Raw genomic sequence first — 115,343 nt, forward strand, 5'->3', positions numbered from 1 at the left:
GTTCTGGTCGGGCAGCGATTGCGCCGGGTTGGTACAGGCGATCCACAGCGCCTTGATCTTGCCGCCGCGCAGCTGTTCGAACAGCTCGATCGCGCTCAGGCCGGGGTTGGCCGGCAATTGCTCGACACCCCAGTAGGCCGCGACTTCAGCCCGGTGCTCCGGGTTGGCGGCGTCCCGGTGCCCCGGTAGCAGGTTCGACAGGCTGCCGGTTTCCCGGCCGCCCATGGCATTCGGCTGTCCGGTGAGGGAGAAAGGGCCGGCCCCGGGGCGGCCGATCTGCCCGGTGGCCAGGTGCAGGTTGATCAGTGCGCTGTTTTTCGCGCTGCCGGCACTGGACTGGTTTAGCCCCATGCACCACAGCGACAGGAAGCTCGGCGAGGTACCGACCCATTCGGCACACTGGCGCAGTTGCTCGACGCTGATGCCGCACAGCTGCGCGACCATATGCGGGGTGTAGTCGTGGACCAGGTTCTTCAGCTCGGCCAGGCCTTCGGTATGCGCCTGGATGAAGTCGCGATCGATCCAGTCCTGCCACAGCAGCAGGTGCAGGATGCCGTGGAACAGCGCGACATCGGTGCCGGGCAGGATCGCCAGGTGCAAATCGGCCAGGTCGCAGGTGTCGGTGCGCCGCGGGTCGATGACGATCACTTTCATCTGCGGCCGCAGGCGCTTGGCCTGCTCCAGGCGGCGGAACAGCACCGGATGGGCGTAGGCCATGTTGCTGCCGACGATCATCACGCAATCGCTCAGTTCGAGGTCTTCGTAGCTGCAGGGCGGGGCGTCGGCGCCCAGGCTGCGTTTGTAGCCGACCACCGCCGAGGACATGCACAGCCGCGAATTGCTGTCGATGTTGTTGGTGCCCACCAGGGCCCGGGCCAGTTTGTTGAAGGCGTAGTAATCCTCGGTAAGCAATTGCCCGGAGATATAGAAGGCCACGCTGTCCGGGCCGTGTTCGGCGATGGTTTCGGCAAACAGGTTGGCCGCGTGTTCCAGTGCGGTGTCCCAGTCGGTGCGGCTGCGCGCCAGGGCCTTGCCCAGGCGCAATTCCGGATACAGGGCGCGGGCCGCGAGGTCGCCGGTCAGGTGCAGGGTGGAGCCTTTGCTGCACAGTTTGCCGTGGTTGGCCGGGTGGCTCGGGTCGCCACTGACGCCGAGGATGCGTTCGCCGTCGTGCTCGATCAGCACGCCACAGCCAACGCCGCAGTAACAGCAGGTCGAGGCGGTCGTCTGGCGGTTCATCAGCCGGCATCCCGCAGGGCCAGCAGCACGCGGCCGTTTTCCACCCGCGCCAGATGGTGATGGGCGCAGCCGATATCCGGCGCCTGTGCTGCGCCGGACTCCAGGTCGATCTGCCAGTTGTGCAACGGGCAGGCGACCGTCTTGCCGTAGATCAGCCCCTGGGACAGTGGCCCGCCTTTGTGCGGGCAACGGTCGTCGAGGGCGAAGACTTCGTCGTCGCTGGTGCGAAAGATCGCGATGTCGCCCTTGGGGCCGTTGACGATGCGCGAGCCCAGGGCGTTGATCTCGTCCAGGGCGCAGATATCCAGCCAGTTCATGGCAGCACCTCCAGTGGCTTGACGTGGATCGGCTCGAACTCTTTTTTCAGCTGCGGCTGTTCCAGGCGCTCCTTCCACGGGTCCTGTTCGAAGGACAGGGAGAATTGCAGGCGCTCGTTGAGGGCCTTGCGCCGTTGCGGGTCTTCGATGATGGCCTGCTTGATGTGCGCTATGCCGACCCGTTGCAGGTAGTGCACGGTGCGCTCCAGGTAGAAGGCTTCCTCGCGGTACAGCTGCAGGAAAGCGCCGTTGTATTCGCGCACTTCGTCGGCGGTTTTCAGCTTGACGAAGAACTCCGCGACCTCGGTCTTGATCCCGCCGTTACCACCGATATACATCTCCCAGCCCGAGTCGACGCCGATGATGCCGACGTCCTTGATCCCGGCCTCGGCGCAATTGCGCGGGCAGCCGGAGACCGCCAGCTTGACCTTGTGCGGCGACCACATGTTGAACAGGTCATGCTCCAGTTCGATGCCCAGCTGGGTGGAATTCTGCGTGCCGAAGCGGCAGAACTCGCTGCCGACGCAGGTTTTCACGGTGCGGATGGACTTGCCGTAGGCGTGGCCGGAGGGCATGTCCAGGTCTTTCCAGACCCCGGGCAAATCCTGCTTCTTGATACCCAAAAGGTCGATGCGCTGGCCGCCGGTGACCTTGACCATCGGCACCTGGTATTTGTCCGCCACGTCGGCGATACGCCGCAGTTCGGAGGGGGTGGTGACGCCGCCCCACATCCGCGGCACCACCGAATAGGTGCCGTCTTTCTGGATATTGGCGTGGGCCCGTTCGTTGATCAGGCGCGATTGCGGATCGTCCCTGGCCTCGCCCGGCCAGGTGGCAATCAGGTAGTAGTTCAGCGCCGGGCGGCAGGTAGCGCAGCCATTGGGCGTGCGCCAGTTCAGGTAGCTCATGGTGCCGGCGATGGTCAGCAGGTGCTGTTCGCGGATCGCCTGGCGGATCTGCCCGTGGTTGAGGTCGCTGCAGCCGCAGATGGCTTTCTCGCTTTTCGGCTTGACGTCGGCCGCGCCGCCCACGGTGTTGATCAGGATCTGTTCCACCAGGCCGGCACAGGAGCCGCAGGAACTGGCGGCCTTGGTGTGCTTCTTGACTTCGTCGACGCTGAACAGGCCGTGCTCCTGGATCGCCTTGACGATGGTGCCCTTGCACACGCCGTTGCAGCCGCAGACTTCGGCGCTGTCGGCCATGCTCATGGCCTTGTCCTGGCCCTGGTGGCCGACATCGCCCAAGGCGTTCTCGCCGAACATCAGGTGGTCGCGGATCTCACCGATGGCATGGTTCTCGCGGATCTGCCGGAAGTACCAGCCACCGTCGGCGGTGTCGCCATACAGGCAGGCGCCGACCAGGATGTCGTCCTTGATCACCAGCTTTTTGTACACGCCGCCGATGGGGTCGGAGAGGGTGATGGTCTCGGTGCCTTCGCCGCCCATGAAGTCGCCGGCGGAGAACAGGTCGATGCCGGTGACTTTCAGCTTGGTCGAGGTCACCGAGCCCTTGTAAGTGGCGAAGCCCAGTTGAGCGAGATGGTTGGCGCAGACCTTGGCCTGTTCGAACAGCGGCGCCACCAGGCCGTAGGCGATGCCGCGATGGCTGGCGCATTCGCCGATGGCGTAGATGCGTGGGTCGTAGGTCTGCAGGGTGTCGTTGACCAGGATCCCGCGGCTGCACGGCAGCCCGGCTTTTTCCGCCAGCTCGGTATTGGGCCGGATGCCGGCGGCCATCACCACCAGGTCGGCGGGGATGATGTCGCCGTTCTTGAACTGCACCGAGCCGACCCGGCCATTGCCCGCGTCGTGCAGGGCCTGGGTCTGTTCGCTCAGGCGGAATTTCAGGCCGCGGCTTTCCAGGGCGCTTTGCAGCAGCTGGCCGCTGGTCTTGTCCAGCTGGCGCTCCAGCAGCCATTCGCCGATGTGCACAACGGTCACGTCCATGCCGCGCAGCATCAGGCCGTTGGCGGCTTCCAGGCCGAGTAGGCCGCCGCCGATGACCACCGCGTGCTTGTGGGTCTTGGCGGTGTCGATCATCGCCTGGGTGTCGGCTATATCGCGGTAGCCGATCACGCCTTGCAGGTCGTTGCCGGGAATCGGCAGGATGAACGGGGTCGAGCCGGTGGCGATCAGCAGGCGGTCGTACTCGGCTTCGCTGCCGTCTTCGGCGATCACCCGGCGCTTGACCCGGTCGATCTGCACCACTTTGCGGTTGAGCAGCAGCTTGATGTGATTGTCCAGGTACCAGCTGAGGTCGTTGAGCACGATCTCTTCGAAGGTCTGTTCGCCGGCCAGTACCGGGGAGAGCAGGATGCGGTTGTAGTTGGTGTGGGGTTCCGCGCCGAAGACCGTGATGTCGTACAGCTCATTGCTCAGCTTGAGCAGCTCTTCCAGGGTGCGTACCCCGGCCATGCCGTTGCCGATCATCACCAGCTTGAGTTTGTTCATTTCGCTCTCCGCGTAGACAGGCCGTCGGGCATGCCGGGCCTGGCTCGATAAACGTTGCGCAAACAAAAAAGGCGTCCCGCCAGTTGCCTGGCAGGACGCCTTTGTCCGGTCCCGTTCTCTCGGGAAAACCCATCCTTCGTCGTTGAAGGCCGGGTCGTATGTGCTGTTGGGAGAATTAATGCAGCGGTTGTGCCAAGTCCCGTCAATGGCGGTTTCAGCGGGCCTGAAAGCCTGCCTCAGGCTAGCAGGGAGGATTTCCTGCACTGATTCAAAGCGTCTTGCCCACTTCTGGCGCACGCTGCGCGATCCCTGTAGCCGCAGGCTGCGATCGACGGCGTAGCCGGCGTAAGGCGCTATCCCCTACCTGTGGGTAAAACCGCGTCGTCAGGTTCTGCGGCCCCTGCGGTGCCGGTCGCAGCCTGCGGCAGCGGCTACAGGAAAACAGTGAGGTCAGTGATGCAGGAGCAGGTACAGCAACAGCAGGTTGAGCAACAGCGAGACCAGCGCCAGGGTGCGCCAGACTTTCAAGGGCTCGCGTTCCAGCAGCGGTCTGGGGCGCACGCTGAGGCTGCGGCGCTCGCCCTGTTCCAGCACCAGCAACCACTCTTCGGCGGTTTCATAGCGCTGGGCCGGATCGGCCTGTACCGCGCGTTCCAGGCTCTGTTCGAGCCAGTCCGGCAGGTCCGGCCGATAGCGGCTGGCGCTGACCGGGGTGGTGAAGCGCGGGCGCTGGAAGGCTTCGATTTCGCCGTAGGGAAAATGCCCGGTCAGCAAGTGATAGAGGGTCACGCCTACCGCATACAGGTCCTGCCGCGGTGTCGGCGCCACGCCGCTGAAAGCTTCGGGGGCGATATAGCTCGGAGTGCCGGGCAGCAGGTGCGCCTGGTCCTCGGACAGGCCGGGGCAATAGGCCAGGCCGAAATCCAGCAGGCGCAGCTCGCCGTCGTCCCCGAGCAGCAGGTTTTCCGGCTTGATGTCGCGGTGCAGGATCTGCCGGCGGTGCAGCAGGCCCACGGCCCGCAGCAGGCGCTCGGCCAGGTCCTGCCACTGTGCCAGCGGCAAGGGGCCATGTTGTTGCAGATGCTCGGCCAGGGTCTGCCCCGGGTATTCGCGCATCACGTAATACAAGTGTTGGCGGGCGGTCGCGGCATGCACTTCGGGAAAGTGCCGGCCAGCCACCCGGCGCAGGAACCATTCCTCTGACAGCAGCGATTGCCCGGCCTGATGATCGTCGTGCAGATGACCGGGCAGGGTTTTCAGCAGCCAGGGTTGTTGTTGCGCATCGAGCACGCGGTACAGCAGGGATTGCTGGCTGTGCCCGAGCACCTCGACGACCTGCCAGCCTTCGAAGTGCTGGCCCGGCTTGAGAGGCGGCGGCAGTGGCCATTGCTGCAAGTGAATCAGGGCATCGCCGATGGAGCTTTCGCCCAGGGCTTCGACCCGCACCAGCAGGGCGCTGGCGTTGTCCTGGCTGCCGGCCAGGTGCGCGGCGCTGACCAGGGTCTGCACCGCGCTGTCGAGGTCGGGCTGGTCGCGCAGGATAGCGGCGATGGCGGTGTCGCCCAGGGTCGCCCAGACGCCATCGCTGAGCATCAGGAAACTTTCGTTTTCCCGCAGCTCGCCATCGAGGAAATCCACCACCAGGTGCTGGTCCAGGCCCAGGGCACGCTTGAGCACATGCTGCATGCCGGGTTGGTCCCAGACATGATCGTCGCTGATGCGTTGCAACTGATCGGCATGCCAGCGATAGACCCGGCAATCGCCGACATGGGCCAGGGTAAAGCGCCGGCCGCGCAGCACCAGGGCGCTGACGGTGGTCAGCAGTGGCTGGCCGCCGCCGTTGGCCTGCAACCAGCGGTTCTGCGCCAGCAGCAGGCGTTCCAGGGCCTGGGCCACGGCCCAGGTTTCCGGGGTGGCGTAGTAGTCCAGCGCCAGCGCCTGCAAGGTCGAGCGCGCGGCCAGGCCGCCATCGGCGCATTGGCTGACACCGTCGGCGATGGCGAACAGCAGGCCCTTGCTGGCGGCCAGGGTCGGCGCCGGGGTGACCAGGCGCAAGGCGTCCTGGTTCTCCGCGCGCGGACCGATGGCGCTGGCCTGGGCGTGGCTCAGTCGCAGGCTCATGGACGGCTCAGACCCGCGCCGCCGTGACAGCGGCGGAGCCCCAGGTGGTCCGCCAGCGGCGTTTCACCCCGTGCAGGCCGAACCAGGCCAGCACGCCCAGGCTGGCGAACAGCCACAGGGCCAGCTGGTAGCTGCCGGTGCTTTGCTTGATCGCGCCCATGCCCGCGGCCAGGGCGAAACCGCCGATGCCGCCGGCCATGCCGATCAGCCCGGTCATCACCCCGATCTCGCGTCGGAAACGTTGTGGCACCAACTGGAAGACCGCGCCGTTACCCGCACCCAGGCCGAGCATGGTGCACACGAACAGGGCCAGGGCCGCGTAGGAGCTGGGCAGGTTGAAACCGACCGCGGCGATGCACACCGCCGCGACGCTGTACATCACCAGCAGGGTGCGAATGCCGCCGAAACGATCGGCCAGCGCGCCGCCCAGCGGGCGCATCAGGCTGCCGCCGAACACGCAGGCGGCGGTGTAGTAGCCGGCGGTAACCGGGCTCAGGCCGTACTGGTCGTTGAAGTAGCCGGGCAGGGCGCTGGCCAGGCCGATGAAGCCGCCGAAGGTCACGCTGTAGAAGAACATGAACCACCAGCTGTCGCGGTCGCCCAGGGCCTTGAAGTAGTCGGCCATGGATTTGGCCTTGGGCCGTTCCGGGGCGTTCCTGGCCAGCCAGGCGAACAGCACCAGGGTCAGGATCAGTGGGATCAAGGCGAAGCCGAACACGTTGCTCCAGCCGAAGGCGCCGGCCAGCAAGGGCGCGAACAGCGCCGCGAATACCGTGCCGGAGTTGCCGGCCCCGGCGATGCCCATCGCCTTGCCCTGGTGCTGTGGTGGATACCATTGTGAGGCCAGCGGCAGGGCCACGGCGAACGAGGCCCCGGCCATGCCCAGGAACAACCCCAGCAGCAGGGCCTGTTCATAGCTGTGGATGCCCAGCTTCCAGGCGCAGAACAGCGCGCCGATGACAATCACCTGGCCGATCAGCCCGGCGGTCTTGGGGGACAGGCGATCGGCCAGCAGGCCCATGGCGAACCGCAGCACGGCGCCGGCCAGGATCGGCGTGGCCACCATCAGCCCGCGCTGCTGGGTGGTCAGTTGCAGGTCGGCGGCGATCTGCACGGCCAGCGGGCCGAGCAGGTACCAGACCATGAAGCTCAGGTCGAAGTAGAGGAAGGCCGCGAACAATGTCGGGGTGTGGCCGGATTTCCAGAAGCTTGAATTCATCGCGCACCTCAGCTGTTAAGAGTCTCGAAAGGAGTCATGGGCTTTTGCGTGGGGCGCCATTACGGCCGCTCCACCGGCCCCGGGCTGTGGGGCCAAAACGAAAAAACGCCGCAACCCGCATCGCCTGGGGCGAGAGGGGTGTGCGACGTCTTTGTCGTAGGTGGGGCAACCGCCGTTGGTTACCTGTGTCGATTACATAGCCAGATTTGTGCCAAGAGTGAGAATCCTGGAGGCCCGGATCGTGGGCAAGCCTCGCGCCTACAGAAACTCACGGTCTTCTTCCGTAGGAGAGGCTGCCCGCGATAGGCCGCCGCACCACAGCTGCGGGATTCAGCCCAGCAACTCGCTCATGGCGATGATCTGCTCGGCCACCTGGATCAGCTTCTGCTGGCGGCTCATGGCCTGGCGGCGCATCAGGGTGTAGGCCTGTTCTTCGTTGCAGTCTTTCATCTTCATCAACAGGCCCTTGGCCAGCTCGATGCGCTTGCGCTCGGCCAATTGCTGGTCGCGGGCCTGCAGCTGCGCGCGCAAGGCCTGGTCGCTCTCGAAGCGGGCCATGGCCACGTCAAGAATGGGCTGCAGGCGCTGGGCCTGAATGCCTTCGACTATGTAGGCACTGACCCCGGACTTGATGGCGTGGCGCATCACGTCGGGGTCGTGCTCGTCGGTGAACATCACGATCGGCCGTGGCTGGTCGCGGCTGACCAGCACCACTTGCTCCATCACATCGCGGCTCGGTGATTCGGTATCGATCAGGATCACGTCCGGACGCACCGTTTCGACGCGCGTCGGCAGGTCGATGGTCAGGCCCGATTCGTCGATCACCTCGAAACCGGCTTCCATCAGGGCCGCCTTGAGCCGACCGACCTTCTTGGCGGTGTCGTTGATCAGCAGGATACGCAACATGGTCTCGGGCTCCTGTCAGCGGCTGGCGAGAAGAGGCGAGCTGTCGCTCATGGCGTGCAGCTGGAAGCTGCGGGCATAGGAGGCCGGGTCCGAACCGTCCCACAGCTTGCCGTCGATCAACTGGCTGCTGCGCATATCTTGGCCCCAGGAGGCGACGCCGACGGCGGTGGCGGCTTCACGATAGAGCTCGAGTTGCTGCACCTGGCGCGCGATGCCCAGGTAATCCGGGTCTTCGCGCAGCAGGCCCCAGCGACGGAACTGGGTCATGAACCACATGCCGTCGGACAGATACGGCAGGTTGACCGCGCCTTCATTATGAAAGCGTAGCGCGTGCGGGTCCTGCCAGCGGTGGCCGAGGCCATCGGCATATTCGCCGAGCAGGCGCGGCTCGATGCAGTCCAGCGGCGCATCGAGGTACTCGCGGGCGCTCAACAGTTGCGCGGTGCTCTGGCGGTTCTCGCGGCTCTGCTCGATGAAGCGGCTGGCCTCGAGGATCGCCATGACCAGGGCCCGCGCGGTGTTCGGGTACTGCTCGACGAAGGCACGGGTGCAGCCGAGGACTTTTTCCGGGTGGTCGGGCCAGATCGACTGGCTGGTGGCCAGAGTGAAGCCCAGGTTCTGGTTCACCGCGCTGGCGCTCCAGGGTTCGCCCACGCAGAAGCCGTCGATGCGCCCGGCCTGCAGGTGCGCGACCATTTGCGGCGGCGGTACTACCACGCTGTCGACGTCCTGCAACGGGTGGATGCCCTGGGCGGCCAGCCAGTAATACAGCCACATGGCGTGGGTGCCGGTGGGGAAGGTCTGGGCGAAGGTCAGCCTTGCCCGGCTTTGGTGCACGCGCAGGTGAAGCGCTTCAGGAGTGGTCACGTTCAGGGCTTGCAGCTCCCGCGAGAGGTTGATGCTCTGGCCGTTCTGGTTCAGCCCCATCAGTACCGCCATGTCGCTGGCGTTGACCCCGCCGATGCCCAGGTGCACGGCGTAGATCAGGCCGTACAGGCTGTGGGCGGCATCCAGCTCGCCGCTCACCAGCTTGTCCCGCAGGTTTGCCCAGGATGCCTGGCGCTTGAGGTTCAGGGTCAGGCCGTAAGGCTGGGCGAAGCCCTGGGTGGCGGCGACCACCACCGAGGCGCAGTCGCTCAAGGCCATGAAACCGAGGTTGATCGCGGTCTTTTCCGGGGCATCGCTGCCGTTGACCCAGGCCAGCGGGCTGACGGGGAGTTCATTCATGGGGTGGCGTCCTCCATAAAAAAGCGGCCATAAAAAAGCTTCCATAAAAAAACGTCGCACCCGCGCGCCAGGCAGAGCTGGCGGGGTAACGACGCCTTTGTCTTTCAACCCACGCCGCCATTGGCCTGGGTGCTGATGCAGGTTGTGGTGCAAGGCATATGCCATTCACCGCTGATTTCGCCGCGTGCCTCGCCTGCGGCCCCCATGCCCGGCTATAATCGCCGCCTCATTTCGCCGCCACCGAGTCAAGCCCGCCCATGTATACCCTGGCCCGCCAGCTGTTGTTCAAACTCTCCCCGGAAACCTCCCACGATCTGTCCCTGGACCTGATCGGCGCGGGCGGGCGTTTGGGCCTCAATGGCTTGCTGTGCAAGGCGCCGGCGCAGATGCCGGTGAAGGTCATGGGCCTGGACTTCCCGAACCCGGTCGGCCTCGCGGCCGGCCTGGACAAGAACGGCGCGGCCATCGACGGTTTTGCCCAATTGGGTTTCGGCTTCGTCGAAATCGGCACCATCACTCCGCGCCCGCAGCCGGGCAACCCCAAGCCACGGATCTTCCGCCTGCCGGAAGCCGAGGCGATCATCAACCGTATGGGCTTCAACAACCTGGGCGTCGATCACCTGCTGGCCCGGGTGGCGGCGGCCAAGTACAAGGGCGTGCTGGGGATCAACATCGGCAAGAACTTCGACACTCCGGTCGAGCGCGCCGTGGATGACTACCTGATCTGCCTGGACAAGGTGTATGCCCACGCCAGCTACGTGACGGTCAACGTCAGTTCGCCCAATACCCCGGGCCTGCGCAGCCTGCAGTTCGGCGAGTCGCTCAAGCAACTGCTCGGCGCCCTCAGCCAGCGTCAGCAGGAGCTGGCGGTGCAGCATGGCAAGCGGGTACCGCTGGCGATCAAGATCGCCCCGGACATGACCGACGAAGAAACCGCCGAAGTGGCTCAAGCGCTGATCGAGACCGGGATGGACGCGGTCATCGCCACCAACACCACCCTGAGCCGCGTCGGTGTCGAAGGCATGGAGCATGGCGACGAGGCGGGCGGCCTGTCCGGTGCGCCGGTGCGCGACAAGAGCACCCACACCGTGAAGGTGCTGGCGGGCGAGCTGGCCGGGCGTTTGCCGATCATCGCGGTGGGCGGTATCACCGAAGGCAAGCATGCGGCGGAAAAGATCGCTGCCGGCGCCAGCCTGGTGCAGTTGTATTCGGGCTTCATCTACAAGGGCCCGGCGCTGATTCGCGAATCGGTGGACGCGATCGCGGCGTTGCGCTGAGGACAGCGGCTTTTTGCGCGGCCAATAAAAAGGGCTCCTGAAAGGAGCCCCTGGGCCGCAGCCCGCCGTCCGGATGGGACGTGCGTGGTTAAGTCGTTACGTATTCAGATTTTGGTGTCGGAATGTGTGCCCTGTTTTAGCCGACGGCGTGAAGTTCGTTGAGTCTGTGGATTCCCGCAGTGCCGGTCATACCGTCCCAGTTGTCGCCGCGTCCTTCGCGCCAGCCATTGATCCAGGCTTGGCGTACCGACGGTAGAGTAAATGGGCAAAGCTCACGGGACTTGCCATGAACGCCATACTGATATCCGCGCAAAAATGCTCTTTCCAACGGATCACGCTTAAGTCTTCTCATAGGGTGTTTCCCTCACTTGTTGACTGTCTTATGTCCCGTCGGCCTCGTTTGAGGCCGGGCAGAATGCTTCTGCCGTTGGTGCTCGCTGCCGGCGTCGCGAGCGTGGCGTTGGCGTCATTGCGGCGCCAACCTGAGTTGATTTCTAACCAATGCGTCACAACGATGGAATGATCGTTTTGTCATAAGGACGTAACGATAATGATGTTGAGGCCATAAGAACGGCCTGCTTTACATCGGGTTGATCAGCAAACCTCGCTCTGATCAGCCTCTTACTGGATGATGGGCTTAATGCTTTAGTGAGAATTCCATTCCGTTGCACTCAGGTATTATTCGATGAAAGGTCGAGTTATGACCTTTTGTTTCGCTGACTTTATTATCTGCCCCGGCATCTAAGCTCTTTTGACCCCAGTGGTCACCGCTAGCGGCGAGCTGAACAGCAGGGGCGGGACGGCACAGATTCGTGCCACGCGAGCGCTCTTCAAGAAAAGCGCTTGATTGAAAACCGGGCGGACGATGCGTTGTCCGTTCACTTATTGCTAAAGGCCCTGAACTCCCATGTCGGATCGCTACGAACTCTTCCTCACCTGTCCCAAAGGCCTTGAAGGCCTGCTCATCGAGGAAGCCGCCGGGCTTGGCCTTGAAGACGCGCGCGAACATACCTCGGCCGTGCGCGGCATGGCCGACATGGAGACCGCCTACCGCCTGTGCCTCTGGTCGCGCCTGGCCAACCGGGTACTGCTGGTGCTCAAGCGCTTCCCGATGAAGGACGCCGAAGACCTCTATCACGGCGTGCATGACGTCGACTGGCAGGACCATATGTTGGCGGACGGCACCCTGGCGGTGGAGTTCAGCGGCCACGGCTCGGGCATCGACAACACTCACTTCGGCGCCTTGAAGGTCAAGGACGCCATCGTCGACCGGCTGCGCACACCGACCGGCGAGCGTCCCTCCATCGACAAGCTCAACCCGGACCTGCGCATTCACCTGCGCCTGGATCGCGGCGAAGCCATCCTCTCCCTCGACCTGTCCGGCCACAGCCTGCACCAGCGCGGCTATCGCCTGCAGCAGGGCGCGGCGCCGCTGAAGGAAAACCTCGCGGCGGCGATCCTGATCCGTTCCGGCTGGCCACGTATCGCGGCCAATGGCGGCGCCCTGGCCGACCCGATGTGCGGCGTGGGGACCTTCCTGGTGGAAGCAGCGATGATCGCCGCCGACATCGCCCCCAACCTCAAGCGCGAGCAATGGGGTTTCACTGCCTGGCTCGGTCACGTCCCGGCCCTGTGGCGCAAGCTGCATGAAGAAGCCCTGGCGCGGGCCCAGGCCGGCCTGGCCAAGCCGCCGCTGTGGATTCGCGGTTACGAAGCCGACCCGCGGCTGATCCAGCCAGGGCGCAACAACGTCGAGCGTGCCGGCCTCAGTGAGTGGATCAAGATCTACCAGGGCGAAGTGGCGACCTTCGAGCCGCGCCCGGACCAGAACCAGAAAGGCCTGGTGATCAGCAACCCGCCCTACGGCGAGCGCCTGGGTGACGAAGCCAGCCTGCTGTATCTCTACCAGAACCTGGGCGAGCGCCTGCGTCAGGCCTGCCTGGGCTGGGAAGCGGCGGTGTTCACCGGCGCGCCGGACCTGGGCAAGCGCATGGGTATCCGCAGCCACAAGCAGTATTCGTTCTGGAACGGCGCCTTGCCGTGCAAGCTGCTGTTGATCAAGGTGCAGCCGGATCAGTTCGTCACCGGTGAGCGCCGTACCCCGGAGCAACGGCAGATCGAGCGTGAACAGGCCGAGGCCGACAAGGCGCCGCTGGTTCCGCAGGAGCGCCAGTACAACAAGAACGGCAACCCGATCAAACCGGCGCCGGCGCCAGCCCCTGTGGTCGAGCAGGCGCGCCTGAGCGAAGGCGGGCAGATGTTTGCCAACCGCCTGCAGAAGAACCTCAAGTTGCTGGGCAAGTGGGCCAAGCGCGAAGGCGTCGACTGCTATCGCGTCTACGATGCCGACATGCCGGAATATTCCCTGGCCATCGACCTGTACCACGACTGGGTGCACGTGCAGGAATACGCCGCGCCGAAATCCATCGACCCGGAAAAGGCCCAGGCCCGTCTGTTCGATGCCCTGGCGGCCATTCCGCAAGCGTTGAACGTCGACAAGAGCCGGGTGGTGATCAAGCGTCGCGAGCGCCAGAGCGGCACCAAGCAGTACGAACGCCAGAGCGCCCAGGGCAAGTTCACCGAGGTCAGCGAAGGCGGCGTGAAGCTGCTGGTCAACCTCACCGACTATCTTGACACCGGGCTGTTCCTCGACCACCGGCCGATGCGCCTGCGGATCCAGAAAGAAGCCGCCGGCAAGCGTTTCCTCAACCTGTTCTGCTACACCGCCACCGCCAGTGTGCACGCGGCCAAGGGCGGCGCGCGCAGCACCACCAGCGTCGACCTGTCGAAAACCTACCTGGACTGGGCGCGACGCAACCTGTCGCTCAACGGTTTCTCCGACAAGAACCGTCTGGAGCAGGGCGATGTCATGGCCTGGCTGGAGACCTGCCGCGATGAGTTCGACCTGATCTTCATCGACCCACCGACCTTCTCCAACTCCAAGCGCATGGAAGGGGTGTTCGACGTGCAGCGTGACCACGTGCAACTGCTCGACCTGGCCATGGCCCGGTTGGCCAGCGGTGGCGTGCTGTACTTCTCCAACAACTTCCGCAAGTTCCAGCTTGAGGAAAACCTGGCGGCGCGTTATGCCGTCGAGGAGATCACCGCCAAGACCATCGATCCGGATTTCGCCCGTAACGGCAAGATCCACCGGGCCTGGAAAATCACCGCCCGCTGATGTTGGTTGGATCCACAGAGCCTTGATTTTCAAGGCTCTTTGCTCTAGCCAAATTAGTGGCGAATAGCTATAACTCAATGCAAGCCCATGTGACGCTCACGTTCGCTGGCGTTATGAGTTTTGCTTATGTCGTTGCACTCGGTACGCCCGAAAATCCTGGGCTTCATCAGCGAAGACGTGTCGGCCTGGCTGGTCGCGTTAGTGGTATTGCTGTTTGGCTGCGTATTGACCGGGCTGCTGGCCTGGTCAACCCTCAATCTGTATCAGCAGCAGTTGCGCCAACGCTTCCAACTGCTGGCCAGCGAACGTTATAGCCGCATCGAAGAGCGCTTCGAAGATCAGGAGCAGCGCCTGGATGGTCTCAAGCGCTTCTTCATCAATTCCGGCGCGGTCTCGCGCCAGGATTTCGACGGCTACACCCAACCTCTCTTGCATCGCACCCAGGCCTACGCCTGGGCGCCGCGCGTCAGCGGTGCCGAGCGGGCGTCGTTCGAGCGCATGGCGCAGGAGCAGGGAGCGCCGGATTATTTCATTGCCGACCTGAATGCCGAGGGCAAGCTGCAGCGAGCTGCCGAGCGCGATGAGTACATACCGGTGCTCTACAGCCAGACCCAAAGCCCGCTGGGCTCGCCCCTGGGGTTCGACCTGCTGGCCCAGCCAATGCGTCGCGACACTCTCGAGCGGGCACGGCGGCGTGGCGGCGTGGCGGTTTCGCAGCCGGTGCGCTTGGTCGGAGTCGAGCCTTCCTACGCGCGCGGCATCATCCTGGCGACTCCCGTCAGCCTGCGCGCCGATGTGGCGATGTCGCCCCCCGAGCCTTACGGTTATGTGATTGCGGTGATCAGCATGCGCCAGCTGGTGGTCGATGGTTTGCCCGAGCAGCGTCAGGACAACCTGTTCGTGCAGATCATCGACCTGTCGACCGCCGAGTCGTACGGCAAACTCTATGAATCGAGTAACGGCCCGGGGGACAGCCCGCTGGCGGTGAGCCGGGTGCTGAGCCTGGCCGATCATGATTACCAGGTGAACATCCGCCCCAGCGCGGTGTTCCTCCAGGCCAACCATTCTTCGGTGTCCAGCCAGGTGGTCCTGGGCACGCTGCTGAGCCTGCTGCTCAGTGCCCTGCTGTATGTCCTGGTCAGCCAGCGGCAGCGTGCGCTGCGGTTGGTGGAGCAGCGCACCGGGGAGCTGCGGGTCAGGGAGCAGGAATTGCGCGGCACCCACGGGCAGCTGCGCAGCGTGCTCAATGCGGCGACCCAGGTGGCGATCATCGCCACCGACCTGCGGGGTGTGATCAGCACCTTCAATGCCGGCGCCGAACATATGCTCGGCTACAGCAGCGCCGAGGTGGTGGGCCACCTGACCCTGGAAAGCCTGCATCTGCCCGCGGAGCTGAATGCGCGCGCGCAAGCCCTGAGCCAGCGTTACGGCCGGCAGATCCCGATGTGCCAGGCGATGCTGGTGGACGGTTCCGAAGAGCGTGGCGAGGAAACCCGCGAGTGGACCCTGATGCGCCGCGATGGCAGTCATCTGGTGGTGAACATGCTGGCCACCCCGGTCCTGGACGATCATGGCTTATGGGTCGGGCACCTGGCGATTTGTATCGACATCACCGAACGCAAGCGGGTCCACGAGGCGCTAGCGGCCCGTGATCGCCTGCTGAAGAAACTCAGCGCCCATGTACCGGGCGCCATCTATCAGTTCCAGGTGGATGCCGAAGGCCATTCCAGCTTCAGCTACGTCAGTGACGGCATCCGCGATATCTACGAGATCGATCCACAGCAGTTGCAGCGCGATGCCAACCCGGTGTTCGAGCGTATTCACCCGGACGATGTGGCCCGGGTGCGCGGCTCGATCTGGACCTCGGCGAAGAAACTCAGCCCCTGGCGCGAGGAATATCGGGTGCAGTTGCCACAGCGCGGCCTGCGCTGGATACGCGGCGAAGCGACCCCGGAAAAGCTGGCGGGGGGCGGGGTGCTGTGGCATGGCTATCTGTCGGACATCTCCGACCTCAAGCGGGTCGAGGAAGAGTTGCGGGCCCTGTCGGTCACCGACTCGCTGACCGGTATCCACAACCGCCGCTATTTCCAGGAGCGCCTGCAGACGGAAATGGCGCGGGTCGAGCGCGGGGTGGGCAATCTGGCGGTGATCATGCTGGATATCGACCACTTCAAGCGGATCAACGACCAGTACGGGCATGCCATCGGCGACATGGTGCTGCGCGGCGTCTGTGAGCGCATCAGCCTTCGTCTGCGGCGCACGGATGTGTTTTGCCGGCTGGGCGGCGAAGAGTTCATGGTGCTGTGCCCGGACACCGATGGCCAGCAGGCCTATGTCCTGGCCGAGGAGCTGTGGCGCGGGCTGCGCAGCTCGCCGATCGATGGCGTGGGCATTGTCACGGCCAGTTTCGGCATCGCCAGCTGGCGGGAACACGAAGGGGCCGACGGGCTATTGCTGCGGGCGGATTCCGGGGTCTATGCGGCCAAGCAGGCTGGGCGCGACCGGGTCGAGGCAGAGATGGGGTAGGCAGGGGTGCAGAAGTGGGGTGACGCGAGGTTGTCCTCGCGCCACCTGAGTGACGGCTTACAGGGTCGAAGCGGTGTCTGCCAGTTTCGGCTGGCGGTACAGATCCAGTAGCACTTGATCGAGCACCGAGGACGCGCCCCAGGGCTTCGGATCGTTGAGAATCGCTACCACGGCCCAGGTGTTGCCGTTGCTGTCGCGGCTGTAGCCGGCGATGGCGCGCACGGTGTTCAGGGTCCCGGTCTTCACGTGGGCTTCGCCGGACATGGCGGTGCGCTTCAGGCGCTTGCGCATGGTGCCGTCCATGCCGGCGATCGGCATCGAGCTGATGAACTCCGCCGAATACGGGCTTCTCCAGGCCGCTTGCAGCATGGAGGCCATTTCCCGGGCGCTGACCCGTTCGGCACGGGACAGGCCCGAACCGTTCTCCATCACCAGGTGCGGCGCGGTGATGCCTTTCTTCGCCAGCCACTGACGCACCACCCGTTGCGCCGCCTTGGCATCATCGCCATCGGCTTCGGTGCGGTATTGCGCGCCGAGGCTGAGGAACAGTTGCTGGGCCATGGTGTTGTTACTGTATTTGTTGATATCGCGGATGATCTCCGCCAGGTCCGGCGAGAAGGCCCGGGCCAGCACCTTGGCGCTGGATGGCACGGCGGCCAGGCGGTCCTTGCCCTGGATGCTGCCGCCCAACTCTTTCCAGATGGCACGTACGGCGCCGGCGGTGTAGGTCGCGTGGTCGAGCAGCGACAGGTAGGTCTGCGAGCTGCAGCCGTCGCCCAGCTGGCCGTTGACGGTCACGGTGACGCCGCCGTCCGCCTGCGGGACCGGGTTGTAGCGCACGTTGCCGGTGCATTGTTTGCCGCCGATGGCCTTGACCTGGTTGTCGATGCGAATGCTGGCAATCGGCGGCTCGACGGAAATCAGCACCTTGCCCGAGTCGTTGCGCGCCACGAAGCGCAGGGCCTTGAGGTTGACCAGCAGAGAGTCGGGCTTGACCAGGAACGGCTTGTTCTCGTCGTTACCGTCGTCGTTGAACTGCGGCAGTTGCGGCTGCACGAAGAAGTTGCGGTCCAGCACCAGGTCGCCGGTCACTTGCTGCACGCCGTTGGCCCGCAGGTCGCGCATCAGCAACCAGAGTTTTTCCATGTTCAGCTTGGGATCGCCGCCGCCCTTGAGGTACAGGTTGCCATTGAGGATGCCGCCGCTCAGGGTGCCGTCGGTGTAGAACTCGGTTTTCCACTGGTGGGTCGGGCCGAGCATTTCCAGGGCGGCGTAGGTGGTAACCAGTTTCATGGTCGAGGCCGGGTTGACCGACACGTCGGCGTTGTAAACGGTGGCCGTGCCCGGGCCGTTGAGCGGGATCATCACCAGCGACAGGGCGTTGTCTTGCAGTTTGCTGGCCTTGAGGGCCTGTTGGACCTTGGGCGAAAGGGTGGTGTTGACGGGGGCGGCGGAAACGGAAATGGCCAGGGGCAGAAGAAGACCGGCAAGAAAAAGTGGACGCAAAGATTTGATCATGTGAAGTAAAACCCTACAGCCGAGGGGAGAAAAGACGAGGGCATGACGATAAATTCCCTCAGTGGTCACGAAAGTGTCGGCATTATGCCCCAAGGTATAGCGGCTTGTGCCGTGCCGCGGCGGGCTAATCCGCTATTTTTTTCCCAATGGCAGGCCAAGGCCCTCATAGAGTCAGGCAATCGGTTGCTTAAACTGGTAAAGTGCCGCCCGTTATTACTTATGAGGATTGTTCCATGGCCACTAACCGTTCCCGCCGTCTGCGCAAAAAACTGTGCGTAGATGAATTTCAGGAGCTGGGTTTTGAGCTGAACCTGGATTTCAAAGAAGATCTGGCCGAAGAGGCTATTGACGCTTTCCTCGACGCGTTCCTCAAAGAAGCGATGGAAGCCAACGGCCTCGGCTATGTTGGTGGCGATGACTTCGGCCTGGTTTGCCTGAGCAAACGCGGTTCGGTCAGCGAAGAGCAACGTGCCAAGGTCGAAGCCTGGCTCAAGGCCCGCACCGAGCTGACCAGCGTTGAAGTCAGCCCGCTGCTGGACGTCTGGTACCCGGAAAACTCGATCAATCCGGTAGCCTGATGTGCTGAGTCGGTGGCCCGTCCGGGCCGCCGACTCACGGCTGTCGCTGTACAGCCTTCTCTATTTATTTCTCCCGCAGAACCTTTATATGCCTCGGGCCTGTTTCCCGGGATTTCGCGTGGGCGAGTTGTAGCCGCTGCCGTAGGCTGCGATAAGCCCGAAGGGCTTCAGCGATCGTGAGACCTTGCGCGCCCTTCGGTCGCGATCGCAGCCTGCGGCAGCGGCTACAGGCTTATTCGTTGTTCCAGTTCAGGATTACCAGGGTCAGCACGCCAGCCACGATTCCCCAGAACGCCGAGCCGACGGAGAACAGGGTCAAGCCCGAGGCCGTCACCATAAAGGTGATCAGCGCCGCCTCGCGTTCCTTCACCTGGCTCATAGCGATGCTCAGGCCATTGATGATCGAGCCGAACAGCGCCAGCGCGGCGATCGACAGCACCAGCTCTTTGGGCAGTGCCGCGAACAGCGCCGCCAGCGTGGCTCCGAAGACCCCGGCGATGCCGTAGAAAATCCCGCACCAGACCGCTGCGGTGTAGCGCTTGTTGCGGTCCTCATGGGCGTGGGGGCCGGTGCAGATTGCCGCGCTGATGGCCGCCAGGTTGATGCCGTGGGAGCCGAACGGTGCCAGCAGCAGGGAGGCGATACCGGTGGTGGTGACCAGCGGCGAGGCCGGCACGTTGTAGCCGTCGGCGCGCAGCACGGCGACCCCCGGCATGTTCTGCGAGGTCATGGCCACCACGAACAGCGGGATGCCGATGCTGATGGTCGCCGCCAGGGAGAAGTGCGGGGTGGTCCACACCGGCGTGGCGACTTCCAGGTGGAATTGGCTGAAGTCCAGCAGGCCCATCACCCCGGCCAATGCGGTGCCGATCAGCAGCGCGGCGAGCACCGCGTAGCGTGGCGACAGGCGCTTGACCAGCAGGTAGCTGAAGAACATGCCCAGCACCAGGCCGGTGCGGTGCTGCGCGGCGACGAAGATCTCGCTGCCGATCTTGAACAGGATGCCCGCCAGCAGTGCTGCGGCGAGCGAGGCCGGGATGCGCTTGACCAAGCGTTCGAAACTGCCGGTCAGGCCACAGATGGTTACCAGCACCGCGCAAGTGATATAGGCGCCGATGGCTTCGCCGTAGCTCACCCCGGACAGGCTGGTGATCAGCAGCGCGGCGCCGGGGGTCGACCAGGCGACGGTGATCGGCGTGCGGTAGCGCAAGGACAGGCCGATGCTGCAGATGGCCATGCCGATGGAGATGGCCCAGATCCACGAGGAAATCTGCCCGCTGGTCAGCCCGGCGGCCTGTCCGGCCTGGAACATCAGCACCAGGGAACTGGTGTAGCCGGTCATCATGGCGATGAAACCGGCGACTACGGCCGAGGGCGAGGTATCGGCCAGGGGGCGTAATGGCGCGAGGGAGGCGTCGGACATGGAGCACTGTTCCTTGTTCTGATGAAGATATCTGTCGCCCGAAAGCCCGGCGCAGGGGCGTTGGGTGACGAAAGCAGGGGCCAAGCCTAAACGTAAAAGTAACCATTCATTGCAATACAGCCAGGACAGCAAATGGCCGTACAGTCGTTGCGACAGCCTGTGGCCCATACAGTTATTGCGAATGGACCCCATGGGTTGTGTACAATGTGCCATTGTTTTTACGCGATACTTGTCAGCGACCCGCTGTGCCGTATTACAGTCACGGTCAATTCGCCGCAGTTCTCCCGACTCGAGTGCCCATGAACGAACAGTTGCAACCCCTCAAGAAACAACCGCGAGCAGGCAAGGCCGGTCGCAGCGGGACCCAGGACGATATTGTCTACGCGCATATCTTCGAGGCCATCCTCGAACAGCGCCTGGCGCCCGGCACCAAGTTGAGCGAAGAGGCGCTGGGGGAAATTTTCGGGGTCAGCCGTACCATCATTCGTCGTGCGCTGTCGCGCCTGGCCCATGAAGGCGTGGTGCTGCTGCGGCCCAATCGCGGCGCGGTCGTGGCCAGCCCGAGTGTCGAGGAAGCCCGCCAGGTGTTCATGGCGCGCCGGCTGGTGGAGCGGGCGATCACCGAGCTGGCGGTGCAGCACGCCACGGCCGAACAGCTTGCCGAGCTGCGGCAGATGGTCAACGACGAACGCGACAGCTTTTCCCGTGGCGATCGCGGCGCCGGTATCCGCTTGTCGGGCGAGTTCCACCTCAAACTTGCCGAGGCGGCGAAGAATGCCCCGCTGATCAGCTTCCAGCGCAGCCTGGTGTCGCAGACCTCGCTGATCATCGCCCAGTACGAAAGCGGCAACCGTTCGCACTGTTCCTACGATGAGCACACCCAGTTGATCGACGCCATCGAGGCCCGCGACGCGGAGCTGGCGGTGACCCTGATGATGCATCACATGGATCACATCGACAGCAAGCTCAACCTCGACGAAGAAAGCGCCTCGGACGACCTGCATGCGGTGTTCTCGCACCTGCTGCAAACCAAGAAGCCGGGCCGCTCTCCCGCCAAACTGTAACGCCATCTCCCTGTAGGAGCGAGCTTGCTCGCGATAGCCGCGAAGCGGCGACCTGTCTGCCAAAGCTCGTCATCCTTGGCGATCTTTTCGCGAGCAAGCTCGCTCCTACAGGGTTTACAGCAGATAAAAAAATCCCCCGCCTCAGCGCATGAGGCGGGGGATTTTTCGTTTCCGGGATTAGCGCTGGTGCACCAGATTGCCCGCGGCATAGGTCTGCGCCACGGTGCGGTCATCGCCCAGGGTCATCAGCACGAACAGCGTCTCGGCAATGCTCTTGGATTGTTTCAGGCGATAGCTCAGCAGCGGCGTGGCGTTGTAGTCGAGCACCAGGAAGTCGGCGTCGGTGCCTGGCTGCAGGGTGCCGATCCGCTCTTCCAGGCGCAGTGCGCGCGCGCCGCCGAGGGTGGCCAGGTACAGCGACTTGAACGGACTCAGGCGCGCGCCCTGCAACTGCATGACCTTGTAGGCTTCGTTCAGGGTCTGCAGCAGCGAGAAGCTGGTGCCGCCGCCGACATCGGTGCCCAGGCCGACATTCAGTTTGTGCTTCTCGGCCATCGGCAGGTTGAACAGGCCGCTGCCGAGGAACAGGTTCGAGGTCGGGCAGAAGGCCACGGCCGAACCGGTCTGCGCCAGGCGCGCGCATTCGTCGTCGCACAGGTGCACGCCGTGGGCGAACACCGAGCGCTCGCTCAGCAACTGGTAGTGGTCGTACACGTCCAGGTAGCCCTTGCGCTCGGGGAACAGCTCCTTGACCCATTCGACTTCCTGCAGGTTCTCGCTGATATGGGTCTGCATGTACAGGTCGGGGTATTCGCCGAGCAATTGCCCGGCGAGGGTCAGTTGTTCCGGGGTGCTGGTCGGGGCGAAACGTGGCGTCACCGCATAGTGCAGGCGGCCCTTGCCATGCCAGCGCTCGATCAGCGCCTTGCTTTCCAGGTAGCTGGATTCGGCGGTGTCGGTCAGGTAGTCCGGGGCGTTGCGGTCCATCATCACCTTGCCGGCGATCATCCGCAGGTCGAGCTTCTGCGCCGCTTCGAAAAAGGCATTCACCGATTGTGGATGCACGCTGCCGAAGACCAGGGCGGTGGTGGTGCCGTTGCGCAGCAGTTCCTTGATGAAAATCCCAGCCACTTCCTCGGCATGGGCCTGGTCGGCGAACTGGCTTTCGCAGGGGAAGGTGTAGGTATTGAGCCAGTCCAGCAACTGCTCGCCATAGGCACCGACCATGCCGGTCTGCGGCAGGTGGATATGGGTGTCGATAAAGCCTGGGGTGATCAGCGCATCCTGGTAGTGAGTGATCTCGATATCGGCGGGCAGGCTGGCGAGCAATTCGCTGGCGTGGCCGAGGGCGCTGATCTGGCCGTTGTCGACCACCAGCAGGCCATCCTCGAAATACTCGTAGGAGGCTTCGATGCCGACCTCGGCGGGATCGGCGATGCTGTGCAGGATGGCGGCACGATAGGCTTTGCGAGTCAGAGGCATGAGGCAGTCTCGGTTCGTGGCTTTTTAATGAGTGGCGTGGCTGCGGCGCGAGGCCGGCAGCAGCTTGGCAATGGGTTCGGCGCGGGCACTGTGCTGGCCGAAATTGGCGTTATAGGTGGCGATGATTTCGCCGGCGATGGAGATGGCGATTTCCACAGGCAACTTGCCTTTGACTTCGCCGAGCCCCATCGGGCAGCGCATGCGTTGCAGCACGCCGCTGTCGAAGCCGCGCTCGCGCAGGCGGTGTTCGAACTTCACCCGTTTGGTCTTCGAGCCGATCAGGCCGAAGTAGGCAAAGTCGTTGCGCTTGAGGATCGCGGCGGTGAGCTCCAGGTCGAGCTGGTGATTGTGGGTCATGACGATGCAATAGCTGCCGGCGGGGAGGTCATCGACTTCATCGACGGGCTCTTCGCTGACGATCTTGCGCACGCCCTGGGGGATCTGTTCGGGGAACTCCTGTTCCCGTGAGTCGATCCAGCGCACCTTGCACGGCAGGCTGGCCAGCAGCGGCACCAGGGCGCGGCCGACATGGCCGGCGCCGAAGACCGCGATCTGCGCCTGGACCTGGCCCATGGGTTCGAACAGCAACACCGTCACCCCACCGCAGCACTGGCCGAGGCTGGCGCCCAGGCTGAAACGCTCCAGGTGGGTGTCCTGTTTGCCGCTGGCGAGCATCTCGCGGGCGATCTGCATGGCCTTGTATTCCAGGTGGCCGCCGCCGATGGTGTCGAAGCTCTGGGTGGCGCTGATGACCATTTTCGAGCCGGCATTGCGTGGCGTCGACCCCAGCTCTTCGATGATGGTCACCAGCACGCAGGGTTCGCCGCGGGTTTGCAGGTCGGCGAGGGCGCTGATCCAGTTGTACATGTTTCACCTCTTGCAACGTTGTCGTCTGCAATGTCGTCATCGCGAGCAAGCTCGCTCCTACAGGAGGGTGCGATATCTGTAGGAGCGAGCTTGCTCGCGATGGGATTTACAGGGAAGCCAGTTCCGCCTTGGTCTCTACGGCCTTCGCCACCTTCAACTGGCGCATCTGCTCGCAGCCCCACAACACTCGCTCCGGCGTGGCCGGCGCGTCGATCTTCGGCTGGTGCCGGTAATCGCCGAGGCTGGCCACGGCGTCCTTGATCGCGCACCAGGCGGCGATGCCGAGCATGAACGGCGGCTCGCCCACGGCCTTGGAGTGGAACACCGTGTCTTCCGGGTTCTTGCGGTTTTCCACCAGCTTCACGCGCAAATCCAAAGGCATGTCGGCAACGGCTGGAATCTTGTAACTGGCGGGGCCGTTGGTCATCAGTTTGCCCTTGGCGTTCCACACCAGCTCTTCCATGGTCAGCCAGCCCATGCCCTGGATAAAGCCGCCTTCCACCTGACCGATGTCGATGGCCGGGTTCAGCGAGGCGCCGACGTCATGCAGGATGTCGGTGCGCAGCATCTTGTACTCGCCGGTCAGGGTGTCGACTATCACCTCGGCGCAAGCGGCGCCGTAGGCGAAGTAGTAGAACGGCCGGCCACGGGCCTGGGCACGGTCGTAGTAGATTTTCGGGGTCTTGTAGAAGCCGGTGCTGGACAGCGAGACCTGGGCGAAATAGGCCTGCTGGATCAGTTCCTCGAAGCTCAGGATCTGGTCGCGGACCCGTACGTGGCCATTGTGGAACTCTACGTCTTCCTCGCTGACCTTGTACTGCCGGGCGGCAAACTCCACCAGGCGTTTCTTGATGGTTTCCGCGGCGTTCTGCGCCGCCTTGCCGTTCAGGTCGGCACCGCTGGAGGCGGCGGTCGGCGAGGTGTTGGGCACCTTGTCAGTGTTGGTCGCGGTGATCTGCACCCGGTCGATCTCTACCTGGAACACCTCGGCCACCACCTGCGCCACCTTGGTGTTCAGGCCCTGGCCCATTTCCGTGCCGCCGTGGTTCAGGTGGATGCTGCCGTCGGTATAGACGTGCACCAGCGCGCCGGCCTGGTTGAGGAAACTGGCGGTGAAGGAAATACCGAATTTCACCGGGGTCAGCGCCAGGCCCTTTTTCAGGATCGGGCTGCCGGCGTTGTAGCGACGGATCGCTTCGCGGCGCTCGGCGTACTGGCTGCTGGCTTCCAGTTCGGCGGTCATCTCTTCGAGCATGTTGTGCTCGACGGTCTGGTAGTAGTGGGTGACGTTGCGTTCGGTCTTGCCGTAGTAGTTGGCCTTGCGCACGGCCAGCGGGTCGAGGGCGAGATGGCGGGCGATGGCGTCCATCACTTCCTCGATGGCGACCATGCCTTGCGGGCCGCCGAAGCCACGGTAGGCGGTGTTCGACGCGGTATTGGTCTTGCAGCGATGGCCGTTGATGGTGGCGTCGCCCAGGTAGTACGAGTTGTCGGCGTGGAACATTGCCCGGTCGACGATCGAGGCCGACAGGTCTGGCGAGCAACCGCAGTTGCCGGCCAGTTCCAGCTGGATGCCATGCAGGCGCCCGGTGCTGTCGAAACCGACGTCGTACTCGATATAGAAGGGGTGGCGCTTGCCGGTCATCAGCATGTCTTCGACCCGCGGCAGGCGCATCTTGGTCGGCTGGCCGGTGAGGTGCGCGATCACCGCGCACAGGCATGCCGGGCTGGCGGCCTGGGTTTCCTTGCCGCCGAAACCACCGCCCATGCGGCGCATGTCGACCACGATCTTGTTCATCGACACGTCCAGCACCTCGGCCACCAGCTTCTGCACCTCGGTGGGGTTCTGGGTCGAGCAGTAGACGATCATGCCGCCGTCTTCAGTGGGCATCACCGAGGAAATCTGGGTCTCCAGGTAGAAGTGTTCCTGGCCGCCGATATGCAGCGTGCCCTGCAGGCGATGCTCGGCGCTGGCCAGGGCCTTGGCCGAGTCACCGCGCTGGTGGGTGTGGCTGTCGAGGACGAAGTGGCGTTTGCGCAGGGCTTCGACCACGTCCAGGACCGGCTCCAGGTCCTCGTATTCGATGACCGCGGCCATGGCCGCCTGGCGCGCGGTTTCCAGGTCGCGGGCGGCCACGGCCAGCACCGGCTGGCCGACGAACTGCACGTCGTCGATGGCCAGCAGCGGGTCGCCGGGCAGCAGCGGGCCGATGTCTTTCAGCCCCGGGATGTCCTTGTGGGTGATGACGATACGCACGCCGTCGAAGGCATGGCAGGGCGCGGTGTCGATGCTGAGGATCTTGGCGTGGGTACGGTCCGAGAGGCGCGCATACACATGCAGCTGGTTGGGGAATTCCAGCCGGTCATCGATGTACACCGCCTCGCCGGACACATGCTTGGCGGCGCTGTCGTGCTTGACGCTGCGCCCGACGCCGGTGGCCAGATCCTGTTGAAACAGGGCGCTCAGTTCGGCTTGAGTCTTCTCGACTTTGTGATGATTAGACATAAGCGGTCACCCGGGTCTCGATGTGCGGTGTTTGCAGTTCGATAAAGTATTTGCGCAGCAGGTTCTGGGCGCTGAGCAGGCGGTATTCCTTGCTGGCGCGGAAGTCCGAAAGCGGGGTGAAGTCTTCGCCCAGGGCGGCGCAGGCACGTTCGACGGTGGTCTCGCTCCACGGGGCGCCGAGCAGCGCGGCCTCACAGTGCTTGGCGCGTTTCGGGGTGGCGGCCATGCCACCGAAGGCCACGCGGGCGTCGGCGATCACGCCGTTCTCGATACGCAGGTTGAAGGCCGCGCAGACCGCGGAAATATCGTCGTCCAGGCGCTTGGACACCTTGTAGGCGCGAAACAGCTGCTCGGCGCTGGCCCGCGGCACGATGATCTTTTCGATGAACTCGCTTTCCTGGCGCGCGGTGACGCGGTAGTCGATGAAATAGTCTTCCAGGGCCAGGGTGCGGCGGGTGTTGCCCTTGCACAGGACGATCTGCGCGCCCAGGGCGATCAGCAAGGGCGGCGAGTCGCCGATGGGCGAGGCGTTGCCGATGTTGCCGCCCAGGGTGCCCTGGTTGCGGATCTGCAACGAGGCGAAGCGCTGCAGCAGCTCGCCGAAGTCCGGGTATTCGGCCTTGAGGGCGTCGTAGCAGTCGGAGAGGGCGGTGGCGGCGCCGATTTCCAGGCGGTCGTCGAAGCGTTCAATGCGTTTCATTTCGGCGACGTTGCCGACGTAGATCATCACCGGCAGCGGGCGGTGGAACTGCGTGACTTCCAGCGCCAGGTCGGTGCCGCCGGCCAGCAGCCGGGCTTGCGGGTAGGCGTCATAGAGGTCTGCCAGGTCGGATACGGTCAGCGGTACCAGGCAACGTTTGTCGCCACTGTTCAGCTCGCCGGTGTTGCTGGGGGCGATGGCTTTCAGGCGGGCGATGGTCTCGGCTTCGCGGGCGTCGAACTGGTCCGGCTGCTTGCCGCAGCAGGCCTGCTCGGCGGCGGCGAGGATCGGGCGGTAGCCGGTGCAGCGGCACAGGTTGCCGGCCAGGGCTTCGTGGGCCTTGTGCGCGTCGGGTTGTTCGGAGTTCTTCTGCAGGGCGAACAGCGACATGACGAAGCCCGGCGTACAGAAGCCGCACTGCGAGCCGTGGCATTCGACCATGGCTTTCTGAACGCTGTGCAACTGGCCCTGGTGCTTGAGGTCTTCGACGCTGATCAGCTGTTTGCCGTGCAGCGACGAGACGAAGGTCAGGCACGAGTTGAGGCTGCGATAACGGATGTGCTCCGTGCCCGTGTTGTCGGTCTGCAATTCGCCGACCACCACGGTGCAGGCGCCACAGTCGCCACTGGCGCAGCCTTCCTTGGTGCCGGGCTTGCCCAGATGCTCGCGCAGATAATTGAGCACGGTCAGATTCGGGTCCAGGGTGTGCTCGCTACGGAGTTCCTGGTTGAGTAAAAACTGGATCACGGAAGGCCTCGCAGACTCATTATTGTTGGTAACCGACGTGGGCCGAATTTAGTCATGTCTGACTTTTCGGTCAATGATTTTCTGACTTAAGGGTCAGGAAATCGTTTTTTGCCGATCAACAAGCGCTTTCAAACAGTATTGACCCTCCCGGGCCGCAGTGCCTTTTGCTTATTCCGTGCCAAATTCAGGCCCTTGGGCACTCCGCCATGAGGTAGCAATTGCGCTACACTGCGCCGCTTGTACCGATCTAAGAGTTTGAAGGAAAACCATGACGTTCAAGGCGCCGGACAGCCTCGCCGAGCAAATCGCTCACCACCTCGCCGAACGCATCATTCGCGGCGAGCTCAAGCCTGGGGAGCGCATTCAGGAACAGAAGGTCACGCTGGCCCTCAACGTCAGCCGCGGCTCGGTCCGCGAGGCCCTGCTGATCCTCGAACGCCGTCACCTGATCGCCATCCTGCCGCGTCGTGGCGCCCATGTGACCGAACTCACCCCGCACAAGGTGCAGAGCCTGTGCACCCTGATGAGCGAGCTGTACATCCTGCTGGGCAACTCGGTGGCCAACGGCTGGGAACTGCAGGCCGACATGGCGCCGTTCCTGCAGATCCAGCAACGATTGATCGCCGCCTACGAGCGCCAGGACATCCGCAGTTTCGTCGAAGACAGCTTCAACGTGATGCGCGCCGCCTACCCGTTCGCCGACAACCCGTACCTGCAGGAAACCGTCGAGAACCTGCAGCCGGCGATGAGCCGTGCCTATTTCCTGGCCCTGGAGCAGCGCAAGGCGGAAATGAGCGAATTCCTCGACCTGTTCGAGCAACTGCTGGCCGCCGTGCTGGCCCGTGACTTGCCGACGATCCGCCTGGTGCTGACGGCCTATGCCCGGCGCAGTTGCGACCTGGTAGTCGCCGCCTTGACGGTTGCCTGAGCGTGCGGCTCAAGTGCATCAAGCTGGCGGGCTTCAAGTCCTTCGTCGACCCGACCACGGTGAACTTCCCCAGTAACATGGCGGCGGTGGTCGGACCCAATGGTTGCGGCAAGTCGAACATCATCGACGCCGTGCGCTGGGTCATGGGCGAGAGCTCGGCCAAGAACCTGCGCGGCGAGTCGATGACCGACGTCATCTTCAACGGTTCCACCAGCCGCAAGCCGGTGAGCCAGGCCAGCATCGAGCTGGTCTTCGACAACTCCGACGGTACCCTGGTCGGCGAGTACGCGGCCTACGCGGAAATCTCCATCCGCCGCAAGGTCACCCGCGACAGCCAGAACAGCTATTTCCTCAACGGCGCCAAGTGCCGCCGTCGTGACATTACCGACATCTTCCTCGGCACCGGCCTGGGGCCACGCAGCTACTCGATCATCGAGCAGGGCATGATCTCCAAGCTGATCGAAGCCAAGCCGGAAGACCTGCGCAACTTCATCGAAGAAGCCGCCGGGATTTCCAAGTACAAGGAGCGCCGCCGGGAAACCGAAAACCGCATCCGCCGTACCCACGAAAACCTGGCGCGCCTGACCGACCTGCGCGAAGAGCTGGAGCGCCAGCTCGAACGCCTGCACCGCCAGGCCCAGGCGGCCGAGAAGTACCAGGAATACAAAGGCGAGGAGCGTCAGCTCAAGGCCCGGCTGTCGGCACTGCGCTGGCAGGAGCTTAACGAGCAGGTCGGCCAGCGCGAATCGATCATCGGCAACCAGGAAGTCGGCTTTGAAGCCCTGGTGGCGGAGCAACGCAATGCCGACGCCGCCATCGAGCGCCTGCGTGACGGTCACCATGAACTGTCCGAGCGCTTCAATCTGGTGCAGGGGCGCTTCTATTCGGTCGGTGGCGACATCGCCCGGGTCGAACAGAGCATCCAGCACGGCCAGCAGCGTTTGCGCCAGTTGCAGGACGACTTGCGCGAAGCCGAGCGTGCACGCCAGGAGACCGAATCCCACCTGGGCCACGACCGCACCTTGCTCGCGACCCTCGGTGAAGAGCTGGAAATGCTTGAACCCGAGCAGGAAGTCACCAGCGCCGCCGCCGAAGAGGCTGCCGCGGCCCTGGAAGAAGCCGAAACCACCATGCACGGCTGGCAGGAGCAGTGGGACGGTTTCAACCTCAAATCCGCCGAACCGCGACGCCAGGCCGAGGTGCAGCAGTCGCGTATCCAGCAGCTCGAAGGCAGCATGGAACGTCTGGGCGAGCGCCAGCGGCGCCTGGTGGAGGAGCGCGCGTTGCTCGCCGCCGACCCGGAAGACGCGGCGATCCTCGAACTCAATGAACAACTCGCGGCCAGTGAGGCGACCCTGGAAGACCTGCAGGCCAGCGAAGACGCTCAAGTCGAGCGCCTGGAACAGCTGCGCCAGGAGCTGCATCAGGCGACCCAGGCCCAGCAGCAGGCCCAGGGCGAGTTGCAGCGTCTCAATGGTCGCCTGGCCTCGCTGGAGGCTTTGCAGCAGGCCGCGCTCAATCCGGGGACCGGCGCCGCGCAGTGGCTGCAGGAGCAACAGTTGGCCGAGCGTCCGCGGCTGGCCGAAGGCCTGAAGGTCGAGGCCGGTTGGGAGCTGGCGGTGGAAACCGTGCTTGGCGCCGACCTGCAAGCGGTACTGGTCGACGATTTTGCCGGCTTCGACCTGGCTGGCTTCGAGCAGGGCGACCTGCGCCTGCTCCAGCTGGCGGGCGAGGGCGCGCGGATGCCTGGCAGCCTGCTGGACAAGGTCGATGCTCAGGTCGATCTGGCGCCGTGGCTGGGCCAGGTCAAGCCTGTGGAAAGCCTTGAGCAGGCCCTGGCGTTGCGTGGCCAACTGGCGGCCGGCGAGAGCCTGATCAGCCGTGACGGGTTCTGGGTCGGCCGGCATTTTCTGCGGGTGCGCCGCGCCAGCGAAGCGGAAAGCGGCATGCTCGCGCGCAACCAGGAAATCGAACAACTGAGCCTGGAGCGCGACGAGCGCGAAGCCAGCGTGGAAGACCTGGAAACCCGGTTGCAGAACCTGCGTGCGCAACAGCGCCAGCAAGAGAACGGTCGCGAACACCTGCGCCGTCTGTTGCAGGACGAAGCCCGTCAGCAGGGTGAATTGAAAGCCAGGCTTTCTGCCGGCAAGGCCAAGGCCGAGCAGTTGGCCCTGCGCCGTACCCGCCTGGATGAAGAAGTGGCGGAGCTGGGCGAGCAGCGCGCTGTGGAACACGAGCAGGTGGGCGAAGCCCGTCTGCAGCTGCAGGAAGCCCTCGACAGCATGGCCCTGGACACCGAACAGCGCGAATTGCTGCTGGCCCAGCGCGACAGTTTGCGCGAACGCCTGGACCGGGTGCGCCAGGAGGCGCGCCAGCACAAGGATCACGCTCATCAGTTGGCGGTGCGCCTGGGGTCGCTCAAGGCCCAGCACGATTCCACCCGCCAGGCCCTGGAGCGCCTGGAGCTGCAATCGGAACGCCTGACGGAGAAGCGCGAACAGCTCAGCCTGAACCTGGAGGAGGGCGCCGCACCGCTGGAAGAGCTGCGCCTGAAGCTCGAGGAATTGCTGGAAAAACGCATGACCGTCGACGTCGAGCTCAAGAGCGCGCAGATCGCCATGGAAGATGCCGACCGCGAATTGCGCGACGCGGAAAAACGTCGGACCCAGGCCGAGCAGCAATCGCAGTTGATCCGTGGCCAGCTCGAACAGCAGCGCATGGAATGGCAGGCCCTGAGCGTGCGTCGCAAGACCTTGCAGGACCAGTTGCTGGAAGACGGCTACGACTTGCAGGGCGTGCTCGCCACGCTGACCGAGCAGGCCAGCGAGAAAGAGGCCGAGGAAGAACTCGAGCGGATTGCCGCGCGCATCCAGCGCCTGGGGGCGATCAACCTCGCGGCCATCGATGAGTACCAGCAGCAGTCCGAACGCAAACGTTATCTGGACGCCCAGGACGCCGATCTGGTGGAAGCCCTGGAAACCCTGGAAAACGTGATTCGCAAGATCGACAAGGAAACCCGTAATCGTTTCAAGGATACCTTTGATCAGATTAACGGCGGTTTACAGGCGCTCTTTCCAAAAGTTTTCGGTGGCGGCAGCGCTTATTTGGAACTGACGGGCGAAGATCTACTCGATACAGGGGTAACGATCATGGCGCGTCCGCCAGGGAAGAAGAACAGCACCATTCATTTGTTGTCCGGTGGTGAGAAAGCATTGACGGCCCTGGCGCTGGTATTTGCCATCTTCAAGTTGAACCCGGCGCCGTTCTGCATGCTCGACGAAGTTGACGCCCCGCTGGATGACGCTAACGTTGGACGCTACGCAAGGCTGGTTAAAGAGATGTCGCAGACGGTGCAGTTCATCTATATCACCCACAACAAGATCGCCATGGAAATGGCCGATCAATTGATGGGCGTGACGATGCACGAACCCGGCTGTTCGCGCCTGGTAGCAGTGGATGTCGAGGAGGCGATGGCGATGGTGGACGCCTGATATCCGGGCGACCAAAGCCGGTATGTAAGTGACAAGTAAGAGGTTTTTACCTGTGCCGAGTACTGGCTGATCGACATATTGAATGAAGCCGTTGCGACAGACGGTGTAAAGTTGTCTTTGGTCGTGCTAGTTTAATGTCAATTTTTCCTATACGTGGGCAAAAGGCCAGTCAGAACATAGAGTTGGCGCCACGTTTTAAAGCGGTTTGCAGTTTGCTAAACCTCTTATTTTTCAGCATTTTTCATAGAGGCACGGGATTACATGGAAATCGGTCTGCGCGAGTGGCTGATCGTCATCGGCATCATTGTCATTGCCGGTATTCTTTTTGATGGCTGGCGCCGTATGCGCGGCGGCAAAGGAAAGTTGAAATTCCGCCTGGATCGTAGCCTGTCCAACCTGCCGGACGACGACAGCAGTGCCGAACTGCTGGGCCCGCCCCGCGTGCTGGATACCCATAAGGAACCGCAACTCGACGAGCACGACCTGCCGTCGATGAGCGCGCCGGCGCGCGAACCGCGCGAATCCGGTTCCAAGCGTGGCAAGCGTGCCAGCGAGCCACAACAGGGCGACCTGAACCTCAACCTGGATCTGGACGGCGGCCCGAGCTTCAGCAGCCGCGACGATGACTTCCCGGATGAAACCAAGGCTTCCGGTTACGCCGACAAGGACCAGCCGCAAGCCGAAGAAGTGCTGGTGATCAGCGTGATCTGCCGTGATGCCGGCGGCTTCAAGGGCCCGGCGCTGTTGCAGAACATCCTGGAAAGCGGCCTGCGTTTTGGCGAGATGGATATTTTCCACCGTCACGAAAGCATGGCCGGCAACGGCGAAGTGCTGTTCTCCATGGCCAACGCGGTCAAGCCGGGCGTATTCGACCTGGATGACATCGACCACTTCAGCACCCCGGCGGTGAGCTTCTTCCTCGGCCTGCCAGGCCCGCGTCATCCGAAACAGGCTTTCGACGTGATGGTGGCTGCGGCGCGCAAGCTGTCCCAGGAACTGAATGGCGAGCTGAAGGATGACCAGCGCAGTGTGCTGACCGCCCAGACCATCGAGCACTACCGTCAGCGCATCGTCGAATTCGAACGTCGCGCCCTGACCCAGAAGCGCTGAGCGCTTCGCGAGCCAGCCGCTCCGGCATAACCCTTGGCCTGTCGGAGCGGGCTCGCGATAGGGCCGAAGGGCCCACCCAGACAAATATTGAGCAGCCTAGGCTGCTCTTTTGCTTTTTGAGAGAACACCATGACCTCCGCCGAAACCCGCATTCTTGAGCTGCGCGCTGAGCTGGATCAGCACAACTATCGCTACCACGTACTCGACGAGCCGAGCATTCCGGACGCTGAATACGATCGCCTGTTCCATGAGCTCAAGGCACTGGAAGCCGAACACCCGGAGCTGGTCAGCAGCGACTCGCCCACCCAGCGCGTCGGCAGCGCGGCGCTCTCGGCCTTCACTCAGGTGCGCCACGAAATCCCCATGCTCAGCCTGGGCAACGCCTTCGAAGAAACCGACATGCGCGAGTTCGATCGCCGGGTGACCGAGGGTCTCGACCTGCCGGTAGGCGATCTGTTCGGTGGCGGTGCGGCGGTGGAATACAGCTGCGAGCCGAAGCTCGATGGCCTGGCGGTCAGCCTGCTGTATCTGGACGGCGTGCTGGTGCGCGGCGCGACTCGCGGCGACGGCACCACCGGCGAAGACATCAGCGTCAACGTGCGCACCGTGCGCAACATCCCCCTGAAGCTGCACGGCAGTGGCTGGCCGGCGACCCTGGAGGTGCGCGGCGAGGTGTACATGTCCAAGGCCGGTTTCGAGCGGCTCAATGCCGCGCAGCTGGAAGTTGGCGGCAAGACCTTCGCCAACCCGCGGAACGCCGCGGCCGGCAGCTTGCGCCAGCTGGACTCGAAGATCACCGCCAGCCGCCCGCTGGAATTCTGCTGCTACGGGATCGGCCAGGTCACTGCGGATATCGCCGACACCCATATCGGCAACCTGGAGCAGCTCAAGCGCTGGGGCATGCCCGTCAGTCGCGAGCTGAAACTGGCCAAGGGTATCGACGAATGCCTGGATTACTACCGCGATATCGGCGAGCGCCGTAATGGCTTGCCTTATGAAATCGACGGTGTGGTGTTCAAGGTCAACAGCATTGCCTCGCAGCGCGAGCTGGGCTTCCGGGCTCGCGAGCCGCGCTGGGCGATCGCTCATAAATTCCCGGCGATGGAAGAGCTGACCGAGCTGCTGGACGTGGAATTCCAGGTTGGCCGCACCGGCGCGGTGACCCCGGTGGCCCGTCTGAAACCGGTCAAGGTGGCGGGTGTCACCGTCTCCAACGCGACCCTGCACAACATGGACGAAGTGGCGCGCCTGGGCCTGATGATCGGCGACACCGTGATCATCCGCCGGGCGGGCGATGTGATTCCGCAAGTGGTGCAGGTGGTCGCCGAGCGTCGTCCGGAAAATGCGCGCAAGGTGCATATCCCGCAGACCTGCCCGGTGTGCGGCTCCCATGTCGAGCGCACGCAACTGATCAAGCGCAGCAAGGGCAAGGAAACCATCAGCGAAGGTGCGGTGTACCGCTGCGTCGGTCGCCTGGCCTGTGGCGCGCAGCTCAAGCAGGCGATCATCCACTTCGTTTCCCGTCGGGCGATGGATATCGAAGGGCTGGGCGACAAGACCATCGAGCAGCTGGTGGACGAAAAGCTCATTGGTTCGCCGGCCGATCTCTACAAACTCAAGTACGAGCAGATCATCGACCTGGAAGGCTTCGCTGAAGTCTCCAGCAACAAGCTGCTCAAGGCCATCGAAGACAGCAAGAAGCCGGGCCTGGCGCGTTTCATCTACGCCCTGGGCATTCCCGATGTGGGCGAGGAGACGGCCAAGGTCCTGGCGCGCTCCCTGGCCTCTCTGGAGCGCGTGCAGCAGGCCTTGCCGGAAGTACTGACCTACCTGCCGGATATCGGCCTGGAAGTGGCTCACGAGATTCACAGCTTCTTCGAGGACAGCCATAACCAAGAGGTGATCGGTGCCCTGCTCGATCCGCAGCAGTGCGGGCTGCAGTTGCAGGATCAGGGCGATCTGGGCGCCGAGTTCGCTGCCAGTACCACCCTGGGTGGCATGCTCGACAAGCTGAACATTCCATCGGTGGGGCCGGGTGCGGCGCAGAAGTTGGCGGACAAGTTCGCGACCCTCGACGGCGTGGTCAAGGCGGACTGGCTGGACATGCGCCAGACCTTGCCGGAGAAGCAGGCCAAGGCCGTACGCGAGTTCTTCGACATCGCGGAAAACGCCGAGCGGGCACTGGCCATCGAGGCGCAGTTGCAAGCCTTCGGCATGCACTGGCAGAGCGAGAAGAAAGTGGTGGAAGGGCTGCCGCTGGCCGGTCAGACCTGGGTGCTCACCGGCTCGCTGGAGCTGATGAGCCGCGACGTGGCCAAGGACAAGCTGGAAAGCCTGGGCGCCAAGGTCGCCGGTTCCGTTTCGGCCAAGACCCACTGCGTGGTGGCCGGCCCCGGTGCCGGCTCCAAGCTGGCCAAGGCCAACGAATTGGGCCTGAAAGTGCTGGACGAAGAAGCCTTCGTGGCCTTCCTCGGCCAGCACGGTATCTCGGTATAACCCTGTAGCCGCTGCCGAAGGCGGCGATCGACCGCGCAGCGGGCGTTGCTCTGTTGGGCGCCGGAAGGTACTGCGGACCTTGTCGCAGCCTGCGGTAGCGGCTACATGGAATGGCGTTCCCCGGCAGGAACGCCCTGAAGGTGATGGAACGATCATCTCGTCCATATGATCTAGTCTTGGCACGCCCAGGGAGAGATCGCCATGTACCGCTTCTTCGAACAGCTCAGTTCCCGTATCGCCGCACCCTTTGTCCGTGAAGACAGCCGCAACAGCAAGGTCTGGCGGTGTCGCTGCGGGCAATCGCTGTTCTTTCGCAACAGTCAGTGCCTGGCCTGTTCGGCGGCCCTGGGTTATCAGCCGGAGCAGAGTCGCCTGTCGTCGCTGCAGCCAGGACCGGAGGCCGATACCTGGCGGCTGGACGTCGATCCGCAAGCCGGGTTGTTCCGGCGTTGCGCCAACCTCGATACCCCGGCGGCCTGCAACTGGCTGCTGCCTGCGCATGGCGCCGCTACCCTGTGTGTGGCGTGCAGGCTGAACCGGACCATTCCCGATCTTGGCGTACCGGAAAACCCCGAGCGCTGGCGCATGGTGGAAATCGCCAAGCGCCGCCTGGTGGCGCAACTGGTGAGCCTGGGCTTGCCGCTGATCGCCAAGGCCGAGGATGAAGAGGCCGGCCTGGCTTTCGATTTTGTCGGCATTGATCTGCAGGGCAGGGCGCCCATGACCGGCCACGCCAACGGCCTGATCACCCTCGACATCAAGGAGGCCGACGATGCGTATCGCGAGCAGGTGCGGGTACAGATGCGCGAACCCTATCGCACCTTGCTCGGCCACTTCCGGCATGAGGTGGGGCATTACTACTGGGATCGCCTGATCGCAGGCAGCCATTGGCTGGAACCCTGTCGCGCGCTGTTCGGCGACGAACGCGCGAGCTACGCCGAAGCCCTGGACCGGCATTACCAGCAGGGCGCACCGAGCGATTGGTCGCAGACCTATGTCAGCGCCTACGCCACCATGCATCCCTGGGAAGACTGGGCGGAAACCTGGGCCCACTACCTGCACATGATGGACGCGGTCGACACCGCGCTGGGCTTCGGCATGAGCGCCCGGGAAATGGACTTCGACTACCAGCCGTTCCCGCTGGATACCCTATATGACCCGCAGCACCCTGGCGGCCCGGCGTTCCTCTCTTTTGTCAACGCCTGGATCGAACTGGCCGGCATGCTCAACGAACTGTCGCGCAGCATGGGCCAGCCGGATTTCTATCCCTTCATCCTGCCGCCGGCGGTGATCGCCAAGCTGCACTTCATCCACCTGGTGATCCAGCAGGCCGGCGGCAAGGCCGACGCAGCACTCGAACAAGCCTGACACCGCCGACTGCTTCTGTAGGAGCGAAGCTTGCTCGCGATGGCATCCCCACGGTCTGCTTCCGGACCGCGTCGCCTGCATCGCAAGCAAGCCCCTGGATCGCGATCAGCGGCTGGTGCGCACGCCATCGAGCAAGGCATCGACCACCGCGCGAGCCATCTCCACGGAATGCACCATGGACCAGATCAGCCCGCGTTCGATGCCGCTGCCCTGTTCGGTGATTTCATCCGAGACTTCTTCGGCGCATTTGAGCAATAGCGAGACGTGCATCAAGGCTTCTTCGGCATTCACCCCGGCCTGCACCGCGAACAGCGGCCGTTGCTGGGCGTCATGCAGGCCGAAGGGCTGGCTGCGGGTTTCTTTCAGTTGCGCCAGCAGCGGTTGTTTCTGGTCGTTGAGCGACAGGAGCAGGGAGGTATTGGCCGCATCCAGTTCAGGGTCGCGTAATCGGCGCGGGGTGATGAAGGGCGGGTCGGGGACGAGCTTTTTCATGTGGGTACCTACGACTCTCTGAAAAGTGAAAGCCGCCAGTCTCGCTTCCACACGAGAGGGTGGCAGCCATGCGTGGGTGTGGAAGACCGGGGAGTCCTTGGTACCCAAAACCCGGCGCACTCGAAAGTGCCCCACGCATGGTCGCCATAACACGGATCTGCGGACATAAAACGCCAGCAGTCGCTGTTGAGCGCTGTACCAATGACTTTTCCAGACTTCCACATCCGGGTCGTTGAAACTGCAACGACCCACGCAGACTGCCCGATCAAATTCAGGGGTACAACCCGCCCAAAGGCGTTCCAGAGTTTCTAGGAAACCCCTTACAAAACAAAGCGAAAAATCGACTGCCGGCTCGCCGCAAAACTGCCATCTCGCTCATGCGCGGTCCCTGTAGCCGCTGCCGCAGGCTGCGATCGGTCGCGCAGCGGCCGCAATGGCGGACAACAGGGCGTTTCGTTGCTGCTCGACCAATGGTTGGCGACGGCTTCGCCGTCGATCGCAGCCTGCGGCAGCGGCTACAGGAATCGGCAAGCGAGCGGGGTAATGATCCAAGTACTTGAAGCCGTTAAGATTTTTTAATCTTTACAGAGCGGTTGTAACTTCGCCGCAGATAGGTACAATGGCGCGGCTCGCCGTCAGGTGAGCGTCGTTATGGTGACCCCATTGGTCCCCTCGCAACGATCAGCCGTGAACCCGGTCAGGCCTGGAAGGGAGCAGCCGCAGCGGTGACATTGTGTGCCGGGGTGTGGCTGGTGGGGTTGCCTCCATAACGCCCTCTGTCGGTCCTCGACGAATATTCTGAATTCCCCCCCTGTTTTACCTGATCTGGTCTCTCGCCGGTCGCTCGTTTCATTTCCCCAATCGTTCCTGCAATAACTGCGCAAACGCGTCCCGTGCGGTGTGGCGTTGTATTTCCTTGTTCCAGACAAAACGAATGTCGATCGGCTGCAGGTCGGCGAAGCGGTGGCGCGCCAGGCCTGCGGACAGGGTGTAGCGGTCGAGTACGCCTTCCGGGGCCAGGGTCATGCCGGCGCCGGCGCTGACGCAGTCGATAATGGTGCCCCAGCTCGCGTAGCCGATGATGGTCGCGGTCACGTCGTGGGCGTTCAGCCAATGCTCCAGGGCGCGGCGATAAGGGCAGCCGCCGGGCCACATGAACAGGGTCTGGTCTTGCAGGTCCCGCGGGTTCAGCACGGGCGCGGCGTCGGCGCTGGTAACCAGCACCAGGGGCTCGCTGTACAGGGCGGTGCGCTCCAGTTTCGGGGGGAGGGTGTCGATCGCGACCAGTGCGCCATCGATCCGGTGATGTTGCAGTTCCTCGAACAGCTGCGACCAAGTGCCGGTTACCAGCTCCAGGGTGACCTGTGGAAAGCGCTGATGGAATTCCGCCAGTAGGGGCGGCAAGCGCCCGCCGGCGCAGGATTCGATGGCGCCGATGCGCAGGATACCGCTGGGTTCGGCCTTGCGGTCGACCGCCCGTTTGGCCTCATCCGCCAGGGCCAGGATGCGCTCGCTGTAGCCGAGAAAGATTTCCCCGTCCGGGCTGATTTTCAGCCCGCGGCCGGCACGGATAAACAGGCGGGCGCCCAACTCGCCTTCCAGTTGCTTGAGGCGGTTGGTGATGTTGGAGGGCACGCAATGCAGTTGTTCGGCCGCTCGGGCAATGCTGCCGGTGCGGGCGACCGCTTTCACCATTTTCAGTTGGCTCAGTTCCATTGCTCATTTCCAGTGAGGTCTGGTCTCAGTATCCGTTAATTGTGGTGAGTTGTGGCGGGCGGGAGACTGAAGGCCTTTCTTGTGCTGCCGAGTGCCTGTGTCTTGAACATCTCTCCTGCGTTGAAGCTGGTCCTGGCGACCGCCGCGGTCATTCTGAGTTGGGCCTACTCCCCGGTGGGTATTCATATTGGGCTGGAAGGCTACGAACCTGGCCATCTGGCGTTGCTGCGCTTTCTGATTGCTTCGCTGTTCATGGGGGGCATCGCCCTAGTGAAGAGAATCTCCCTGCCACGCTGGCGCGATCTGCCCTGGTTGCTGGTGCTGGGCTTTTTTGCCATCGCCCTGCATCACGTCAGCCTCAACTATGGCCAGCAGGGGTTGAGCGCGGGGGCATCCAGTGTGCTGGCGCAGTCGGCGCCGATCTTCAGCACCCTGATTGCGTTTTTCTGGTTGAGGGAGCCGGTCAGCGGTTGGCGCTGGGGGTGTGTCGGGCTGGGGTTGCTGGGGGCGGTCGTGGTGGTCTGGGGCGACCAGGGCGTGGCGTCGATCGAGCCCCGGGGATTACTGGTGCTGCTGGCGGCCTTCTCCTGGGGCTTGTACTTCGTTTTGCAGCGGCGCTATTCGGGGCGTTACGACCTGCTGACTACCGTGTGCTACATGGTCTGGGCCGGCACCTTGCTGTTGAGCCTGTATTGGCCGGGGCTGGCGGTCGCGGTGGTCCAGGCGCCGTGGCGGGTGAACCTGGCGGTGTTGCTGCTGGGGCTGTTTCCCAGTGCGCTGGCTTACCTGGCGTGGGCCTATGTGCTGGCGCGGGTCGAAGTCAGCCGGGCATCCATTGCCATGTACCTGATACCGCCGATCGCCATGCTGCTGGCGGCGCTGGTCCTGCATGAGCGGGTGCATGGCGCGGTGATCGTGGGCGCGGCGATCGTCCTCGGCAGTGTGATGGCGATGCAGCTGGAGGGGCGCTGGGCGCGGCGCCGCTCCGTGCTGCCGGGCTCTATCGGCACGGCTCCTGTTCACTCCGGGGTGAGGCAAAACACCCTGAGCCGATGCCCGTCCGGGTCCAGGGCGACGAAGGTGTAGCCGAAGTCCAGGGTGGTTGGGGCCTGGGCGATGTTCACGCCGGATTCGGCCCATTGGCCGTGCAGCCGGTCGACGGTCTGCTTATCGGCCACGGCCAGGGCCAGTTCGCCGCCACCGCCGGTGACTTGGGTGGCTGGCTCGACATCCTGTCTGGACCAGAGGCCGAGCTTGAGCCCCGAGTCAAGAATGAACAGGGCAAAGGTCGGCGACAGCTCGACCGGTGGCCTGTCCAGCAGGAGGCTGTAAAAGTTGGCGCTGGTGGCGGGGCTGTCGACGTAAAGCAGAAGGTAAGTGCTGGTAGCGATCATCTGGACTCCTGGAGAGGTTGGGCTGCGCACGCCAGCTTAAGGGGCGCCGCGGTCAGTTCCTGTCAGGAGTCATCTGGGGGAAATGAAGAGGAGGCAGGCTATCGGCTTCGATAGATCTGCCTCCTCTGCGTGTTGCTCGGCTCTAAGGCTTGGACAAGGCCAGGTCTACCGCTGCTATCAGCTTTCCCAGGTCCTTCGGGGTGGCTTTGTGAATGACACCGAACAGATACGCCCGCTGTTCGTCTTCGTCGCCCAGATCTGCGAAAAAGGCTTTCAGCTTCACCCCGAGTACATCGGCCAGCAGGAACAGGGCTTCCACACTGGGGGTGTAGGTGCCGGTTTCGAAGCGGCTGATGGTTTTAGGGTCAAAACCGGTTTTTTCGCCTAGTTCAGCCTGAGTAAGCCCCGCTACCTTGCGGTAACGCCTGATGGCTGGACCCAAACTTGAAATTTGCATCGCTCAATTCCCATTTAGAATCAAGAACTTAACGATAAATCTTTGCATTAGGCAACGCCATGATTCATCACCTTGCCTTGCAAAATGTGATGCAATTCGTAGAATCGACGCTTCGGACAGGCATTTGGTGATCTAGTTTCAGAAGATGAACTGATGAAACAAGAACTCATTGCATTTTCCTTGTTCACCAGAATCGAGGGTATGGCGCAGGCGCGAACGTCTCGCTGATGATTGCCAGTGTCCCACCCGCCAAATTCGGCTGATCCCTGACTGATTTTAGTTGATCTTCGTCGATTCGAAGATCAATGACGGTGCGGGTCGCTGTACGGTTGCAATTGTGTCAGGTGGGGCGAGACGGTGCGCCATTTTTCTCGGTCGGCCTCTTGCCGGCTTGTCTGGGCTGGCATTGTCGAATGCTGTCTATGGAGTTTTAACGTGCGTCTGAATGTGCCGGTCACCTCTGTTCAGCAGATACCTTCGGAGCAGCAGCCTAAGCCTGCCTGGGTTTGCGAAGTGAGTGAGGATGAACGCCCAAACATCTCTTCCGGGCCTCGTGCCTTGGTCGAGCGGTTTAACCGCTAGCGACAGTGAGCCAGACTCATGGATGAGAAATACCGCAGGGCCGTGGATGCAGCCGCCATTTTTTCCGAGACCGACCTGACCGGCCGGATCACTTACGTCAACGACCAGTTCTGTTCGATTTCCGGCTACAGCCGTGAAGAGCTGCTGGGCGCCAATCACCGGATCCTCGGCTCCGGCCTGCACCCCCCCGAATTTTTCAGCAGCATGTGGCGCACCATTGCCCTGGGCCAGGTCTGGAAGGGTGAGATCTGCAACCGGGCCAAGGATGGGACCTTGTATTGGGTCGACAGCACCATCGTGCCCTTGCTCGATGAGGCCACTGGTCGGGTCCAGCGTTATGTGGCGATCCGTTTCGATATCAGCGAAAAACGGCGCTTGTTGCACTCGCTGCAATGGCGGGTCGGGCACGATGTGCTGACCGGTTTGCCCAACCGTTCCTTTCTGTCCGACCTGCTCAACCAGGCGCTGGACTACTCGCGCAAGGAGAACATTGCGCTGGCGGTGTGCATGCTCGATCTCGACGGCTTCAAGGCGGTCAACGATGGCTACGGGCATGCCAGCGGCGACCTGTTATTGGTGGAGGTAGCGGCGCGCCTGCGCTCGATCATTCGCGGCGAAGACGTGGTGGCGCGGCTGGCCGGGGACGAGTTCGTGCTGATCCTGCGTCATGTGCGTGACATTCGCGAGTTGCGGGCGGCGCTGCACCGGGTGCTGGGGGTGATCGCCACGCCTTATCTGATCCAGGACAAGGAGATCAACGTCTGCGCCAGCATCGGCGTCACGCTGTTTCCCGCCGACAACGACGATGCCGACACCTTGCTGCGGCATGCCGACCAGGCGATGTACGTGGCCAAGCAGAGCGGGCGCAATCGCTTCCACTTGTTCGATGTGTCGCGGGACCGCGAGGTCAAGGCCACCCACCAGACAGTGGAGCGGGTCCGGCAGGCGCTGGCGGCCGGCGAGCTGTGCCTGCACTTTCAACCCAAGGTCAACATGCGCAGCGGCGAGGTGGTGGGTTTCGAGGCGTTGCTGCGTTGGCAGCATCCGCAGCGGGGCATGGTTGCGCCTCGGGAGTTCCTGCCGCTGGTGGAGGAGACCGACCTGATCGTCGATATCGGCGAGTGGGTGATGGAGCAGGTCATGGCCCAGTTGCGGCAATGGCAGTTGGCCGGACAGCGTTGGCCGATCAGCGTCAATATCGCCGCGCGGCATTTCCAGCGGGGGGATTTCGTCGACCGGCTCAAGGCGGTGCTCGAGCGCCATCCGCAGATTGCCCCGCAGTTGCTGGACCTGGAAATCGTCGAGGCGGTGGCGGTGGAGAATCTCCAGCACGTCAGCGCTTGCCTCGAGGCCTGCCAGGCGCTGGGCGTGCAATTCTCCCTGGGGGATTTCGGCACCGGGCATTCGTCGCTGAGTTACCTCAAGCGCTTGCGCACCCAGACCATCAAGATCGACCGCATGTTCGTGCGCGACATGCTGCACGACAAGGGCGACCTGGCGCTGACCCAGGCCCTGATCGGCCTGGCCCGGGCGTTTGATCGGCAGGTGGTAGCCGAAGGCCTGGAAACCATGGAGCACGGCGAGTTGCTGATGTCGCTGGGCTGCGACGTGGCGCAAGGCTATTTCATCGCCCCGCCCATGCCGGCCAGCGAGGTGCCGGGCTGGGTGGCGACCTTCCTGCCGCCGCTGGAATGGTGTCCGCAGGACGAAGCCGGCTGACAGCTACGGCGCCCCATAGCTTTGCGGGGCGCTCTCGGTCGGCCTGTGGCCGGTGTACAAACCGATGATGTCGTCGATCTCTCCTGACATCTTCATGCGCAACAAGGTGCGCAGCACTCGTTGCACCGGTAGCGCCGGATCGTTGCGGATGACGCAGCCGACCGCCTGTTCCTGCAGGACGGCCACGCCATGCAACTGCTGGTCGGGTGGCAGGGTCTGATTGAACCAGTCCAGTGTCCATTGGTTGCTCACCGCGTAGCGGTAGCGGCCGGCCCAGAGTTTTTGCAGCACCTGTTCCTGGTTGCGCGCGTCGTCGCGGAGCAACTGGCGGCTGTCGAACAAGGGTTGCAGGGAAGGGTAGGTGTAGCTGAGGACGGTGCCGATGGGCTGCGTCGGTAGCTCCCCGGGAATGACCGGGAGCGGGGGGCGCTCGTGGCTGACCAGCAGGTCGCGCTGGACGAACAGCGGGATGCTCCAGATGTAATCGCCGGACGGGTTGGGCAGCCAGGGTTGGGCGACATAGCAGCGGACATCGATTTCCTTGTGGTCCATGGCTGCCTGCACGCGGGCCCGGGCCAGGACATGGAATTCGGCCGGGTTGCCGACCTGGGTGGCGAGGCTGGCCATCAGGTCGTGGAGAATGCCCTGGGTGGGCCGGCCACGTTCGATCTGTACCACGGGCATGGCCCAGCTGTCGGGGATCGAGAAGCGCAGGGCCGGTTCTGCGGCAAAACCATTCATGGCAACCAGCAGAAAGGCGCCCAAGGCTAAACGCATAGAGTCTCCACGCAGGAAAAGGTCGCTGACGAGCCCGACAAAAAGCAGCTTAGCCAGATTAGACGAGCGCACCGGATGCAATTTCGCCCTTGCTCCGCTAGCATTACGGGCTTCCGCTTCCCAGTTGCGACGGTTTTCGATGAGTTATCAGGTTCTTGCACGTAAATGGCGTCCGCGCTCGTTCCGCGAAATGGTCGGCCAGACCCATGTGCTCAAGGCTCTGATCAATGCCTTGGACAGCCAGCGGCTGCACCATGCCTATCTGTTTACCGGCACCCGCGGGGTGGGCAAGACCACCATTGCGCGGATCATTGCCAAATGCCTGAACTGTGAAACAGGCATTACTTCCACGCCCTGCGGCACCTGCTCGGTATGCCGCGAGATCGACGAAGGGCGTTTCGTCGACCTGATCGAGATCGACGCCGCGAGCCGGACCAAGGTCGAGGACACGCGCGAGCTGCTGGACAACGTGCAGTACGCCCCGAGCCGCGGGCGCTTCAAGGTCTACCTGATCGACGAAGTGCACATGCTGTCCAGCCACTCGTTCAACGCCTTGTTGAAGACCCTGGAAGAGCCGCCGCCCTACGTCAAATTCATTCTGGCGACCACCGACCCGCAGAAACTTCCGGCAACGATTCTTTCGCGTTGCCTGCAGTTCTCCCTGAAGAACATGACCCCGGAGCGAGTGGTCGAGCACCTGACTCACGTGCTGGGCGTCGAGAACGTGCCGTTCGAAGACGACGCGCTGTGGCTGTTGGGCCGCGCCGCCGACGGTTCGATGCGCGATGCGATGAGTCTCACCGACCAGGCCATCGCCTTCGGCGAAGGCAAGGTCATGGCCGCCGATGTGCGGGCGATGCTCGGTACCCTCGATCACGGCCAGGTCTACGACGTCCTGCATGCGCTGATCGACGGCGATGCCAAGGCCTTGCTGGAGGCCGTGCGCCACCTGGCCGAACAGGGTCCGGACTGGAACGGCGTGCTGTCGGAGATTCTCAATGTCCTGCACCGCGTGGCCATTGCCCAGGCCTTGCCGGACGGTGTCGACAACGGGCATGGCGACCGCGACCGGGTGCTGGCCCTGGCCCAGGCGTTGCCGGCCGAAGATGTGCAGTTCTATTACCAGATGGGCCTGATCGGCCGGCGCGACCTGCCGCTGGCGCCGGACCCGCGAGGTGGTTTCGAGATGGTCCTGCTGCGGATGCTGGCCTTCCGGCCAGCGGACTCGGCAGATGCGCCGAGACAGCCGCTAAAGCCAGTGGGGATCAGCCAGGCCACAGTTGATTCCGCCCAATCCGTGGCTGGTGCAGCCGTTGCTGCGCCGGTAGTTGCCGCCGCGCCGGTTGTGGCGCCGGTGGTCGAGGCCACTCCCGTGGCGGCACCTGTCGCGGCCCCGGTTGCAACGCCTGCACCTGTTTCTGCAGCGCCGGTGGTGCCTGCACCGCAACCGGTGGTCGAGACGCCGCCAGAGGCAGCGCCTGTCGTCGCCGAAGAGGTGGTCGACCTGCCGTGGAACGACCCGGTCGAACCGGTCGTCGCGCAGCAACCGGCCGTCGAGCCCGTGCTGGAGACCGCCGCGCAGCAGCCTGAGCTGACTCCGATGCCGACCCAGACCCCGGACAGCGTGGTGCCGGATGCGCCGGAATGGGTCAGCGCCCCGGTGCCGGAGCCCAGCGTTGCCGAGGTCGATGCCGCGACACCGGGGATCGACCTAGACGACGAGCCGCCGCTGGACGAAGACTACATCGAGCCAGACATGGATTCGGCCTACAGCTACCTGGACGAACTGGCCAGCGAGCACGCCGCCGATCCCGAGCCGGAACCCGAGCCGTTGCCAGCCGCCCAGCCGGCCACCGGCCTGGCGCTGGAGTGGCTGGAGCTGTTCCCCAAGCTGCCGATTTCCGGGATGACGGCGAGCATCGCCGCCAACTGCACCTTGATCGCCGCCGAGGGCGACAACTGGTTGCTGCACCTGGACCCGGCCCACAGCGCCCTGTTCAACGCCACCCAGCAGCGGCGCCTGAACGATGCCCTGAACCAGTACCACCAGCGCACGCTGACGGTGAGCATCGAGCTGATCAAGCCCGAGCAGGAGACCCCGGCCCAGGCCGCGTCGCGCCGCCGTGCCAATCGCCAGCGCGAGGCCGAGGAGTCGATCCACGGCGATCCGTTCATCCAGCAGATGGTGCGGGAGTTCGGCGCGGTGGTCCGTCACGATACTATTGAACCTGTCGAGGCCCTGGTCAGCCAGGGTTAATAACTGAAGGGCGCCGGGCCTTGAGGCCGGGCGCTGTTTTTATCCAAGTACTTTGAGGTGATTCCCATGATGAAAGGTGGCATGGCCGGCCTGATGAAGCAGGCGCAGCAGATGCAGGAAAAAATGGCCAAGATGCAGGAAGAGCTGGCCAACGCCGAAGTCACCGGCAAGGCGGGTGGCGATATGGTCACCGTGGTCATGACCGGTCGTCACGACATCAAGCGCGTGAGCATCGACCCAAGCCTGCTGGAAGGCGTCAGCGAAGATGACCGCGAAGTGCTGGAAGATCTGTTCGCCGCCGCCGTCAACGACGCCGTGCGCAAGATCGAAGCCAACAGCCAGGACAAGATGTCCGGCGTGACCGCTGGCATGCAACTGCCACCGGGTATGAAACTGCCGTTCTGATTCGCACCCGCGCATCGGTCGGACTTGAAAATGCCAGGCATCGCGCCTGGCATTTTTGTTTGTGGCGCCTGTAGCCGCTGCCGCAGGCTGCGATCGAGCGCGCAGCGGTCGTCATTCATGCGATGGGGTCTGGCTGGATGATTGCGGTTGCCGTGCAATCGATCGCAGCCTGCGACAGCGGCTACGGGATGAGAAACATCGAACGCCGATCGCAGTACGATGGTCTGCACTCTGTATGGCCCGATTCAATTCTCGATAAGGAGTTGCTCTGATGTCGCAAGCATTGACCCTCAACCAGCGCATTGTTCTGGCCTCCCGGCCCCAGGGCGCGCCCGTGCCGGAAAATTTCCGCCTGGAACGGGTGGCGCTGCCGGACCTGGCGGATGGCCAGGTGCTGCTCAAGACCCTTTACCTGTCGCTGGACCCTTATATGCGCGGGCGCATGAGTGATGCGCCGTCCTACGCTGCCCCGGTGCAAATCAACGAAGTGATGACCGGCGGCGCGGTGAGCCGGGTCGAGCGCTCGCTGAATCCGAAATTCCAGGAGGGCGACCTGGTGGTGGGCGCCACCGGATGGCAGAGCCACAGCATTTGCGACGGGCGTAACCTGATACCGGTGCCGGCGGGTTTGCCCAGCCCTTCGATGGCCCTGGGCGTGCTGGGTATGCCGGGCATGACCGCCTACATGGGCCTGATGGACATCGGCCAGCCCAAGGCTGGGGAAACCCTGGTGGTGGCCGCGGCGTCGGGCGCCGTGGGTTCGGTGGTGGGGCAGGTGGCCAAGATCAAGGGGCTGCGGGTGATCGGTGTGGCGGGCGGTGCCGACAAGTGCCGCTATGTGGTCGAGGAGCTGGGGTTCGATGCCTGTATCGACCACCACAGCCCGGACTTTGCCGACGAACTGGCGCAGGCCTGTTCCGAGGGCGTGGACATCTACTTTGAAAATGTCGGCGGCAAGGTGTTCGATGCGGTGCTGCCATTGCTCAACCCCAAGGCGCGGATTCCGCTGTGCGGGCTGATCGCCCAGTACAATGCCCAGGAGTTGCCGCCGGGGCCTGACCGCCTGCCACTGTTGCAGCGCCAGCTGTTGACCAAGCGCGTGCGCATCCAGGGGTTTATCGTGTTCGACGACTACGGCGATCGGCAGCCTGAGTTTGTCAGCGCCATGGCACCCTGGGTGCTGCAGGGCAAGGTCAAGTTCAAGGAAGATGTGGTAGACGGCCTGGAGCACGCACCGCAAGCCTTCATCGGGCTGCTGGAAGGGCGCAACTTCGGCAAGCTGGTGGTGCGGGTCGCCCCGGACTGAGCATTTGACGCTAATCGGAGGCGCGGGTATAAACCGCGTCTCGTCGTTTTGTCGGACCTTTACCCATGAGCTTCAGCCCCCTGATTCGCCAACTGATCGATGCCCTGCGCACTTTGCCGGGCGTGGGTCAGAAAACCGCCCAGCGCATGGCCTTGCAGCTGCTGGAGCGCGACCGCAGCGGCGGTACGCGATTGGCCCAGGCGCTGAGCCAGGCCATGGAGGGCGTCGGCCACTGCCGCCTGTGCCGCACCCTGACCGAGGACGACCTGTGCCCGCAATGCGCCGATCCGCGGCGCGACGACACGCTGCTGTGCGTGGTCGAGGGGCCGATGGATGTCTACGCGGTGGAGCAGACCGGTTATCGCGGTCGCTACTTCGTGCTCAAGGGCCACCTGTCGCCGCTCGACGGCCTGGGCCCGGAAGCCATCGGCATCCCCCAGCTGCTGGCGCGAATCGAAGAGCAAGGCAGTTTCACTGAGGTAATCCTGGCCACCAACCCGACGGTGGAAGGCGAGGCAACCGCCCATTACATCGCCCAGCTGTTGACCAACAAAGGCCTGATCACCTCGCGTATCGCCCATGGCGTGCCCCTGGGCGGCGAGCTGGAACTGGTGGACGGCGGCACCCTGGCGCACTCGTTTGCCGGGCGCAAGCCGATCGCGCTGTAAGTGTTTCGGCTGCGAGCAAAAAACTACTGTAGGAGCGAGCTTGCTCGCGATGGCCGCCCGACCTGGCGCGCCGCGTCGCCTGCATCGCCAGCAAGCTGGCTCCTACAGGTGGTTCGTGCGGTCCTTCTTGAAAACCAAGCAAGCGCTAGGTAAGTTTCCTCAACCTTCAGAGGAGCTTGCCGATGTCTGCCTGCCAGGAATACTTCGACCCTAGCCATCAGTTGGTCCGCGACAGCGTTCGACGTTTCGTCGAGCGGGAAATCCTCCCGGACATCGATCAATGGGAGGAGGCGCAAGGCTTCCCCCGCGAGCTGTACCTCAAGGCTGGCGCGGCCGGCATCCTCGGTATCGGCTATCCAGAAGCCCTGGGGGGCAGCCACGAGGGCGACCTGTTCGCCAAGATCGCCGCCAGCGAGGAGCTGATGCGCTGTGGCTCCGGCGGCCTGGTGGCGGGCCTGGGCTCGCTGGACATCGGTTTGCCGCCGATCGTCAAATGGGCGCGCCCCGAGGTTCGCGAGCGGGTGGTGCCACAGGTATTGGCGGGGGAAAAGATCAGCGCCCTGGCGGTCACCGAGCCCGGCGGCGGTTCGGACGTGGCCAATCTGCAGACCCGGGCGCTGCGTGACGGCGACTTCTATCGCGTCAGTGGCAGCAAGACCTTTATCACCAGTGGCGTGCGCGCCGATTTCTACACCGTGGCGGTGCGTACCGGCGAGCCCGGTTTCGGCGGCATCAGCCTGCTGCTGATCGACAAGGGCACGCCGGGATTCACCGTCGGCCGGCAACTGAAGAAGATGGGCTGGTGGGCGTCGGATACCGCCGAGCTGTTTTTCGACGATTGCCGGGTGCCGGCCAGCCACTTGATTGGCGTCGAGAACCTGGGCTTCGCCTGCATCATGGGCAACTTCCAGAGCGAGCGTCTGGCGCTGGCCTTGATGGCCAACATGACCGCGCAGCTGGCGCTGGAAGAGAGCCTGAAGTGGGCCCGGGAGCGCGAGGCCTTCGGCAAGCCCATCGGCAAGTTCCAGGTGATCAAGCATCGCCTGGCGGAGATGGCGACCGCGCTGGAAGTGTCCCGCGAATTCACTTATCGCCAGGCGGCGAAGATGGCGGCGGGCCAGAGCGTGATCAAGGAGATTTCCATGGCCAAGAATTTCGCCACCGATACCGCCGACCGCATCACCCACGATGCCGTGCAGATTCTCGGCGGGCTGGGCTACATGCGCGAAAGCCTGGTGGAGCGGCTGTATCGCGACAACCGCATCCTGTCCATCGGCGGCGGCACCCGGGAAGTGATGAACGAAATCATCAGCAAGCAGATGGGGCTGTAGGGCTATTGCTTCGCGAGCAAGCTCGCTCCTACAGGGGAATGCAAGCGACTGTAGGAGCGAGCTTGCTCGCGATAGCGTCGGGCCTGACTACTCAAGGGCGGAGTGCTTTACCGCTCGCTCAACGAGAACTGCGTCAGGCAGAAGGTTGGAATGTCCATGTCGCGCAGGCGTTGCGAACCGCCCAGCTCAGGCAGGTCGATGATGGCGGCGGCTTCGTAGACGCTGGCCCCCATGCGGCGCACCAGGTTGGCCGCGGCGATCAAGGTACCGCCGGTGGCGATCAGGTCATCGAACATCAGCACCGAATCGCCTTCGCACAGGCTGTCGGCATGCACTTCCAGGAAGGCTTCGCCGTATTCGGTCTGGTAACCCTCGGCAAGCACATCGGCCGGCAGCTTGCCTTGCTTGCGGAACAGGATCAGCGGCTTGTTCAGCTGGTAGGCGATGATCGAGCCGATCAGGAAGCCGCGGGCGTCCATGGCACCGACGTGAGTGAAGTCTTCTTCGACATAACGCTGGGCAAAGGTGTCGGCGACCAGGCGCAAGGCCTTGGGCGACTGGAACAGGGGAGTGATGTCACGGAAGATCACGCCCGGTTTGGGGAAGTCGATGACTGGGCGGATCAGGGATTTGATATCGAAGGAGTCGAAGGCCATCGTGGCGGTGTCCTGGCGGGCATGAAGTGGAGCGCGCCAGTATAGCCCCGACCGAGCCGCTTGGCTCGGGCGGGGGGCTCTGCCTCAGCCTTCCAGGGAGCCGCCGGCGAGGGCGCACAGCTGGATCGGATCGAGAATGTGCACCTCTTTGCCTTCGGCGGCGATCAGCGCGTTCTGCTGGAAGCGGGTGAACACCCGGGACACGGTTTCCACCGCCAGGCCCAGATAGTTGCCGATCTCGTTGCGCGACATGCTCAAGCGGAACTGGTTGGCCGAGAAGCCGCGGGCGCGAAAGCGTGCCGACAGGTTGACCAGGAAGGTGGCGATGCGCTCGTCGGCGGTCTTTTTCGACAGCAACAGCATCATCTGCTGGTCGTCGCGGATCTCGCGGCTCATCACCCGCATCAGTTGGCGGCGCAGTTGGGGCAACTGCAGGGCCAGTTCGTCGAGGCGTCCGAAGGGGATTTCACAGACCGATGTGGTTTCCAGGGCCTGGGCGGAAACCGGGTGGATCTCGGTGTCCATGCCGGACAGGCCGACCAGTTCGCTGGGCAGGTGGAAGCCGGTGATCTGTTCTTCGCCGCCGTCGCTGAGACTGAAGGTCTTCAGCGCACCGGAGCGCACTGCATAGACGGAGTCGAAGGCGTCGCCCTGGCGAAACAGGAACTCGCCTTTTTTCAGCGGGCGGCCACGTTTAACGATTTCGTCCAGCGCATCCATGTCTTCCAGATTCAGAGAAAGTGGCAGGCAGAGGGGGGCCAGGCTGCAATCCTTGCAATGGGCCTGGTTGTGAGCGCGCAGTTTTACTGGCTCGGACATTCAATAGAATCCTTGTGGGAAAACACACATAAGCCGTAAGGGTAACTCACGGGAGGAGGTTCCGGCCAGTCCGTGCCGTATTGGCGCTTAGTCGTAAAGCTGTCCGTTTGTAGCCTCCAGGCCACTGCGGGAACATGCGCTCGTGCAGTCCATTCAGGGTATTTCCAGCGCTGACCGTCACTTGCAGCCGCCGATTATCCCAGCGTCAAGTATCAGGCTTGTTTGCGCCTTGTCTGTCCCGACAGTTTTTGCCTGCCACCTGCGACAAGTTGCCGCGCCGAACGCTCAGGTCGCGGCTCATGACGCCCTAGATGACCCGGGAAAAACGCTGTCGATTCTGTTGCTCCAGATACGTGTCGAACACCATGCACACCGAACGCACCAGCAGGCGCCCGGCAGGCAGCACTTCAATGCCTTCGTTGCTCAGCGTGATCAGGCCGTCTTCGGCCATGGTTTGCAGTTGCGGCCAGAGGTCGCCGAAGTAACCGCGAAAATCGATGTTGAACTGCTGCTCGATGGCCTCGAAGTCGAGGCTGAAATTGCAGATCAACTGCTGGATCACCGCGCGCCTGATGCGGTCGTCCTGATTGCACACCAGGCCGCGGCTGGTGGCCAGTTGCGCGCCGCCCAGCAGGTTCTGGTACTGGGTCAGGTCACTGCTGTTCTGGCAGTACAGGTCGCCGATCTGGCTGATGGCCGAGACGCCCAGGCCGATCAGGTCGCAGTGGCCGTGGGTGGTGTAGCCCTGGAAGTTGCGTTGCAGGGTCGACTCTTCCTGGGCGATCGCCAGCTCGTCGTCGGGCAGGGCGAAATGGTCCATGCCGATGTAGCGGTAACCCGCGGCCGTCAGTTGTTCGATGGTGCGCTGCAGCATCTGCAGTTTTTCCGCCGGTTCCGGCAGCTCGTGGCTGTTGATCCGCCGTTGCGGCATGAAGCGCTCCGGCAGATGCGCGTAGTTGAACACCGACAGCCGGTCCGGCTGCAGGTTGATGACTTCCTCGACGGTGCGGGCGAAGTTGTCCGGCGTCTGTTTTGGCAGGCCGTAGATCAGGTCGATGTTGATCGAGCGAAATTGCAGGGTGCGCGCCGCTTCGATCACCGCCCGGGTTTCCTCCAGGCTCTGCAGGCGATTGACCGCGCGCTGCACCGCCGGATCGAGGTCCTGCAGGCCGATGCTGACGCGGTTGAAGCCCAGCTCGCGCAGCAGGCCCATGGTCGACCAGTCGGCTTCGCGGGGGTCGATCTCGATGCCGTAGTCGCCCGAATCGTCGTCCAGCAGGTTGAAGTGCTGGCGCAGGTGGCTCATCAGCTGCCGCAGTTCGTCGTGGCTGAGAAAGGTCGGGGTGCCGCCGCCGAAGTGCAGTTGCTCGACCTTCTGCCCGGGGTCGAGATGGCAGGCGATCAGCTGGATTTCCTGTTCCATGCGCTGCAGGTAGGGCAGGGCGCGCCCGCGGTCCTTGGTGATGACCTTGTTGCAGGCGCAGTAGTAGCAGATGTTCGCGCAGAATGGCACATGCACGTACAGCGACAGCGGGCGCAGCGCCTTGCGGCTCTCGCGCAGGGCGTGGAGCAGGTCGAAGGTGCCCACCTGGCTGTGGAATTGCACAGCGGTGGGGTAGGAGGTGTAGCGCGGTCCCGCCAGGTCGTAACGGCGGATCAGATCGGTGTCCCAACGAATGGCGTCGAGCATGCGGGAATTCCCCCGGTAGGCAGGCAGTGTTCGCGAGTCTAGGGGGTTAGCGCCCGAGCCATCTTGATTTGCATCAAGGCTGGCGGGGCGCGGAGCCTGTCATACGAGTCTTGCGTCGTCGCTGCCGAAGGGCGGAAGCAGCGGGAAGGGTTGCCTCAGTGCCCCATCAACCAATGCTGATGCGGACCGGGCAAGGTCCAGATGCCGAACAGGATCACCAGCAGGCCACCGGCCATGCGCACGCTGCGCCGGCGCAGCAGCGCGGTGACCCGTTCCGCTGCGAGCCCGGTCGCCAGCAGCACCGGCCAGGTACCCAGGCCGAAGGCCAGCATCAGCAAGGCGCTGTCGAGGGCATTGCCCTGGCTGGCGGACCACAGCAGGGTGCTGTAGACCAGGCCACACGGCAGCCAGCCCCAGAGCGCGCCCAGCAGTAAGGCGCGTGGCAGGCTCGACACCGGCAGCAGGCGATTGGCCACCGGCTGTATATGGCGCCACAGGCCGCGTCCGAGGCTTTCGATGCGGGTCAGGCCGCTCCACCAGCCGGCCAGGTACAGGCCCATAGTAATCAGCAGCAGGCCGGCCAGCACACGCAGGGCCATGGCCGCCGGACTGCTGGCCACGGCCCAGCCGGCCAGGCCGATCAGCAGGCCCGCGGTGGCGTAACTGAGAATGCGCCCCAGGTTGTAGGCCAGCAGCAGGCGAAAACGCCGGCTGCGTTGCTCCTGGGGAATGGCCAGGGTCAGGGCGCCCATCAGGCCGCCGCACATGCCCAGGCAGTGACCGCCGCCGAGCAGGCCGAGAATCACGGCGGAAACCAGCAGCGGTGCCAGCTCAAGCATGGGGCGGCGCCTGGTCTTTGTGCGGTGGTTGCTCGGCCGCTGGCTGGCCCTTGGCTTCGTCGATCGCGGCGGTGTGCTTGGGGTCCTGGTCGTCGAACAGAATGCTGTGGGCGGGGCCGTCGAGGTCGTCGTACTGACCGCTGTCGACCGCCCAGAAGAAGATGTAGATGGCGATGGCCACGATCAGCAGCGCCGCTGGGATCATCACGTAGAGAGCTGGCATGGGTAGGCTCCATGCCCGCGCGGCTCAGGCCGGCAGCGGGCGGGTTTGGGTCGTGGCCTCGGCCTGGGGCTGGCCCGGCAGGCGAGTCAGGCGCAGGGCATTGAGCACCACGGTCAACGAACTGATGGACATGCCGATGGCGGCCCATACCGGAGTGATCCAGCCGAGGGCGGCGAACGGCAGCATGAGGCCATTGTACAGCCCGGCCCACAGCAGGTTCTCGATGATTATCCGGCGCGTGCGGCGGGCCAGGCCGAAGGCCTGCACCAGCGCATCCAGGCGGTTGGACAGCAGCACCGCATCGGCGCTGGTCTTGGCCAGGTCGGTGGCTGAGCCCATGGCCACGCTGATATCGGCGGCGGCCAGCACCGGCACATCGTTGACCCCGTCGCCGAGCATCAGCACTTTGCGACCCTGGCGATGCAGTTGCTGCAGCACCTGCAGCTTGTCGTCCGGGCGCAGGCCGCCGCGGGCTTCGTCGATGTCCAGTTCGGCGGCGACGCTGGCGACCATCGGCGAGCTGTCGCCCGAGAGCAGCAGGGTGTTCCAGCCGCGCGCCTTGCAGGCGGCCAGCAGCGCCGGAGCATCGCTGCGCAGGCGATCGTCGAGGACCAGCCAGGCCAGCGGCCCTTGGCTATCGCCCAGCAGCAGCCATTGGCCGGCTTCGTCCGGCATCGCCGGGACCGCACAGGCGCTGAGCTCGCAGACGAAGGCGGGCTGGCCGATGCGCAGACGCTGTTCGCCCACCAGTCCTTCCAGGCCCAGCCCGGGCATGCTCAGCACTTCTTCCGCGGCCAGCGGCGCACGGCCGAAGGCTCGGGCAATCGGGTGTTCGGAGCGGTTTTCCAGGGCGGCGGCCAGGCCCAGGCACTGCTGGCTGTCGAGGTCGCCCACAGGAAGAATCGAGCGCAAGGCCAGGCGCCCCTCGGTGAGGGTGCCGGTCTTGTCGAAAATCACCGTGTCGATCTGGTTCAGGCCTTCGAGCACATGGCCGCGGGTCAGCAGCAGGCCGAGTTTGTGCAGGGTGCCGGTGGCGGCGGTCAGCGCGGTCGGGGTGGCCAGGGACAGCGCGCAGGGGCAGGTGGCGACCAGCATGGCCAGGACGATCCAGAAGGCCCGGGAGGCGTCCAGTTGCCACCAGAGCAGGCCGATGGCGGCCGCGGCGATCAGGGAGAACAGCAGGAACCATTGGGCGGCGCGGTCGGCGATTTCCGCCAGGCGCGGTTTTTCCGCCTGGGCCCGATCCAGCAGGCGGACGATGGCTGACAGGCGCGTGTCCTGCTCCAGGGCCAGGACTTCCACGGTCAGCGCGCCCTCGACATTGAGGGTGCCGGCGGTGACTGCATCGCCGATGCTGCGTGGTTGCGGCAGGTATTCGCCGGTGAGCAGGGATTCGTCGATGCTCGACTGGCCATCGAGGATCTTGCCGTCGGCCGGCAGGATGGCGCCGGGATGCACCAGCACCTGGTCGCCCAGGCGCAGTTCGCTGAGCAGGATGCGTTCGCTCTGGCCGTCGGCGCCCAGGCGCAGGCACGAGGCCGGCAGCAGGTTCACCAGTTGTGCGGTGGCGGCGGCGGTGCGCTCGCGGGCACGACGTTCGAGGTAGCGCCCGGCCAGCAGGAACAGGGCGAACATGCCCACGGCGTCGAAGTACAGCTCGCCGACGCCAGTGATCGAGGTCCAGATCCCGGCGATGTAGGCGGCGCCAATCGCCAGCGATACGGAAACGTCCATGGTCAGGTGGCGGGTGCGCAGGTCGCGCAGGGCACCCTTGAAAAACGGCGCGCAGCTGTAGAACACGATCGGCGTGGTGAGAAACAGCGCGACCCAGCGCAGGATGGTGTGCAGCTCGGGGCTCAGGTCGATATTGAATTCCGGCCAGGTGGCCATGGTCGCCATCATCGCCTGGAACCACAGCAGCCCGGCCACGCCCAGCTGGCGCAGGGCCAGGCGGTTTTCACTGGCCAATTGCTCGGAAGCACGGTCGGCCTGATAGGGGTGCGCGGCGTAGCCGATCAGGCGCAGCTCGCTGAGCATCTGGCTCAGTGGCAACTGGCTGTCGGCCCAGCGCACATGCAGGCGATGGTTGGACAGGTTCAGCCGCGCCTCGGCCACCGCGGGCAGGCTGCGCAGGTGTTTCTCGATCAGCCAGCCACAGGCGGCGCAGCTGATGCCTTCCATCAGCAGGGTGGTTTCGGCCAGCTCGCCCTCATGCCGGACGAAGGGTTGTTGCACGTCCGCCCGGTCGTACAGCGCCAGTTCGTCCACCAGTTGCACCGGCAGCGCCTCCGGGTTGGCCGAGGCTTCGCTGCGATGGCTGTAGTAGCTTTCCAGGCCGCCGGCGACTATGGCTTCGGCCACCGCCTGGCAGCCCGGGCAGCAGAACTCGCGGGGAGCACCGAGCACGACGGCGGTGAAGCGGCTGCCGGCGGGGACGGGCAGGGCGCAGTGGTAGCAGGGCAGTGGCGTGGTCATCGCGGGTCTTTGTTCCAGGGGCTGACCTCATCGCCGGCAGGCCGCTGCCTGGGAAGCAGCAGCCTGCCGGCGATGTTCGGAGGGCGCTTACTTGTCCAGGTGTTCCGCGCCTTGCAGCGGTTCGTCACCCAGCAGCAGGTCCTTGTCGTGGCTGACCTGTTCCTCTTCGAACAGGCGCCAGGTCTTGTCGCCTTCGACACCCAGCAGTTCGACAAACCGGCGGCCATCGACCTTGTCGCTCAACTGGCCAATGTAGCGGCCTTGTTCGGTTTCGCTGCGGGCGAGGGTGATCTTGCGGTCTTTTTCCGGCTGGGTCGGCGAGATCAGGTTCAGCTCCAGGGTGGCGGGCGCGCTGTTGCCGCTCAGGCGCAGGTCGACTTCGCCGGTGAGGTCATCCAGGTGCACGCTGGCGCGCAGTTGCAGGGTCTGGGCCAGCAGCTCGCGGTCCAGTGAGCGGTTGATGCCTTTGCCGGCCTCGTAGTAGTTGTCATTGACCAGGTTGTCCGGGTTGTTCACCGCGATGGTCACCATGGACAGGGTCAAGGTCACCGAGCAGGCCAGGATACCGATGATGATCCAGGGCCAGAGGTGCTTGTACCAGGGGCTTGTGGCGGTCGCTGCGGGCATGATGACTTCTCTTAACGAATTTGTGGGCCGATGAACCGGCTCTTGGCTTCAACGTGGACGCTTTCGTCGTCGGCGTCCTTGAGGATGAATTTCACCTCGTTGGTGCTCGACGGCAGTTGTTCCGGCGAACTCGACAGCTCGACCGGCATGCTGACGATATCGCCGGCGGCCACTTTGATCTCGCGCCGGCCTTGCAGCTTGAGGTCCGGCAGGCCGGCGGCGTCCAGGACGTAGGTATGGTCGCGCTGGTCCTTGTTCATGATCTTCAGGCTGTAGACGTTCTCGATCCGGCCTTCGGCGTTCTCGCGATAGAGCACGCGGTCCTTGCTGACATCGAAGCCTACCAGCGAACGCATGAAGAAGGCCGTGACCAGCAGGCTGATCATCGCCAGCAGCACCAGCGCATAACCGATCAGGCGTGGACGCAGTTTATGGGTTTTCTGCCCGGACAGGTTGTGTTCGGTGGTGTAGCTGATCAGGCCGCGCGGGTAGTCCATCTTGTCCATGATGTTGTCGCAGGCATCGATACAGGCGGCGCAGCCGATGCATTCGATCTGCAGGCCGTCACGGATGTCGATGCCGGTCGGGCAGACCTGCACGCACATGGTGCAGTCGATGCAGTCGCCCAGGCCCATGGCCTTGTAGTCGACACCTTTCTTGCGCGGGCCGCGACCTTCGCCGCGACGCGGGTCGTAGGAGACGATCAGGGTGTCCTTGTCGAACATCACGCTCTGGAAGCGGGCGTACGGGCACATGTAGATGCACACCTGTTCGCGCAACCAGCCGGCGTTGCCATAGGTGGCGAGGGTGAAGAAACCGACCCAGAAATACGACCAGCCATCGGCCTGGCCGGTGAAGAAGTCGATGACCAGCTCGCGGATCGGCGAGAAGTAGCCGACGAAGGTCATGCCGGTGACGAAGCCGATCAGCAGCCAGAGGCTGTGCTTGCTGAACTTGCGCAGGAACTTGTTGGCGCTCATCGGCGCCTTGTCGAGCTTGATGCGCTGGTTGCGGTCGCCTTCGGTGACCTTCTCGCACCACATGAAGATCCAGGTCCAGACGCTTTGCGGGCAGGTATAGCCGCACCAGACGCGCCCGGCATACACGGTGATGAAGAACAGGCCGAAGGCGGCGATGATCAAAAGCCCCGACAGCAGGATGAAATCCTGGGGCCAGAAGGTGGCGCCGAAGATGAAGAACTTGCGCTCCGGCAGGTTCCACCAGACGGCCTGGTGGCCGCCCCAGTTGAGCCACACCGTACCGAAATACAGCAGGAACAGGGCCGCCCCGCCCACCATCCGCAAGTTGCGGAAGAGGCCGGTGAAAGCGCGTGTGTAGATTTTTTCCCGAGAGGCGTAGAGGTCTACGCTGTTGTTCGAATTCTTGGCAGGAGGGGTGACGTCATGTACCGGAATCTGGTTGCTCATCATTGCATCCCACGGCAGTGGAGAAATGCCCCGGTCAGTACGTGCCGACCGCGATCAAATAGGGGTGTTGCAGTGGCGCAATGATACGCCTGTCGCTCTAGCTCAAGGGTGCGACCTTTGGTCGCGTTGGGGGAAATCAATTGATGGTGTAATGACTTGAATCAATTGACTTGTGAATTATGGACGCTTTTCGCCGCGACCGCGTTCAATCGTTCCACGGGTTGAGCAGTTGCACACCGCTGGACTGGAAGTCGGCGATGTTGCGGGTAACGACTGTCAGCCCATGTTCCAGGGCGGTCGCCGCAATCAGGGCATCGCATTCATTGCTGCGATCCGGAACGTGCAATCGGGCGCAGCGCATAGCGACAGTATGGTGAATGGCCAGTATTCGTCCGTCGAAAGCAGGCATCACGCGCAGTTCCAGCCAGGCACGCAGCAGCGCCCCTTGGGTGCGATCGCGGCGTTCCAACCGCAGGATGCCGGTTTCCAGTTCCAATAACGTAATGACTGACAAAAACAGGCTGGTTGGCGCCACGGTCTGAGCCCAGGCCACTACCTTGCGATCAGCGTTGGGCTTACGTAATTCGGACACGACGTTGGTATCGAGCAAAAACATCAGGACAGATCGATCTCGCGAGGAATGATGGTTGCGCGCTCTGTTTCGAAATCGATTTCAGGCGCTTCAGGCATGACCAGCATGTCGACGATGCTGGTGTTCAGGCCGCTCAGTTTTTCGTAGTCCTCAATGCTTAGCAGCACATGGGCGGGCCTGCCACGGTCAGTGATGATGACCGGGCCGTTTCTTGAGGCTTTTTTGGCACCACTTGTGTCCTGATTGAATTCGCGACTGGAGATGGTGGTGGTAGGCATCGTCATACCCTCGACAAAAATTTCATGTAGCAACGTTACTACTCTTGGCAGGGAGGGGGCAATCTCAAGCGGGGGCAGAGCGACGGACGTGAGGGGAGAGGAAAATAAAAAGGCCCCGCCAATGGACATTGGCGGGGCCTTTTCTGTTACCCGAAGGTGTCTGCCTTACTCGGCGTCCGCCGGCTTGTCACTGTGGGACAGGCTGTAGACGTAAGCGGCCAGCAGGTGGACCTTGTCGTTGCCTTGCAGCTGTTCCTGGGCAGGCATCTGGCCCTGGCGGCCGTAACGGATGGTCTGCTGCAGTTGGGCGAAGCTCGAGCCGTAGATGAACGCGCCCGGGTGGGTCAGGTCAGGCGCGCCCATGGCTGGGGTACCTTTACCGGCCGGACCGTGGCACGCCACGCAGTTGGCGGCGAAGATCTTCTGGCCGTTGGCCGGGTCGGCCTTGGCGCTTTCCGGCAGCTTGCGGCCATCGAGGTTGGTCAGTACATAGGCGGCCACATCGCTGACGCCTTGTTCGCCGATGACTTCGGCCCAGGCCGGCATCACCGCGTGACGACCGCCCATGATGGTGGTCTTGATGGTTTCCGGCTCACCGCCCCAGCGCCAGTCGGCGTCGGTCAGGTTCGGGAAGCCATAGGCGCCCTTGGCGTCGGAACCGTGGCAGACCGAGCAGTTGGAGGCGAACAGGCGGCCACCCATCTTCAGGGCTTGCGGGTCCTTGGCGACTTCTTCGATCGGCATGGAGGCGAACTTGGCGAAGATCGGACCGAACTTGGCGTCCGACTTGGCCATTTCCTTTTCCCACTCGTGTACGCCGGTCCAGCCGGTCTGGCCGTTGGCGAAGGGGGTCTGCTTTTCGGTGTCCAGGTAGTTGTAGCCTGGCAGCAGGCCTTTCCAGTTACCCAGGCCCGGGTAGAGCACCAGGTAACCCAGGGCGAAGACGATGGTGCCGACGAACAACATGAACCACCATTTCGGCAGCGGGTTGTCGTACTCCTCGATCCCGTCGAAGGCGTGGCCGACCGTCTCGTCGGTCTGCTCGGCGCGCTGGCCCTTGCGGGTCGACAGCAGCAGCCAGGTCAGGGCGAAAATGGTACCCAGACTGAGGACTGTGACGTACAGACTCCAGAACGTAGTCATTCTTTGTTACTCCTAGAAGCTTGCTCGACGTGCTTGATGGCTTCGGGATCATCCGCGAACGGCAGCAAGGTCGCGTCTTCGAACTCGGACTTGCGCTTGGGGCTGAACACCCACAGCGCCAGGCCGATAAAGGCCACCATCACCACTACGGTGCCCAGGCCACGAATCATCCCGATATCCATCTAAATCACCGTTTGCTTTTGATGATGGTGCCCAGGCCTTGCAGATAGGCCACCAGCGCGTCCATTTCGGTTTTGCCCTTCACGGCATCCTTGGCACCGGCGATGTCTTCGTCGGTGTAAGGGACGCCGAGCGTGCGCAAGACTTCCATTTTTTTCGCGGTGTCTTTGCCGTCGAGCTTGTTTTCTACGAGGAACGGGTAAGCCGGCATTTTCGACTCGGGTACAACGTTGCGCGGGTTGTACAAGTGCGCACGCTGCCAGTCATCGGAGTAACGACCACCAACGCGGGCCAGGTCCGGACCGGTACGCTTGGAACCCCACAGGAACGGGTGGTCCCAAACGCTTTCACCGGCGACCGAGTAGTGGCCGTAGCGTTCGGTTTCGGCACGGAACGGACGGATCATCTGCGAGTGGCAGCCGACACAGCCGTTGGCGATATAGACGTCGCGGCCTTCCAGTTCCAGGGCGGTGCGCGGCTTCATGCCTTCCACCGGCTTGTTGGTGACGTCCTGGAAGAACAGCGGGACGATCTGGGTCAGGCCGCCGATGCTGACGGCGATGACCATGAAGAAGGCCAGCAGGCCGATATTCTTCTCTACTGCTTCATGCTTCATCAGTGAGCTCCAACTACAGCGATCTGAGCGGCGGCTTCAGCTTCAGCCGGGTTCGAGGCGCGAACGGTGCGGAACACGTTGTACGCCATGAACAGCATGCCGGCGGCAAAGAACGCACCGCCCAGGGCGCGCACGATGAAACCAGGGTGGCTGGCCTGCAGGGCTTCGACGAAGGAGTAGGTGAGGGTGCCGTCATCGTTGATTGCACGCCACATCAGGCCCTGGGTGATGCCGTTGACCCACATCGAGGCGATGTACAGCACGGTGCCGATGGTTGCCAGCCAGAAGTGGGTGTTGATCAGGCCGATGCTGTGCATCTGCTGGCGACCGAAGACTTTCGGGATCATGTGGTACAGGGCGCCGATCGAGATCATTGCTACCCAGCCCAGGGCGCCGGCGTGTACGTGGCCGATGGTCCAGTCGGTGTAGTGCGACAGCGAGTTGACGGTCTTGATCGCCATCATCGGACCTTCGAAGGTCGACATGCCGTAGAACGCCAGGGACACCACCAGGAACCGCAGGATCGGGTCGGTGCGCAGCTTATGCCAGGCGCCCGAGAGGGTCATCATGCCGTTGATCATGCCGCCCCAGCTTGGTGCCAGCAGGATGATCGACATGGCCATGCCCAGGGACTGCGCCCAGTCCGGCAGCGCGGTGTAGTGCAGGTGGTGCGGACCGGCCCAGATGTACAGGGTGATCAGCGCCCAGAAGTGCACGATGGACAGGCGATAGGAGTAGATCGGACGCTCGGCCTGTTTCGGCACGAAGTAGTACATCATCCCCAGGAAGCCGGTGGTCAGGAAGAAGCCCACCGCGTTGTGGCCGTACCACCACTGGATCATGGCGTCGGTCGCACCCGAGTAGGCCGAGTAGGACTTGAAGAAGCTGACCGGCAGGGAAGCGTGGTTGACGATGTGCAGCATCGCGGTGACCACGATGAAGGCACCGTAGAACCAGTTACCCACATAGATGTGCTTGGTCTTGCGCTTGACGATGGTGCCGAAGAACACCAGACCGTAGGTGACCCAGACGATGGCCAGCAGGATAGCCAGGGGCCATTCCAGCTCCGCGTATTCCTTGGTGGTGGTGTAACCCAGCGGCAAGGTAACGATCGCGCCGACGATCACGGCTTGCCAACCCCAGAAGGTGAAGGCCGCCAGGCTGTCGGAAATCAGTCGCGTTTGGCAGGTTCGCTGCACGACGTAGTAAGAAGTGGCAAACAACGCACATCCACCGAAGGCGAAAATCACCAGGTTGGTGTGCAGCGGGCGCAGGCGTCCAAAGGTCGTCCATGGCAGACCGAAGTTCAACTCCGGCCAGACCAGTTGCGAGGCGATGAAGACACCGAGCCCCATGCCAAGGATCCCCCAGACCACCGTCATGATGGCGAACTGGCGGACTACCTTATAGTTATAAGCAGTCGGACTGATTGCTGTGCTCATTCTAAGGTTCCACGGTTTGGGTGTTTTATTAGGAGTAAAAATCGGCCGCAAGTATGGAGAAAGCAGGGGGTCATTGCAACGCGCCATGACCTGGGTCAATGCTTTCAAAAGCTGATTCTGCGGCCTTTCCATGCGCGGAGTAAGGACAAAATCGGCCCAGGACAAAATGTCGCAGCGGATGAAAAAGGCGAGGGGTACAGGTCAGTTGTAACCGGGTGTGTGGAAAGCCATTCAACGAGCGACAGACGGTAAGTGGCACGACAGCCGGTATACACCAGCCTTTGCGGCCTGTCCTCGAACGACGGCTTCGAATGGAACGGCTACTTCTGGTCTGTGACCGGCCATTGCCAGTCCACTGCGAAGCAGCTTAGACCTGAATCCGGAGAGTGGAAAGGCAGAGGGTAGAGAGGGTGCGACACTTGGTCGCGCAGAGGCAGGGAACTGCCGCATCGAGCGATGCGGCAGTGGGTGGAGCGGTTATTGCTCGCTTGGGGTTTCGGTCTGCGGCTGGCTGGCCGCGTTGTGGGACAGGCTGTAGACGTAGGCCGCGAGCAGCTGCACCTTGTCGTTGCCCAGCAGTTCGCTCTGCGCCGGCATGTGGCCCTGGCGACCGTGGCGAATGGTCTGTTGCAGCTGGGTCAGGCTGGTGCCGTAGATGAAGCCCGCCGGTTGCGTCAGGTTCGGCGCGCCCATGATTTCCGTGCCCTGGCCATTGGCGCCGTGACAGGCGACGCAGGTGGTGCTGAACGCCTGCTTGCCGGCGACCAGGTCGGCGCTGCTGTCGGTGGGCAACGGCAGGCCGGCGAGTTCGTGACGCACATAGGCCGCGACGTTCTTCACCCCGTCCTCGCCCAGCACTTCGCCCCAGGCCGGCATGGCCGCCATGCGACCGCCCATGATGGTGGCCTTGATGGTGTCGGCGTTGCCGCCCCAGCGCCAGTTGTTGTCGGCCAGGTTAGGGAAGCCGAAGGCGCCCTTGGCATCCGAGCCGTGGCACACCGAGCAGTTGGAAGCGAACAGGCGTCCGCCCATTTTCAGCGCCTGCGGGTCCTTGGCCACTTCTTCCACGGGCATGGCGGCGAACTTGGCGAAGATCGGGCCGAACTTGGCGTCTGCCTTGTCCATTTCCTTTTCCCACTCGTGCACGCCGGTCCAGCCGTTTTCATAGCCGGGCAGGATGCCTTTCCAGTTGCCCAGGCCCGGGTAGAGGATCAGGTAGCCGACGGAAAACACCAGGGTGCCGGCGAACAGCATGAACCACCACTGCGGCAGCGGGTTGTCGTACTCCTCGATGCCGTCGAAGCTGTGGCCCATGGTCTGGTCGACGCTGCCCTTGGTCTCGCCCTTGCGCGTGCCGATCAACAGCCAGGTCAGGCCGATCAGGCTGCCTATGGTCAGTACGCAGATGTACGTACTCCAGAAGGTGGTCATGGCCGAATGCTCCTTGTCGCGTGCTCTTCGGATTGAGCGTCATCAGATGGATTGCCGTGCACTTGCGGCGAAGGTTCGTCGGCGAAAGGCAGCAGGCGCGCCTGGGCGAACTCCGGGTTGCGCTTGGCGTTGAAGACCCAGATCGACAGGCCGATGAAGGCAATCATCACCACCAGCGTGCCGAGCCCGCGGATCATGCCGCTATCGAGTTCAAGAACCATGGCTCACCTCTTGCTCTTGATCGCAGTGCCAAGCACTTGCAGGTAGGCGACCAGGGCGTCCATCTCGGTCTTGCCCTTGAGGGAGGCGACGGCACCGGCGATATCGTCGTCGTTGTACGGCACGCCGAGGGTGCGCATGGCGCGCAGCTTGGTCTCGGTGTGGCTGCTGTCGACCGGCTGGGTGACCAGCCATGGGTAGGCCGGCATCTTCGACTCGGGCACCACGTTGCGCGGGTTGTACAGGTGCGCGCGGTGCCAGTCGTCGGAGTAGCGGGCGCCGACCCGGGCCAGGTCCGGACCGGTACGCTTGGAGCCCCACAGGAACGGATGATCCCAGACGCTTTCGCCGGCGACCGAGTAGTGGCCGTAGCGTTCGGTCTCGGCGCGGAACGGGCGGATCATCTGCGAGTGGCAGCCGACGCAGCCTTCGCGGATGTAGATATCGCGGCCTTCCAGCTGCAGGGCGGTGTAGGGCTTCATGCCTTCCACCGGCTTGTTGGTGACGTCCTGGAAGAACAGCGGGACGATCTGGGTCAGACCGCCGATGCTCACGGCAAATACCATCAGCAGCATCAGCAGGCCGACGTTTTTCTCGATGACTTCGTGTTTCATGGCGGACTCCTCAGGCCATCTGCGCAGCGGCGGTGATTTCGGCAGGCTGGGCCGCGCGCACGGTGCGCCAGGTGTTGTAGGCCATCAGCAACATGCCGAAGAGGAAGATCGCGCCACCGACCAGCCGCACGATGAAGCCTGGGTGGCTGGCCACCAGGGTTTCGACGAAGGAGTAGGTCAGCGTCCCGTCTTCGTTGACGGCGCGCCACATCAGGCCCTGGGCGATGCCGTTGACCCACATCGAGGCGATGTAGAGCACGGTGCCGATGGTGGCGAGCCAGAAGTGCGCGTTGATCAGGCCGATGCTGTGCATCTGCTGGCGACCGAAGACTTTCGGGATCATGTGGTACAGCGCGCCGATGGAAATCATCGCCACCCAGCCCAGGGCGCCGGCGTGGACGTGGCCGATGGTCCAGTCGGTGTAGTGGGAGAGGGCGTTGACGGTCTTGATCGCCATCATCGGACCTTCGAAGGTCGACATGCCGTAGAACGCCAGGGACACCACCAGGAACCGCAGGATCGGGTCGCTGCGCAACTTATGCCAGGCACCCGACAGAGTCATCATGCCGTTGATCATGCCGCCCCAGCTTGGTGCCAGGAGGATCAGCGACATCACCATGCCCAGGGACTGCGCCCAGTCTGGCAGCGCGGTGTAGTGCAGGTGGTGCGGACCGGCCCAGATGTACAGGGTGATCAGCGCCCAGAAGTGCACGATGGACAGGCGATAGGAGTACACCGGACGCTCGGCCTGCTTGGGCACGAAGTAGTACATCATCCCCAGGAAGCCCGCGGTCAGGAAGAAGCCCACCGCGTTGTGGCCGTACCACCATTGGACCATGGCGTCGGTCGCACCGGCATACACCGAGTAGGACTTGGTCAGGCTGACGGGCAGTTCCAGGTTGTTGACGATGTGCAGGATGGCCACGGTGATGATGAAGCCGCCGAAGAACCAGTTGCCGACGTAGATGTGCTTGGTGTTGCGCTTCATCACCGTGCCGAAGAACACGATGGCGTACGCCACCCAGACGATGGTGATGAGGATGTCGATCGGCCATTCCAGCTCGGCGTATTCCTTGGAGCTGGTGTAGCCCAGCGGCAGGCTGATGGCCGCCAGGAGGATTACCAGCTGCCAGCCCCAGAAGCAGAACGCGGCGATTTTCGGCGCGAACAGCTGGGTCTGGCAGGTGCGTTGCACCGAGTAGAAGGAGCTGGCGAACAGTGCGCAGCCACCGAAGGCGAAGATCACCGCGTTGGTGTGCAACGGGCGCAGGCGACCGAAACTGGTCCAGGGCAGGTTGAAGTTGAGTTCGGGCCAGACCAACTGGGCAGCGAGAAAAACCCCGAGCCCCATGCCGACGATGCCCCACACCACCGTCATAATGGCGAATTGGCGGACCACCTTGTAGTTGTAGGCGGTACTGATAGAAGTGTTCATGGTTCCCCATCCACGGTTCAGCTGAAGTGAAAGCGACTGCGCACGGCAAGGCGCGCTCACTTCTTCTGGAGTTATAGGCAGACTAAAAGCGAGGTAAGCATGGGCAAACGGCAAGGGGCTGTTATTGACGGGGATCAATGGGCGCAGTGCGTGCGGGAACGGGGCTGGCTCTGGGATGTCACGCAGCAGTCGCTGGCCGGCGAACCGCTGACCCTGATCCTGGCCCATGGCGCTGGCGCGCCGATGGACAGCGCTTTCATGAACGATATGGCCGCACGCCTTGCGGCGCATGGGGTCAACGTCCTGCGCTTCGAGTTTCCCTATATGGCCCAGCGTCGCCTCGATGGTGGCAAACGGCCGCCTAACCCGGCGCCGAAGCTGCTGGAGTGCTGGCGCGAGGTGTATGCCCAGGTGCGACCTCATGTCGCTGGGCGGTTGGCCATCGGCGGCAAGTCCATGGGCGGGCGTATGGCCAGTTTGCTCGCCGACGAGCTGGGCGCCGATGCGCTGGTGTGCCTGGGGTATCCGTTTTATGCCGCCGGCAAGCCGGAGAAACCGCGGGTCGCCCACCTGGCCGAATTGCGCACCACAACCCTGATCGTCCAGGGCGAGCGCGACGCCCTCGGCAACCGTGCGGCGGTCGAAGCCTATGCGCTGGCGCCGGCTATCGAGCTGTTCTGGCTGGCGGCGGCCGACCATGACCTGAAACCGCTCAAGGTCTCAGGCTTCACCCATGAGCAGCACCTGGAAGCGGCGGCGCAGAAAGTTGTCGAGGTCTTGCGCCAGTTGAATGGCTGAACGCGTTTTCACTGCAGGAGCGAAGCTTGCTCGCGATTGTTTTTCAAGGCGACAACGGTGGCGACTGCCAGCCGCATCGCGAGCAATCGAGCGTCGACCGGCTGCTCCTACAGAAAATGCACGCGTGGTGCTTGAAAACAGGCAATAAAAAACCCGGAAGGCCAACCTTCCGGGTTTTTTGTCTGGCTTCGGTTTAGCGGTTGAAGCGTTCGACCAACGAGTACTGCGTGTTGGCGGTGCGGGTCAGCTCTTCGCTGAGTTGCGCCGAATGCTGCGCCTGCTCCGAGGTCTGGTCGGCCAGTTGGGCGATGGTGCTGATGTTGCGGCTGATCTCCTCGGCCACGGCGCTTTGCTCTTCGGTGGCGGCGGCGATCTGGGTGGTCATGTCGGTGATGTTGGCCACCGCTTCGCTGATGCCCACCAGCGCCTGGTCGGCTTCCAGCACCCGGGCCACACCTTCCTCGGCCTGACGGTGTCCGGCGTCCATGGTCTGCACCGCCGTGCTGGCGGTTTGCTGGAGCTTGGCGATCAGGGTGTGGATCTGCCCGGTGGATTCGCTGGTACGTTGCGCCAGTTGGCGAACCTCGTCGGCCACCACCGCGAAGCCGCGGCCCATTTCCCCGGCGCGAGCCGCTTCGATGGCGGCGTTCAACGCCAGCAGGTTGGTCTGGTCGGCGATGCCCTTGATCACATCGACCACGCCACCGATTTCGTCGCTGTCCTTGGCCAGCTGGGTCACGGTCAGGCCGGTTTCGCCCACCACCACCGACAGGCGCTGGATCGCTTCGCGGGTTTCCCCGGCAATGTCGCGCCCGCGCCCGGTGAGGCGGTTGGCTTCCTGGGTGGCATCGGCGGTGCGCTGCACGTGGCTGGCCACTTCCTGGGTGGTGGCGGCCATCTGGTTGACCGCGGTGGCCACCTGTTCGGTTTCCACACGCTGGCGTTCCAGGCCGCTGGAGCTGTTGTGCGCCAGGGTGTCGGACTGCCGCGCCTGCTCGTTGAGGTGCTCGGCGGTATCCTGCAGGCGGGTCAGGCAGGTTTTCAGGCGGGCTTCCTGGCTGAGGATCGACATCTCCAGGCGCGCCTGGGCGCCACGGCTGTCGGTGTACATCTGGGCGATCAGCGGGTCGGAGGTGGTCTGTTCGGCCAGGCGCAGCAAACGCTTGAGGCCGCGCTGTTGCCAGCTCAGCCCGAGCAGGCCGAGCGGCACGCAAAGGCCGGCGGCGAGGGCAAAGCCCCAGGAAGAGTTGAGCCAGGCGCCAATCAGAAAGCTCAACTGGCTGATCAGGATGAATGGCAGCCAGTCCTGAAGTATCGGCAGCCATTTGTCGCGTTTCGGAATGGCCGACTTGCCCTGGTTGATGCGTTGATAAAGCGCTTCGGCGCGGCGGATCTGCTCGGCGGTGGGCTTGACCCGCACCGACTCGTAGCCGACCACTTGCTGGCCTTCGAAGACCGGTGTCACGTAGGCGTTGACCCAGTAGTGGTCACCGGTCTTGCAGCGATTCTTGACAATGCCCATCCATGGCAAGCCTTGTTTCAGGGTGGCCCACATATGCGCGAACACCGCGGCCGGGACGTCGGGGTGACGGACCAGGTTGTGCGGTGCGCGGACCAGTTCCTCACGAGAAAACCCGCTGATTTCAACGAAGGCATCGTTGCAGTAGGTGATCACGCCTTTGGCATCGGTGGTGGAGATCAACCGTTGCTGAGCTGGAAAGGTACGTTCGCGCTGGGTGACGGGCTGGTTGTTACGCATGGTTTTTCAATCCGCAAGGCTTTGGTAGGTTGTCGGCGGCCTTCGCCAATTGTTGAAGTTTTTTTCAGTAATTTGAGAAGTGCCTCATTGACAGAGGCCTGATTCTGCAAGGAGGGGCGAGGGGAAGCGGCGAAGCCGAGGCCCGTCCAGGGAGCCCCGGCTTGGCCAGGATCAACCCGCGAGCATCGGGTAGGTGAACAGCCCGAAGTGCAGCAGGTTCAAGCCGAAATGGGTGGCCACCGCGGCGCCCAGGCCACCAAAGCGATAGGCCAGGCCGTAGCCGACCCCGGCGATGCTCGCCAGCAGCCACCATTGCCAGCCGGCGCCCACATGCACCAGGCCGAACAGCAGGGCCGCGCACATCAGCGCCAGGTTTTCACCATAGGGCAGGTGCTTGAAGCGACGGCTCAGGCCGCCCTGGATGTAGCCACGGAACAGCGCTTCTTCCACCAGGGTGACCAGCAGCAGGTTGTTCAGCACCCACAGCCAGGCCTGGTCCGGCCATTTCGGCGCCCAATTGATGATGCCCAGCAACACTGCGCCGCCCAGGGCCGCCAGGGCGGTCAGGGTCAAGGCCAGGGCAGTGGTGTAGAGGGACAGGCGCAATGAGCGGCGCCCGATGATCCAGGGGCAGACCAGCAACAGCCAGAAGCCGATCAGCGGCTTGTCCTGGTTCAGGTACATGGAAAACGGCACGGCATCGGCGGTGAAGCGTTGCGGGCCGATCGCCCGGCCATTGTAGAAACCGGGCAGCCAGTGCATGGCCAGCGCCAGGGCCAGCACCACGAACAGGCCGTGTCCCAGGTAGCGCGCGTAAGGGCTTTTCTGCTGGCGCACGGCAAAGCCCGCGCACAGCAGCAAGGCGACGGAAACCGCCGCCAGCAGGCCCAGTTGGCCGTAGCTCAGGGCCAGGGCGTAACCAATGGAGAGAAGTGCCAGGTACATCCATGGCAGAACAGTCATGTGAAATCCTTGTTGCGAAGAATGGAATCAGCCGCTCGCGCAACCTGCGTCGGGGCGGTTACTGGATAGAACGAGCGGGCGGCCAGTATAACGAGGCGCGGGCGATGAATAAGTGAAACAAAAAAACACCGCCCGTAGGCGGTGTTGGTGTTGCGGCATGGCGTTACGCGGCGATCAGTTGCCGCAGGACGTAGTGCAGGATCCCGCCGGACTTGAAGTATTCCACTTCGTTCAGGGTGTCGATGCGGCACAGCACCTCGACTTTTTCCTGGCTGCCATCCTCGCGGGTGATCACCAGGGTCAGGTTCATCCGCGGCGTCAGCTCGACGCCGGTCAGACCCTGGATATCCAGGGTTTCCTTGCCGGTGAGGTTCAGGCTCTTGCGGTTCTGATCGAGCTTGAACTGCAGCGGCAGCACGCCCATGCCCACCAGGTTGGAGCGGTGGATGCGCTCGAAGCTCTCGGCGATCACCGCCTTGACCCCCAGCAGGTTGGTGCCCTTGGCGGCCCAGTCGCGGCTGGAGCCAGTGCCGTATTCCTGGCCGGCGATCACCACCAGCGGCGTACCCGATTGCTGGTACAGCATGGCCGCGTCATAGATCGCCAGTTTCTCGCCGGTGGGGATGTAGATCGTGTTGCCGCCTTCTTCGCCGCCGAGCATTTCGTTGCGGATGCGGATGTTGGCGAAGGTGCCGCGCATCATCACCTGATGGTTGCCGCGACGCGAGCCGTAGGAGTTGAAGTCCCGAGGTTCCACACCTTGTTCGCGCAGGTAGCGGCCGGCCGGGCTGTCGGCCTTGATGTTACCGGCCGGGGAAATGTGGTCGGTGGTCACCGAGTCGCCCAGCAGCGCCAGGACCCGCGCGCCCTCGATATCCTTGATCACCGGCAGCGGGCCGGCGATGTCGTCGAAGAAGGGTGGATGCTGGATATAGGTGGAATCCGCCTGCCACACGTAGGTCGCGGCTTGTGGTACTTCGATGGCTTGCCACTGGGCGTCGCCGGCGAATACCTCGGCGTATTCCTTGTGGAACATCCGGGTGTTGACCTGGGTGACGGCCTCGGCGATTTCCTGGCTGCTCGGCCAGATGTCGCGCAGGTAGACCGGCTTGCCGTCCTTGCCTTCGCCCAGCGGCTCGCTGCTGATATCGATGCGCACGCTGCCGGCCAGGGCATAGGCCACCACCAGCGGCGGCGAGGCCAGCCAGTTGGTTTTCACCAGCGGGTGCACCCGGCCTTCGAAGTTGCGGTTGCCGGACAGCACCGAGGCGACGGTCAGGTCGGCTTTCTGGATGGCTTTCTCGATCGGCTCCGGCAAGGGGCCGGAGTTGCCGATGCAGGTGGTGCAGCCATAACCCACCAGGTCGAAGCCCAGGGCGTCGAGGTATTGGGTCAACCCGGCGGCCTTGTAGTAGTCGGTGACCACTTTCGAACCCGGGGCCAGCGAACTCTTCACCCAGGGCTTGCGCTTGAGACCTTTTTCCACGGCCTTTTTCGCCACCAGGCCGGCGGCCATCATCACGCTGGGGTTGGAGGTGTTGGTACAGGAGGTAATGGCGGCGATCACCACCGCACCGTTTTTCAGGCGGTAGGTCTGGCCATTGTGGGCGTAATCGACTTCGCCGATCAGGTCGGCGCTGCCCACGGCCACGCCGCCACCGCCTTCGCTTTCCAGGCGGCCTTCTTCCTTGCTGGTGGGCTTGAACTGCAGATCGAGAAAGTCGGTGAAGGCCTGGCCAACGTTGGGCAGCGAGACCCGGTCCTGCGGCCGCTTAGGGCCGGCGAGGCTGGCTTCCACCGTGCCCATGTCCAGCGCCAGGCTGTCGGTGAACACCGGCTCCTTGCCCGGCAGGCGCCACAGGCCCTGGATCTTGCTGTAGGCCTCCACCAGTTTCACCACGGCGTCCGGGCGGCCGGACAGGCGCAGGTATTCCAGGGTGACGTCATCCACCGGGAAGAAGCCGCAGGTGGCGCCATATTCCGGGGCCATGTTGGCGATGGTGGCGCGGTCGGCCAGCGGCAAGTCGGCCAGGCCGTCGCCATAGAACTCGACGAATTTGCCGACCACGCCTTTCTTGCGCAGCATCTGGGTGACGGTCAGCACCAGGTCGGTGGCGGTGATGCCTTCCTTGAGCTTGCCGGTCAGTTTGAAACCTATGACTTCCGGAATCAGCATCGACACCGGCTGGCCGAGCATCGCCGCCTCGGCCTCGATGCCGCCCACGCCCCAGCCGAGCACGCCGAGGCCGTTGATCATGGTGGTGTGGGAGTCGGTGCCGACCAGGGTGTCGGGGAAGGCGTAGGTGCGGCCGTCTTCGTCCTTGGTCCAGACCGTGCGGCCCAGGTATTCCAGGTTGACCTGGTGGCAGATGCCAGTGCCCGGCGGCACCACGCTGAAGTTGTCGAAGGCGCTCTGGCCCCAGCGCAGGAAGGCATAACGTTCGCCGTTGCGCTGCATTTCAATGTCGACGTTCTGTTCGAAGGCGGTGTTGCTGCCGAACTTGTCGACCATCACCGAGTGGTCGATCACCAGGTCCACCGGCGACAGCGGGTTGATGCGCTGCGGGTCGCCGCCGGCCTTGGCCATGGCCGCGCGCATGGCCGCCAGGTCGACCACCGCCGGTACGCCGGTGAAGTCCTGCATCAGCACCCGCGCCGGGCGGTACTGGATCTCGCGATCGGAGCGGCGCTCCTTGAGCCAGGCGGCGAGGGCCTTGAGGTCGGCGCCGGTGACGGTCTTTTCGTCTTCCCAGCGCAGCAGGTTTTCCAGCAGGACTTTCAACGACATCGGCAGTTTGTCGAGATCGCCAAGGCTCTTGGCGGCTTCCGGCAGGCTGAAGTAGTGGTAGGTCTTGTCGTCGATTTTTAATGTTTTAAGGGTTTTCAGGCTATCGAGGGACGGCATTGAATCACTCCTTTTGGTCCGCACGGCTACGGACCTGACGGGACGGGCAGAGCTCTTAACCTAGCCCTGTTTTCAGTAGCTGGCTAATAACTGGACTCTATGGACAAGTCCAAGGTTCCGAACTCGGCTATCATGCGCCGGTTTTCGTGACAGGCTTTGCGCGCACTTCGGGCAGGTTTGCGCATGATTCATTGCCCATTGCCCAGGAGATTCGATGAACACCCTCTTTATGCACTGCCGGCCGGGCTTCGAAGGCGAAGTCTGTTCCGAGATCGCCGACCATGCCGCGCGCCTGAACGTGGCTGGGTACGCCAAGGCCAAGCCGAGCACTGCCTGTGCCGAGTTTGTGTGCAGCGAAGAAGACGGCGCCGAGCGCCTGATGCGCGAGCTGCGTTTCGCCGAGCTGATCTTCCCGCGGCAATGGGCGCGGGGCGTCTTCGTCGATCTGCCGGAAACCGACCGCATCAGCGTGATCCTGGCCCACCTGGCGAGCTTCCCGACCTGCGGCAGCCTGTGGCTGGAAGTGCTGGATACCAATGACGGCAAAGAGCTGTCGAACTTCTGCAAGAAATTCGAAGCACCGTTGCGCAAGGCCCTGACGGCGGCCGGCAAGCTGGTGGACGATGCCGGCAAGCCGCGCTTGCTGCTGACCTTCAAAAGCGGCCGCGAGGTGTTTGTCGGACTGGCGGACGCAGGCAATTCGGCCATGTGGCCGATGGGCATTCCGCGCCTGAAGTTCCCCCGTGAGGCGCCTAGCCGCTCGACCCTGAAACTGGAGGAGGCCTGGCACCATTTCATTCCTCGCGATCAGTGGGACGAGCGTCTGCATGGCGACATGACTGGCGTCGACCTGGGCGCGGCCCCGGGTGGCTGGACCTGGCAACTGGTCAACCGTGGCATGCTGGTCACCGCTGTCGATAACGGGCCTATGGCCGAAAGCCTGATGGACACCGGCCTGGTGCAGCACCTGATGGCCGACGGTTTCACCTTCAAGCCCAAGCAGCCGGTGGACTGGATGGTCTGCGACATCGTCGAAAAACCGGCGCGCAACGCCGCCTTGCTGGAAACCTGGATCGGTGAGGGCCATTGCCGCGAAGCGGTGGTCAACCTGAAGCTGCCGATGAAGCAGCGTTACGCGGAAGTGAAGCGTTTGCTCGAGCGGATCGAGGACGGTTTCAAGGCGCGTGGCATTCGCGTGGCCATCGGCTGCAAGCAGCTGTACCACGACCGCGAAGAAGTGACCTGCCACCTGCGCCGGCTGGATGAAAAGAAGCCCAAGGCCCGTTGATCGTGGTTGCGGCGCAATGCCACAGATAGCGTCGATGCCGGCATTGCGCGACAATGCCGGCCAGTTTCAGGAGTGAGTTATGAGTCAAATCATCGATACGCCGGTCGACGGCACGCTGGACGCCACCGGGCTCAATTGCCCGGAGCCGGTCATGATGCTGCACCAGCATATTCGTGACCTGCAGCCCGGCGGCCTGCTCAAGGTGATCGCCACCGATCCCTCGACCCGCCGCGACATCCCCAAGTTCTGCGTGTTCCTCGACCATGAGCTGGTTGCTCAGCAGGAAGAGGCCGGCACCTATCTGTACTGGATTCGCAAGAAGTCCGATTAACCCGCCGCCCGGCTGATGCGGATCCGCTTGCGCGCGCTGCGCGCCAGGCGGATCGACAGCATCAGCGCCGCGCAACTCAGGCCGGCGATCAAGCCTTCCCACAGCCCGCTCGGGCCGCTGGCAGGGCCGAACCAGTCGGTCAGCCCCAGCACATAACCCACCGGCAAACCGATGCCCCAGTAGGCGAGCAGCGTCAGGACCATGGTCACCCGAGTGTCCTGGTAGCCACGCAGCGCGCCGGCGCAGATCACCTGGATCGCGTCGGAGAACTGGTAGAGCGCGGCATACACGATCAGCATCGCCGCCACCTGGATCACCGCGGTGTCCGGGGTGTAGATCGAGGCGATGGACTCGCGCAGCAGCAGGATCAGGCTTGCGGAGAACAGGGCGAAGGCCAGCGCTGCGCCCAGGCCGACGCCGGCGGCGAAGCGCGCCTGATGCGGGTTGCCGGCGCCCAGGGCCTGACCGACCCGCACCGTGACCGCCATGCCCAGGGAATACGGAATCATGAACAGCAGGGAGCTGATGTTGAGGGCGATCTGGTGCCCGGCCACCACTGTGGCGCCAAGGCTGCCGATCAGCAGGGCGATCACCGCGAAGATGCTCGATTCGGCGAACACCGCGATGCCGATCGGCAGGCCGACGCTCAGCAAACGCTTGATCACCGCCCATTGCGGCCAGTCGAAACGCTTGAACAGCTCGCTGCTCTGGTAGGCCGGGGCCCAGCGGGTCCAACCCGCCATGGCCAGCATCATCGCCCACATCACGATGGCCGTGGCCCAGCCGCAACCGACGCCGCCCATGGCCGGCACGCCGAGGTGGCCATAAATGAACACGTAGTTGATGGGGATGTTCAGGGCCAGGCCGAACAGGCCGATGACCATGCTTGGCCGGGTGCGGCCCAGGGCATCGCTGCAGCAACGCAGCACGTAATACAGCGCCACCGCCGGCAGGCCGCTGGCAATGCCGTGCAGGTATTCCATGCAGGGGTCGATCAGCGTCGGGTCGACCTTCATCAGGTGCAGCACCGGCTCGGCACTGATCAGAATCAGGCTGGCGCTCAGGCCGACCGCCAGGGCCAGCCACAGCGCCTGGCGCACGATCGGGCCGATCTCGCCATAGGTGCCGGCGCCGACCCGCTGGGCCACCTTGGGCGTGGTGGCCAGCAGGGTGCCGGTCATCAACAGGAACACCGGGATCCAGATCGAGTTACCCAGCGCCACCGCCGCCAGGTCACGTGGGCTGTACCGGCCGGCCATCACCGCATCGACGAAGCCCATGGCCGTGGTCGCCAGTTGCGCGATCATGATCGGCAAGGCCAGGGCCAGCAGGCTGCGCAGTTCAAGGCGCACCCGGGCCGGGCGGTTGAGGGAGGTGGCAGGAGTATCGGTCACGGAATTCACAGGCGAAGCGTCCACAGGGTTGATGCGCAGGGCGGCGTATTCTACGCATTGACGGATGAGTCAGGAAAAAACCTCTGTTGTCGATTTGTAAGTGCTGGCGGCGGTTGACGGAGTGGATTGCTTGCTGGCCCCAAACGGCCTTCTACGCCTAAACTGCGGCTCCGCGAAAGGAGCCTGCCATGCTGATTGTTGCCGACGAAAATATTCCCCTGCTCGATGCCTTTTTTGCCGGCTTCGGCGAGATCCGCCGTTTCCCGGGGCGGGCCATCGACCGCGCCGCCATCGAGGGCGCCGATGTGCTGCTGGTGCGTTCGGTGACCCAGGTCAGCCGCGTCCTGCTCGAAGGTAGCCAGGTGCGGTTTGTCGGGACCTGCACCATTGGCACCGACCATTTGGACCTCGAGTATTTCCAGGAGGCGGGCATCCGCTGGTCCAGCGCGCCAGGCTGTAATGCGCGCGGGGTGGTCGACTATGTGCTGGGCAGCCTGCTGACCCTGGCGGAAATCGAAGGCGCCGACCTGACGCAACGCACTTACGGCGTGGTGGGCGCGGGCGAGGTCGGTGGACGGCTGATCGAGGTGCTGCGCGGCCTGGGCTGGAAGGTCCTGGTCTGCGACCCGCCACGGCAGGTGGCGGAAGGTGGCGACTACGTCAGCCTGGAACAGATCCTCGCCCAGTGCGATGTCATCAGCCTGCACACCCCCTTGACCAAAGCCGGCGAGCTGCCGACCTGGCACCTGCTGGACAAGCAGCGCCTGCGGCAACTGCGCCCCGGCACCTGGCTGATCAACGCCAGCCGTGGCGCGGTGGTGGATAACACAGCCCTGCGTGAAGTGCTGCTCGAGCGTGAAGACCTGCAGGCGGTGCTGGATGTCTGGGAAGGCGAACCCCAGGTCGACGTGGCCCTGGCCGAGCTGTGCATACTGGCCACGCCGCACATCGCCGGTTACAGCCTCGATGGCCGGCAGCGCGGGACGGCGCAGATCTATCAGGCGCTGTGCGATTACCTCGGGCAGCCGCAAGCGATTCATCTGCGCGACCTGCTGCCCCGGCCATGGTTGTCGGAGGTGAGCCTCGATGCCCATAGCGACCCGGCCTGGTCCCTGGCGATGATCTGTCGGGCGGTCTACGACCCGCGGCGCGACGATGCGGATTTCCGCCGCAGCCTGGTGGGCAGCGTGGCCGAGCAGCGCGCGGCCTTCGATGCGTTGCGCAAGGGTTATCCGCCGCGCCGTGAAATCGATGGGCTGGCCGTGCGCATCCAGGGCGAAGCGCCAGGCTTGCAGCAGATCGTCTCGGCCTTGGGCGCGGTATCGGTTCGTTGATGGCTCGAACCCGGTCGCTTGTGGCGGGGCGACAAGGATTCCGGCAGGCATAAAAAACCCGGCTTCAGGGCCGGGTCAAGAGGACGTGAGGCTATGTGTCAATCTTGCTGCGCAGGCTTGACCAGTCGCTTTTCCAGTTCGCGGCAGGCGTTCTGGATCATGTCTTCGGTGATCGGTACTTCGCGACCCTGAGCGTCGATAATGGCGCATCCCAGAGACTGGTCGGGGTGGGTACGAATCACTTCAATCTTGTCATTGCTGCTGTTTTGCAAGGACATGGCCTGTCTCCTCATCAGGTTGTGCGCTTACTTTAAAACCGCCAGGTGACCAAGCTGTGACAACTCCCTGCAAGGTCCCACTACGGCGTTTTCTATCCGGGGAGTCCTCAGTCCAACAGAAATGTCTGTGGACTTCCACTCGGACCTTAGACCAATAGCATCTAGGCTCTAGTGTTGGCGGACATAATTAACCTGACTCATTTTGATTTACCTAAGTTCCAGGAAATGCAGGTTCCAAGAAACAGGCTCCAGGAAAATCGGTTCCGACAAACAGGGCTCAACCTCATCGCCTTGCTGGATCACGCGGCGGTGAATGGGGCGGGGCCGTTCCCAGGTGTGCTCCCGGATGAACTTCATGCTTTCTTCGCGTCAACGCCGGGCGATTCGCCTGGCCAGTCGTTTCATCGCGCCTTATCGCTGGCAGGCCCTGGGGGCGTTGCTGGCGCTGGTGGTGACCGCGGGCATCACCCTGTCCATGGGGCAGGGCATCCGCCTGTTGGTGGACCGGGGCTTCATGACCGGGTCGCCGGATTTGCTCAACCAGTCCATCGGCCTGTTTCTGTTATTGGTGTTGGGGCTGGCGGTGGGGACGTTCGTGCGTTTCTACCTGGTGTCGTGGATTGGCGAGCGTTGCGTGGCGGACATCCGTCGGCAAGTGTTCAACCATCTGATCTACCTGCACCCGGGCTTCTATGAGAACAATCGCAGCTCGGAGATCCAGTCGCGGCTGACCGCCGATACCACCTTGCTGCAATCGGTGATCGGCTCGTCGCTCTCGCTGTTTTTGCGTAATGCGCTGATGGTCATCGGCGGCATCGTGCTGCTGTTTGTCACCAATCCCAAGCTCACCAGCATCGTGGTGATCGCCTTGCCCCTGGTGCTGGTGCCGATCCTGATTTTCGGCCGCCGGGTGCGCAGCCTGTCGCGCTTGAGCCAGGACCGTATCGCCGATGTCGGCAGCTACGTGGCGGAAACCCTGGGCCAGATCAAGACCGTCCAGGCCTATAACCACCAGCCGCAGGATGAGCAACGCTTTGCCCAGACGGTGGAAGATGCGTTCAACACCGCCCGGCGGCGTATCGTCCAGCGTGCCTGGCTGATCACCCTGGTGATCGTGCTGGTGCTGGGGGCGGTTGGGGTGATGCTCTGGGTCGGCGGCATGGATGTGATCGCCGGGCGCATTTCCAGTGGCGAGCTGGCGGCCTTTGTCTTCTACAGCCTGATCGTCGGCAGTGCCTTCGGCACCCTGAGCGAAGTGATCGGCGAGCTGCAACGGGCCGCCGGCGCGGCGGAGCGGATTGCCGAGTTGCTGCGTTCGGAAAACCTGATCCAGCCGCCGAGCGACGGCCCGGCCAGCTTGCCCGAGCGGGTGCGGGGCGAGCTGGTGCTGGAGAACTTGCGCTTCTCTTATCCGTCGCGTCCGGACAGTTACGCCGTCGATGGCTTGAGCCTGACTATCCACGAGGGGGAAACCCTGGCGCTGGTCGGGCCGTCGGGGGCGGGCAAGTCGACCCTCTACGATCTGCTGCTGCGCTTCTACGACCCGGAGCAGGGACGGATCCTGCTCGATGGCGTGCCCCTGACCCAGCTCGACCCGCAGGATGTGCGTCGCTGTTTTGCCCTGGTGTCGCAAAGCCCGGCGCTGTTCTTCGGCAGCATCGAGGAGAACATTCGTTATGGCAAACCCTCGGCCACCCCGGAGCAGGTCAGGGAGGCGGCAAGGATCGCCTACGCCCATGACTTCATCGAGAACATGCCCGAGGGTTACCGGACCCATCTCGGCGATGCGGGGCTGGGACTGTCCGGCGGCCAGCGCCAGCGCCTGGCGATTGCCCGGGCGCTGCTGGTGGATGCGCCGATCCTGTTGCTGGATGAAGCCACCAGCGCCCTGGATGCCCAGAGCGAGCATTTGATCCAGCAAGCCTTGCCGAGCCTGATGAAGAATCGCACCACCCTGGTGATCGCCCATCGCCTGGCCACGGTGAAAAACGCCGACCGCATCGCGGTGATGGATCAGGGCCGGCTGGTGGCGGTGGGCACCCACCAGGAGCTGATCGCCAGCAATCCTCTGTATGCGCGCCTGGCGGCCTTGCAGTTCAGCGATGGCCAGTCTGTGTCCTGACCCCGCACTGGAAACGAAAATGCCCGCATCGCTGCGGGCATTTTTTATGAGGCGTTATCGCTTACTGATCGTCGAAATACCGCTCATGCCAATCCACCAGTGGCTGTGGCGAATTGAGCTTCTGGCCGTAGATCACCGAATAGGACAGTACGTTCTGCACGTACTGGCGGGTTTCGTCGAACGGAATGCTTTCCACCCAGACGTCGAAGCTCAGGTGGTCGGCGCCACGGAGCCATTGGCGCACGCGTCCGGGGCCGGCGTTGTAGGCGGCGGAGGCGAGCACCCGGTTGCCGTTGAACTGGCTGTGCACCTGGCTCAGGTAGGCGGCGCCGAGCTGGATGTTCTTGTCCGGGTTCAGCACTTGCTGTGGCGAGGCCAGCGGGATGCTGAACTTGCGTGCGGTTTCCTTCGCGGTGCCGGGCATCAGTTGCATCAGGCCGGCCGCGCCGACGCCCGAACGAGCGTCGTCCATGAACGCGCTTTCCTGGCGGGTGATCGCGAAGATCCAGCTCGAGTGCAGGCCACGGACCTTGGCTTCGCGCACCAGGGTGTCGCGGTGGGCCATCGGGAAGCGGATGTCCAGGTCGTCCCAGTACTTCGCCTGGCTGATGGTGCGAATGGCCGGGAAATACCATTTCAGGTCATAGGCCAGCTTGGCCTGGGCGACCATTTCGTCACGGTTGAAATGACGGCTGACGTGGTACCACTCACGCCGGCCATCGACGATCTGGCCACGGGCATGAAACTCCAGGGCGCGCCGCACGCCGGGCGTATTGCGCACCTTGTTGATCACCTGCTGGCTGAGCACCAGTGGTTTGTTGTTCAGCTGATAAGGCAACTGGGTACGGTCGGCCGCGAGGAAACCATAGAAATCGCGCTCGTTGGCCAAGCCTTTGTAGAGGGTCTGGGCCTGGGGGTTCTGCGGTTGGGCCAGTTCCAGGCTGCGTGCTTGCCAGTAGCGCCAGCGGTTGGTGGTCGCCAAGTCCTGGGGCAGCTTGCGGGTCAGCTCGTAGGCATCTTCCCAGCGAGCCAGACGCAACAGCAGGCGCAGGCGCCATTCGGAAACCGTGTTGTCGCGCAGCTCGGGATCGTATTTGGTCATCACTTCAAGGCCACGGCTGTCGAAGCGCCGCGCCAGGGTCAGGCCGATTTCCCGGGCGATCGCCACTTTTTCGTCACGGGAGAAGTGCATGCTGCTGGCATAACCGTCGAGCAGGGCCATGGCCCTGTCGGGATCCTGGCGGGCCAGGCGGCGCAGACCCAGGCCAACCACGTCGGACATGGCTTCGCTGGCCGGAGTGAAGCGCGACGGCTGGCTGAGCAGCTCGGGCTTCTGGGCAACGTCTACTAGCAGCCGGCCCTGAGGGGCGAGGGTGGTCATGCTTTTGACCAGGCTATTGGCCAGCGGATAGTTGCGGGCCTCGGCAGCCAGCTTGGCGCGCTGCCAGCGCTTCTGTTCGGTCAACTGGCCTTCGGCGGCCCACTGGGCGAACAGCGCGTCGCAGGTGGCGGGCAGGGATTTGCCGCTGAGCCAGAGTTTGTCGGTGGCGGCGTAACCTTCGGCCTTGAGGTTGTGGCCCAGCTGGTATTGCGCGTTCAGGCAGTCCAGCTCGGTGAAGTTGAGCTTGGGGTCGTAATACTTGACGAAGGTGGCCCAGTCGCCGCGTTCGGCCAGCCAGCGCAACCAGCGCAGTTTCATCCAGTTGGCCTGGGGCAGGTCGCCGTGTTCACGGAGAAACTTTTCGATCTCGGCGTTGCTGGCGGTCTTTAGCCGGGCGGTCAGTTCGTCATAGGCCAGATAGGGCTCGAGCGGGTAGTCGGCCAGGACCTGGCTGTAGCGGAAATACGGGCCGGAGTCGCCCTTGGCCAGGGCGCGTTTGGCTTCATCGTAATATTGACGCTGGAGTGAGAGGTCTGCGGCCTGAGCGGTGTGCACGGCAGAGGCAGAAAGAAGCAGGCAGGACAAAAGACTGAAAAGGCGACTGCGCATGAGACATCCGGGCAGAGAAATCATGACAAGTGCCGACAATGCCAACACTGATTATTCCCTAGCTTAGCCTTTTGCCAGCAGCGGGTGAAAGCTTTGCCGGCCTCTTGTCGCCAGTTCGCTGCAAATGTTGTTCAGGGTGCTTCAGGAATGAAAATGCCGGCCTTCTGAGGCCTCAACTCAGGTAGAATGCGCGCCCGGTTTTTGGAGAAGCTCATGACCCTGCTCAAATTCAGCGATGTGTCCCTTGCGTTCGGCGCTATGCCGTTGTTGGACAAGGTGTCCTGGCAGATCGCCCGTGGTGAGCGGGTGTGCATCATCGGCCGCAACGGCACTGGCAAATCCAGCATGCTGAAGCTGGTCAAGGGCGATCAGAAGCCCGACGACGGTTCCGTATGGCGCGCGCCCGGTCTGAAAATCGGCGAATTGCCGCAGGAATTGCCAGTGGCCGACGAGCGGACGGTGTTCGACGTGGTCGCCCAGGGCCTCGATGGCGTTGGCGAATTGCTGGCGCAGTATCACCACCTGAGCCAGAACATCGTCACCGATGCCGATCTGGAAAAGCTCATGCACGTCCAGCACGACCTCGAAGCCCGTGACGGCTGGCGCTTGCAGACCCTGGTGGACAGCACCCTGAGCCGCCTGCAGTTGCCGGCCGACAAGACCCTCGCCGAGTTGTCCGGTGGCTGGCGTCGTCGCGTCCTGCTGGCCCAGGCCCTGGTGTCCGAACCGGACCTGCTGCTGCTCGACGAACCGACCAACCACCTGGATATCGGCGCCATCGCCTGGCTGGAAGAAGCCCTGAAGGACTTCCAGGGCGCCGTCCTCTTTATTACCCACGACCGTTCCTTCCTGCAGAACCTGGCGACCCGGATTCTCGAGCTGGACCGTGGTGGGCTGATCGACTGGAACGGCGACTACGCCAGCTTCCTGGTACACAAGGAGGCCGTGCTGGCGGCCGAAGAGACGGCCAACGCGCTGTTCGACAAGCGCCTGGCCCAGGAAGAAGTCTGGATTCGCCAAGGCATCAAGGCCCGCCGTACCCGTAACGAAGGCCGCGTGCGTGCCCTCAAGGCCCTGCGTGTCGAGCGCAGCGAGCGTCGCGAGCGTACCGGCAAGGCCAATATCCAGCTGGAAACCGCCGACAAGTCCGGCAAGCAGGTCATGGTGCTCGAAGACGTGAGCTTCGCTCATCCGGGCGGTCCGTTCCTGGTCAAGAATTTCTCCATGGTCCTGCAGCGCGGCGACCGTATCGGCCTGCTCGGCGCCAACGGTACCGGCAAGACCACGCTGCTCAAGCTGATGCTGGGCGGCCTGGTGCCGAGCAGCGGCAAGGTCGAGGAGGGCACGCGTATCGACGTGGCCTACTTCGACCAACTGCGTCACCAGCTGGACCTGGAAAAGACCGTGATCGACAACGTCGCCGAAGGTCGCGACTTTATTGATATCGATGGCCAGAGCCGCCACGTGCTCAGCTACCTGGGGGATTTCCTGTTCAGCCCGCAGCGTGCCCGCACGCCGGTCAAGGCGCTGTCCGGTGGCGAGCGTGCTCGCTTGTTGCTGGCCAAGCTGTTCAGCAAACCGGCCAACCTGCTGGTGCTCGACGAACCGACCAACGACCTGGACGTGGAAACCCTCGAGCTGCTGGAAGAAGTGCTGCTGACCTTCCAGGGCACCGTGCTGATGGTCAGCCACGACCGGGCATTCCTCGATAACGTGGTCACCAGCACCCTGGTGTTCGAAGGCGAAGGCAAGGTTCGCGAATACGTCGGCGGTTATCAGGATTGGTTGCGCCAAGGCGGTTCGCCACGCCTGCTGGGCGTGACCGAGAACAAGTCGGGCAAGGCCGAGCTGAACTCGGCGGTGGTTGCGCCTGTGGCGGCGGCACCTGCCGCGGCACAGGAAGCGCCTGCGGCCAAGAAGAAGCTCAGCTACAAGTTGCAGCGCGAGCTCGAGGCGTTGCCTGGCCAGATCGAAGCCATGGAGCAGCAGATCGCCACCGTGGAAGCGGAAATGGCCGACGCTGGCTTCTATCAGCGTCCTGCGGCCGAGACCACGGCGGTTATCGCCCAGTTGGAACAGCTCAATGCTGAACTGGATGTGATGGTCGAGCGCTGGGCCGAGCTGGATGCCTGAGTGACCTGGCGGCAATAAAAAAGCCCGACATTCATGTCGGGCTTTTTGCAGGGCTGGTGCGGGCGGAGAATTTCGCCGGCGGGCTCAGCGTTTGACCAGATGCACGGCCAGCACGTCGCAAGGGGCGCCGTGCAGCACGTCGTTGGCGGTCGAGCCCAGCAGCAGCGCCAGGCCGTGCCGGCCATGGCTGCCGACCACGATCAGGTCGCATTCCTGTTCCTTGGCCAGATGATGGATTTCCTGGCGTGGCTGGCCATAGGTCAGGTGGCTGTATTCCTTGGACAGCTCAGGGTATTTGGTGATGAGGCGATCGAGGCGTTCCTTGGCCTGGTCGAACTGCTGCTGTTGCAATTGGGACAGGTCCATCGGTACGTCGCCGCCGAACGCCATGGCCATCGGCTCGACGATATGCACCAGGGACAATTTGGCGCTGTTGCTGACCGACAGCTCGCGAGCCCGGTGGATAACAGGATCGCACTCTTCGGTTAGATCTACGGCGACCAGAATATGGTGGTAGGGCATGAGGTGCTCCTCCTGAGGATTGCAATAGCTTCAAGTATGGCTGGTTTCAAGCGGATTGGTTCCGACCTGGATCAATCGGCTCATCAAGAATCGGGAGTACAGATATGACGGTCTGGATAGTGGTGTCAATCCTCGCGGTGGTGTTGAGCCCGCTGGCATGGCTGCGTCCGTCGCGCCGCCAGAGCGGGCAGATCGCCCTGCGCATGGAGGCGCGCCGCATGGGCCTGGGCATGCAACTGGCGCCTCAGGAGTGGCCGCACTGGATGGATCCGCAGCCTCCAAGCCCCTGTGCGCAATACCATCGGCCGCGGCGCGGCACACAACCGGCCTGCTGGGCCTACTGGCAAAGTGCGCCGGGCGTGTGGGTCAACCAATGGCGGGAAGTCTGTGCGGATCCTGCCTTGCTCGAGCACTTTCGCACGCTGCCGGCCAACGTGTTCAAGGTCGAGGCCGACCGGCAGATGATCGTCTTGTATTGGGGGGAACGTGGCGAAGCCAGTGTTTTGCAAGACATTGCCGCAGTGCTCAAGGCGCTGGCGTGAAGCATGACCTGCGCTGCAATGGCACAGGTTATTGAAAAGCAGGCAGTAAAAAGCCCGACAAGGTCGGGCTGGGTTGGCCAGGCAGGCCGGTAAATCCTTTCTGATCCCCTGGTTCTGAGCAGCGGGGGATGAGAGTTGTCGCTGATCTTACGCCTGGTTTTCGGCCAGGCGCCCCTATTTTTGCTCCAGGGTTGTGCCAGCGTAGCCGTGAATCGGTTATGGGGCCACGCATTAGGGCGACTTTTCTAAAGATTGATTCTATGAATGTCCTCAGATGAGCCGGCTTGTTGATGGTGCGTGCCCGTCTGGAATGACTAAGAAGTCGCGTTTTAAACAACCTTTTGGGCGATTGACAATTGTCGGATTTTGCCTGAATGTGGCGTACCCAAATCAAACGGGCGTATGAATTGAGCGTTTGTATTACCAGACGGCTCTTCCAGAATCCCGACTATCGCGTTGGCGGGTGTGCCTGGCGGATTGGCGTAGCATCGATGGAAACGTCGTTGCCGAGTCAGAAGTTAGCGTCCGACGTGTACTGTTCAGCTTCCATATCGTGGAGATCAGTTGATGATTTACGAAGGTAAAGCCATCACGGTTAAGGCTCTTGAAAGTGGCATCGTCGAATTGAATTTCGACCTCAAGGGTGAGTCCGTCAACAAGTTCAACCGTCTTACCCTGAACGAATTGCGTTCGGCCGTGGACGCCATCAAGGCAGATGCGTCGGTCAAGGGTGTGATCGTCAGCAGTGGCAAGGACGTCTTCATCGTCGGCGCCGACATCACCGAATTTGTCGACAACTTCAAGCTGCCGGATGCAGAGCTTGTCGCAGGCAACCTCGAAGCCAACAAGATTTTCAGCGATTTCGAAGACCTCAACGTTCCGACCGTTGCCGCGATCAATGGCATCGCGCTGGGCGGCGGTCTGGAAATGTGCCTGGCAGCTGACTATCGCGTCATGTCCTCCAGTGCCAAGATCGGCCTGCCGGAAGTCAAGCTGGGCATCTACCCGGGCTTCGGCGGTACCGTTCGCCTGCCACGCATCATCGGTGCCGACAACGCCATCGAATGGATTGCCGCCGGCAAGGAAAACCGTGCCGAAGACGCACTGAAAGTCGGTGCGGTCGACGCTGTCGTCGCTCCGGAAAAACTGCATGAAGCGGCCCTGGCCACCGTCAAGCGCGCCATCTCCGGCGAGTTCGACTACAAGGCCAAGCGTCAGCCGAAGCTGGAAAAGCTCAAGCTCAACGCCATCGAACAGATGATGTCCTTCGAAACCGCCAAGGGTTTTGTCGCCGGCCAGGCTGGCCCGAACTACCCGGCGCCGGTCGAAGCCATCAAGACCATCCAGAAAGCCGCCAACTTCGGTCGTGACAAGGCGCTGGAAGTCGAGGCAACAGGCTTCGTCAAACTGGCCAAGACCTCTGCTGCGCAGAGTCTGATCGGCCTGTTCCTGAATGACCAGGAACTGAAGAAAAAGGCCAAGGCCTACGACGAAATCGCCCAGGACGTGAAGCAGGCCGCCGTACTCGGCGCCGGCATCATGGGTGGCGGTATCGCCTACCAGTCGGCGTCCAAAGGCACGCCGATCCTGATGAAAGACATCAACGAACACGGTATCGAGCAAGGCCTGGCGGAAGCCGCCAAGCTGCTGGTCGGCCGTGTCGATAAAGGTCGCATGACCGCGGCGAAGATGGCCGAAGTGCTCAACGGCATTCGCCCAACGCTGTCCTACGGTGACTTCGGCCACGTCGACCTGGTGGTCGAAGCGGTCGTCGAGAATCCTAAGGTCAAGCAAGCGGTTCTGGCCGAAGTCGAAGACCAGGTCAAGGAGGACACCATCCTCGCTTCGAACACCTCGACCATTTCCATCAGCCTGCTGGCTAAGGCCCTCAAGCGTCCGGAAAACTTCGTCGGCATGCACTTCTTCAACCCGGTGCACATGATGCCGCTGGTCGAAGTCATCCGTGGCGAGAAGTCCAGCGAGCTGGCCGTGGCCACCACCGTTGCCTACGCCAAGAAAATGGGCAAGAACCCGATCGTGGTCAACGACTGCCCGGGCTTCCTGGTCAACCGCGTGCTGTTCCCGTACTTCGGCGGTTTCGCCAAGCTGGTCAGCGCCGGCGTGGACTTCGTGCGCATCGACAAGGTCATGGAAAAATTCGGCTGGCCGATGGGCCCGGCGTACCTGATGGACGTGGTCGGTATCGACACCGGTCACCACGGTCGTGACGTAATGGCCGAAGGTTTCCCGGATCGCATGAAAGACGACCGTCGTTCGGCTATCGATGTGCTCTACGAAGCCAAGCGCCTGGGTCAGAAGAACGGCAAGGGTTTCTACGCCTACGAGGCCGACAAGAAAGGCAAGCAGAAGAAAGTGGCCGACCCGTCGGTGCTGGAAGTGCTCAAGCCTATCGTGTACGAGCAGCGTGAAGTCACTGACGAGGATATCGTCAACTGGATGATGATCCCGCTGTGCCTGGAAACCGTTCGTTGCCTGGAAGACGGCATCGTCGAAACCGCGGCCGAAGCCGACATGGGCCTGGTGTACGGTATTGGTTTCCCTCCATTCCGTGGCGGCGCGCTGCGCTACATCGACTCGATCGGTGTTGCCGAGTTCGTTGCCCTGGCCGACCAGTACGCCGATCTGGGCGCGCTGTACCACCCGACCGCGAAGCTGCGCGAGATGGCCAAGAACGGCCAGAGCTTCTTCGGTTAAGCGCCCCCTACTAGAGCGAGAGTGAATATATGAGCTTGAATCCTAGAGACGTCGTGATTGTCGACTTCGGTCGTACTCCGATGGGCCGCTCCAAGGGCGGCATGCACCGCAACACCCGCGCCGAAGACATGTCGGCGCACCTGATCAGCAAATTGCTGGAACGCAACGCCAAGGTCGATCCGGCGGAAGTCGAAGACGTGATCTGGGGCTGTGTGAACCAGACCCTGGAGCAGGGCTGGAACATCGCGCGCATGGCGTCGCTGATGACCCAGATCCCGCACACCTCGGCCGGCCAGACCGTCAGCCGTCTGTGTGGCTCGTCGATGAGCGCGCTGCACACCGCCGCCCAGGCGATCATGACCGGCAACGGTGACGTCTTCGTGGTGGGTGGCGTCGAGCATATGGGCCACGTGAGCATGATGCACGGCGTCGACCCGAACCCGCACATGTCCCTGTACGCGGCGAAAGCCTCGGGCATGATGGGCCTGACCGCCGAGATGCTCGGCAAGATGCACGGCATTACCCGTGAGCAACAGGATGCCTTCGGCCTGCGCTCCCACCAACTCGCCCACAAGGCGACGGTGGAAGGCAAGTTCAAGGACGAAATCATCCCGATGCAAGGTTACGACGAGAATGGTTTCCTGAAACTGTTCGACTACGACGAAACCATTCGTCCCGAGACCACCCTGGAAAGCCTGGCGGCCCTCAAGCCGGCCTTCAATCCGAAGGGCGGCACCGTGACGGCCGGTACTTCGTCGCAGATCACCGACGGTGCTTCGTGCATGATCGTGATGTCGGCGCAGCGTGCCCAGGACCTGGGCATCCAGCCGCTGGCGGTGATCCGCTCGATGGCGGTGGCGGGTGTGGATCCGGCGATCATGGGCTATGGTCCAGTACCGGCCACGCAGAAAGCGCTGAAGCGCGCGGGTCTGGGAATCACCGATATCGACTTCTTCGAGCTCAACGAAGCTTTCGCGGCGCAGGCTCTGCCGGTGCTGAAAGATTTGAAAGTGCTCGACAAGATGAACGAGAAGGTTAACCTGCACGGCGGCGCGATCGCCCTGGGTCACCCATTCGGCTGTTCCGGTGCGCGTATCTCCGGCACCTTGCTCAATGTCATGAAGCAGAATGGCGGCACCTTTGGCGTGTCCACCATGTGCATTGGCCTTGGCCAGGGCATTGCCACCGTCTTCGAACGCGTTTAAGCGTTGCGTTGATGGAAGCCGGGGCCCAGTGCCCCGGTTTTTGTTTTTCTGAAGATTTATATTTTTTATTTTGCACGAGGGCCAGAACATGCAATTACAACCCGGGCTCTATCAGCATTACAAGGGACCGCAGTACCGCGTTTTCAGCGTGGCGCGGCATTCCGAGACGGAAGAGGAAGTAGTGTTCTATCAAGCCCTGTATGGCGATTACGGCTTTTGGGTGCGCCCCTTGAGCATGTTCCTGGAGTCGGTCGAGGTTGACGGCGAGCAGGTGCCACGCTTTGCTTTGGTGCAGGCCGAACCCAGTCTTTTTTCGCAGCCTTAAGCTGAGGTCGCGCAGTACCCTGCGCTTGACCTCACCTTGTTGCCACTATATATAGCGGTGCCGCGTCAGGCGCCAACCGCCTCTCACTTCTCGAATTCAGGAATTTTCCGATCCATGGGCAAATCGCTGGTCATTGTGGAATCCCCGGCTAAGGCCAAGACCATCAACAAGTACTTGGGTAACCAATACGTGGTGAAGTCGAGTATCGGCCATATCCGAGACCTGCCCACCAGTGGTTCGGCGAGCGCCGCCAAAGAGCCTGCCGCCAAGCGTGGCAAGGCGGCTGCTGGTGAAGCACCGGCGCTGTCGGCCAAGGAGAAGGCGCGCAAGCAGCTGGTCTCGCGCATGGGAGTCGATCCGGACCACGGCTGGAAAGCCAAGTACGAGATCCTTCCAGGCAAGGAAAAAGTCATCGAAGAGCTGCGCCGGCTCGCCAAGGATGCCGACACCATCTATCTCGCAACGGACTTGGACCGCGAAGGGGAGGCCATTGCCTGGCACCTGCGGGAAGCCATTGGTGGGGATGACAGCCGCTACAAGCGCGTGGTGTTCAACGAAATCACCAAGAAGGCGATCCAGGAAGCCTTCTCCCAGCCGGGCGAGCTGGATATCGATCGGGTCAACGCTCAGCAGGCGCGTCGCTTCCTCGACCGCGTGGTGGGTTACATGGTTTCGCCGTTGCTGTGGGCGAAAATCGCCCGCGGCCTGTCTGCCGGTCGTGTGCAATCGGTGGCGGTGAAGCTGGTGGTGGAGCGCGAGCGCGAAATTCGTGCCTTCATCCCTGAAGAATACTGGGAAGTTCACGCCGACCTCGGCACCGCCAAGGGCGCCAATGTGCGCTTCGAAGTGGCGCGGGAAAACGGCGAGGCCTTCAAGCCGCTGAACGAAGCCCAGGCCATGGCGGCACTGGAGAAGCTCAAGGCGTCGACCTACACCATCGCCAAGCGCGAAGACAAACCGACCAGCAGCAAGCCGTCGGCCCCGTTCATTACTTCCACTCTGCAGCAGGCCGCGAGCAACCGCCTGGGCTTCGGGGTGAAGAAAACCATGATGATGGCCCAGCGTCTGTATGAAGCCGGCTACATCACCTATATGCGTACCGACTCGACCAACCTCTCGGCTGATGCCCTGACGATGGCGCGGACCTATATCGAAGAAGAGTTCGGCAACAAATACCTGCCGTCCTCGCCGAACTTCTACAGCAGCAAGGAAGGGGCCCAGGAGGCGCACGAAGCGATTCGTCCGTCCGATGTGAACACCCATCCAAGCAAGCTGTCGGGCATGGAGCGTGACGCCGAGCGGCTCTACGAGCTGATCTGGCGCCAGTTCGTGGCCTGCCAGATGCTGCCGGCACAATACCTGTCGACCACCGTCAGCGTCGCCGCTGGTGGCTTCGAGCTGCGTGCCAAGGGCCGCATCCTCAAGTTCGACGGTTACACCCGGGTCATGCCGCAGATGAGCAAGCCGGGCGACGACGATGTCCTGCCGGACATGGCGCAGGGCGATGTGCTGAAGCTGATCAAGCTCGACCCGAGCCAGCACTTCACCAAGCCGCCGGCGCGTTACTCCGAAGCCAGCCTGGTCAAGGAAATGGAAAAACGTGGCATCGGTCGTCCTTCGACCTATGCGGCGATCATTTCCACGATTCAGGACCGTGGCTACGTGGCACTGCACAACCGTCGTTTCTATTCGGAAAAGATGGGCGACATCGTCACCGAGCGTCTGTCCGAGAGCTTCTCCAACCTGATGGACTACGGCTTCACCGCCGGCATGGAAGAGCACCTCGATGACGTAGCCCAGGGCGAGCGTGACTGGAAAAACGTCCTCGACGAGTTCTACGGCGACTTCAAGAAGAAGCTCGAAGTGGCCGAAGGCAGCGACAGCGGCATGCGCGCCAACCAGCCGGTGATGACCGATATCCCGTGCCTCACCTGTGGTCGCCCGATGCAGATTCGCACCGCGTCCACCGGTGTGTTCCTTGGATGTTCGGGTTACAGCCTGCCGCCGAAAGAACGCTGCAAGGCTACCGTCAACCTGGTGCCGGGCGATGAGATCGCCGCGGACGACGAGGGTGAATCCGAGTCGCTGGTACTGCGCGGCAAGCACCGTTGCCCGATCTGCAGCACGGCGATGGACGCCTATCTGCTGGACGAGAAACGCAAGCTGCACATCTGCGGTAACAACCCGGATTGCGCGGGCTATGAGATCGAAGAGGGCAGCTACCGCATCAAGGGCTACGAAGGTCCGAGCCTGGAATGCGACAAGTGCGGCAGCGAGATGCAGCTCAAGACCGGCCGTTTCGGCAAGTTCTTCGGGTGCACCAACCCGACCTGCAAGAACACCCGCAAGCTGCTCAAGAGCGGTGACGCGGCACCACCGAAGATGGATCCGGTGAAGATGCCCGAGCTGAAATGCGAGAAGGTCAACGACACCTACATCCTGCGCGACGGGGCATCGGGTCTGTTCCTGGCGGCCAGCCAGTTCCCGAAAAACCGTGAAACCCGCGCACCGCTGGTGCTCGAGCTGATCCCGCACAAGGACGAGATCGATCCGAAGTATCACTTCCTCTGCGAAGCACCGAAGAAGGACCCGGACGGTCGCCCGGCGGTGATCCGCTACAGCCGCAAGACCAAGGAGCAGTACGTGCAGACCGAAGTCGACGGCAAGCCGACCGGTTGGCGTGCGTTCTACGACGGTGGTAGCTGGAAGGTCGAAGACAAGCGTTAAGGTCCGCATCGGACGCTTCTGACAGGCCGCGTAAACCTCTCAAGGGTCCGCGGCCTTTCTTTTGGGCTTGCGGTGGGCTGGAGTGTTCCATGACACTGTAAGGCCAGCCTGCTGTATCTATTCGTTGTGGAGATTGCCGTCATGGCCCACGAACTCTATACCCGCACCAACCAGAAAATTTACTTCGCCGGTCTGTCGCTGGAAGCCTTGGCGCGAGCCGAAGCGGGCGGGGCAATGAATGCGCAGGCGCTGGTGCAGGCAGGGCGCGAGTCGGTGTTGTTTCATCTGTATGGCGCGCTGCTTGGCTTGTGCCATGAAATCGCCGGCTTCTATCGCCTCCCACAGGCCAATGCGCCCCGCGCGGAGCTGCTGCTCACCCGTGAGGTGCTGGAAAGCATCGCCATCCCCGAGCTGGCCGAGCTGGTGGAACTGGCCCATAACCCGGAGACCTGGCTGGCGAAGCTGCTGGCTGCCCATTCGGCGATGTTCCAGCCACCGCGGGTGCCGCATAAACCCAAGGGCGATGTCACCCAGCCGTTGATTGTCGCAGTGAACCTCGATGAAGAAGAGCAGGCACCGCAACTGAGCCGGGAAGAGCTGGAGCAATGGCGTCAGAACCTCAAGGCTTTGGCGATTCGCTTCCGTGACGGCCTGAATGAGTGTTGAGCCGCCGCTAGCGGATATCTTCGAGTACGACCAATCATTCAAGGATGAGTAATGGCTTCAGCTACAGAGACGAATGCGCTGCCTGCGTTGTTCGATCGTGTCGATCGTCTGGCGGACGCGGCCGCTTCGTCCCGGGATTTGCTCAAGGCGGTGGAGCAGATTCGCGATTTTCCCGAACCTATTGTCCTTAGTCGTTCAGATCCCAATTCAAAAAAACTGGCCTGGTGCCTGTGCATTGTCGGAATACTGGTCTGGCCGTTGCTGATTCCCGGGATCTACCTGATGCGCCGGCGTGGCGCCAACCACTTCATTCATCCGGATGTGGTGAAGGCGCTATCGCAGAAGATCATTCGTAAAGCGGCTCTGCTCAGCGCTGGTGTAGGTGATGCGTCGGCTTCGGGGATTTTCACCCTGGCCGTGATGATGAATGAGTTTGCGCACTATCGTCGGGGTAACTATTCCCGTGAGCTCAAGAACACGCTGCTGGGCGTTTATAACGGTGCGGTGCACGATCTGCCTTACGCTTTCCACCATCTGCATTACGTCGATATGGAAACCTACGAAGTATCGATTTCCAATGGCAAGGGCGGTTCTCGAAGGGAAACCAGAACCCGCTATGTTGGGTATGACCGCTATAGCCTGGTGTTCGATTTTCCCTGGACGGCCGAGGTTGCCGTTCGTGGTGACAAGCATCGAGCCATGGATCGCGAGCATCTCTACAAGACCACGACCCGGGAATTCAACTCTGCCTTCACCCTGACTGGCGCGACGGAGATGGCCTGCGCGACTTTCGCCACACCGGTCACCGTGCTCAAGTTGCTGCAGATCGCCAAGGAGCTGAAAGACGTCAGTTTCGAGTTTTCCTCCCAGAGTCGCCTATGCGTGAGCTTCAACAATGATGATGTGGTTGGCATCGCTACCTCGGCGGTAAGCCTTGCGGAGCCGGTCGCCTTTCATGCCGGCTTGATGCAGGGGGCGACGATGCCGCGCCTGAGGCCGGTGCTGGAGCTGTTGCACCAGTTTGCCGAGTTGCATGACGACAATTTCAATCTACCGAAGAAAAGAACGCAGGACATGGAGCAGTAAATGATCATCCTTCTTACAGCGATACTGGTGGCCTGGCTCCTCTGGTACTACTACAACAAGATTGTCGGCGCAGGGAACCGCGCTCAGCGCGCATGGGCCGATGTGCTCGTGTATGAGCGGCAGAAGATCAAGGTGCTGGATGCCCTGGAGGAGCAGGCTTCCAGCTTCAAGATCTATGAAAGCAACGTGCTGGAAAAAGTGGTGGGCCTGCGTTCGGCCCTCGGAAGGTTGCCTGAGGCGGCCAGTGGTGAGGCGCTGAAGTCGACGCAGATGGCCACTAGGGAACTGGTGGGGGGGCTGAACATGGCCTTTGAGGCCTATCCGGAACTCAAGGCGGCGGGAATCGTCAGTGGGTTGATGAAGGAAATCGTCGAACAGCAGGCGAACATTGCAGCCGCCGTTACGGTCTTCAACCGGACTGTCGAGGAGTTCAATAACTGCATCCAGATGTTCCCCAGTTCGATGGTCAACACGGTCATCAACAAGAAGCAGGCCATTACGCCGTTTTCCGATAAGGAAGCCGCCGCGAGTTTTGATTACAAGCCGAATTTCTGATGGCAAATGCCTGTTTGTAACGCCAGGCCAATAAAGAAAACCGTTTGGGCCCGCGCGAGGTCGGGGTGATGACTGATATAATCCCGGCCTTTCGTGGAGAACAGACCTTTATGCCAACGTCCTTTCTAGAAATTGTCGAATTGCCAGACGGTCGTATCGAGCTGCGCAGGGCCGAGGACGAGGGTTCTCTGGTCACTCTGGACTTTTCAGAAGATGCCAAAGCCTTCTTGCAAGGCCAGCATGTCGAGGTGGCCAAGGCCATGTTGAGCGTGGGTGTGCAGATGGCGGGTCGCCTGGTTGAAGGCGAATTGGAGAAAGAAGAGGGGCCACGGATTCTTCACTGAGTCCGTTTGTCGGTTTTTTTGCTGTCGTTCGTCGCCTCCTTTCGGCTTCTCAATCATGGAGAAGCCTTGTGTCATTCAAGCGTGTCCATCGACGCTTCTAGCGGTCAGCCCAGACGAATATTCAGGCTTTGTGCGTCGCCCGTGCGGGCTGCGCTGATGAGCTGTTGACGGGCGCTGCTGTTCAACGGGTTGAGCCAGCTGACAACGGTGTGGCTGCGTCCCAGGCGCAGAGCCTCGCAAGCTAGCTGTTGCGCGCTTTGGGCGCCGCGCGGGTGCAGCAGCAGAATCCGTTCGCGGTTCAGGCCGGCATCCCGCAACCAGGCCTGGGTCAGGCTGGCCGGCGGGGCAATCAATGTCAGCCAGCGCGCATCCTGGTCCTGGCTCAGTTCCCTGAGGATGGGCGCCAGCAGGCTCAGGCAGTTCCCGGCGGCACCGCGTAACGACAGTTCACTGAAAGCTTCCGGTTCGTTACTCCAGGGCGATTCGACGACCTCTTTGAGGATAGGCGCCAGGGGTTGGGCCATGAACGCTTCGAACAGTGGCAGTTGTGCATGCTGTGGTGTGTGAGGGAACTGCATACAGCCTCCTTTAGCGGCGAATGACGCCGACACTCAAGCCTTCGATCACCAGGTCCTGATCTTTCAGGTTGACTTCGATAGGGGCGAACTCAGGGTTTTCGGCAATCAGCCAGACTTTGCTGCCTTCGCGCTTGAAGCGTTTCACGGTGACTTCGTCGCCAATGCGGGCGACGACGACCTGGCCGTTGCGGGCCTCGCGAGTGGTATGCACGGCCAGCAGGTCGCCATCGAAAATACCGATGTCCTTCATGCTCATGCCGTGAACCCGCAGCAGGTAGTCTGCACGGGGGTGGAAGAAGGCCGGATTGATGTTGCAGGACTCTTCGATGTGCTGTTCGGCGAGAATTGGAGCACCGGCGGCAACCCGGCCAATGATGGGCAGGCTGGAGTCGTCGGGCTTGGCTTCGAACCCCGGGATACGAATACCGCGGGAGGCGCCTGGAGTCATTTCGATCGCGCCTTTGCGGGCCAATGCCTTGAGGTGTTCTTCGGCGGCGTTGGGCGACTTGAAACCCAGTTCCTGGGCGATTTCCGCGCGGGTCGGTGGGTAGCCGTTGTCTTCGAGGCAGCGTTTGATAAAAGCCAGAATCTCAGCTTGGCGTGGCGTCAGTTTTAGCATGTCGATCGCTCTGTCTTTTTATACAGTGACTGGAATTATATACAGTGAATGCCGCTTGGCAATCCTCCTTTTTCCAATCGCCGCTGGACGGTCGGGTCGCCGCTGCGCATGCCTGGTGTCGCGTGGCTGGCTACAGGAAGCGGCAGGTATGATTAAATAGCTGACTGGCCGGCCGCAAAACGGACAGGCAGGCTTGACAAGGCTGGGGCTGAAACGTATGTTTCAAACAAGTGTTTGTCAGGCGGAGTAGCCATGGCCCAGTCGGAAACCGTTGAACGCATTCTCGATGCTGCCGAGCAGTTGTTCGCGGAAAAAGGTTTTGCCGAAACCTCATTGCGGCTGATCACCAGCAAGGCCGGGGTCAACCTGGCGGCGGTGAATTATCATTTCGGTTCCAAAAAGGCCCTGATCCAGGCGGTGTTCTCGCGCTTCCTCGGGCCGTTCTGCATCAGCCTCGACCGTGAGCTGGAGCGGCGTTCGGCCAAGCCGGACAGCAAGCCAAGCCTCGAAGAGCTGCTGGAAATCCTCGTCGAGCAGGCCTTGGTGGTCCAGCCTCGCAGCGGCAACGACCTGTCCATTTTCATGCGCCTTCTGGGCCTGGCCTTCAGCCAGAGCCAGGGGCACCTGCGGCGTTATCTGGAAGACATGTACGGCAAGGTATTCCGCCGCTACATGCTGCTGGTCAACGAAGCCGCGCCGCGTATCCCACCGATCGAACTGTTCTGGCGTGTGCACTTCATGCTGGGAGCGGCGGCTTTCAGCATGTCGGGGATCAAGGCCTTGCGTGCGATTGCCGAGACCGACTTCGGGGTCAATACCTCGATCGAGCAGGTAATGCGCCTGATGGTGCCATTCCTTGCGGCCGGCATGCGCGCCGAAACCGGCGTCACTGATGATGCCATGGCCACGGCACAGCTCAAGCCACGCAGCAAATCGACTCCGGCGGTCGCCAAGGCCTGACCGTCCGGGTGGGCGCGGCAGCTTACATCCGCTAAGCTAGCCGCCCATGTCGACTCTCGTTTCCTACCTCTCTTCACACCTTTCGCCGATCGTCGCTTGCCGGGCCTTGCCGCCGGCAATGGATTCGTGCGTCCGCGCCACGCCAGCACCCTTTGCGGTGCCGTGCGCGCACTTCGTTACTAAGGAATTGCTATGACCACAGGCCTGCAAGGCTCCTTGATGGTGGATGTCGCCGGTACCTGGCTGACGGCTGAAGATCGCCAACTCCTGCGCCAGCCCGAAGTGGGTGGGCTGATCATCTTTGTCCGCAATATCGAGCATCCGCGGCAGGTGCGTGAGCTGAGCGCGTCCATTCGGGCGATTCGCCCGGACCTGCTGCTGGCGGTGGACCAGGAGGGCGGTCGCGTGCAACGCCTGCGCCAGGGCTTCGTGCGGCTGCCGGCCATGCGTGCCATCGCCGACAATCCGAATGCCGAGTACCTGGCCGAGCAGTGCGGCTGGATCATGGCCACCGAAGTGCTGGCCGTCGGCCTGGACTTGAGCTTCGCGCCGGTGCTGGACCTCGATCATCAGCGCAGCGCCGTGGTGGGCACCCGTTCCTTCGAGGGCGACCCCGAGCGCGCCGCCTTGCTGGCAGGCGCCTTTATCCGTGGCATGAACAGCGCCGGCATGGCGGCCACGGGCAAGCATTTCCCCGGGCACGGCTGGGCCGAGGCGGACTCCCACGTGGCGATCCCCAATGACGAGCGCAGCCTCGACGAGATTCGGGCCAAGGACCTGGTGCCTTTCGCGCGCCTGAGCAAGCAGTTGGCGGCGGTGATGCCGGCCCACGTCATCTACCCTCAGGTCGATGCCCAGCCAGCCGGGTTTTCCCGTCGTTGGTTGCAGGAGATCCTGCGCGGTGAATTGCAGTTCGACGGTGTCATCTTCAGTGACGACCTGTCGATGGCCGGTGCTCATGTGGTGGGCGATGCCGCGAGCCGGATCGAAGCGGCGCTGTCGGCTGGTTGCGACATGGGCCTGGTGTGCAACGATCGGGCGGCGGCCGAGCTGGCCCTGAGCGCGGCCCAGCGTCTGAAAGTGACGCCGTCGGCGCGGATCGCGCGGATGCGTGGCCAGGCGTTCGCCTGCACCGACTATCGTCAGGATCCGCGCTGGCTGACGGCGCTCGGCGCACTCAAAGATGCCCAACTGATCGATTAAGGGCTTTTGCGATGACGGTCTACGCGATTATCGGCGGTACCGGCCTGACCCGGCTCGAAGGCTTGAGCATTCACCAATCCTTGCCCCTGGACACGCCCTATGGCGCTCCGTCGGCGGATATCCAGAAGGGTGAATACGCCGGTCGCGAGGTGCTGTTTCTGGCGCGTCACGGTCATCCGCATCGCTTCCCGCCGCATCAGGTGAACTATCGGGCCAATCTCTGGGCGCTGAAGCAGGCTGGCGCCGAGGCGATTCTGGCGGTCAACGCGGTGGGTGGCATTCATCCGGCGATGGGCTCCGGGCATTTCTGCGTGCCGCATCAGCTGATCGACTACACCAGCGGTCGCGAGCACACCTATTTTGCCGACGACCTGGAGCAGGTCACCCACATCGACTTCAGCTATCCCTACAGTGATTCGCTGCGCCAGCAATTGATTGCCGCGCTGGCCGCCGAAGGCTGCGAATTCAGCAGTCAGGGCGTGTACGCCTGCACCCAGGGCCCGCGCCTGGAAACCGTGGCGGAGATCGCCCGCCTGGAACGTGACGGCTGCGACATCGTCGGTATGACCGGCATGCCGGAAGCGGCGTTGGCCCGGGAGCTGGAGCTGGACTACGCCTGCCTGGCGCTGGTGGTGAACCCGGCGGCGGGCAAGTCCGTTGCGGTGATTACCATGGCCGAGATCGAGCAGGCGTTGCAGGACGGCATGGGTAAGGTGAAATCGACGTTGGCGCGAATCCTCGCAGCAAACCTGTAGCCGCTGCCGCAGGCTGCGATCGAGCGCGCAGCGCTCGCAAAACCTGAGTCTGCGATATTACTGAAACATCGTGAGGCTTTACGTCTGCTGCTCAGCCGATCGCAGGCTGCACCAGCGGCTCCAGATCAGCGTCCGCCTTTCTTGTCGGGCAGCGGGGCGAAGAGGGCTTCGATGTCTTCGCTCTGCAGCTTCCAGTCCCCGGCCTTGCGCCCATCCAGTACGCCCGCGGCCAGGTCGGACTTCTCCTGCTGCAGGTGCTGGATTTTCTCTTCCACCGTGCCGCGGGCAATCAGCTTGTAGACGAACACCGGCTTCTCCTGGCCAATTCGATAGGCGCGGTCGGTGGCCTGGTTTTCCGTGGCCGGGTTCCACCAGGGGTCGTAGTGGATCACGGTGTCGGCTTCGGTCAGGTTGAGGCCGACGCCGCCGGCTTTCAGGCTGATCAGGAAGATCTGCAGCTTGCCGCCCTGGAAGTCCCTGACCGGCGTGCGGCGATCGCGGGTCTGCCCGGTCAGCAGGGCGTAGGCGACGTTGCGCCGTTTAAGCTCGGCTTCGATCAGGCTCAGCATCGAGGTGAATTGCGAGAACAGCAGGATGCGCCGACCCTCGTCGAACAGTTCCTCGAGCATCTCCATCAGGCTGTCGAGCTTGCCGGAGGAGCTGCCTCGCGCCGGCACCGCGTCTTCGTTGACCAGGCGCAGGTCGCAGCACACCTGGCGCAGTTTCAGCAACGCTTCAAGAATGATGATCTGGCTGCGGGCCACGCCCTTGCGGGTGATCTCGTCGCGGACTTTCTTGTCCATGGCCAGGCGCATGGTTTCGTACACATCGCGCTGGGCTTCATTGAGCTCCACCCAATGGATGATCTCGGTCTTGGGCGGCAGTTCGGTGGCCACCTGTTCCTTGGTGCGGCGCAACAGGAAGGGCTTGATCCGCCCATTGAGGTGCTGCAGGCGCACTTCGCTGGCATGCCTTTCGATCGGCACGCGGTAGTCGCGATTGAAGCTCTTCACGTCCCCCAGCCAGCCGGGCAGCAGGAAATGGAACAGCGACCACAGCTCGCCCAGGTGATTCTCCAGTGGCGTGCCGCTCAGGCACAGGCGCTGCCGGGCATTGAGCGCGCGCGCGGCCTGGGCCGCCTTGCTCGACGGGTTCTTGATGTATTGCGCCTCATCCAGCACCAGGACATGCAGGGGCAGGGCGGCGAGTTGCTCGACATCCTTGGGCAGTAGCGCGTAGGTGGTCAGGATCAGGTCGTAGTCGCTCAGCCGGGCGAAGTGCTTATGGCGGCCGGCGCCATACAGGGCCAGGACCTTGAGTTGCGGTGTGAAGTGCGCCGCCTCGTCGAGCCAGTTGGGGATCAGGCTGGTGGGCATCACCACCATGCACGGCCGGTCCAGGCGCCCGGCGTTCTTTTCGCTGAGCACATGGGCCAAGGTCTGCAGGGTTTTGCCCAGGCCCATGTCGTCGGCCAGGATGCCGCCGACTTCCAGCTGGCGCAGGGACTGCATCCAGCTCAGGCCTTCGAGCTGATAGGGGCGCAGCGTGGCGTTCAGGCCCTCCGGCGCGGGGGCCGAGTAGTCCTTGATGTCGCGCAGCCGCTGGGCGAAGGAGCGGATGTGTTCGCCGCCTTCCCAGAGCAGGGGCAGGTCTTCCAGCGGATTGAGGCGGGTCGCGTCGACACTGCTCAGGCGCAGTGTGGTTTCGCCGGATTCCTGCAGATAGAACTCGCCCAGGGTGGCCAGCACCGGCTTCAGCCGGCCATAGGGCAACGCCACTTGCAGGGGGCCGTTGGGCGAGTTGGGGCGCCCGGGAATATTCACCAGGATCAGCTCGTCGTCCCGGCGTCTGGCCAGGCGCTCCGGGTTGAGGATCTCGGTATGGGAGCGCATCAGGTTGAGCAGGATCGGCAGCAGGCTCAGGCGCTCGCCGTTGACGATGATGCCCAGTTCCAGGTCGAACCAGTCGCGCCCCGGCGCTTCGTCCACCGTGGCGTACCAGTCGTCCACGGCGGTCAGGTCGAAGCCGAAGTCGTCGTCGATCTGCAGCTCCCAGCCCTGGGTGCGCAGCTTGGGCAGTTCGTTGAGGGTGAAGGTCAGCCAGGCGCTGTCGTTGACCATTTCATACAGCTCGCCGGCGCTTTCCGGCAGGGCTTTGCTTTGCCGGGTGGCGATCTTGAAACCCAGCGCCCGCAGCTGTTCGCGATAGCGTTGTTCGACTTCCGGCTGGCGCTTGATGCGCAGGGTCTGGTGTTCCTGGCGAATCACCACGTCGGCGTTTTTCTGCCCGCTGACGTATTCCTCCAGGTAGCTGAACGACAGCGCGGCACGGTGCTGGATGTAGCGCTGCATCTTGCCGTTACGCGGTTCGAAGGCGCTGAACTCGATACTGGCCAGCCACAGCCGGGGCACTGGCTGCACGTTGTCGACGATCTGTTGCGGCAGCGGGGCGGGGCTGCGGTTTTCCAGGACGGCCTGGAGTTTTTCCAGCAGCTCGGCGTCTTTCGCCGCCGCCGGATAGGCCAGGGTCTCCTCGATTTTCAGCAGCACCGCGGCAATGTGTTTGCAATTGCTGCGCACCGGGCAGGTGCAGGAGGCTTCGACCATCAGCAAGGTGTTCCTGGCCGACTCGCGCAGGCTGATGGTCTGTCGATAGACGTTGCCTCCCGAGCCCTCGCAACTGGCGGTGATGACGCTGTCGCCGGCCTGGACGATCCTGACGCGGTTCTCCAGGGCGTAGCGGCGGCCACGCTCCAGGGCTTGTTCCTTGAATCGGCTGACCCAGGAAGGTGCCAGGGGTTTGGTCAGGGTCGGGGGCATAGGGACTTCTGTCAGTCCACGATTTCAGGCGGCGCCTCGCGCGGCGTGGGGGCCGACAGCGAGGTGATCTTGATCAGCAGGGCCAGGTGACCGTTGTCGAGGTAGTTGAGCTGGCCGTTCTTGGTGTGGCTTTCCTGTTTCAGGCGTTCGCTGGCGGTCACCAGGCCGTTGCTGTCGATCCGGTTGACCCAGAACTGCGCATCCACATCGGTGAAGCGCCCGAGCTTGAGGGTCAGGGTGCCCTCGATCGGGAACTGGCCGAACTGTTCCTGGCCCTCGCTGACCGCGACTTTCACCGGGTTTTCGTCCAGCGCCTGTTGCCAGGCCTTGTGCATCAGCACGCTGTAGTCGCCGCTGGCGGTGAGTTTCTCGACCACGCCACCCAGCGCCGGGGTGCGCTGGCTGTCGGCGCCCAGGCGTTGGGCGCCGGCGGCCCAGTCTTCGGGGGCGGCGCGGCTGACGATGGCGGGAACCGCGTTCTGCCGGACCAGAATCATTTCGACCTGATACATGTCGGCAAACGCCGAGGGAGCGACCAGGGTCAGGAGCAAGGTCAGTGAGCGAAACAGGCGCATGGGGCGTCCTTCAAGCAGTTTTCGGGGTGAGGCGCTCGAACAGCGCCTCCAATGTGTTGAAGCGTTCTTCCGGACGTTCCATCGGCACCATGAATTTGAACAGCGTGGCGCCTTCAAATTTGTAGCGATTGGGTTGGCCCTGGATGAGTTTGATCAGCGCCAGCGGGTCCACCGGGGTATCGGCGGCGAACTCGAGACGACCGCCCTGCGGGCCGCCGTCGACCTTCTTGATGCCCAGTTGCTCGGCCTGCAGTTTCAGCAGGGTCAGGCGTACCAGGTTCTTGGTCGGTTCCGGCAGCAGGCCGAAGCGGTCGATCATCTCCACCTGCAGGTCCTTCAGGCCGTCCTCATCGGTGGCCGAGGCGATGCGCTTGTACAGGATCAGTCGCGCGTGCACATCCGGCAGGTAGTCTTCGGGAATCAGCGCCGGCAGGCGCAGGTTGATTTCCGGACCACCGCCCAGCGGCTGGTCGAGGTTCGGCTGCTCGCCCTTGCGGATGGCTTTCACCGCGCGCTCGAGCATCTCCATATAAAGGGTGAAGCCCACCGCCTGGATCTGGCCGCTTTGGCCATCCCCCAGCAGTTCGCCGGCACCGCGGATCTCCAGGTCGTTGGTGGCGAGCACGAAGCCGGCGCCGAGGTCCTGGGTGTTGGCGATCGCCTCCAGGCGCTTTTCCGCGTCCGGGGTGATCTGCTGGCGCGGTGGCGTCAGCAGGTAGGCATAGGCCTGGTGGTGACTGCGACCGACCCGGCCGCGCAACTGGTGCAGCTGGGCCAGGCCGAACTTGTCGGCGCGCTCGATGATGATGGTGTTGGCACTCGGCACGTCGATGCCGGTCTCGATGATGGTCGAGGCGATCAGCACGTTGAAGCGCTTGTGGTAGAAGTCGCTCATCACCTGTTCGAGTTCGCGTTCGCGCATCTGCCCGTGGCCGATGCCGATGCGCGCTTCCGGCACCAGTTCGGCGAGGTCGGCGGCGCATTTCTCGATGGTCTTCACGTCGTTGTGCAGGTAGTAGACCTGGCCGCCACGCAGCAGCTCGCGCAGCAGGGCCTCTTTGACCGTGCTCTTGTTCTGCTCCATGACGAAGGTGCGCACCGACAGGCGTCGGGCCGGTGGCGTGGCGATGATCGACAGGTCGCGCATGCCCGACACCGCCATGTTCAGCGTGCGCGGAATCGGCGTGGCGGTCAGGGTCAGGATGTCGACCTCGCTGCGCAGGGCCTTGAGCTGTTCTTTCTGGCGCACGCCGAAGCGGTGTTCTTCGTCGATGATCACCAGCCCGAGGTTCTTGATCTTCACATCGTCCTGCAACAGCTTGTGGGTGCCGATGACGATGTCGATCTTGCCTTCGGCCAGGTCGGCCACCGCGGCATTCACTTCCTTGGCGGACTTGAAGCGGCTCATCACTTCCACGGTCACCGGCCAGTCGGCGAAGCGGTCGCGGAAGCTGTTGTAGTGCTGCTGGGCGAGCAGGGTGGTGGGCACCAGGATCGCCACTTGCTTGCCGCCATGCACGGCGATGAAGGCGGCGCGCATCGCCACTTCGGTCTTGCCGAAGCCGACGTCGCCGCAGACCAGGCGGTCCATCGGCTTGGCCGCGAGCATGTCCTCGCGCACCGCTTCGATGGTGGTTTGCTGGTCGGGGGTTTCTTCGAACGGGAAGCCGGCGCTGAAGGTGGCGTAGTCGGCTTTTGGATCGGCAAAGGCATAGCCTTCGCGGGCCGCGCGGCGAGCGTAGATGTCCAGCAGTTCGGCGGCGACATCGCGCACCTGTTCGGCGGCCTTGCGCTTGGCTTTCTGCCAGGTTTCCGAACCCAGGCGGTGCAGCGGCGCCAGGGCGTCGTCGCTACCGGTGTAGCGGGCGATCAGGTGCAGGTTGGCCACCGGCACATAGAGCTTGGCGCCCTCGGCGTATTCGAGGGTGAGGAATTCCGCGGCCTGGTTGTCGATTTCCAGGGTGGCCAGGCCCAGGTAGCGGCCCACGCCGTGATCGATATGCACCACCGGCGCGCCTTCGCGCAGCTCGGTGAGGTTCTTGATCACCGCATCGTTGTTGGCGTCGGCGCGTTTTTCCCGGCGCCGGCGCTGCATCACGCGCTGGCCGAACAGCGGGCTTTCGGCCACCAGCGCCAGGGCCGGATCGTCCAGCAGCAAGCCTTCGTCCAGCGGTGCGATGGTGATCGCCAGGCGATCCTTGCCCGCGACGAAGTCCGGCCAGCTGTCGACGGTCTTCGGCCGCAGCTTCAGGCGCTCCAGCAACTCCAGCAGCACCTCGCGGCGCCCGGCGGATTCGGCGGTGAACAGCACGCGTCCGGAGAATTCATCGAGGAAACTGGCCAGGGCCGCCAGCGGCTGATTGGCCTTGGCTTCGATGGCGAGGTTGGGTAGGGGCTGCGCCGGGAAGCGCTCGCGGCCGCCGCCAGCCTCGATGTCCTGCTGGCTGGCGACCACCCGCGGCCAGCTTTTCAGGCGGGCAAAGCAGTCTTCCACCGGCAGGAACAATTCGGCAGGCGGCAATAAAGGACGGGATGGATCGACGCGGCGTTCTTCGTAACGGTTGCGCACGTCGTTCCAGAAGTTCTCGGCCGCCTGTTCGATGCCCGGCAGGGAAAACACCTGGGTGTCCTGGGGCAGGTAGTCGAACAGGGTCGAAGTGTCTTCGAAGAACAGCGGCAGGTAATACTCGATGCCAGCCGGGGTGATCCCGCTGCTCAGGTCCTGGAAGATCGGGCAGCGGCGGAAATCGACGTCGAAGCGTTCGCGGAAACGGGCCTTGAAGCGGGTGACGGCTTCTTTCTGCAGCGGGAATTCTTTCGCCGGCAGCAGGCGCACCGAATCGACCTTGTCGATGGAGCGCTGGTTTTCCGGATCGAAGGTGCGCAGGGTCTCGATTTCATCGTCGAACAGGTCGATGCGATAAGGCAGTTTGCTGCCCATCGGGAACAGGTCGATCAAGGCGCCGCGCACCGCGAACTCGCCGTGCTCGTAGACCGTGTCGACACAGCGATAGCCGCTGGCTTCCAGGCGAGTGCGCATCTGTTCGACATCCAGCTTCTGGCCGATGTCCAGCACCAGGCTGCTGCCCAGCAGGAACTTGGTCGGCGCCAGGCGATGCAGGGCGGTGGTGATCGGCACCACCAGCACGCCATGCTCCAGCTCCGGCAGCCGGTACAGGCTGGCGATCCGCTGGGAGATGATGTCCTGGTGCGGCGAGAACAGGTCGTAGGGCAGGGTTTCCCAGTCCGGGAAATGCAGCACAGGCAAATCCGGGGCGAAGAAACTCAGCTCCTGCTCCAGCCGTTCGGCACTTTGGCTGTCGGCGGTCAGCAGCAGGGTGAAGCGCTTGGCGGCGCTGGCAGCCTCGGCAATGGCGAGGCTGAGGGCGGCACCGGGCAGATTGCCCCAGTGCTGTTTGCCGGCGGCGGCAGGGAGTTGCGGTAGACGCAGAACGGGCACGGAAGGTTGAGCTCCAGCGTTGCGACAAAGTCGGTAATTGTAGCGGTCCGGCGTACCGGCTGTCAGTTGCTGATGTGTCTATTACGCGGTTGCGGAAAATGTAGTGGTTATGACAAAAAAACGCGTTTTTTGGCGGGAAATGTAGTGCCGAATCGGGGCGGTGTTACGGAGGGTTACAGACAACGCTGGGATACCGCGCAAAATGAGGTCTTTCTGGAAGCCGCGTATTTACTGGGCTGGAGCGGGGTGTATTTTTTTCGGATGGGTTTTTGTTACGTTCCGCGCGACAGGCGCGCATTGCTACGCAGGGGACTCGGCTGCATAATGTAGCCCCTTTTTTCAGCCCCTACATGTGGAAGGTTCCCGTGACTCAGAAGCCCGACCAGTGTCTTGGTGAATGGATCGACCGTGAAGCGCTCGCAGAAGCGATGATTCCGCTTATCGGTCAGCTCTACCGCAATAACAATGTGGTGAGCTCGATCTATGGCCGCAGCCTGATCAACCAGTCTGTCATCGCGATTCTCAAAGCTCACCGCTTTGCTCGCCATCGCTCTTCCGACGATAGCGAACTCTCCGTCCACGAAACATTCCCACTGCTCAAGGCCATGAGCGAGCTCAAGCTCGGCGCGGCTTCGGTGGACCTGGGCAAGTTGGCGTTCAAATTCCGTAACGAAGGCAATGGCCGCACCGCCGAGCAATTCGTTCGCGAAGAGCTGGCTGACGTGGTTGGCCAGCAAAACGCTTCGCCCCGCAAAGGCACCGACGTGGTCCTGTACGGCTTCGGTCGTATCGGCCGTCTGCTGGCGCGCATCCTGATCGAGAAAACCGGTGGCGGCGACGGCCTGCGCCTGCGCGCCATCGTGGTGCGCAAAGGCGCCGAGAACGACTTGACCAAGCGCGCCAGCCTGCTGCGTCGCGATTCGGTACACGGTTCGTTCAACGGCACCATCACCATCGACGAAGCCAACAACACCATCACCGCCAACGGCAACCTGATCCAGGTTATCTACGCGAAGAACCCGACCGAGGTGGACTACACCCAGTACGGCATCAAAGACGCGCTGCTGGTGGACAACACCGGTGTATGGCGTGACGCCGACGGCCTGGGTCAGCACCTGGCCTGCCCGGGTATCGACCGCGTCGTTCTGACCGCGCCTGGCAAAGGCAAGCTGAAGAACATCGTTCACGGTATCAACCACGCCGAAATCACCGCTGACGACAAGATCGTTTCCGCCGCCTCCTGCACCACCAACGCCATCGTGCCGGTGCTCAAGGCCGTGAACGACAAGTTCGGCATCGTCAACGGTCACGTCGAAACCGTTCACTCGTACACCAACGACCAGAACCTGATCGACAACTTCCACAAGGGCGATCGTCGTGGCCGTAGCGCCGCGCTGAACATGGTCATCACCGAGACCGGTGCTGCCACCGCTGCCGCCAAGGCCCTGCCTGAGCTGGCCGGCAAGCTGACCGGTAACGCGATCCGCGTTCCGACGCCAAACGTGTCGATGGCCATTCTCAACCTGAACCTTGAGAAAGCCGCTACCCGTGAAGAGATGAACGAGTACCTGCGCTACATGGCGCTGCACTCCGATCTGCACAAGCAGATCGACTTCGTCAATTCCCAGGAAGTGGTTTCCACCGACTTCGTGGGCTCGCGCCACGCCGGTGTGGTGGACGCTGAAGCGACCATCACCCAGGATAACCGCGTTGTTCTGTACGTCTGGTACGACAACGAATTCGGTTACAGCTGCCAGGTGGTTCGCGTGATGGAAGACATGGCCGGTGTGAACCCGCCTGCGTTCCCGCGCTAAGCCTTAGCCGCAGATGAAAACGCCCCGACTTGTCGGGGCGTTTTTGTTTGTGGCGTTTGACGGCTGGAGGGATGAGTTGATTGTCCGCGAAGACGGTCGATCAGGCGCCGCCCACTACTGCTGCCTGCGCAGTGCGCAGTTCATGCTTGTTGCCGCGGAACAGCACCAGGGTCGCGATCAGGCCCAGCACCGCCGCGCCGCTGAGCCAGATCCCCGGCGCCGCCTTGTTGTCCAGCGCATGGATCAGGTAGGTGCAGGCCGCCGGCGTGAAGCCGCCAAAGGTGGCGGTGGCCAGGCTGTAGGCCAGGGAGAAGCCGGTGGTGCGTACTTCAACCGGCATGATCTCGGTGAGAGCCACCACCATGGCGCCGTTGTACGAGCCATAGAGGAAGGACAGCCACAGCTCGACGATCAGCAGGTGGCTGAAACTCGGGTTGGCCACCAGCCAGGACAGTGCCGGGTAAGCCGTGAGGATCGCCAGGACGGTCGCCGCCAGCAGCAGCGGTTTGCGCCCGACCTTGTCCGAGACGGCGCCCATCACCGGCAGCCAGAAGAAGTTCGACAGGCCGATGCACACGGTGACCAGCAGGGCGTCCAGGTCCGACAGCTGCAATTCGGCCTTGCCGAAGGTCGGGGTGTAGGCGGTGATCAGGTAGAAGGACACAGTGGTCATCACCACCAGTGCCATGCCGGCCAGGACGATGCCGAAGTTCTGGCCGATGGAACGGATGATTTCCCGCAGGGTAGGGCGGTGCTTGCGTGCCTGGAACTCCGGGGTTTCTTCCAGCGAACGACGGATCATGAAGATCGCCGGCACTATCATGCAGCCCACCAGGAACGGCATGCGCCAGCCCCAGTCGCCCATTTGTTCCGGGCTCAGCCAGTGGTTCAGGCCAACGCCCAGCAGGCCGGCGAAGACCACGGCGGCCTGTTGACTCGCCGATTGCCAGCTGACGAAGAAGCCCTTGCGGCCCGGGGTGGAGATTTCCGCGAGGTAAACCGAGACGCCACCCAGTTCCACACCGGCAGAGAAGCCCTGCAGCAATCGGCCGAGCAGCACCAGCAACGGCGCGGCGACGCCGAGGGTGGCATAACCCGGGACGCAGGCGATCAGCACGGTGCCCGCGGCCATGAGCAGCAGGGTGATGATCAGGCCCCGGCGCCGGCCATGACGGTCGATATAAGCGCCAAGAAAGATCGCGCCTAGCGGGCGCATCAGGAAGCCGGCGCCGAAGGTCGCCAGCGACAGCATCAATGACGCGAAAGCACTGTCGGCAGGGAAGAAGGTCTTGGCAATGGCCGTGGCGTAAAAGCCGTAGACCATGAAGTCGAACATCTCCAGAAAGTTGCCGCTGACAACGCGAAAGATCGCCTTGCCTTTGCCCGTGGTCGTGGACATTTTATTCACTCACTTTGGCTATTTTGTTAGCGATCCCTGGTTGTTATCCGTCCTGGCTGCCCGGTCTGGGGCGGCTAAGCCGCAGGCCAGACATTTTGTAACAATATGTGTATGAGTCCGTCGAGGCAACAAAAACTCTTAGCTTGCTTGCTAAGTAGATGGACGGCTTGGGATTTATTGCCCGCCAGTTCGCGGAATAAACCCGCAGGAGCAAGCTCGCGATGAGCCGGGTTCGGCCTGCATCAAATCCCCGCTGGCTGCCGCATAATGGCCCGCCCTGGTCGGACGAAGCCGGGAGGGAAATCGATTGTCGGGAGGCGAAGTCTTGCTGGGTGGATCTTGGGTGCGAGGGTGGCTTCCTGTCGTTTTGGTCATGGCCCTGGCTGGATGTGATCGGGGCGACTCGCTGGAAAGTTTTGGCGGCCCGACCATGGGCAGCACCTACTCGATCAAGTATGTGAGGCGGGCAGGCCTGGCTGCACCGAGTGAGGTGCAGGCCCAGGTCGAGCGGATACTTGCGCAGATCGACCGGCAGATGTCGACCTATCGCAGCGACTCGGACATCGAACGCTTCAACGATCTGCCGGCCAATAGCTGCCAGGCGATGCCGGCGGCGGTCCTGCGCTTGATCGAGATTGGCCAGCAGCTGTCGCGGGACAGCCAGGGCGCCTTCGATCTGACGGTCGAGCCGTTGCTCAACCTCTGGGGCTTCGGTCCGCAGGGGCGCGGTGAGGCGGTGCCGAGCGATACGGCGCTGGCGCAGGTGCGGCAGCGAGTCGGCTATACCCATCTGCGTATCGAGGGCGACCAGCTGTGCAAGGACGCCGCGGTCGAGGTGGATTTCAACAGCATCGCCGCCGGTCATGCGGTGGACCGGATTGCCGCCAGGCTCGCGGAAATGGGCATCGACAGTTACCTGGTCGAAGCCACCGGCGAACTCAAGGCCGTCGGCAGGAAACCCGACGGTTCGGCGTGGCGCATTGCCCTGGAGGAGCCGCGGGACGATCGACAGCTGGCCGAGCGGGTCATCGCCGTCGATGGTTATGGGGTTTCGACTTCCGGCGACTACCGCAATTATTTCCAGCGCGATGGACAGCGTTATTCCCACGCCTTCGACGCTCGCACCGGCAGGCCTGTCGAGCATGGGCTGGCTTCGGTCACGGTGATTCATCCCGCGGCCGTGATGGCCGATGGTCTGTCGACCCTGCTGCTGATCCTCGGCCCCGAACGCGGTTGGGATTACGCGGAAAAACACGATATCGCCGCATTTTTTGTGATCCGCGCCGATACAGGCTTCGTCACACGCAGCAACCGCGCGTTTGATCGCCTGTTTGCCGGACAAAAGCAGTAATCTTGCGCGGTGCCGCGGCGCGATGTCGCAGGCAAAAGTAGCCGGCGACGCGACCAAGGGTTAATGTGCGCGGCGTTGACGCTTCTATAGACTGTGCCCGGGTTCGTAACCGAGCCAAATTGATCCTTCATGCCGCTGGCCGCGGCATGATTTAGCCGCAGGTGCCACACGGGTGCCGCGGCCTGTTCTGAGGAGTACGCATGGCTGTCTACAACTACGACGTAGTGGTGCTGGGTTCAGGCCCCGCTGGAGAAGGTGCGGCGATGAACGCCGCGAAAGCAGGGCGCAAGGTAGCGATGGTCGATAGCCGTCGCCAGGTCGGCGGTAACTGCACCCACCTGGGCACCATCCCGTCCAAGGCCTTGCGTCACTCGGTCCGGCAGATCATGCAGTTCAACACCAACCCGATGTTCCGGGCCATTGGCGAGCCACGCTGGTTCTCGTTCCCCGACGTGCTGAAAAGCGCCGAGAAAGTCATCTCCAAGCAGGTCGCCTCGCGCACTGGCTACTACGCGCGTAACCGGGTCGACGTGTTCTTCGGTACCGGCAGCTTCGCCGACGAGCAGACCATCGAAGTGGTCTGCGCCAACGGCGTGGTCGAGAAGCTGGTGGCCAAGCACATCATCATCGCCACCGGCTCGCGTCCATATCGTCCGGCCGATATCGATTTCCACCACCCGCGTATCTACGATAGCGACACCATCCTCAGCCTCGGCCACACCCCGCGCAAACTCATCGTTTACGGCGCTGGCGTGATCGGTTGTGAATACGCCTCGATCTTCAGTGGCCTGGGGGTACTGGTCGAGCTGGTGGACAACCGCGGCCAGTTGCTGAGCTTCCTGGACTCCGAGATTTCCCAGGCGCTGAGCTACCACTTCAGCAACAACAACATCACCGTGCGCCACAACGAGGAGTACGACCGCGTCGAAGGCCTCGACAATGGCGTGATCCTGCACCTCAAGTCGGGCAAGAAGATCAAGGCCGACGCCTTGCTCTGGTGCAATGGCCGGACTGGCAATACCGACCGGCTGGGCATGGAAAACATCGGGGTCAAGGTCAACAGCCGTGGCCAGATCGAGGTGGACGAGAACTACCGCACCTGCGTGCCGAACATCTACGGCGCCGGCGACGTGATCGGCTGGCCGAGCCTGGCCAGTGCCGCCCATGACCAGGGTCGTTCGGCCGCCGGCAGCATCGTCGATAACGGCAGCTGGCGCTTCGTCAACGACGTGCCGACCGGGATCTACACCATTCCGGAGATCAGTTCGATCGGCAAGAACGAGCAGGAGCTGACCCAGGCCAAGGTGCCGTACGAAGTGGGCAAGGCCTTCTTCAAGAGCATGGCCCGCGCGCAGATCGCCGGTGAGCCGCAAGGCATGCTGAAGATCCTGTTCCACCGCGAAACCCTGGAAGTCCTGGGCGTGCACTGCTTCGGTTACCAAGCTTCGGAGATCGTGCACATCGGCCAGGCGATCATGAACCAGCCGGGCGAACTCAATACCCTGAAGTACTTCGTCAACACCACGTTCAACTACCCGACCATGGCCGAAGCCTATCGGGTAGCCGCTTACGACGGCCTCAACCGGCTTTTTTGAGCGACTCCGGCCGGTGGCCTGAGCCGGCCGGGGAGACCGATTTCAGTAACTCTCGAGCGTGGCGCTGGCCAAACCGGGAAAGTCTGTAATCAGGCTGTCTACGCCGAAGTCGGCGAGCCTGCGCATCAGCGCAGGCTCGTTGACTGTCCATACCGACACATGCAAGCCCTGACGCTGCGCCCGTTGCAGCCGCTCCGGGGTGCAGAGTGTCCAGTTCAACGCCAGAATCTCGCAGCCGTAGCTTTGCGCGACCTTCAACGGGTCGAGCCAGGCGTATTCGGCGACCAGCCCGCGCGACAGATCCGGGGTCAGCTCGACAGCCGCCTTGAGCACTTCCCGTGAGCTGGAGGTGACGGTGACCTTGTCCAGCAGGCCGAAACGCTGCGCCATCTCGCGAATCGCCAGCACCGTGGTGGCGGCACGGGTGCGCGAGGCGCTCTTGACTTCCAGCTGCCAGTGCTCGAAGTCGCATTTTTCGAACAGTTCTTCCAGGCGCGGGATCGGGCAGGGCGTGACCCACCCCGGGCCGCCCTTGCGAGCGTCATAGGACACCAGTTCTTCGGCGCTGTGTTCGACCACCTTGCCGCGGCGGTCGGTGGTGCGCTTGAGGGTCGGGTCGTGGATCACCATCAGCTCGCCGTCCATGGACAGGTGCAGGTCCAGTTCGCAGCGGCGCACGCCATGCTTGAGGCACTGCTGGAAGCTGGTCAGGGTGTTTTCCGGTGCTTCGCCTTTAGCGCCGCGGTGGCCATAAATCAGGGTCACGATTGCTCCTTCACGGAAATTTTTCCATTAGATGATCAGTGCTGCGCGGTGGGGCCGCAGGTCAATCGGCTGCCGGGTCGTTCTGTTCTCGGGCCTGGCGACGTTCCTGGGCTTGCTTCTGCAGGATATAGCGCGCCAGCAACTGGCGTTGGGCGTCGGTCAATGATTCGAACTCGGTACCGATTTCGAACGTGCCGAAACTGCGGGTTTCGCAATGGGTGACCTTGGCCCGCAACAACAGGCCCAAGGCCTGGGGCATCAGCAGCAGCTTGACCGCCAGGTGGGTGCCGGCCGGGTAGGACAGGTGATGTTCGAACTCGATGCCGCCCTCGGAGAGAATCACCCGCTGCGGCTCACCGAACTTGCCGAGCACGGTCTGCGCCACCACCTGGCTGAGCAGGTCGATGCGCTTGTTCATGGTCTTGAGGTAGTTGGCCAGGGTCCGGTCGCGCTCGCTGACCTGGCGCAGCAGGTGCTGCGATTCGAATTCGCTCAGATGCAGCTCGCTGAGCAGGTTGAACAGCGGCGACGCATCCTGCAACACTTCCTTGCTCGCCGCTTCGTGGGCGGACAAGGGGCTAATTTCCAGTGCGATCGTGTCCTCGATACGGTAGTATTCGCGGCGATCTTCTTCATCTAATGTCGACATGGCGAACCCATGGTAGCGGCGGTGGTCTGAGTGTAAAGCTGCTTACCAGGACCCGCCACAAGGACGTCTTCTTTTCCTCCGAACAAGCCCCGACATGTTCAGACCTCTCTTCGTATTTATTGGCACGCGTTATACCCGTGCAAAGCGCCGCAATCATTTCGTGTCATTCATTTCCCTGACCTCGATGATCGGACTCGCCCTGGGCGTGGTCGTGATGATCGTCGTGCTGTCGGTGATGAACGGCTTCGACCATGAGATGCGCACCCGCGTGCTGGGCATGGTGCCCCACGCGACCATCGAATCCGGTGAGCCGATCAGCGACTGGCAAGGCCTGGCCGACAAGGTCAAGCAGAACCCCAAGGTGCTGGCGGTTGCGCCGTTCACCCAGATGCAGGGGTTGCTGACCAATAATGGCCAGGTGCAGAAAGTCCTGCTCAACGCCATCGATCCGGCCAAGGAACGCCAGGTTTCGATCATCGATAACTTCATGAAGCAGGGCAAGCTGGACGACCTGGCCCCCGGCAGCTTCGGCATCGTGATCGGCGACAAGGCCGCGACCAAGCTGGGGGTTGGCCTGGGCGACAAGCTGACCTTCGTCGCCCCCGAGGTCACGGTGACCCCGGCCGGGATGTTTCCGCGCATGAAGCGTTTTACCGTGGTCGGCATCTTCCATGTCGGCGCCGGCGAGCTGGACGGCTATCTGGGCCTGACCAACCTCGACGACCTGGGCCGCCTGCATCGCTGGAAGCCGGACCAGGTGCAGGGCCTGCGCCTGAAGTTCGACGACCTGTTCCAGGCGCCACGCACCGCCTGGGAAATCGCCGAGCAACTGGGCGAGAACCAGTACTACGCCCGTGACTGGACCCGTACCCACGGCAACCTGTACCAGGCCATCCGCATGGAAAAAGCCATGATCGGCCTGCTGTTGCTGCTGATCGTCGCCGTGGCCGCCTTCAACATCATTTCCACCCTGGTGATGGTGGTGAACGACAAGAAGGGCGATATCGCGATCCTCCGTACCCTGGGCGCGACGCCGGCCAGCATCATGGCGACCTTCATGGTCCAGGGCACGGTGATCGGCGTGATCGGTACCTTGATCGGCGCCGTGGTCGGGATGTTCGCGGCGTTGAACGTGAGCGCGGCGATCTCCGCCCTCGAAGGCCTGATCGGGCACAAATTCCTCAATGCCGACGTGTACTTCATCGACTACCTGCCATCGCAACTGATGGCCGAGGATGTGTTGATGGTCTGCGGCGCGGCACTGGTCCTGAGTTTCCTCGCCACCCTGTATCCAGCCTGGCGTGCCGCGCGCACCCAGCCGGCGGAGGCGCTACGTTATGAGTGAGTTGGGCATGAGTGAAAAAGCAATTCTGAGCTGTCGCGACCTGGGCAAGTCCTACGAGGAAGGTCCGGAATCGGTGGTGGTGTTGTCCGGCCTGCAACTGGAGTTGCACCCGGGCGAGCGCGTGGCGATCGTCGGTACCTCAGGTTCAGGCAAAAGTACCTTGCTCAACCTGCTGGGCGGCCTCGACACGCCGACCAAGGGCAGCGTCTGGCTCGACGGCGAGGAGCTTTCGGCGCTGAGCGAGAAGGGTCGCGGCCTGCTGCGCAACCGCTCCCTCGGCTTCGTCTACCAGTTCCACCACTTGCTGCCGGAATTCACCGCCCTGGAAAACGTCTGCATGCCGCTGCTGATCGGCAAGACCGCGATCCCGGAAGCCCGTCAGCGGGCCACCGCCTTGCTGGAGCGGGTGGGGCTGGCCCATCGCCTGGAGCACAAGCCGGCGGAACTGTCCGGTGGCGAACGCCAGCGCGTGGCCATCGCCCGTGCCCTGGTCAACAAGCCAGGGCTGGTGATGCTCGACGAGCCGACCGGCAACCTCGACTCCCACACCGCGCAGGGCATCCAGGACTTGATGCTGGAACTCAGCACCTCGATGCGTACCGCGTTCCTGGTGGTGACCCACGACATGAACCTGGCTCGCCAGATGGACCGCGTCCTGCACCTGCAGGAAGGTTTCCTGACGCCCATCTGATTGGTCGCAGCCCGGGGCCTGAAACAGGCGTCGGGTCTTTAATTTCCATACGGTGCCCCAGCGAATGTTCAGACCGTTATCGATCTTTATCGGCACGCGCTATACCCGCGCCAAGCGCCGCAATCGCTTTGTTTCCTTCATCTCCATGACCTCGATGATCGGCCTCGCCCTGGGCGTGCTGGCGATGATCGTGGTGCTGTCGGTGATGAACGGTTTCCAGCGCGAAATGAGCTCG

93 protein-coding genes and 1 other RNA gene (2 of these 94 running past the window's edge) are annotated in these 115,343 nt (G+C 63.0%); 42 read left to right on the plus strand and 52 right to left on the minus strand.

Annotation, left to right across the window (positions count from 1 at the left end):
* The 7 genes from BM019_RS09980 to BM019_RS10015 form a co-directional block, all read right to left on the minus strand.
* Positions 1 to 1,239, minus strand: the start of a protein-coding gene (locus BM019_RS09980) for a nitrate reductase (protein ID WP_092418156.1). Its footprint begins 1,476 nt before the window's first position; only the first 1,239 of its 2,715 coding nucleotides appear in the window; its start codon is at positions 1,237 to 1,239; its stop codon lies beyond the left edge, outside the window.
* Positions 1,239 to 1,556: a nitrite reductase small subunit NirD gene (gene nirD / locus BM019_RS09985; RefSeq protein ID WP_087088659.1), complete on the minus strand. Its 318-nt coding sequence runs from the start codon at positions 1,554 to 1,556 to the stop codon at positions 1,239 to 1,241. Before nirD ends, BM019_RS09980 begins: the two co-directional genes overlap by 1 nt.
* Positions 1,553 to 4,006 (minus strand): nitrite reductase large subunit NirB, encoded by a 2,454-nt coding sequence (nirB, locus tag BM019_RS09990; protein ID WP_092418157.1) that lies wholly within the window; start codon positions 4,004 to 4,006, stop codon positions 1,553 to 1,555. The genes nirD and nirB overlap by 4 nt, the downstream gene beginning before the upstream one ends.
* Before the next feature lie 450 nt (positions 4,007 to 4,456).
* Positions 4,457 to 6,127 (minus strand): bifunctional protein-serine/threonine kinase/phosphatase, encoded by a 1,671-nt coding sequence (locus BM019_RS09995; RefSeq protein ID WP_092418158.1) that lies wholly within the window; start codon positions 6,125 to 6,127, stop codon positions 4,457 to 4,459.
* Positions 6,128 to 6,134: 7 nt separating this feature from the next.
* On the minus strand, positions 6,135 to 7,346 hold the full coding sequence (locus BM019_RS10000) for a nitrate/nitrite transporter (protein WP_009042928.1): 1,212 nt from the start codon (positions 7,344 to 7,346) through the stop codon (positions 6,135 to 6,137).
* A 330-nt stretch (positions 7,347 to 7,676) separates the two neighbouring features.
* Positions 7,677 to 8,252, minus strand: a complete 576-nt coding sequence (locus BM019_RS10010; protein WP_007932173.1) for an ANTAR domain-containing response regulator — start codon at positions 8,250 to 8,252, stop codon at positions 7,677 to 7,679.
* Positions 8,253 to 8,267: 15 nt separating this feature from the next.
* Positions 8,268 to 9,479 (minus strand): CmpA/NrtA family ABC transporter substrate-binding protein, encoded by a 1,212-nt coding sequence (locus tag BM019_RS10015; RefSeq protein ID WP_092418160.1) that lies wholly within the window; start codon positions 9,477 to 9,479, stop codon positions 8,268 to 8,270.
* A 257-nt stretch (positions 9,480 to 9,736) separates the two neighbouring features.
* Here BM019_RS10015 and BM019_RS10020 point away from each other — a divergent pair, with 257 nt between their 5' ends.
* On the plus strand, positions 9,737 to 10,756 hold the full coding sequence (locus tag BM019_RS10020; RefSeq protein WP_009047911.1) for a quinone-dependent dihydroorotate dehydrogenase: 1,020 nt from the start codon (positions 9,737 to 9,739) through the stop codon (positions 10,754 to 10,756).
* A 136-nt stretch (positions 10,757 to 10,892) separates the two neighbouring features.
* On the opposite strand, the gene BM019_RS10025 is transcribed toward BM019_RS10020, so the two are convergent.
* Complete coding sequence (locus tag BM019_RS10025) at positions 10,893 to 11,108, minus strand: ribosome modulation factor (protein WP_002553055.1); 216 nt, start codon at positions 11,106 to 11,108, stop codon at positions 10,893 to 10,895.
* A 555-nt stretch (positions 11,109 to 11,663) separates the two neighbouring features.
* On the opposite strand from BM019_RS10025, the gene rlmKL reads away from it, so the two are divergent.
* Together rlmKL and BM019_RS10035 are read left to right on the plus strand one after the other, a co-directional pair.
* Positions 11,664 to 13,934: a bifunctional 23S rRNA (guanine(2069)-N(7))-methyltransferase RlmK/23S rRNA (guanine(2445)-N(2))-methyltransferase RlmL gene (rlmKL, locus tag BM019_RS10030; RefSeq protein WP_092418161.1), complete on the plus strand. Its 2,271-nt coding sequence runs from the start codon at positions 11,664 to 11,666 to the stop codon at positions 13,932 to 13,934.
* A gap of 126 nt (positions 13,935 to 14,060) precedes the next feature.
* Positions 14,061 to 16,460: a sensor domain-containing diguanylate cyclase gene (locus BM019_RS10035; RefSeq protein ID WP_092418162.1), complete on the plus strand. Its 2,400-nt coding sequence runs from the start codon at positions 14,061 to 14,063 to the stop codon at positions 16,458 to 16,460.
* A 57-nt stretch (positions 16,461 to 16,517) separates the two neighbouring features.
* Here the strand turns inward: BM019_RS10035 and dacB are convergent, their stop codons facing one another.
* The gene (gene dacB, locus BM019_RS10040) at positions 16,518 to 17,978 is read right to left on the minus strand and encodes a D-alanyl-D-alanine carboxypeptidase/D-alanyl-D-alanine endopeptidase (RefSeq protein ID WP_009042933.1); all 1,461 of its coding nucleotides are present in this window, start codon (positions 17,976 to 17,978) and stop codon (positions 16,518 to 16,520) included.
* 233 nt (positions 17,979 to 18,211) lie between these two features.
* Between dacB and BM019_RS10045 the strand changes: the two genes are divergently transcribed.
* Positions 18,212 to 18,556 (plus strand): YggL family protein, encoded by a 345-nt coding sequence (locus BM019_RS10045; protein ID WP_007932191.1) that lies wholly within the window; start codon positions 18,212 to 18,214, stop codon positions 18,554 to 18,556.
* Positions 18,557 to 18,788: 232 nt separating this feature from the next.
* Here BM019_RS10045 and BM019_RS10050 read toward each other — a convergent pair whose 3' ends face one another.
* Positions 18,789 to 19,979, minus strand: coding sequence for a benzoate/H(+) symporter BenE family transporter (locus tag BM019_RS10050; RefSeq protein ID WP_092418163.1), 1,191 nt, complete (start codon positions 19,977 to 19,979; stop codon positions 18,789 to 18,791).
* Positions 19,980 to 20,278: 299 nt separating this feature from the next.
* Here BM019_RS10050 and BM019_RS10055 point away from each other — a divergent pair, with 299 nt between their 5' ends.
* On the plus strand, positions 20,279 to 21,043 hold the full coding sequence (locus BM019_RS10055; RefSeq protein WP_007932193.1) for a GntR family transcriptional regulator: 765 nt from the start codon (positions 20,279 to 20,281) through the stop codon (positions 21,041 to 21,043).
* Between the two features lie 177 nt (positions 21,044 to 21,220).
* On the opposite strand, the gene guaD is transcribed toward BM019_RS10055, so the two are convergent.
* From guaD to xdhA, 4 genes are all read right to left on the minus strand, one after another.
* A complete protein-coding gene (gene guaD / locus BM019_RS10060) occupies positions 21,221 to 22,525 on the minus strand; it encodes a guanine deaminase (RefSeq protein WP_092418164.1) in 1,305 nt (434 codons plus the stop codon).
* 24 nt (positions 22,526 to 22,549) lie between these two features.
* The gene (xdhC, locus tag BM019_RS10065; protein WP_092418165.1) at positions 22,550 to 23,392 is read right to left on the minus strand and encodes a xanthine dehydrogenase accessory protein XdhC; all 843 of its coding nucleotides are present in this window, start codon (positions 23,390 to 23,392) and stop codon (positions 22,550 to 22,552) included.
* A gap of 106 nt (positions 23,393 to 23,498) precedes the next feature.
* Entirely contained in the window at positions 23,499 to 25,898 is a 2,400-nt protein-coding gene (gene xdhB, locus BM019_RS10070) for a xanthine dehydrogenase molybdopterin binding subunit (RefSeq protein WP_092418166.1), read from the minus strand.
* Complete coding sequence (xdhA, locus tag BM019_RS10075; protein WP_092418167.1) at positions 25,891 to 27,345, minus strand: xanthine dehydrogenase small subunit; 1,455 nt, start codon at positions 27,343 to 27,345, stop codon at positions 25,891 to 25,893. Before xdhA ends, xdhB begins: the two co-directional genes overlap by 8 nt.
* A 268-nt stretch (positions 27,346 to 27,613) precedes the next feature.
* Between xdhA and BM019_RS10080 the strand changes: the two genes are divergently transcribed.
* The 5 genes from BM019_RS10080 (at position 27,614) to BM019_RS10100 (ending at position 36,738) form a co-directional block, all read left to right on the plus strand.
* Positions 27,614 to 28,273, plus strand: coding sequence for a GntR family transcriptional regulator (locus tag BM019_RS10080; protein WP_009042939.1), 660 nt, complete (start codon positions 27,614 to 27,616; stop codon positions 28,271 to 28,273).
* Positions 28,274 to 28,275: 2 nt separating this feature from the next.
* The gene (gene smc / locus BM019_RS10085) at positions 28,276 to 31,764 is read left to right on the plus strand and encodes a chromosome segregation protein SMC (RefSeq protein WP_092418168.1); all 3,489 of its coding nucleotides are present in this window, start codon (positions 28,276 to 28,278) and stop codon (positions 31,762 to 31,764) included.
* 261 nt (positions 31,765 to 32,025) lie between these two features.
* Entirely contained in the window at positions 32,026 to 32,874 is an 849-nt protein-coding gene (gene zipA / locus BM019_RS10090; protein WP_007922364.1) for a cell division protein ZipA, read from the plus strand.
* Positions 32,875 to 33,003: 129 nt separating this feature from the next.
* Positions 33,004 to 35,370 (plus strand): NAD-dependent DNA ligase LigA, encoded by a 2,367-nt coding sequence (gene ligA / locus BM019_RS10095; protein ID WP_092418169.1) that lies wholly within the window; start codon positions 33,004 to 33,006, stop codon positions 35,368 to 35,370.
* 201 nt (positions 35,371 to 35,571) lie between these two features.
* The gene (locus BM019_RS10100) at positions 35,572 to 36,738 is read left to right on the plus strand and encodes a zinc-binding metallopeptidase family protein (protein WP_092418170.1); all 1,167 of its coding nucleotides are present in this window, start codon (positions 35,572 to 35,574) and stop codon (positions 36,736 to 36,738) included.
* 105 nt (positions 36,739 to 36,843) lie between these two features.
* Here the strand turns inward: BM019_RS10100 and BM019_RS10105 are convergent, their stop codons facing one another.
* Positions 36,844 to 37,230 carry a DUF6124 family protein gene (locus tag BM019_RS10105; protein WP_092418171.1) on the minus strand — a complete coding sequence of 129 codons (387 nt, stop codon included), beginning with the start codon at positions 37,228 to 37,230 and terminating at the stop codon, positions 36,844 to 36,846.
* Positions 37,231 to 37,891: 661 nt separating this feature from the next.
* Between BM019_RS10105 and ffs the strand changes: the two genes are divergently transcribed.
* Positions 37,892 to 37,988: signal recognition particle sRNA small type (gene ffs, locus BM019_RS10110), an RNA gene on the plus strand.
* Positions 37,989 to 38,079: 91 nt separating this feature from the next.
* On the opposite strand, the gene BM019_RS10115 is transcribed toward ffs, so the two are convergent.
* Positions 38,080 to 38,946, minus strand: coding sequence for a LysR family transcriptional regulator (locus BM019_RS10115; protein ID WP_092418172.1), 867 nt, complete (start codon positions 38,944 to 38,946; stop codon positions 38,080 to 38,082).
* Between the two features lie 102 nt (positions 38,947 to 39,048).
* Here BM019_RS10115 and BM019_RS10120 point away from each other — a divergent pair, with 102 nt between their 5' ends.
* Complete coding sequence (locus tag BM019_RS10120; RefSeq protein ID WP_092418173.1) at positions 39,049 to 40,032, plus strand: DMT family transporter; 984 nt, start codon at positions 39,049 to 39,051, stop codon at positions 40,030 to 40,032.
* Here the strand turns inward: BM019_RS10120 and BM019_RS10125 are convergent.
* Together BM019_RS10125 and BM019_RS10130 are read right to left on the minus strand one after the other, a co-directional pair.
* Entirely contained in the window at positions 39,966 to 40,340 is a 375-nt protein-coding gene (locus BM019_RS10125; RefSeq protein ID WP_092418174.1) for a VOC family protein, read from the minus strand. The genes BM019_RS10120 and BM019_RS10125 overlap by 67 nt on opposite strands.
* 142 nt (positions 40,341 to 40,482) lie before the next feature.
* Complete coding sequence (locus BM019_RS10130) at positions 40,483 to 40,797, minus strand: helix-turn-helix domain-containing protein (RefSeq protein WP_007922376.1); 315 nt, start codon at positions 40,795 to 40,797, stop codon at positions 40,483 to 40,485.
* 600 nt (positions 40,798 to 41,397) lie between these two features.
* On the opposite strand from BM019_RS10130, the gene BM019_RS10135 reads away from it, so the two are divergent.
* Positions 41,398 to 43,098 (plus strand): putative bifunctional diguanylate cyclase/phosphodiesterase, encoded by a 1,701-nt coding sequence (locus BM019_RS10135; RefSeq protein WP_092418175.1) that lies wholly within the window; start codon positions 41,398 to 41,400, stop codon positions 43,096 to 43,098.
* Positions 43,099 to 43,101: 3 nt separating this feature from the next.
* On the opposite strand, the gene BM019_RS10140 is transcribed toward BM019_RS10135, so the two are convergent.
* A complete protein-coding gene (locus tag BM019_RS10140) occupies positions 43,102 to 43,875 on the minus strand; it encodes a type 2 periplasmic-binding domain-containing protein (protein WP_092418176.1) in 774 nt (257 codons plus the stop codon).
* A 139-nt stretch (positions 43,876 to 44,014) separates the two neighbouring features.
* Here BM019_RS10140 and dnaX point away from each other — a divergent pair, with 139 nt between their 5' ends.
* From dnaX to BM019_RS10165, 5 genes are all read left to right on the plus strand, one after another.
* Positions 44,015 to 46,132 (plus strand): DNA polymerase III subunit gamma/tau, encoded by a 2,118-nt coding sequence (dnaX, locus tag BM019_RS10145; RefSeq protein WP_009042950.1) that lies wholly within the window; start codon positions 44,015 to 44,017, stop codon positions 46,130 to 46,132.
* A 66-nt stretch (positions 46,133 to 46,198) separates the two neighbouring features.
* Positions 46,199 to 46,537, plus strand: a complete 339-nt coding sequence (locus tag BM019_RS10150) for a YbaB/EbfC family nucleoid-associated protein (protein ID WP_007922383.1) — start codon at positions 46,199 to 46,201, stop codon at positions 46,535 to 46,537.
* Between the two features lie 271 nt (positions 46,538 to 46,808).
* On the plus strand, positions 46,809 to 47,843 hold the full coding sequence (locus BM019_RS10155; protein ID WP_009042951.1) for an NADP-dependent oxidoreductase: 1,035 nt from the start codon (positions 46,809 to 46,811) through the stop codon (positions 47,841 to 47,843).
* A 65-nt stretch (positions 47,844 to 47,908) separates the two neighbouring features.
* Entirely contained in the window at positions 47,909 to 48,511 is a 603-nt protein-coding gene (recR, locus tag BM019_RS10160; RefSeq protein WP_007922386.1) for a recombination mediator RecR, read from the plus strand.
* Positions 48,512 to 48,693: 182 nt separating this feature from the next.
* The gene (locus BM019_RS10165) at positions 48,694 to 49,842 is read left to right on the plus strand and encodes an acyl-CoA dehydrogenase family protein (protein ID WP_092418177.1); all 1,149 of its coding nucleotides are present in this window, start codon (positions 48,694 to 48,696) and stop codon (positions 49,840 to 49,842) included.
* A 107-nt stretch (positions 49,843 to 49,949) separates the two neighbouring features.
* On the opposite strand, the gene BM019_RS10170 is transcribed toward BM019_RS10165, so the two are convergent.
* The 18 genes from BM019_RS10170 to ccoN (BM019_RS10255) all read right to left on the minus strand — a co-directional run bounded on the left by BM019_RS10170 (position 49,950) and on the right by ccoN (BM019_RS10255) (position 66,548).
* Complete coding sequence (locus tag BM019_RS10170; protein WP_009042953.1) at positions 49,950 to 50,498, minus strand: adenine phosphoribosyltransferase; 549 nt, start codon at positions 50,496 to 50,498, stop codon at positions 49,950 to 49,952.
* A gap of 84 nt (positions 50,499 to 50,582) precedes the next feature.
* Positions 50,583 to 51,317 carry a fumarate/nitrate reduction transcriptional regulator Fnr gene (gene fnr / locus BM019_RS10175; protein WP_092418178.1) on the minus strand — a complete coding sequence of 245 codons (735 nt, stop codon included), beginning with the start codon at positions 51,315 to 51,317 and terminating at the stop codon, positions 50,583 to 50,585.
* A gap of 307 nt (positions 51,318 to 51,624) precedes the next feature.
* Positions 51,625 to 53,007, minus strand: a complete 1,383-nt coding sequence (hemN, locus tag BM019_RS10180; RefSeq protein ID WP_092418179.1) for an oxygen-independent coproporphyrinogen III oxidase — start codon at positions 53,005 to 53,007, stop codon at positions 51,625 to 51,627.
* A 155-nt stretch (positions 53,008 to 53,162) separates the two neighbouring features.
* A complete protein-coding gene (locus BM019_RS10185; protein ID WP_092418180.1) occupies positions 53,163 to 53,846 on the minus strand; it encodes a sulfite exporter TauE/SafE family protein in 684 nt (227 codons plus the stop codon).
* Entirely contained in the window at positions 53,839 to 54,069 is a 231-nt protein-coding gene (gene ccoS, locus BM019_RS10190; protein WP_009047938.1) for a cbb3-type cytochrome oxidase assembly protein CcoS, read from the minus strand. Before ccoS ends, BM019_RS10185 begins: the two co-directional genes overlap by 8 nt.
* A 24-nt stretch (positions 54,070 to 54,093) precedes the next feature.
* Entirely contained in the window at positions 54,094 to 56,544 is a 2,451-nt protein-coding gene (locus BM019_RS10195) for a heavy metal translocating P-type ATPase (RefSeq protein ID WP_092418181.1), read from the minus strand.
* Positions 56,545 to 56,631: 87 nt separating this feature from the next.
* On the minus strand, positions 56,632 to 57,171 hold the full coding sequence (locus BM019_RS10200) for a FixH family protein (RefSeq protein ID WP_085530290.1): 540 nt from the start codon (positions 57,169 to 57,171) through the stop codon (positions 56,632 to 56,634).
* An 11-nt stretch (positions 57,172 to 57,182) separates the two neighbouring features.
* Positions 57,183 to 58,598: a cytochrome c oxidase accessory protein CcoG gene (gene ccoG, locus BM019_RS10205; protein ID WP_028682021.1), complete on the minus strand. Its 1,416-nt coding sequence runs from the start codon at positions 58,596 to 58,598 to the stop codon at positions 57,183 to 57,185.
* Between the two features lie 205 nt (positions 58,599 to 58,803).
* Positions 58,804 to 59,214, minus strand: coding sequence for a type II toxin-antitoxin system VapC family toxin (locus BM019_RS10210; protein ID WP_092418182.1), 411 nt, complete (start codon positions 59,212 to 59,214; stop codon positions 58,804 to 58,806).
* The gene (locus BM019_RS10215; RefSeq protein WP_007922405.1) at positions 59,214 to 59,468 is read right to left on the minus strand and encodes a type II toxin-antitoxin system Phd/YefM family antitoxin; all 255 of its coding nucleotides are present in this window, start codon (positions 59,466 to 59,468) and stop codon (positions 59,214 to 59,216) included. The genes BM019_RS10210 and BM019_RS10215 overlap by 1 nt, the downstream gene beginning before the upstream one ends.
* Positions 59,469 to 59,633: 165 nt before the next feature.
* The gene (ccoP, locus tag BM019_RS10220) at positions 59,634 to 60,611 is read right to left on the minus strand and encodes a cytochrome-c oxidase, cbb3-type subunit III (protein ID WP_062823108.1); all 978 of its coding nucleotides are present in this window, start codon (positions 60,609 to 60,611) and stop codon (positions 59,634 to 59,636) included.
* Positions 60,608 to 60,793 carry a CcoQ/FixQ family Cbb3-type cytochrome c oxidase assembly chaperone gene (locus tag BM019_RS10225; protein WP_003175465.1) on the minus strand — a complete coding sequence of 62 codons (186 nt, stop codon included), beginning with the start codon at positions 60,791 to 60,793 and terminating at the stop codon, positions 60,608 to 60,610. Before BM019_RS10225 ends, ccoP (BM019_RS10220) begins: the two co-directional genes overlap by 4 nt.
* Before the next feature lie 5 nt (positions 60,794 to 60,798).
* Positions 60,799 to 61,407 carry a cytochrome-c oxidase, cbb3-type subunit II gene (gene ccoO / locus BM019_RS10230; RefSeq protein WP_009042961.1) on the minus strand — a complete coding sequence of 203 codons (609 nt, stop codon included), beginning with the start codon at positions 61,405 to 61,407 and terminating at the stop codon, positions 60,799 to 60,801.
* Positions 61,407 to 62,849 carry a cytochrome-c oxidase, cbb3-type subunit I gene (gene ccoN, locus BM019_RS10235; RefSeq protein WP_009042962.1) on the minus strand — a complete coding sequence of 481 codons (1,443 nt, stop codon included), beginning with the start codon at positions 62,847 to 62,849 and terminating at the stop codon, positions 61,407 to 61,409. Before ccoN (BM019_RS10235) ends, ccoO (BM019_RS10230) begins: the two co-directional genes overlap by 1 nt.
* A gap of 477 nt (positions 62,850 to 63,326) precedes the next feature.
* Positions 63,327 to 64,280: a cytochrome-c oxidase, cbb3-type subunit III gene (gene ccoP, locus BM019_RS10240; protein WP_092418183.1), complete on the minus strand. Its 954-nt coding sequence runs from the start codon at positions 64,278 to 64,280 to the stop codon at positions 63,327 to 63,329.
* Positions 64,277 to 64,501: a cbb3-type cytochrome oxidase subunit 3 gene (locus BM019_RS10245; protein ID WP_007921351.1), complete on the minus strand. Its 225-nt coding sequence runs from the start codon at positions 64,499 to 64,501 to the stop codon at positions 64,277 to 64,279. The genes ccoP (BM019_RS10240) and BM019_RS10245 overlap by 4 nt, the downstream gene beginning before the upstream one ends.
* A gap of 3 nt (positions 64,502 to 64,504) precedes the next feature.
* A complete protein-coding gene (gene ccoO, locus BM019_RS10250; RefSeq protein WP_062823107.1) occupies positions 64,505 to 65,113 on the minus strand; it encodes a cytochrome-c oxidase, cbb3-type subunit II in 609 nt (202 codons plus the stop codon).
* A 10-nt stretch (positions 65,114 to 65,123) separates the two neighbouring features.
* Positions 65,124 to 66,548: a cytochrome-c oxidase, cbb3-type subunit I gene (gene ccoN / locus BM019_RS10255; protein ID WP_009042964.1), complete on the minus strand. Its 1,425-nt coding sequence runs from the start codon at positions 66,546 to 66,548 to the stop codon at positions 65,124 to 65,126.
* A gap of 99 nt (positions 66,549 to 66,647) precedes the next feature.
* On the opposite strand from ccoN (BM019_RS10255), the gene BM019_RS10260 reads away from it, so the two are divergent.
* Positions 66,648 to 67,346, plus strand: a complete 699-nt coding sequence (locus BM019_RS10260; protein WP_092418184.1) for an alpha/beta family hydrolase — start codon at positions 66,648 to 66,650, stop codon at positions 67,344 to 67,346.
* Between the two features lie 193 nt (positions 67,347 to 67,539).
* Here the strand turns inward: BM019_RS10260 and BM019_RS10265 are convergent, their stop codons facing one another.
* The 3 genes from BM019_RS10265 to acnA all read right to left on the minus strand — a co-directional run bounded on the left by BM019_RS10265 (position 67,540) and on the right by acnA (position 72,973).
* Positions 67,540 to 69,105, minus strand: a complete 1,566-nt coding sequence (locus tag BM019_RS10265) for a methyl-accepting chemotaxis protein (RefSeq protein WP_009042966.1) — start codon at positions 69,103 to 69,105, stop codon at positions 67,540 to 67,542.
* 171 nt (positions 69,106 to 69,276) lie between these two features.
* Positions 69,277 to 70,068, minus strand: a complete 792-nt coding sequence (locus tag BM019_RS10270; protein ID WP_009042967.1) for a CPBP family intramembrane glutamic endopeptidase — start codon at positions 70,066 to 70,068, stop codon at positions 69,277 to 69,279.
* A gap of 163 nt (positions 70,069 to 70,231) precedes the next feature.
* Positions 70,232 to 72,973: an aconitate hydratase AcnA gene (acnA, locus tag BM019_RS10275; RefSeq protein ID WP_092418185.1), complete on the minus strand. Its 2,742-nt coding sequence runs from the start codon at positions 72,971 to 72,973 to the stop codon at positions 70,232 to 70,234.
* A 214-nt stretch (positions 72,974 to 73,187) separates the two neighbouring features.
* Here acnA and rlmM point away from each other — a divergent pair, with 214 nt between their 5' ends.
* Positions 73,188 to 74,261, plus strand: coding sequence for a 23S rRNA (cytidine(2498)-2'-O)-methyltransferase RlmM (gene rlmM / locus BM019_RS10280; protein ID WP_025804232.1), 1,074 nt, complete (start codon positions 73,188 to 73,190; stop codon positions 74,259 to 74,261).
* Between the two features lie 79 nt (positions 74,262 to 74,340).
* Complete coding sequence (gene tusA, locus BM019_RS10285) at positions 74,341 to 74,592, plus strand: sulfurtransferase TusA (RefSeq protein WP_038580637.1); 252 nt, start codon at positions 74,341 to 74,343, stop codon at positions 74,590 to 74,592.
* Here tusA and BM019_RS10290 read toward each other — a convergent pair.
* Positions 74,589 to 75,995, minus strand: a complete 1,407-nt coding sequence (locus BM019_RS10290) for an MATE family efflux transporter (protein WP_092418186.1) — start codon at positions 75,993 to 75,995, stop codon at positions 74,589 to 74,591. The genes tusA and BM019_RS10290 overlap by 4 nt on opposite strands.
* A gap of 179 nt (positions 75,996 to 76,174) precedes the next feature.
* On the opposite strand from BM019_RS10290, the gene pdxB reads away from it, so the two are divergent.
* The gene (pdxB, locus tag BM019_RS10295) at positions 76,175 to 77,320 is read left to right on the plus strand and encodes a 4-phosphoerythronate dehydrogenase PdxB (RefSeq protein WP_092418187.1); all 1,146 of its coding nucleotides are present in this window, start codon (positions 76,175 to 76,177) and stop codon (positions 77,318 to 77,320) included.
* A 98-nt stretch (positions 77,321 to 77,418) separates the two neighbouring features.
* Here the strand turns inward: pdxB and BM019_RS10300 are convergent, their stop codons facing one another.
* The gene (locus tag BM019_RS10300) at positions 77,419 to 77,598 is read right to left on the minus strand and encodes a PA1571 family protein (RefSeq protein WP_007921326.1); all 180 of its coding nucleotides are present in this window, start codon (positions 77,596 to 77,598) and stop codon (positions 77,419 to 77,421) included.
* 346 nt (positions 77,599 to 77,944) lie between these two features.
* On the opposite strand from BM019_RS10300, the gene BM019_RS10305 reads away from it, so the two are divergent.
* Positions 77,945 to 79,720, plus strand: coding sequence for an ABC transporter transmembrane domain-containing protein (locus BM019_RS10305; protein ID WP_175510612.1), 1,776 nt, complete (start codon positions 77,945 to 77,947; stop codon positions 79,718 to 79,720).
* Positions 79,721 to 79,781: 61 nt separating this feature from the next.
* Here BM019_RS10305 and BM019_RS10310 read toward each other — a convergent pair whose 3' ends face one another.
* A complete protein-coding gene (locus BM019_RS10310) occupies positions 79,782 to 81,710 on the minus strand; it encodes a transglycosylase SLT domain-containing protein (protein ID WP_092418188.1) in 1,929 nt (642 codons plus the stop codon).
* A gap of 213 nt (positions 81,711 to 81,923) precedes the next feature.
* On the opposite strand from BM019_RS10310, the gene BM019_RS10315 reads away from it, so the two are divergent.
* Complete coding sequence (locus tag BM019_RS10315; RefSeq protein WP_007921321.1) at positions 81,924 to 83,843, plus strand: ATP-binding cassette domain-containing protein; 1,920 nt, start codon at positions 81,924 to 81,926, stop codon at positions 83,841 to 83,843.
* An 84-nt stretch (positions 83,844 to 83,927) separates the two neighbouring features.
* Here BM019_RS10315 and BM019_RS10320 read toward each other — a convergent pair whose 3' ends face one another.
* Complete coding sequence (locus BM019_RS10320; protein ID WP_007921319.1) at positions 83,928 to 84,365, minus strand: universal stress protein; 438 nt, start codon at positions 84,363 to 84,365, stop codon at positions 83,928 to 83,930.
* A 104-nt stretch (positions 84,366 to 84,469) separates the two neighbouring features.
* On the opposite strand from BM019_RS10320, the gene BM019_RS10325 reads away from it, so the two are divergent.
* From BM019_RS10325 to BM019_RS10370, 9 genes are all read left to right on the plus strand, one after another.
* Positions 84,470 to 84,907: a hypothetical protein gene (locus tag BM019_RS10325; protein ID WP_037004577.1), complete on the plus strand. Its 438-nt coding sequence runs from the start codon at positions 84,470 to 84,472 to the stop codon at positions 84,905 to 84,907.
* Between the two features lie 567 nt (positions 84,908 to 85,474).
* Positions 85,475 to 87,622, plus strand: coding sequence for a fatty acid oxidation complex subunit alpha FadB (gene fadB, locus BM019_RS10335; protein ID WP_009042975.1), 2,148 nt, complete (start codon positions 85,475 to 85,477; stop codon positions 87,620 to 87,622).
* A gap of 29 nt (positions 87,623 to 87,651) precedes the next feature.
* Positions 87,652 to 88,827: an acetyl-CoA C-acyltransferase FadA gene (gene fadA / locus BM019_RS10340; protein WP_053260302.1), complete on the plus strand. Its 1,176-nt coding sequence runs from the start codon at positions 87,652 to 87,654 to the stop codon at positions 88,825 to 88,827.
* A gap of 88 nt (positions 88,828 to 88,915) precedes the next feature.
* Positions 88,916 to 89,152 (plus strand): DUF1653 domain-containing protein, encoded by a 237-nt coding sequence (locus tag BM019_RS10345; RefSeq protein WP_007921312.1) that lies wholly within the window; start codon positions 88,916 to 88,918, stop codon positions 89,150 to 89,152.
* A gap of 114 nt (positions 89,153 to 89,266) precedes the next feature.
* The gene (gene topA, locus BM019_RS10350; protein WP_007921310.1) at positions 89,267 to 91,879 is read left to right on the plus strand and encodes a type I DNA topoisomerase; all 2,613 of its coding nucleotides are present in this window, start codon (positions 89,267 to 89,269) and stop codon (positions 91,877 to 91,879) included.
* A gap of 141 nt (positions 91,880 to 92,020) precedes the next feature.
* On the plus strand, positions 92,021 to 92,545 hold the full coding sequence (locus BM019_RS10355; RefSeq protein WP_007921306.1) for a DUF6586 family protein: 525 nt from the start codon (positions 92,021 to 92,023) through the stop codon (positions 92,543 to 92,545).
* 51 nt (positions 92,546 to 92,596) lie between these two features.
* Positions 92,597 to 93,631 (plus strand): hypothetical protein, encoded by a 1,035-nt coding sequence (locus BM019_RS10360; RefSeq protein WP_092418189.1) that lies wholly within the window; start codon positions 92,597 to 92,599, stop codon positions 93,629 to 93,631.
* Positions 93,632 to 94,186: a LemA family protein gene (locus BM019_RS10365; RefSeq protein ID WP_062823098.1), complete on the plus strand. Its 555-nt coding sequence runs from the start codon at positions 93,632 to 93,634 to the stop codon at positions 94,184 to 94,186.
* Between the two features lie 110 nt (positions 94,187 to 94,296).
* On the plus strand, positions 94,297 to 94,530 hold the full coding sequence (locus tag BM019_RS10370; RefSeq protein WP_009042980.1) for a hypothetical protein: 234 nt from the start codon (positions 94,297 to 94,299) through the stop codon (positions 94,528 to 94,530).
* A gap of 104 nt (positions 94,531 to 94,634) precedes the next feature.
* Here BM019_RS10370 and sulA read toward each other — a convergent pair whose 3' ends face one another.
* Both sulA and lexA read right to left on the minus strand, forming a co-directional pair.
* The gene (sulA, locus tag BM019_RS10375; RefSeq protein ID WP_007921302.1) at positions 94,635 to 95,108 is read right to left on the minus strand and encodes an SOS-induced cell division inhibitor SulA; all 474 of its coding nucleotides are present in this window, start codon (positions 95,106 to 95,108) and stop codon (positions 94,635 to 94,637) included.
* A 10-nt stretch (positions 95,109 to 95,118) separates the two neighbouring features.
* Complete coding sequence (lexA, locus tag BM019_RS10380) at positions 95,119 to 95,727, minus strand: transcriptional repressor LexA (RefSeq protein WP_007921301.1); 609 nt, start codon at positions 95,725 to 95,727, stop codon at positions 95,119 to 95,121.
* Between the two features lie 252 nt (positions 95,728 to 95,979).
* On the opposite strand from lexA, the gene BM019_RS10385 reads away from it, so the two are divergent.
* The 3 genes from BM019_RS10385 (at position 95,980) to BM019_RS10395 (ending at position 98,645) form a co-directional block, all read left to right on the plus strand.
* The gene (locus BM019_RS10385) at positions 95,980 to 96,687 is read left to right on the plus strand and encodes a TetR/AcrR family transcriptional regulator (RefSeq protein ID WP_009042982.1); all 708 of its coding nucleotides are present in this window, start codon (positions 95,980 to 95,982) and stop codon (positions 96,685 to 96,687) included.
* Positions 96,688 to 96,891: 204 nt separating this feature from the next.
* Positions 96,892 to 97,890 carry a beta-N-acetylhexosaminidase gene (gene nagZ / locus BM019_RS10390; RefSeq protein ID WP_175510626.1) on the plus strand — a complete coding sequence of 333 codons (999 nt, stop codon included), beginning with the start codon at positions 96,892 to 96,894 and terminating at the stop codon, positions 97,888 to 97,890.
* An 11-nt stretch (positions 97,891 to 97,901) separates the two neighbouring features.
* Positions 97,902 to 98,645 carry an S-methyl-5'-thioinosine phosphorylase gene (locus BM019_RS10395; protein WP_092418191.1) on the plus strand — a complete coding sequence of 248 codons (744 nt, stop codon included), beginning with the start codon at positions 97,902 to 97,904 and terminating at the stop codon, positions 98,643 to 98,645.
* Between the two features lie 125 nt (positions 98,646 to 98,770).
* Here BM019_RS10395 and BM019_RS10400 read toward each other — a convergent pair whose 3' ends face one another.
* Genes BM019_RS10400 through mfd form a run of 3 tightly spaced genes read right to left on the minus strand, consistent with a single transcriptional unit; the run spans position 98,771 to position 105,499 of the window.
* Positions 98,771 to 101,464, minus strand: coding sequence for a DEAD/DEAH box helicase (locus BM019_RS10400; protein WP_092418192.1), 2,694 nt, complete (start codon positions 101,462 to 101,464; stop codon positions 98,771 to 98,773).
* An 11-nt stretch (positions 101,465 to 101,475) separates the two neighbouring features.
* Positions 101,476 to 102,039, minus strand: a complete 564-nt coding sequence (locus BM019_RS10405; protein ID WP_092418193.1) for a CsiV family protein — start codon at positions 102,037 to 102,039, stop codon at positions 101,476 to 101,478.
* Positions 102,040 to 102,049: 10 nt separating this feature from the next.
* Entirely contained in the window at positions 102,050 to 105,499 is a 3,450-nt protein-coding gene (mfd, locus tag BM019_RS10410; protein WP_092418194.1) for a transcription-repair coupling factor, read from the minus strand.
* A gap of 350 nt (positions 105,500 to 105,849) precedes the next feature.
* Between mfd and BM019_RS10415 the strand changes: the two genes are divergently transcribed.
* A complete protein-coding gene (locus BM019_RS10415; RefSeq protein WP_007921292.1) occupies positions 105,850 to 107,313 on the plus strand; it encodes a glyceraldehyde-3-phosphate dehydrogenase in 1,464 nt (487 codons plus the stop codon).
* A gap of 100 nt (positions 107,314 to 107,413) precedes the next feature.
* Here BM019_RS10415 and BM019_RS10420 read toward each other — a convergent pair whose 3' ends face one another.
* Positions 107,414 to 108,712, minus strand: coding sequence for an MFS transporter (locus tag BM019_RS10420; RefSeq protein ID WP_092418195.1), 1,299 nt, complete (start codon positions 108,710 to 108,712; stop codon positions 107,414 to 107,416).
* A gap of 373 nt (positions 108,713 to 109,085) precedes the next feature.
* On the opposite strand from BM019_RS10420, the gene BM019_RS10425 reads away from it, so the two are divergent.
* Positions 109,086 to 110,063 carry an FAD:protein FMN transferase gene (locus BM019_RS10425; protein ID WP_092418250.1) on the plus strand — a complete coding sequence of 326 codons (978 nt, stop codon included), beginning with the start codon at positions 109,086 to 109,088 and terminating at the stop codon, positions 110,061 to 110,063.
* A 200-nt stretch (positions 110,064 to 110,263) separates the two neighbouring features.
* Positions 110,264 to 111,658 carry a Si-specific NAD(P)(+) transhydrogenase gene (gene sthA / locus BM019_RS10430; RefSeq protein ID WP_007926939.1) on the plus strand — a complete coding sequence of 465 codons (1,395 nt, stop codon included), beginning with the start codon at positions 110,264 to 110,266 and terminating at the stop codon, positions 111,656 to 111,658.
* 42 nt (positions 111,659 to 111,700) lie between these two features.
* Here sthA and BM019_RS10435 read toward each other — a convergent pair whose 3' ends face one another.
* Complete coding sequence (locus BM019_RS10435) at positions 111,701 to 112,423, minus strand: glycerophosphodiester phosphodiesterase (RefSeq protein ID WP_007926940.1); 723 nt, start codon at positions 112,421 to 112,423, stop codon at positions 111,701 to 111,703.
* Positions 112,424 to 112,484: 61 nt separating this feature from the next.
* Complete coding sequence (locus BM019_RS10440) at positions 112,485 to 113,072, minus strand: PilZ domain-containing protein (protein ID WP_009047976.1); 588 nt, start codon at positions 113,070 to 113,072, stop codon at positions 112,485 to 112,487.
* 94 nt (positions 113,073 to 113,166) lie between these two features.
* On the opposite strand from BM019_RS10440, the gene BM019_RS10445 reads away from it, so the two are divergent.
* From BM019_RS10445 to BM019_RS10455, 3 genes are all read left to right on the plus strand, one after another.
* On the plus strand, positions 113,167 to 114,417 hold the full coding sequence (locus BM019_RS10445) for a lipoprotein-releasing ABC transporter permease subunit (RefSeq protein WP_007926943.1): 1,251 nt from the start codon (positions 113,167 to 113,169) through the stop codon (positions 114,415 to 114,417).
* Positions 114,418 to 114,424: 7 nt separating this feature from the next.
* Entirely contained in the window at positions 114,425 to 115,108 is a 684-nt protein-coding gene (gene lolD, locus BM019_RS10450) for a lipoprotein-releasing ABC transporter ATP-binding protein LolD (protein ID WP_164485326.1), read from the plus strand.
* A gap of 64 nt (positions 115,109 to 115,172) precedes the next feature.
* On the plus strand, positions 115,173 to 115,343 hold the start of the coding sequence (locus tag BM019_RS10455; RefSeq protein ID WP_009047979.1) for a lipoprotein-releasing ABC transporter permease subunit. The gene runs 1,074 nt beyond the window's last position; only the first 171 of its 1,245 coding nucleotides appear in the window; its start codon is at positions 115,173 to 115,175; its stop codon lies off the right edge, out of view.

Origin of the sequence: Pseudomonas sp. NFPP07, from assembly GCF_900115645.1 — a bacterium.
In the GTDB taxonomy this organism is placed as follows: Bacteria; Pseudomonadota; Gammaproteobacteria; order Pseudomonadales; family Pseudomonadaceae; genus Aquipseudomonas; species Aquipseudomonas chlororaphis.

Bases quoted from the DNA above. Each gene is read 5' to 3' on its own strand.
- BM019_RS10260 (WP_092418184.1), top strand. From the start codon at position 66,648: ATGGGCAAACGGCAAGGGGCTGTTATTGACGGGGATCAATGGGCGCAG.
- BM019_RS10035 (WP_092418162.1), top strand. From the start codon at position 14,061: ATGTCGTTGCACTCGGTACGCCCGAAAATCCTGGGCTTCATCAGCGAA.
- rlmKL (WP_092418161.1), top strand. From the start codon at position 11,664: ATGTCGGATCGCTACGAACTCTTCCTCACCTGTCCCAAAGGCCTTGAA.
- BM019_RS10115 (WP_092418172.1), bottom strand. From the start codon at position 38,946: ATGGAACTGAGCCAACTGAAAATGGTGAAAGCGGTCGCCCGCACCGGC.
- BM019_RS10055 (WP_007932193.1), top strand. From the start codon at position 20,279: ATGAACGAACAGTTGCAACCCCTCAAGAAACAACCGCGAGCAGGCAAG.
- BM019_RS10300 (WP_007921326.1), bottom strand. From the start codon at position 77,598: ATGTCCTTGCAAAACAGCAGCAATGACAAGATTGAAGTGATTCGTACC.
- ccoG (WP_028682021.1), bottom strand. From the start codon at position 58,598: ATGAGCAACCAGATTCCGGTACATGACGTCACCCCTCCTGCCAAGAAT.
- ligA (WP_092418169.1), top strand. From the start codon at position 33,004: ATGACCTCCGCCGAAACCCGCATTCTTGAGCTGCGCGCTGAGCTGGAT.
- BM019_RS10200 (WP_085530290.1), bottom strand. From the start codon at position 57,171: ATGCCCGCAGCGACCGCCACAAGCCCCTGGTACAAGCACCTCTGGCCC.
- BM019_RS10265 (WP_009042966.1), bottom strand. From the start codon at position 69,105: ATGCGTAACAACCAGCCCGTCACCCAGCGCGAACGTACCTTTCCAGCT.
- BM019_RS10210 (WP_092418182.1), bottom strand. From the start codon at position 59,214: ATGTTTTTGCTCGATACCAACGTCGTGTCCGAATTACGTAAGCCCAAC.
- BM019_RS10420 (WP_092418195.1), bottom strand. From the start codon at position 108,712: ATGTCCACGACCACGGGCAAAGGCAAGGCGATCTTTCGCGTTGTCAGC.
- BM019_RS10015 (WP_092418160.1), bottom strand. From the start codon at position 9,479: ATGAATGAACTCCCCGTCAGCCCGCTGGCCTGGGTCAACGGCAGCGAT.
- BM019_RS10225 (WP_003175465.1), bottom strand. From the start codon at position 60,793: ATGGATATCGGGATGATTCGTGGCCTGGGCACCGTAGTGGTGATGGTG.
- ccoS (WP_009047938.1), bottom strand. From the start codon at position 54,069: ATGCCAGCTCTCTACGTGATGATCCCAGCGGCGCTGCTGATCGTGGCC.
- BM019_RS10140 (WP_092418176.1), bottom strand. From the start codon at position 43,875: ATGCGTTTAGCCTTGGGCGCCTTTCTGCTGGTTGCCATGAATGGTTTT.
- BM019_RS10405 (WP_092418193.1), bottom strand. From the start codon at position 102,039: ATGCGCCTGTTTCGCTCACTGACCTTGCTCCTGACCCTGGTCGCTCCC.
- BM019_RS10270 (WP_009042967.1), bottom strand. From the start codon at position 70,068: ATGACTGTTCTGCCATGGATGTACCTGGCACTTCTCTCCATTGGTTAC.
- BM019_RS10425 (WP_092418250.1), top strand. From the start codon at position 109,086: ATGGCCCTGGCTGGATGTGATCGGGGCGACTCGCTGGAAAGTTTTGGC.
- recR (WP_007922386.1), top strand. From the start codon at position 47,909: ATGAGCTTCAGCCCCCTGATTCGCCAACTGATCGATGCCCTGCGCACT.
- BM019_RS10365 (WP_062823098.1), top strand. From the start codon at position 93,632: ATGATCATCCTTCTTACAGCGATACTGGTGGCCTGGCTCCTCTGGTAC.
- BM019_RS10355 (WP_007921306.1), top strand. From the start codon at position 92,021: ATGGCCCACGAACTCTATACCCGCACCAACCAGAAAATTTACTTCGCC.
- BM019_RS10370 (WP_009042980.1), top strand. From the start codon at position 94,297: ATGCCAACGTCCTTTCTAGAAATTGTCGAATTGCCAGACGGTCGTATC.
- BM019_RS10215 (WP_007922405.1), bottom strand. From the start codon at position 59,468: ATGCCTACCACCACCATCTCCAGTCGCGAATTCAATCAGGACACAAGT.
- BM019_RS10400 (WP_092418192.1), bottom strand. From the start codon at position 101,464: ATGCCCCCGACCCTGACCAAACCCCTGGCACCTTCCTGGGTCAGCCGA.
- BM019_RS10385 (WP_009042982.1), top strand. From the start codon at position 95,980: ATGGCCCAGTCGGAAACCGTTGAACGCATTCTCGATGCTGCCGAGCAG.
- BM019_RS10305 (WP_175510612.1), top strand. From the start codon at position 77,945: ATGAACTTCATGCTTTCTTCGCGTCAACGCCGGGCGATTCGCCTGGCC.
- ccoN (WP_009042964.1), bottom strand. From the start codon at position 66,548: ATGAACACTTCTATCAGTACCGCCTACAACTACAAGGTGGTCCGCCAA.
- BM019_RS10025 (WP_002553055.1), bottom strand. From the start codon at position 11,108: ATGAGAAGACTTAAGCGTGATCCGTTGGAAAGAGCATTTTTGCGCGGA.
- BM019_RS10440 (WP_009047976.1), bottom strand. From the start codon at position 113,072: ATGTCGACATTAGATGAAGAAGATCGCCGCGAATACTACCGTATCGAG.
- BM019_RS10105 (WP_092418171.1), bottom strand. From the start codon at position 37,230: ATGAAAAAGCTCGTCCCCGACCCGCCCTTCATCACCCCGCGCCGATTA.
- xdhB (WP_092418166.1), bottom strand. From the start codon at position 25,898: ATGTCTAATCATCACAAAGTCGAGAAGACTCAAGCCGAACTGAGCGCC.
- ccoN (WP_009042962.1), bottom strand. From the start codon at position 62,849: ATGAGCACAGCAATCAGTCCGACTGCTTATAACTATAAGGTAGTCCGC.
- BM019_RS10310 (WP_092418188.1), bottom strand. From the start codon at position 81,710: ATGCGCAGTCGCCTTTTCAGTCTTTTGTCCTGCCTGCTTCTTTCTGCC.
- fadA (WP_053260302.1), top strand. From the start codon at position 87,652: ATGAGCTTGAATCCTAGAGACGTCGTGATTGTCGACTTCGGTCGTACT.
- fadB (WP_009042975.1), top strand. From the start codon at position 85,475: ATGATTTACGAAGGTAAAGCCATCACGGTTAAGGCTCTTGAAAGTGGC.
- lolD (WP_164485326.1), top strand. From the start codon at position 114,425: ATGAGTGAAAAAGCAATTCTGAGCTGTCGCGACCTGGGCAAGTCCTAC.
- pdxB (WP_092418187.1), top strand. From the start codon at position 76,175: ATGCTGATTGTTGCCGACGAAAATATTCCCCTGCTCGATGCCTTTTTT.
- rlmM (WP_025804232.1), top strand. From the start codon at position 73,188: ATGAACACCCTCTTTATGCACTGCCGGCCGGGCTTCGAAGGCGAAGTC.
- BM019_RS10020 (WP_009047911.1), top strand. From the start codon at position 9,737: ATGTATACCCTGGCCCGCCAGCTGTTGTTCAAACTCTCCCCGGAAACC.
- BM019_RS10245 (WP_007921351.1), bottom strand. From the start codon at position 64,501: ATGGTTCTTGAACTCGATAGCGGCATGATCCGCGGGCTCGGCACGCTG.
- BM019_RS10165 (WP_092418177.1), top strand. From the start codon at position 48,694: ATGTCTGCCTGCCAGGAATACTTCGACCCTAGCCATCAGTTGGTCCGC.
- ccoP (WP_092418183.1), bottom strand. From the start codon at position 64,280: ATGACCACCTTCTGGAGTACGTACATCTGCGTACTGACCATAGGCAGC.
- BM019_RS10320 (WP_007921319.1), bottom strand. From the start codon at position 84,365: ATGCCCTACCACCATATTCTGGTCGCCGTAGATCTAACCGAAGAGTGC.
- BM019_RS10325 (WP_037004577.1), top strand. From the start codon at position 84,470: ATGACGGTCTGGATAGTGGTGTCAATCCTCGCGGTGGTGTTGAGCCCG.
- BM019_RS10080 (WP_009042939.1), top strand. From the start codon at position 27,614: ATGACGTTCAAGGCGCCGGACAGCCTCGCCGAGCAAATCGCTCACCAC.
- nirD (WP_087088659.1), bottom strand. From the start codon at position 1,556: ATGAACTGGCTGGATATCTGCGCCCTGGACGAGATCAACGCCCTGGGC.
- ccoO (WP_062823107.1), bottom strand. From the start codon at position 65,113: ATGAAACACGAAGTCATCGAGAAAAACGTCGGCCTGCTGATGCTGCTG.
- BM019_RS10130 (WP_007922376.1), bottom strand. From the start codon at position 40,797: ATGCAAATTTCAAGTTTGGGTCCAGCCATCAGGCGTTACCGCAAGGTA.
- BM019_RS10135 (WP_092418175.1), top strand. From the start codon at position 41,398: ATGGATGAGAAATACCGCAGGGCCGTGGATGCAGCCGCCATTTTTTCC.
- topA (WP_007921310.1), top strand. From the start codon at position 89,267: ATGGGCAAATCGCTGGTCATTGTGGAATCCCCGGCTAAGGCCAAGACC.
- BM019_RS10155 (WP_009042951.1), top strand. From the start codon at position 46,809: ATGTCGCAAGCATTGACCCTCAACCAGCGCATTGTTCTGGCCTCCCGG.
- BM019_RS10000 (WP_009042928.1), bottom strand. From the start codon at position 7,346: ATGAATTCAAGCTTCTGGAAATCCGGCCACACCCCGACATTGTTCGCG.
- lexA (WP_007921301.1), bottom strand. From the start codon at position 95,727: ATGCTAAAACTGACGCCACGCCAAGCTGAGATTCTGGCTTTTATCAAA.
- xdhC (WP_092418165.1), bottom strand. From the start codon at position 23,392: ATGTACAACTGGATCAGCGCCCTCGCCGACCTGCAAACCCGCGGCGAA.
- BM019_RS10195 (WP_092418181.1), bottom strand. From the start codon at position 56,544: ATGACCACGCCACTGCCCTGCTACCACTGCGCCCTGCCCGTCCCCGCC.
- sthA (WP_007926939.1), top strand. From the start codon at position 110,264: ATGGCTGTCTACAACTACGACGTAGTGGTGCTGGGTTCAGGCCCCGCT.
- BM019_RS10185 (WP_092418180.1), bottom strand. From the start codon at position 53,846: ATGCTTGAGCTGGCACCGCTGCTGGTTTCCGCCGTGATTCTCGGCCTG.
- sulA (WP_007921302.1), bottom strand. From the start codon at position 95,108: ATGCAGTTCCCTCACACACCACAGCATGCACAACTGCCACTGTTCGAA.
- zipA (WP_007922364.1), top strand. From the start codon at position 32,026: ATGGAAATCGGTCTGCGCGAGTGGCTGATCGTCATCGGCATCATTGTC.
- acnA (WP_092418185.1), bottom strand. From the start codon at position 72,973: ATGCCGTCCCTCGATAGCCTGAAAACCCTTAAAACATTAAAAATCGAC.
- BM019_RS09995 (WP_092418158.1), bottom strand. From the start codon at position 6,127: ATGAGCCTGCGACTGAGCCACGCCCAGGCCAGCGCCATCGGTCCGCGC.
- dnaX (WP_009042950.1), top strand. From the start codon at position 44,015: ATGAGTTATCAGGTTCTTGCACGTAAATGGCGTCCGCGCTCGTTCCGC.
- BM019_RS10445 (WP_007926943.1), top strand. From the start codon at position 113,167: ATGTTCAGACCTCTCTTCGTATTTATTGGCACGCGTTATACCCGTGCA.
- BM019_RS10345 (WP_007921312.1), top strand. From the start codon at position 88,916: ATGCAATTACAACCCGGGCTCTATCAGCATTACAAGGGACCGCAGTAC.
- BM019_RS10050 (WP_092418163.1), bottom strand. From the start codon at position 19,979: ATGTCCGACGCCTCCCTCGCGCCATTACGCCCCCTGGCCGATACCTCG.
- tusA (WP_038580637.1), top strand. From the start codon at position 74,341: ATGAGTCAAATCATCGATACGCCGGTCGACGGCACGCTGGACGCCACC.
- BM019_RS10125 (WP_092418174.1), bottom strand. From the start codon at position 40,340: ATGATCGCTACCAGCACTTACCTTCTGCTTTACGTCGACAGCCCCGCC.
- dacB (WP_009042933.1), bottom strand. From the start codon at position 17,978: ATGATCAAATCTTTGCGTCCACTTTTTCTTGCCGGTCTTCTTCTGCCC.
- ccoP (WP_062823108.1), bottom strand. From the start codon at position 60,611: ATGACTACGTTCTGGAGTCTGTACGTCACAGTCCTCAGTCTGGGTACC.
- fnr (WP_092418178.1), bottom strand. From the start codon at position 51,317: ATGTCCGAGCCAGTAAAACTGCGCGCTCACAACCAGGCCCATTGCAAG.
- BM019_RS10360 (WP_092418189.1), top strand. From the start codon at position 92,597: ATGGCTTCAGCTACAGAGACGAATGCGCTGCCTGCGTTGTTCGATCGT.
- BM019_RS10395 (WP_092418191.1), top strand. From the start codon at position 97,902: ATGACGGTCTACGCGATTATCGGCGGTACCGGCCTGACCCGGCTCGAA.
- ccoO (WP_009042961.1), bottom strand. From the start codon at position 61,407: ATGAAGCATGAAGCAGTAGAGAAGAATATCGGCCTGCTGGCCTTCTTC.
- BM019_RS10100 (WP_092418170.1), top strand. From the start codon at position 35,572: ATGTACCGCTTCTTCGAACAGCTCAGTTCCCGTATCGCCGCACCCTTT.
- BM019_RS10010 (WP_007932173.1), bottom strand. From the start codon at position 8,252: ATGTTGCGTATCCTGCTGATCAACGACACCGCCAAGAAGGTCGGTCGG.
- hemN (WP_092418179.1), bottom strand. From the start codon at position 53,007: ATGCTCGACGCCATTCGTTGGGACACCGATCTGATCCGCCGTTACGAC.
- BM019_RS10415 (WP_007921292.1), top strand. From the start codon at position 105,850: ATGTGGAAGGTTCCCGTGACTCAGAAGCCCGACCAGTGTCTTGGTGAA.
- BM019_RS10150 (WP_007922383.1), top strand. From the start codon at position 46,199: ATGATGAAAGGTGGCATGGCCGGCCTGATGAAGCAGGCGCAGCAGATG.
- nirB (WP_092418157.1), bottom strand. From the start codon at position 4,006: ATGAACAAACTCAAGCTGGTGATGATCGGCAACGGCATGGCCGGGGTA.
- guaD (WP_092418164.1), bottom strand. From the start codon at position 22,525: ATGCCTCTGACTCGCAAAGCCTATCGTGCCGCCATCCTGCACAGCATC.
- BM019_RS10315 (WP_007921321.1), top strand. From the start codon at position 81,924: ATGACCCTGCTCAAATTCAGCGATGTGTCCCTTGCGTTCGGCGCTATG.
- BM019_RS10170 (WP_009042953.1), bottom strand. From the start codon at position 50,498: ATGGCCTTCGACTCCTTCGATATCAAATCCCTGATCCGCCCAGTCATC.
- BM019_RS10045 (WP_007932191.1), top strand. From the start codon at position 18,212: ATGGCCACTAACCGTTCCCGCCGTCTGCGCAAAAAACTGTGCGTAGAT.